The organism is Cobetia sp. PDI-12MA (genome assembly GCF_059507695.1).
Map to the genome: position 1 here is coordinate 2237143 of NZ_CM183351.1, position 115343 is coordinate 2352485.

General features: G+C 61.1%; 103 protein-coding genes and 3 pseudogenes (2 of these 106 only partly in view). 55 read left to right on the forward strand and 51 right to left on the reverse strand.

Going from position 1 to position 115343, the window contains the following annotated elements:
• Window positions 1–891, forward strand: the 3' portion of a protein-coding gene (locus AC5WNI_RS09605) for a bifunctional diguanylate cyclase/phosphodiesterase (protein ID WP_172978681.1). It extends 2391 nt beyond the left edge of the window; the window shows 891 of its 3282 coding nt (coding positions 2392–3282); its start codon lies beyond the left edge, outside the window; the stop codon is at window positions 889–891.
• 231 nt (window positions 892–1122) lie between these two features.
• On the opposite strand, the gene AC5WNI_RS09610 is transcribed toward AC5WNI_RS09605, so the two are convergent.
• From AC5WNI_RS09610 to AC5WNI_RS09620, 3 genes are read right to left on the reverse strand one after another with little or no spacing between them, the layout of a single operon-like run.
• Window positions 1123–1479: a hypothetical protein gene (locus AC5WNI_RS09610; protein WP_153635942.1), complete on the reverse strand. Its 357-nt coding sequence runs from the start codon at window positions 1477–1479 to the stop codon at window positions 1123–1125.
• Window positions 1480–1758: a hypothetical protein gene (locus AC5WNI_RS09615; RefSeq protein ID WP_153635943.1), complete on the reverse strand. Its 279-nt coding sequence runs from the start codon at window positions 1756–1758 to the stop codon at window positions 1480–1482.
• A 52-nt stretch (window positions 1759–1810) separates the two neighbouring features.
• A complete protein-coding gene (locus AC5WNI_RS09620) occupies window positions 1811–2251 on the reverse strand; it encodes an arsenate reductase/protein-tyrosine-phosphatase family protein (protein ID WP_153635944.1) in 441 nt (146 codons plus the stop codon).
• A gap of 345 nt (window positions 2252–2596) precedes the next feature.
• On the opposite strand from AC5WNI_RS09620, the gene AC5WNI_RS09625 reads away from it, so the two are divergent.
• Window positions 2597–3979, forward strand: a complete 1383-nt coding sequence (locus tag AC5WNI_RS09625) for an NAD-dependent succinate-semialdehyde dehydrogenase (RefSeq protein WP_153635945.1) — start codon at window positions 2597–2599, stop codon at window positions 3977–3979.
• A 230-nt stretch (window positions 3980–4209) separates the two neighbouring features.
• On the opposite strand, the gene AC5WNI_RS09630 is transcribed toward AC5WNI_RS09625, so the two are convergent.
• Entirely contained in the window at window positions 4210–5076 is an 867-nt protein-coding gene (locus AC5WNI_RS09630) for a cation diffusion facilitator family transporter (RefSeq protein ID WP_225346721.1), read from the reverse strand.
• A gap of 372 nt (window positions 5077–5448) precedes the next feature.
• Between AC5WNI_RS09630 and AC5WNI_RS09635 the strand changes: the two genes are divergently transcribed.
• From AC5WNI_RS09635 to AC5WNI_RS09650, 4 genes are all read left to right on the forward strand, one after another.
• Window positions 5449–6378 (forward strand): DMT family transporter, encoded by a 930-nt coding sequence (locus AC5WNI_RS09635; RefSeq protein WP_153635947.1) that lies wholly within the window; start codon window positions 5449–5451, stop codon window positions 6376–6378.
• Window positions 6379–6473: 95 nt separating this feature from the next.
• A complete protein-coding gene (locus AC5WNI_RS09640) occupies window positions 6474–7580 on the forward strand; it encodes an endonuclease/exonuclease/phosphatase family protein (RefSeq protein WP_153635948.1) in 1107 nt (368 codons plus the stop codon).
• 87 nt (window positions 7581–7667) lie between these two features.
• Window positions 7668–8432 (forward strand): YiiX/YebB-like N1pC/P60 family cysteine hydrolase, encoded by a 765-nt coding sequence (locus tag AC5WNI_RS09645; RefSeq protein WP_153635949.1) that lies wholly within the window; start codon window positions 7668–7670, stop codon window positions 8430–8432.
• A 107-nt stretch (window positions 8433–8539) separates the two neighbouring features.
• Entirely contained in the window at window positions 8540–9040 is a 501-nt protein-coding gene (locus AC5WNI_RS09650; RefSeq protein ID WP_153635950.1) for a YehS family protein, read from the forward strand.
• Window positions 9041–9129: 89 nt separating this feature from the next.
• Here the strand turns inward: AC5WNI_RS09650 and AC5WNI_RS09655 are convergent, their stop codons facing one another.
• The 3 genes from AC5WNI_RS09655 to AC5WNI_RS09665 all read right to left on the reverse strand — a co-directional run bounded on the left by AC5WNI_RS09655 (window position 9130) and on the right by AC5WNI_RS09665 (window position 11969).
• Window positions 9130–9465 carry a metalloregulator ArsR/SmtB family transcription factor gene (locus AC5WNI_RS09655; protein WP_277876256.1) on the reverse strand — a complete coding sequence of 112 codons (336 nt, stop codon included), beginning with the start codon at window positions 9463–9465 and terminating at the stop codon, window positions 9130–9132.
• Between the two features lie 406 nt (window positions 9466–9871).
• On the reverse strand, window positions 9872–10735 hold the full coding sequence (locus AC5WNI_RS09660) for a PA4780 family RIO1-like protein kinase (RefSeq protein ID WP_153635952.1): 864 nt from the start codon (window positions 10733–10735) through the stop codon (window positions 9872–9874).
• Window positions 10736–10883: 148 nt separating this feature from the next.
• Window positions 10884–11969, reverse strand: a complete 1086-nt coding sequence (locus AC5WNI_RS09665; RefSeq protein WP_153635953.1) for an NAD(P)-dependent alcohol dehydrogenase — start codon at window positions 11967–11969, stop codon at window positions 10884–10886.
• A gap of 330 nt (window positions 11970–12299) precedes the next feature.
• On the opposite strand from AC5WNI_RS09665, the gene AC5WNI_RS09670 reads away from it, so the two are divergent.
• The 3 genes from AC5WNI_RS09670 to AC5WNI_RS09680 all read left to right on the forward strand — a co-directional run bounded on the left by AC5WNI_RS09670 (window position 12300) and on the right by AC5WNI_RS09680 (window position 14876).
• Window positions 12300–12488, forward strand: coding sequence for a PFL_1563 family small protein (locus tag AC5WNI_RS09670; protein WP_084589604.1), 189 nt, complete (start codon window positions 12300–12302; stop codon window positions 12486–12488).
• A gap of 205 nt (window positions 12489–12693) precedes the next feature.
• Window positions 12694–13251: a LabA-like NYN domain-containing protein gene (locus AC5WNI_RS09675; protein ID WP_153635954.1), complete on the forward strand. Its 558-nt coding sequence runs from the start codon at window positions 12694–12696 to the stop codon at window positions 13249–13251.
• Between the two features lie 272 nt (window positions 13252–13523).
• Window positions 13524–14876, forward strand: a complete 1353-nt coding sequence (locus AC5WNI_RS09680; protein ID WP_153635955.1) for an MFS transporter — start codon at window positions 13524–13526, stop codon at window positions 14874–14876.
• A 164-nt stretch (window positions 14877–15040) separates the two neighbouring features.
• Here AC5WNI_RS09680 and AC5WNI_RS09685 read toward each other — a convergent pair whose 3' ends face one another.
• Window positions 15041–15811 carry a UTRA domain-containing protein gene (locus AC5WNI_RS09685; protein ID WP_153635956.1) on the reverse strand — a complete coding sequence of 257 codons (771 nt, stop codon included), beginning with the start codon at window positions 15809–15811 and terminating at the stop codon, window positions 15041–15043.
• A 632-nt stretch (window positions 15812–16443) separates the two neighbouring features.
• On the opposite strand from AC5WNI_RS09685, the gene AC5WNI_RS09690 reads away from it, so the two are divergent.
• The 7 genes from AC5WNI_RS09690 (at window position 16444) to AC5WNI_RS09720 (ending at window position 23473) form a co-directional block, all read left to right on the forward strand.
• Entirely contained in the window at window positions 16444–17532 is a 1089-nt protein-coding gene (locus AC5WNI_RS09690; protein WP_225346723.1) for an ABC transporter substrate-binding protein, read from the forward strand.
• A 92-nt stretch (window positions 17533–17624) separates the two neighbouring features.
• Window positions 17625–18458, forward strand: a complete 834-nt coding sequence (locus tag AC5WNI_RS09695; RefSeq protein WP_225346724.1) for an alkaline phosphatase family protein — start codon at window positions 17625–17627, stop codon at window positions 18456–18458.
• The gene (locus tag AC5WNI_RS09700; protein WP_225346725.1) at window positions 18458–19306 is read left to right on the forward strand and encodes an ABC transporter permease; all 849 of its coding nucleotides are present in this window, start codon (window positions 18458–18460) and stop codon (window positions 19304–19306) included. Before AC5WNI_RS09695 ends, AC5WNI_RS09700 begins: the two co-directional genes overlap by 1 nt.
• Window positions 19290–20270 (forward strand): ABC transporter permease, encoded by a 981-nt coding sequence (locus tag AC5WNI_RS09705; protein ID WP_225346726.1) that lies wholly within the window; start codon window positions 19290–19292, stop codon window positions 20268–20270. Before AC5WNI_RS09700 ends, AC5WNI_RS09705 begins: the two co-directional genes overlap by 17 nt.
• Window positions 20270–21457, forward strand: a complete 1188-nt coding sequence (locus AC5WNI_RS09710; RefSeq protein ID WP_225346727.1) for an ABC transporter ATP-binding protein — start codon at window positions 20270–20272, stop codon at window positions 21455–21457. The genes AC5WNI_RS09705 and AC5WNI_RS09710 overlap by 1 nt, the downstream gene beginning before the upstream one ends.
• Complete coding sequence (locus tag AC5WNI_RS09715; protein ID WP_225346728.1) at window positions 21450–22124, forward strand: HAD family hydrolase; 675 nt, start codon at window positions 21450–21452, stop codon at window positions 22122–22124. Before AC5WNI_RS09710 ends, AC5WNI_RS09715 begins: the two co-directional genes overlap by 8 nt.
• 143 nt (window positions 22125–22267) lie before the next feature.
• Complete coding sequence (locus AC5WNI_RS09720) at window positions 22268–23473, forward strand: GAK system CofD-like protein (protein ID WP_225346729.1); 1206 nt, start codon at window positions 22268–22270, stop codon at window positions 23471–23473.
• Window positions 23474–23591: 118 nt separating this feature from the next.
• Here AC5WNI_RS09720 and chrA read toward each other — a convergent pair whose 3' ends face one another.
• From chrA to AC5WNI_RS09740, 4 genes are all read right to left on the reverse strand, one after another.
• Entirely contained in the window at window positions 23592–24869 is a 1278-nt protein-coding gene (chrA, locus tag AC5WNI_RS09725; RefSeq protein WP_225346730.1) for a chromate efflux transporter, read from the reverse strand.
• A gap of 259 nt (window positions 24870–25128) precedes the next feature.
• Window positions 25129–26448 carry an organoarsenical effux MFS transporter ArsJ gene (arsJ, locus tag AC5WNI_RS09730; protein ID WP_284891890.1) on the reverse strand — a complete coding sequence of 440 codons (1320 nt, stop codon included), beginning with the start codon at window positions 26446–26448 and terminating at the stop codon, window positions 25129–25131.
• Between the two features lies 1 nt (window position 26449).
• Window positions 26450–27499 carry an ArsJ-associated glyceraldehyde-3-phosphate dehydrogenase gene (locus tag AC5WNI_RS09735; RefSeq protein ID WP_487885902.1) on the reverse strand — a complete coding sequence of 350 codons (1050 nt, stop codon included), beginning with the start codon at window positions 27497–27499 and terminating at the stop codon, window positions 26450–26452.
• 114 nt (window positions 27500–27613) lie between these two features.
• Window positions 27614–27976, reverse strand: a complete 363-nt coding sequence (locus tag AC5WNI_RS09740; protein ID WP_225346732.1) for a metalloregulator ArsR/SmtB family transcription factor — start codon at window positions 27974–27976, stop codon at window positions 27614–27616.
• Between the two features lie 527 nt (window positions 27977–28503).
• Here AC5WNI_RS09740 and trxA point away from each other — a divergent pair.
• The gene (gene trxA / locus AC5WNI_RS09745) at window positions 28504–28827 is read left to right on the forward strand and encodes a thioredoxin (RefSeq protein ID WP_054557199.1); all 324 of its coding nucleotides are present in this window, start codon (window positions 28504–28506) and stop codon (window positions 28825–28827) included.
• A gap of 200 nt (window positions 28828–29027) precedes the next feature.
• Entirely contained in the window at window positions 29028–30146 is a 1119-nt protein-coding gene (locus AC5WNI_RS09750) for a major royal jelly family protein (RefSeq protein ID WP_225346733.1), read from the forward strand.
• 110 nt (window positions 30147–30256) lie between these two features.
• Here AC5WNI_RS09750 and AC5WNI_RS09755 read toward each other — a convergent pair whose 3' ends face one another.
• From AC5WNI_RS09755 to AC5WNI_RS09795, 9 genes and pseudogenes are all read right to left on the reverse strand, one after another.
• Window positions 30257–30538, reverse strand: coding sequence for a hypothetical protein (locus AC5WNI_RS09755; protein ID WP_495928358.1), 282 nt, complete (start codon window positions 30536–30538; stop codon window positions 30257–30259).
• Between the two features lie 52 nt (window positions 30539–30590).
• Window positions 30591–31726 (reverse strand): IS3 family transposase gene (locus AC5WNI_RS09760; protein ID WP_156941212.1). Its coding sequence is split into 2 segments (ribosomal slippage): window positions 30591–31453 and window positions 31453–31726, totalling 1137 coding nucleotides; the frame shifts between segments, so codons are not numbered across the junction.
• Between the two features lie 63 nt (window positions 31727–31789).
• The gene (locus AC5WNI_RS09765; protein ID WP_495928359.1) at window positions 31790–32935 is read right to left on the reverse strand and encodes a nuclease-related domain-containing protein; all 1146 of its coding nucleotides are present in this window, start codon (window positions 32933–32935) and stop codon (window positions 31790–31792) included.
• A gap of 248 nt (window positions 32936–33183) precedes the next feature.
• A complete protein-coding gene (locus tag AC5WNI_RS09770; protein WP_131432217.1) occupies window positions 33184–34074 on the reverse strand; it encodes a LysR family transcriptional regulator in 891 nt (296 codons plus the stop codon).
• Window positions 34075–34489: 415 nt separating this feature from the next.
• Window positions 34490–35110, reverse strand: a pseudogene (locus AC5WNI_RS09775) (trimeric intracellular cation channel family protein); the annotation flags it as partial.
• Between the two features lie 198 nt (window positions 35111–35308).
• Entirely contained in the window at window positions 35309–36364 is a 1056-nt protein-coding gene (locus AC5WNI_RS09780) for a GlxA family transcriptional regulator (RefSeq protein WP_225346735.1), read from the reverse strand.
• A gap of 206 nt (window positions 36365–36570) precedes the next feature.
• The gene (locus AC5WNI_RS09785) at window positions 36571–37797 is read right to left on the reverse strand and encodes a GGDEF domain-containing protein (RefSeq protein WP_225346736.1); all 1227 of its coding nucleotides are present in this window, start codon (window positions 37795–37797) and stop codon (window positions 36571–36573) included.
• A 215-nt stretch (window positions 37798–38012) separates the two neighbouring features.
• On the reverse strand, window positions 38013–39434 hold the full coding sequence (locus tag AC5WNI_RS09790; RefSeq protein WP_225348143.1) for a sodium:solute symporter family protein: 1422 nt from the start codon (window positions 39432–39434) through the stop codon (window positions 38013–38015).
• Between the two features lie 74 nt (window positions 39435–39508).
• A complete protein-coding gene (locus tag AC5WNI_RS09795; protein WP_064503359.1) occupies window positions 39509–39781 on the reverse strand; it encodes a hypothetical protein in 273 nt (90 codons plus the stop codon).
• Between the two features lie 410 nt (window positions 39782–40191).
• Between AC5WNI_RS09795 and AC5WNI_RS09800 the strand changes: the two genes are divergently transcribed.
• The 4 genes from AC5WNI_RS09800 (at window position 40192) to dkgB (ending at window position 44488) form a co-directional block, all read left to right on the forward strand.
• Window positions 40192–41373, forward strand: coding sequence for an MFS transporter (locus AC5WNI_RS09800; protein ID WP_225346737.1), 1182 nt, complete (start codon window positions 40192–40194; stop codon window positions 41371–41373).
• A 108-nt stretch (window positions 41374–41481) separates the two neighbouring features.
• The gene (locus tag AC5WNI_RS09805; RefSeq protein ID WP_225346738.1) at window positions 41482–42396 is read left to right on the forward strand and encodes a TIGR03571 family LLM class oxidoreductase; all 915 of its coding nucleotides are present in this window, start codon (window positions 41482–41484) and stop codon (window positions 42394–42396) included.
• Between the two features lie 120 nt (window positions 42397–42516).
• Entirely contained in the window at window positions 42517–43524 is a 1008-nt protein-coding gene (locus tag AC5WNI_RS09810; protein WP_225346739.1) for an alcohol dehydrogenase catalytic domain-containing protein, read from the forward strand.
• 157 nt (window positions 43525–43681) lie between these two features.
• The gene (gene dkgB / locus AC5WNI_RS09815) at window positions 43682–44488 is read left to right on the forward strand and encodes a 2,5-didehydrogluconate reductase DkgB (protein ID WP_225346740.1); all 807 of its coding nucleotides are present in this window, start codon (window positions 43682–43684) and stop codon (window positions 44486–44488) included.
• Window positions 44489–44655: 167 nt separating this feature from the next.
• Here the strand turns inward: dkgB and AC5WNI_RS09820 are convergent, their stop codons facing one another.
• The 16 genes from AC5WNI_RS09820 to ltnD all read right to left on the reverse strand — a co-directional run bounded on the left by AC5WNI_RS09820 (window position 44656) and on the right by ltnD (window position 64880).
• Entirely contained in the window at window positions 44656–45507 is an 852-nt protein-coding gene (locus tag AC5WNI_RS09820; protein ID WP_495928360.1) for an SDR family oxidoreductase, read from the reverse strand.
• Window positions 45504–46352, reverse strand: a complete 849-nt coding sequence (locus AC5WNI_RS09825; RefSeq protein WP_225346742.1) for an iron-containing redox enzyme family protein — start codon at window positions 46350–46352, stop codon at window positions 45504–45506. The genes AC5WNI_RS09820 and AC5WNI_RS09825 overlap by 4 nt, the downstream gene beginning before the upstream one ends.
• A gap of 10 nt (window positions 46353–46362) precedes the next feature.
• A complete protein-coding gene (locus tag AC5WNI_RS09830) occupies window positions 46363–48063 on the reverse strand; it encodes an AMP-binding protein (protein WP_225346743.1) in 1701 nt (566 codons plus the stop codon).
• A gap of 1 nt (window position 48064) precedes the next feature.
• Window positions 48065–48883, reverse strand: a complete 819-nt coding sequence (locus tag AC5WNI_RS09835; RefSeq protein WP_225346744.1) for a thermostable hemolysin — start codon at window positions 48881–48883, stop codon at window positions 48065–48067.
• A gap of 160 nt (window positions 48884–49043) precedes the next feature.
• Entirely contained in the window at window positions 49044–50789 is a 1746-nt protein-coding gene (cydC, locus tag AC5WNI_RS09840) for a thiol reductant ABC exporter subunit CydC (RefSeq protein ID WP_225346745.1), read from the reverse strand.
• Window positions 50786–52582, reverse strand: a complete 1797-nt coding sequence (gene cydD, locus AC5WNI_RS09845; protein ID WP_225346746.1) for a thiol reductant ABC exporter subunit CydD — start codon at window positions 52580–52582, stop codon at window positions 50786–50788. The genes cydC and cydD overlap by 4 nt, the downstream gene beginning before the upstream one ends.
• A complete protein-coding gene (gene cydB / locus AC5WNI_RS09850; RefSeq protein WP_225346747.1) occupies window positions 52569–53567 on the reverse strand; it encodes a cytochrome d ubiquinol oxidase subunit II in 999 nt (332 codons plus the stop codon). Before cydB ends, cydD begins: the two co-directional genes overlap by 14 nt.
• Before the next feature lie 4 nt (window positions 53568–53571).
• Complete coding sequence (locus AC5WNI_RS09855; RefSeq protein WP_225346748.1) at window positions 53572–54978, reverse strand: cytochrome ubiquinol oxidase subunit I; 1407 nt, start codon at window positions 54976–54978, stop codon at window positions 53572–53574.
• 602 nt (window positions 54979–55580) lie between these two features.
• Window positions 55581–56825, reverse strand: coding sequence for a GGDEF domain-containing protein (locus tag AC5WNI_RS09860; protein ID WP_225346749.1), 1245 nt, complete (start codon window positions 56823–56825; stop codon window positions 55581–55583).
• Window positions 56822–58171 carry a GGDEF domain-containing protein gene (locus tag AC5WNI_RS09865; RefSeq protein ID WP_225346750.1) on the reverse strand — a complete coding sequence of 450 codons (1350 nt, stop codon included), beginning with the start codon at window positions 58169–58171 and terminating at the stop codon, window positions 56822–56824. The genes AC5WNI_RS09860 and AC5WNI_RS09865 overlap by 4 nt, the downstream gene beginning before the upstream one ends.
• Before the next feature lie 298 nt (window positions 58172–58469).
• The gene (locus tag AC5WNI_RS09870) at window positions 58470–59846 is read right to left on the reverse strand and encodes a GntP family permease (RefSeq protein ID WP_225346751.1); all 1377 of its coding nucleotides are present in this window, start codon (window positions 59844–59846) and stop codon (window positions 58470–58472) included.
• Window positions 59847–60009: 163 nt separating this feature from the next.
• On the reverse strand, window positions 60010–61005 hold the full coding sequence (gene denD / locus AC5WNI_RS09875; protein WP_225346752.1) for a D-erythronate dehydrogenase: 996 nt from the start codon (window positions 61003–61005) through the stop codon (window positions 60010–60012).
• Between the two features lie 83 nt (window positions 61006–61088).
• Window positions 61089–61901 carry a 2-oxo-tetronate isomerase gene (otnI, locus tag AC5WNI_RS09880; protein WP_225346753.1) on the reverse strand — a complete coding sequence of 271 codons (813 nt, stop codon included), beginning with the start codon at window positions 61899–61901 and terminating at the stop codon, window positions 61089–61091.
• Window positions 61902–61939: 38 nt separating this feature from the next.
• Window positions 61940–62593 (reverse strand): 3-oxo-tetronate 4-phosphate decarboxylase, encoded by a 654-nt coding sequence (gene otnC, locus AC5WNI_RS09885; protein WP_043336237.1) that lies wholly within the window; start codon window positions 62591–62593, stop codon window positions 61940–61942.
• Complete coding sequence (gene otnK / locus AC5WNI_RS09890; RefSeq protein ID WP_225346754.1) at window positions 62590–63942, reverse strand: 3-oxo-tetronate kinase; 1353 nt, start codon at window positions 63940–63942, stop codon at window positions 62590–62592. The genes otnC and otnK overlap by 4 nt, the downstream gene beginning before the upstream one ends.
• Window positions 63942–64880: an L-threonate dehydrogenase gene (gene ltnD / locus AC5WNI_RS09895; RefSeq protein WP_192839235.1), complete on the reverse strand. Its 939-nt coding sequence runs from the start codon at window positions 64878–64880 to the stop codon at window positions 63942–63944. The genes otnK and ltnD overlap by 1 nt, the downstream gene beginning before the upstream one ends.
• Before the next feature lie 161 nt (window positions 64881–65041).
• Here ltnD and AC5WNI_RS09900 point away from each other — a divergent pair, with 161 nt between their 5' ends.
• From AC5WNI_RS09900 to AC5WNI_RS09920, 5 genes are all read left to right on the forward strand, one after another.
• On the forward strand, window positions 65042–66079 hold the full coding sequence (locus AC5WNI_RS09900; RefSeq protein ID WP_153635991.1) for a LacI family DNA-binding transcriptional regulator: 1038 nt from the start codon (window positions 65042–65044) through the stop codon (window positions 66077–66079).
• 281 nt (window positions 66080–66360) lie between these two features.
• Window positions 66361–67296 carry a beta-keto acid cleavage family enzyme gene (locus AC5WNI_RS09905; RefSeq protein WP_225346755.1) on the forward strand — a complete coding sequence of 312 codons (936 nt, stop codon included), beginning with the start codon at window positions 66361–66363 and terminating at the stop codon, window positions 67294–67296.
• A complete protein-coding gene (locus tag AC5WNI_RS09910) occupies window positions 67293–68246 on the forward strand; it encodes an L-carnitine dehydrogenase (RefSeq protein WP_225346756.1) in 954 nt (317 codons plus the stop codon). The genes AC5WNI_RS09905 and AC5WNI_RS09910 overlap by 4 nt, the downstream gene beginning before the upstream one ends.
• Entirely contained in the window at window positions 68246–68713 is a 468-nt protein-coding gene (locus tag AC5WNI_RS09915) for a thioesterase family protein (RefSeq protein ID WP_225346757.1), read from the forward strand. The genes AC5WNI_RS09910 and AC5WNI_RS09915 overlap by 1 nt, the downstream gene beginning before the upstream one ends.
• A gap of 120 nt (window positions 68714–68833) precedes the next feature.
• Window positions 68834–69880, forward strand: coding sequence for an alpha/beta hydrolase fold domain-containing protein (locus AC5WNI_RS09920; protein ID WP_225346758.1), 1047 nt, complete (start codon window positions 68834–68836; stop codon window positions 69878–69880).
• Between the two features lie 158 nt (window positions 69881–70038).
• Here the strand turns inward: AC5WNI_RS09920 and AC5WNI_RS09925 are convergent, their stop codons facing one another.
• Both AC5WNI_RS09925 and AC5WNI_RS09930 read right to left on the reverse strand, forming a co-directional pair.
• Window positions 70039–70953 carry a hypothetical protein gene (locus tag AC5WNI_RS09925; RefSeq protein ID WP_225346759.1) on the reverse strand — a complete coding sequence of 305 codons (915 nt, stop codon included), beginning with the start codon at window positions 70951–70953 and terminating at the stop codon, window positions 70039–70041.
• 138 nt (window positions 70954–71091) lie between these two features.
• Window positions 71092–72048 carry a GlxA family transcriptional regulator gene (locus AC5WNI_RS09930; protein WP_225346760.1) on the reverse strand — a complete coding sequence of 319 codons (957 nt, stop codon included), beginning with the start codon at window positions 72046–72048 and terminating at the stop codon, window positions 71092–71094.
• Between the two features lie 539 nt (window positions 72049–72587).
• On the opposite strand from AC5WNI_RS09930, the gene AC5WNI_RS09935 reads away from it, so the two are divergent.
• The 6 genes and pseudogenes from AC5WNI_RS09935 (at window position 72588) to tdh (ending at window position 82767) form a co-directional block, all read left to right on the forward strand.
• Window positions 72588–74390, forward strand: a complete 1803-nt coding sequence (locus AC5WNI_RS09935; RefSeq protein WP_225346761.1) for a BCCT family transporter — start codon at window positions 72588–72590, stop codon at window positions 74388–74390.
• Between the two features lie 565 nt (window positions 74391–74955).
• Window positions 74956–76551 (forward strand): annotated as a pseudogene (locus AC5WNI_RS09940) (BCCT family transporter).
• A 361-nt stretch (window positions 76552–76912) separates the two neighbouring features.
• Window positions 76913–78436: a BCCT family transporter gene (locus AC5WNI_RS09945; RefSeq protein WP_225346762.1), complete on the forward strand. Its 1524-nt coding sequence runs from the start codon at window positions 76913–76915 to the stop codon at window positions 78434–78436.
• 434 nt (window positions 78437–78870) lie between these two features.
• The gene (locus AC5WNI_RS09950; RefSeq protein ID WP_225346763.1) at window positions 78871–80382 is read left to right on the forward strand and encodes a Na+/H+ antiporter NhaC family protein; all 1512 of its coding nucleotides are present in this window, start codon (window positions 78871–78873) and stop codon (window positions 80380–80382) included.
• Between the two features lie 124 nt (window positions 80383–80506).
• Window positions 80507–81745 carry a glycine C-acetyltransferase gene (locus AC5WNI_RS09955; RefSeq protein WP_495928361.1) on the forward strand — a complete coding sequence of 413 codons (1239 nt, stop codon included), beginning with the start codon at window positions 80507–80509 and terminating at the stop codon, window positions 81743–81745.
• The gene (gene tdh, locus AC5WNI_RS09960; protein WP_225346765.1) at window positions 81742–82767 is read left to right on the forward strand and encodes an L-threonine 3-dehydrogenase; all 1026 of its coding nucleotides are present in this window, start codon (window positions 81742–81744) and stop codon (window positions 82765–82767) included. Before AC5WNI_RS09955 ends, tdh begins: the two co-directional genes overlap by 4 nt.
• 15 nt (window positions 82768–82782) lie before the next feature.
• On the opposite strand, the gene AC5WNI_RS09965 is transcribed toward tdh, so the two are convergent.
• Window positions 82783–83724 (reverse strand): LysR substrate-binding domain-containing protein, encoded by a 942-nt coding sequence (locus tag AC5WNI_RS09965; protein WP_216060823.1) that lies wholly within the window; start codon window positions 83722–83724, stop codon window positions 82783–82785.
• A gap of 131 nt (window positions 83725–83855) precedes the next feature.
• Between AC5WNI_RS09965 and AC5WNI_RS09970 the strand changes: the two genes are divergently transcribed.
• The 4 genes from AC5WNI_RS09970 (at window position 83856) to AC5WNI_RS09985 (ending at window position 86664) form a co-directional block, all read left to right on the forward strand.
• Window positions 83856–84308 (forward strand): DoxX family protein, encoded by a 453-nt coding sequence (locus AC5WNI_RS09970; protein WP_432704833.1) that lies wholly within the window; start codon window positions 83856–83858, stop codon window positions 84306–84308.
• A 61-nt stretch (window positions 84309–84369) separates the two neighbouring features.
• Entirely contained in the window at window positions 84370–85095 is a 726-nt protein-coding gene (locus AC5WNI_RS09975; RefSeq protein ID WP_225346767.1) for a pirin family protein, read from the forward strand.
• A gap of 269 nt (window positions 85096–85364) precedes the next feature.
• A complete protein-coding gene (locus AC5WNI_RS09980) occupies window positions 85365–85805 on the forward strand; it encodes a YkvA family protein (RefSeq protein WP_225346768.1) in 441 nt (146 codons plus the stop codon).
• Between the two features lie 175 nt (window positions 85806–85980).
• A complete protein-coding gene (locus AC5WNI_RS09985; RefSeq protein WP_225346769.1) occupies window positions 85981–86664 on the forward strand; it encodes a hypothetical protein in 684 nt (227 codons plus the stop codon).
• Window positions 86665–86879: 215 nt separating this feature from the next.
• Here the strand turns inward: AC5WNI_RS09985 and AC5WNI_RS09990 are convergent, their stop codons facing one another.
• Entirely contained in the window at window positions 86880–87839 is a 960-nt protein-coding gene (locus tag AC5WNI_RS09990) for a DMT family transporter (protein ID WP_225346770.1), read from the reverse strand.
• A gap of 283 nt (window positions 87840–88122) precedes the next feature.
• On the opposite strand from AC5WNI_RS09990, the gene AC5WNI_RS09995 reads away from it, so the two are divergent.
• The 4 genes from AC5WNI_RS09995 (at window position 88123) to AC5WNI_RS10010 (ending at window position 92509) form a co-directional block, all read left to right on the forward strand.
• Complete coding sequence (locus AC5WNI_RS09995) at window positions 88123–89112, forward strand: IS481 family transposase (protein ID WP_495928362.1); 990 nt, start codon at window positions 88123–88125, stop codon at window positions 89110–89112.
• Between the two features lie 564 nt (window positions 89113–89676).
• Complete coding sequence (locus AC5WNI_RS10000; RefSeq protein ID WP_225346771.1) at window positions 89677–91371, forward strand: L-lactate permease; 1695 nt, start codon at window positions 89677–89679, stop codon at window positions 91369–91371.
• 197 nt (window positions 91372–91568) lie between these two features.
• Complete coding sequence (locus AC5WNI_RS10005; RefSeq protein ID WP_225346772.1) at window positions 91569–91853, forward strand: hypothetical protein; 285 nt, start codon at window positions 91569–91571, stop codon at window positions 91851–91853.
• Complete coding sequence (locus AC5WNI_RS10010) at window positions 91853–92509, forward strand: 2OG-Fe(II) oxygenase family protein (RefSeq protein WP_225346773.1); 657 nt, start codon at window positions 91853–91855, stop codon at window positions 92507–92509. The genes AC5WNI_RS10005 and AC5WNI_RS10010 overlap by 1 nt, the downstream gene beginning before the upstream one ends.
• Window positions 92510–92620: 111 nt before the next feature.
• Here the strand turns inward: AC5WNI_RS10010 and AC5WNI_RS10015 are convergent, their stop codons facing one another.
• The 5 genes from AC5WNI_RS10015 to AC5WNI_RS10035 form a co-directional block, all read right to left on the reverse strand.
• Window positions 92621–93241 carry a DUF1294 domain-containing protein gene (locus tag AC5WNI_RS10015; RefSeq protein ID WP_495928363.1) on the reverse strand — a complete coding sequence of 207 codons (621 nt, stop codon included), beginning with the start codon at window positions 93239–93241 and terminating at the stop codon, window positions 92621–92623.
• 44 nt (window positions 93242–93285) lie between these two features.
• Complete coding sequence (locus AC5WNI_RS10020; protein ID WP_225346774.1) at window positions 93286–93816, reverse strand: DUF2628 domain-containing protein; 531 nt, start codon at window positions 93814–93816, stop codon at window positions 93286–93288.
• Window positions 93817–94072: 256 nt separating this feature from the next.
• On the reverse strand, window positions 94073–96190 hold the full coding sequence (locus AC5WNI_RS10025; RefSeq protein WP_225346775.1) for a 2Fe-2S iron-sulfur cluster-binding protein: 2118 nt from the start codon (window positions 96188–96190) through the stop codon (window positions 94073–94075).
• 25 nt (window positions 96191–96215) lie between these two features.
• On the reverse strand, window positions 96216–96857 hold the full coding sequence (locus AC5WNI_RS10030; protein WP_225346776.1) for a glutathione S-transferase family protein: 642 nt from the start codon (window positions 96855–96857) through the stop codon (window positions 96216–96218).
• 70 nt (window positions 96858–96927) lie between these two features.
• The gene (locus tag AC5WNI_RS10035; protein WP_284891899.1) at window positions 96928–97404 is read right to left on the reverse strand and encodes a nuclear transport factor 2 family protein; all 477 of its coding nucleotides are present in this window, start codon (window positions 97402–97404) and stop codon (window positions 96928–96930) included.
• A 133-nt stretch (window positions 97405–97537) separates the two neighbouring features.
• Here AC5WNI_RS10035 and AC5WNI_RS10040 point away from each other — a divergent pair, with 133 nt between their 5' ends.
• Window positions 97538–98461 carry a LysR substrate-binding domain-containing protein gene (locus AC5WNI_RS10040; protein ID WP_225346778.1) on the forward strand — a complete coding sequence of 308 codons (924 nt, stop codon included), beginning with the start codon at window positions 97538–97540 and terminating at the stop codon, window positions 98459–98461.
• 6 nt (window positions 98462–98467) lie between these two features.
• Here the strand turns inward: AC5WNI_RS10040 and AC5WNI_RS10045 are convergent, their stop codons facing one another.
• Window positions 98468–99400 (reverse strand): LysR family transcriptional regulator, encoded by a 933-nt coding sequence (locus AC5WNI_RS10045; protein WP_225346779.1) that lies wholly within the window; start codon window positions 99398–99400, stop codon window positions 98468–98470.
• Between the two features lie 128 nt (window positions 99401–99528).
• Between AC5WNI_RS10045 and AC5WNI_RS10050 the strand changes: the two genes are divergently transcribed.
• From AC5WNI_RS10050 to AC5WNI_RS10100, 11 genes are all read left to right on the forward strand, one after another.
• Window positions 99529–100461 (forward strand): NAD(P)-dependent oxidoreductase, encoded by a 933-nt coding sequence (locus AC5WNI_RS10050; RefSeq protein WP_495928364.1) that lies wholly within the window; start codon window positions 99529–99531, stop codon window positions 100459–100461.
• A 3-nt stretch (window positions 100462–100464) separates the two neighbouring features.
• A complete protein-coding gene (locus AC5WNI_RS10055; protein WP_495928365.1) occupies window positions 100465–102030 on the forward strand; it encodes an aldehyde dehydrogenase family protein in 1566 nt (521 codons plus the stop codon).
• Between the two features lie 334 nt (window positions 102031–102364).
• Window positions 102365–103423, forward strand: a complete 1059-nt coding sequence (locus tag AC5WNI_RS10060; RefSeq protein ID WP_495928366.1) for a LacI family DNA-binding transcriptional regulator — start codon at window positions 102365–102367, stop codon at window positions 103421–103423.
• A gap of 56 nt (window positions 103424–103479) precedes the next feature.
• Complete coding sequence (locus tag AC5WNI_RS10065) at window positions 103480–104355, forward strand: sugar phosphate isomerase/epimerase family protein (protein WP_495928367.1); 876 nt, start codon at window positions 103480–103482, stop codon at window positions 104353–104355.
• Window positions 104356–104444: 89 nt separating this feature from the next.
• Window positions 104445–105428 (forward strand): sugar kinase, encoded by a 984-nt coding sequence (locus tag AC5WNI_RS10070; protein WP_495928368.1) that lies wholly within the window; start codon window positions 104445–104447, stop codon window positions 105426–105428.
• A 60-nt stretch (window positions 105429–105488) separates the two neighbouring features.
• Window positions 105489–106478, forward strand: a complete 990-nt coding sequence (locus AC5WNI_RS10075; RefSeq protein ID WP_495928369.1) for a 2-hydroxyacid dehydrogenase — start codon at window positions 105489–105491, stop codon at window positions 106476–106478.
• Window positions 106479–106665: 187 nt separating this feature from the next.
• Window positions 106666–107766, forward strand: coding sequence for a LacI family DNA-binding transcriptional regulator (locus AC5WNI_RS10080; protein ID WP_495928370.1), 1101 nt, complete (start codon window positions 106666–106668; stop codon window positions 107764–107766).
• 108 nt (window positions 107767–107874) lie between these two features.
• Window positions 107875–108885, forward strand: a complete 1011-nt coding sequence (locus AC5WNI_RS10085; protein WP_495928371.1) for a TRAP transporter substrate-binding protein — start codon at window positions 107875–107877, stop codon at window positions 108883–108885.
• 74 nt (window positions 108886–108959) lie between these two features.
• Window positions 108960–109577: a TRAP transporter small permease gene (locus tag AC5WNI_RS10090; protein WP_495928372.1), complete on the forward strand. Its 618-nt coding sequence runs from the start codon at window positions 108960–108962 to the stop codon at window positions 109575–109577.
• A complete protein-coding gene (locus tag AC5WNI_RS10095; RefSeq protein ID WP_495928373.1) occupies window positions 109577–110884 on the forward strand; it encodes a TRAP transporter large permease in 1308 nt (435 codons plus the stop codon). The genes AC5WNI_RS10090 and AC5WNI_RS10095 overlap by 1 nt, the downstream gene beginning before the upstream one ends.
• Before the next feature lie 448 nt (window positions 110885–111332).
• Entirely contained in the window at window positions 111333–112202 is an 870-nt protein-coding gene (locus tag AC5WNI_RS10100) for a DUF4437 domain-containing protein (RefSeq protein ID WP_495928374.1), read from the forward strand.
• A gap of 250 nt (window positions 112203–112452) precedes the next feature.
• Here AC5WNI_RS10100 and AC5WNI_RS10105 read toward each other — a convergent pair whose 3' ends face one another.
• Window positions 112453–112815, reverse strand: coding sequence for a mannonate dehydratase (locus AC5WNI_RS10105; protein ID WP_495928375.1), 363 nt, complete (start codon window positions 112813–112815; stop codon window positions 112453–112455).
• A pseudogene (uxuA, locus tag AC5WNI_RS10110) lies at window positions 112764–113398 on the reverse strand (mannonate dehydratase); the annotation flags it as partial. The pseudogene uxuA and the gene AC5WNI_RS10105, both read right to left, overlap by 52 nt.
• A gap of 260 nt (window positions 113399–113658) precedes the next feature.
• On the opposite strand from uxuA, the gene AC5WNI_RS10115 reads away from it, so the two are divergent.
• Window positions 113659–113979: a hypothetical protein gene (locus tag AC5WNI_RS10115; RefSeq protein WP_495928376.1), complete on the forward strand. Its 321-nt coding sequence runs from the start codon at window positions 113659–113661 to the stop codon at window positions 113977–113979.
• 152 nt (window positions 113980–114131) lie between these two features.
• On the opposite strand, the gene AC5WNI_RS10120 is transcribed toward AC5WNI_RS10115, so the two are convergent.
• Window positions 114132–114374, reverse strand: coding sequence for a hypothetical protein (locus tag AC5WNI_RS10120; RefSeq protein WP_474373670.1), 243 nt, complete (start codon window positions 114372–114374; stop codon window positions 114132–114134).
• Between the two features lie 88 nt (window positions 114375–114462).
• Between AC5WNI_RS10120 and AC5WNI_RS10125 the strand changes: the two genes are divergently transcribed.
• Entirely contained in the window at window positions 114463–114696 is a 234-nt protein-coding gene (locus AC5WNI_RS10125; RefSeq protein ID WP_495928377.1) for a hypothetical protein, read from the forward strand.
• A 132-nt stretch (window positions 114697–114828) separates the two neighbouring features.
• Here AC5WNI_RS10125 and AC5WNI_RS10130 read toward each other — a convergent pair whose 3' ends face one another.
• A protein-coding gene (locus tag AC5WNI_RS10130) for an SLC13 family permease (RefSeq protein ID WP_495928378.1) crosses the window boundary here: on the reverse strand, window positions 114829–115343 show its 3' portion. 760 nt of this gene lie beyond the right edge of the window; 515 of the gene's 1275 nt are visible here — the last part of the coding sequence; its start codon lies beyond the right edge, outside the window — the gene reads right to left on this strand; it ends in the stop codon at window positions 114829–114831.

Sequence of the window (115343 nt, forward strand, 5' to 3'; positions counted from 1 at the left end):
GAAGAACAGCGCCTGGTGCTTTACCAACAGCCGATTGTCAGCACTCTCGCCACTGCACAAGCTGACAACTCAGAGCTTGGCAACGACCCGCACTGCGAGCTGAACTGCGAACTACACTACGAAGTGCTGGTGCGCTTGAAAGGCCGGGACGGCACCATCATTGCGCCGGGCGCCTTCCTGCCTGCGGCGGAGCGTTATGGCCTGTCAGCCGCCATCGATGAACATGTCATTCGCCAATATCTGAGCTGGCTGGCAGCGCACCCTGCGCATGCCCAGCGACTGACCATGGTGTCTCTCAATCTCTCTGGGCACTCCATCAGCAGCCCGAGCTTCCGTGACCTGCTGGTCACCATGGTCCGCGACAGCGGCATCCCGGGTGACAAGCTGTGTTTCGAGATCACCGAGTCCGTCGCCATCACGCGGCTGGGCGACGCTCGCGCCTTCTTCGAGGCACTCGGCGCACTCGGCTGCTCCTTCGCGCTGGATGACTTCGGGAGTGGCGTGTCGTCCTTCGGCTACCTGAAAAACCTGCCCGTCGACTTCCTGAAGATCGATGGCGCCTTCATTCGCGACATGGACACCAACCGCGTCTCCTACTCCATCGCCCGCGCCATTGCCGAGGTCGCGCGTGAGATGGGCATGAAGACCGTGGCGGAATTCGTGGGGAGTGCGCAAGTGCTCGCCTCCGTCGCCACCATCGGTGCCGACTATGTGCAGGGCTATGCGCTGGGCATGCCAGAGCCACTCGAGACAATCGCCATCTACTCCAATACCGATGACGGCCACGGCAAAGGACATACCGGCGGCACGGACTCCAGCCCGATCTCACGGGTCAATGACGCTCGAGTGGCGCAGCCTATTGCTCCTAAAGCGGCTAAATCAGGGTCTTGACGATTCAAGGTGGAGCGCGCCATAGAGTAGAGCGCGGTATCTCCTCAATACCACACAAAGCCCTCTTTCTAACAGCGCTCTCCATAAGCCCTGTCCTCAAAAGCCCTGCCTCCACAAGTCCGCTCTCCAGAGCCAGACCAGAGAAGCCCAGCTTCTGAGCGGCAAACGCCACTCGAAGGCTGGGCTTCTGCGCTCAATTCCATAATGCAGTATGTAGAAAAGATAGCGGTATCAGAAACCGATTTCGCGACGCCAGACCCCCACCACTTCACGCCAGGTTCGGCTCAACAGGCTGCGCGGCTCAGTCTCGACGTTGACCATGCCGCGCCGGTCAGGCATCGAGAGTGTCAGCGCCTGTGAGAAGTCCACTGGCTCAAGCGTGACCCGATAGAGGCTGCGCATCAGTTCCAGCTGCCCTTCCTCGCCCTCGCGAACCTTCAACTCCCCTCCGTAGGGCGCGGCCATTTCCGGCTGCTCAAGCACTGCCACTGCCTGAGGTTCGACGCTGACCACGCGCATTTCCAGCGGCTTGCCTACCGGCGCCAGCGGATAGAACCAGGCAGTGGCACCTTCATCGACACGCAGCACCTATTCCTCTTCCACCCAGGTCGTCAGGGTTAGCTGCCAGGGATTGCACAACGTCATCACCCACTCCCCCTCACCGACCCAGCCCCCTTCTCTCAAGGCAGGATTGAGTGAGTTCACCTTGCCGGCGAATGCCGCCTCCGGCTGACCGGTCGCCTGCTCGGCTTGCAGCGCGCTGACCCGTTGGCGCTGCACGTCAAGATCGGCCTGCACCACTGGGCTATCCTGCAGCAGCCTGCGATCCAGACCACTGGCGGAGCGACACCAGCCCAGCTGCTCCACGCGATGCTCGGCGGGGAAAATCCATAAAATATTTTTAAAAACAGAATATTGATTACATCAGTTTCTTGACCCATAGCGCAGCCGCTTCCACCAGCTTCTGGTGCGCATGGCGGAAGGCCTCTTCGCTCTTACGATAGGGATCAGGGATCTCTTCTCCCTGGCCGCCAGCCAGCCAGCGACCGAACAGCATCGTCTTGCCACTGACCTGCGGCGCCATCTGGTTGATGGCGCGACGATGGCCATCGCTCATGACCAGAATCAGGTCTGCAGCCGTCAGCATCTCGACCGACACCTGGCGCGCACGATGCTCACCTACCTTGAGCCCCGACTCGACGGCGAAGCGTGCTGCCGTGGGCTCGACCGGGTGATCGACCAATGCGCCCACGCCCGCCGAGTGCACTATCTTGCCAGGCAACGCCTGTTTCAACAGTGACTCGCCGACCGGACTGCGACAGATATTGCCGGTACACACCACCAGAATATTGTTGAACACGCTGACTTCCTCTTCCTTGTGACGCTTGCACTCATGTCGATGGCCCGGCACTGGAGACGCTTTCCCGCGCCCGGCACCAAATGTTCATTGTCGCATGCTGGCAGCCAGCGCGGCAGGCTTGCGAGGCGCGATTGACGCAACCTGTGGCGTTTCAAGGGCCAGCAGCGTGCTCATATGGCAACACTGAGGTGACCCGACGCAATAGCCCCTGCCCCTTGAAGACCTCAGGCAATATCGCCAAGTCCTGATGTGTAGCCAATGGAGTGACTGCCTCAAGGGCCGATCTCGATCCCTCGCGATCCCCATTCAGTCACTTGCTGAACCAGCACCCACTAGGGAGGCAAGATGAGCAACAAGACACTGACCGCATCCAACCCGGCCAATGACAAGGTTCTCAAGGAATACGCCACGCTGAGCAAGGAAGAGGTTCAGCAGAAACTGGAGCAGACGCGTAAGGCGTACTCGAGCTTCAGCCAGACCACCGTGCAGGATCGTGCGCAGCGCCTCACCGTTCTGGCGGACCTGATCGATGAGCATCAGAAGGAAATCGCCACGCAGATCGCCCATGAGATGGGCAAGCCCTATGATCAGGGCATCAGCGAGACGCAGATTTCCTCCAGCATCGCGCGCTTCTATGCCGACAATCTGCCCAAGCTGATGGAAACCGAGCAGCGTGATGTCGATGGTGCCGTGCGTGCCAAGATCGTCAAGGACCCCATCGGCGCCGTCCTCGGCGTGATGCCGTGGAACTATCCGCTCTATCAGGTAATCCGTTTCGCGGCTCCGGCCCTGGCGGGCGGCAATGTCTGCCTGATGAAGCACGCCTCCAATGTCCCGGGCTGCGCCGATCTGATCACCCAGCTGTTCCACAAGGCCGACTTTGAAGAGGGTATCTTCACCTGGTTGCCGGTGGGTTCGGAGATGATCGAAGACATCATCAATGACCCTGTCGTGCAGGGCGTCACCCTGACCGGCAGTGAAGAGGCAGGTCGCAAGGTCGCCGAGCAGACAGGCGCGGCGCTCAAGCCAAGCGTGCTGGAGCTGGGCGGTATCGATCCGCTGATCGTGCTGGATGATGCCGACATCGAGCGTGCGGTGGATCTCGCCATCGCCGGGCGTTTCGACAACACAGGCCAGAGCTGCGCCGCGTCCAAGCGCCTGATCGTCGACAAGTCCCTCGCCGAGGACTTCTCCAAGCGTCTAATCGAGAAGGTCAAGGACATGCGCATGGACGACCCGATGAGCGAAGGGGTCGATATCGGCCCGATGTCTCGCAAGGACCTGCGCGATGACCTGCATGACCAGGTCCAGCGCGCCATCAAGGCAGGCGCCAAGCTTGAGTGCGGTGGTGAGATTCCGGATCGCGACGGTGCTTGGTATCCGCCGACCGTGCTGACCAATGTCACCCAAGGCAATCCGGCCTTCAATGAAGAACTGTTCGGTCCGGTCGCTTCAGTGGTGGTTGCGGACAACGAAGCGCATGCCATCGAGCTTGCCAACGACTGCCCCTATGGCCTGGGCAGCACCGTGGTGGCCAAAGACGACGAACGGGGTGAACGCGTCTCTCGTCAGCTGCAGGCCGGCATGAGCTTCGTCAATCGCCCGACCACGCCCTTCGCCCAGCTGCCCTTCGGTGGCGTCAAAGGCAGTGGCTATGGTCGTGAGCAGAGCGAATATGGCTTCGGTGCCTTCATGAATATCCGCACCGTCTATGTCGCTGAGCACTGAGCCGTTGAGCACTGGGACGTTGCACGTCAAGGCGTAACGTGACGCCAGCGACGCTGAACAGATGAAGAGACTGAACAACTGAAGAGACTGCAGCGGATGATTCACTCCAGACCATTCGCGGCAACGAACAACGCCCCGCTTCTCAGCGGGGCGTTTTGCGTCAGGGATTCGCATGCTTTGCCTTGCGAGATCCCCCTCCCTCAACCAGCGCGCTGATCGCACACATCACATCAGCGCGTCACGCAGCCCTGCAGGCATGCCTCGCCTTCCAGCTGAACTGTGACATGCGAGATGTCATGGCCGTCGCGCAGATAGGCCTGGACGCGCTCCAGCACATCGCCGGGTACGCTGGTGGCGGCCACGACGACATGCAGGCTGGCAATCGGCGACTGAGGCGTCAGCCCCCAGAGATGCAGGTCATGTACGCTCTCCACGCCCTCAAGCGCCAGAACGCCTGCCTGGATATCGGCGTGATCGAGCTGCTCCGGCGTGCCTTCCAGCAAGGTGTGCGCCGAACGCTTCACCAACGACCAGGCACCGCGCAATATCAGCACCGCCGCGAGCACTGACAACAGCGGGTCAGCCTGATTCCAGCCGGTGGTCATGATGATCAGCGAGGCGACGATGGCCGCCACCGAGCCGAGCAGGTCCCCCATCACGTGCAGTACCGCGCCGCGTAGATTGAGGTTGTCCTGATCGCCTTGATGCAGGATACGAAATGCCGCGATATTGACGACAAGTCCGAGCACGGCGATCGCCAGCATCGGCCCCGCCAGTACTTCGGAGGGCAGCCAGAGCCGCTTGATGGCGGCCACCACGATCGCCGCCCCGATCACCAGCAGGGTCAGGCCATTGACGAACGCGGCCAGCACCTGAAAGCGTGCATAGCCGAAGGTCAGCTTGCGGGTCGCCGCCCGATGCCCGAGGCGAAACGCGCCCCAGGCCAATGCCAGCGACACGGTATCACTGAGCATGTGCCCGGCATCCGCCAAGAGGGCCAGTGAGCCCGCGACCAGCCCGCCGACCACCTCCGCCAGCATGAAGCCGCCCGTCAGATACATGGCCAGCTTGACGCGTCGCTCGCTGTCGGCGGTCACCTCAGGCGCATGATCATGCTGGTGCCCGTGTGAATGATCATGTGAGTGGCTGTGCGAATGCCCGTGTGAATGCTCATGTGAGTGCCTGCCTGAAGGGTCGGAGCCATGAGAATGATCGTGTGCGTGCTGCCCGGAAGACTCATGCGAGGGATCGCGAACCTCATCTTGTGGTGTCGATGCCATTCAACCTCCGGCCATCTAATGAAAAAAGAAACGTGTCTGCATGATGCGCAGCGTAACGTCGAAAGTCGCGCGGCTTTCAAGACGCATTGGCGGATTTTCGCGTTCCGATAAAGGCCAGCAGCCACTTCACCAGCTTGATAGGATAGTTATCACTTGCGAAGCAACGAATAAAGGATTCCCGCCCTCCCCATGAGCCTCTCCTCCGAGACGACCCCCTCCCGCTCGCCTTTCAAGGCCGATCTGCTGCTCCTGCTGGTCACCATCATCGCCGCCGCAGGCTGGATCTTCTCCAAGGAGGCGATGGCCGGCATGCCCCCTCTGCTGTTCATCGGCAGTCGCTTCCTGCTTGCGGGGCTCATTCTGGCCATCTTCGATGCGCGCTCACTGGGCCAACTGTCCACCGCGCGCAAGCTGCGCGCAAGCGGCGTCGGTGTCCTGTTCGGGGGTGCCATGGCCTGCTGGTCGCTAGGGGTCGCACTATCTGATCAACTGGGCGTGATCGCCTTCATCAACAGCTTCGGCATCCTGATGGTGCCGGTACTCGCGCGACTGTTGTTCAAGGACAGGCCGCCGATGAGCACCTGGATCGCACTGCCCACCGCCCTGCTCGGTTTCGCCCTGCTCGGCATGGGCCAGCCCGGCGCGACCGATGGCTTCACCATCGAGCCCGCCCAGTGGCTCATCTTCGGCGCCGCCTGCCTGTTCGCACTGGTGTTCAACTTCAATTCACGCCTGGTGCGCAATATCCCGGCTCTGCCGCTGACGGCCATCCAGCTGATGACCACCGGCGTCACCTGCCTGATACTCTCGGCGCTCAGCGAGAGCTGGCCCGCCGGCATCAGTCTCGACATCCTGAGCTGGTTCCTGGCCAGTACCCTGATCGCCAGCACGCTGCGTTTCTTCCTGCAGATCTACGCACAGGGCCTGACCACGCCCAGCCACGCCTCGGTCATCCTGATGCTGGAAGCGGTCTGGGCCGCCCTGATGTCGGCCGCCTGGTTCGGTGAGCGCATGACCCTGATCCAGATGACCGGCTGCGGCCTCATCTTCACCGCCCTGTTGATCAATCGCTGGCAATGGATCTCACGCCTGTGCCGTCAGCGGCGGGCTGCCTCGTGAGAAAAGCGTCCTGACTTGAGTGTCAAGCATGTCGCCACCATGTCTGACGCTTGAGCGTTCGACTTCCCGCCCCATTCTCTGCCACCGGAGCCACCATGATCCCCACGCTACTCGGCGTACTGACGCTGCTGATGGCAGCCTTCACCCTGCTGCCACTGACGCGTATTCGCCATTGGTCGGTACGCATCATGGATTTCCCCCGTCTGCAGCTGGCCGCATTGTGGGCGATGTTGTTGATCGCCGACCTCGCGGTGTCCGAGCTTGCCTTCGGGCTCAGGGTGTCACTGGCCGTGATCGCCGTGGCCGGTCTTGTCTATCAGGCACACTGGATCGTGCCCTATACCCGCCTCTTTCCCTGCGAGTCCGCGCGCACCAGACAGCATGACCGGCAGCGCCAGGTCCGTCTGCTCACCGCCAACGTCCTGACCAGCAACCACGACAGTGACAAGCTGCTGGCCATCATCGAACGCGAACAGCCCGACGTGCTGGTGACGCTGGAATCCGATGACTGGTGGCAGCAGCGACTCGACGTGCTCGAGGCGGATAGCGAGCAATACGGCTATACGCATACCCTCAAATGCCCGCTGGACAACCTCTACGGCATGCATGTCTATTCGCGCCTGCCACTGCATGACGCCAGCATCGACTTCCTGGTCGAAGAGGATGTGCCGTCGATGCATGCGCAACTGGAACTGGCCAGCGGTGACCGCGTGCGAGTGCACTTCCTGCATCCGGCGCCGCCCAGCCCGACCGAGAATGACGAGTCATCCGAGCGGGATGCCGAACTGATCATCGTGGCGCGCAGCGTCGCCGACAGCCAGCAGCCGGTGATCGTGACCGGTGACCTCAACGACGTGGCCTGGTCTCGCACCACGCGCCTGTTCCGCAAGCTGTCCGGCCTACTGGACCCCCGCGTCGGCCGTGGCATGTTCAATACCTTCCACGCCAACATTCCCCTGCTGCGCTGGCCGCTGGATCACCTCTTCCATAGCGAGCACTTCAGTGTGGTGCGCGTGGCGCGCATGGAAGCCTTCGGCTCCGATCACTTCCCGCTGCTCACCGAACTGGCACTGACACCTGCCCAGGACACCGGCGAGACGCTCGATGCCCCGGAGCCGGACGCCGACGACCAGGCCGAGGCCAGCGAGACCGCCAACGATGAGAATGTCAGCCAGCAGGACGTGCCGAAGCCGGGGCACTGAGCACGACATGCCTGAGGTGGCATTTGGCTGAATTCTCCAAAAGGTCTCAGACTGGCTGATGAGGGTTGAGCCATACGGGAGGCAGGCATGCGAGGACTGGACTGGCTGGGCACGCGGCTGGCGCGTCATCTTACGGCGCCGGGCAAGCTGCCGGCGCATCGCTCCACGTCATCACCGGAAAAGCTGGCTGCCACCCTGCGGCGCGGCGATGTCCTGCTGGTCGAGGGCTCCTCGCGTATCAGCACCGCCATTCGCTACCTCACCCAGTCGACCTGGTCTCACGCTGCGCTCTGCGTGCGCACGCCACTGGACAGCAGAGGTCACCCGGTCAGGGGCGACTGCCTGCTGGAAGCGGACGTTACCGCTGGGGTGCGCCGCGTACCCCTCAACCATTACTGGCATCAGCACACGCGTATCTGCCGCCCAGTCGGACTCACGGAGGAGGAGATCAGCGCATTGATCGCCCACGCCGAGGCGCGCCTGGGCCATCAATATGACCTGCGCAACATCGTCGATCTGGCTCGCTATCTGATTCGTACGCCGCCGGTGCCAAGCCGCTATCGGCGCCGCATGCTGGCACTGGGCAGCGGCGACCCGACCCGCGCGATCTGCTCATCGCTGATCGCCGAGGCCTTCCAGGCCGTGCGCTACCCCATCCTGCCAGACAGTGACGTCCTGCCCTCCAGCGACCCGGCATGCCTGCACTGCTATGAGGAGTTACTGCATATCCGCCATCACAGCCTGTTTGCGCCCTGCGACTTCGATATCTCGCCCTACTTCGACATCATCAAGCCGACCCTATGCGCCGGATTCGATCCCCATCGCCTGCAGTGGAGCGAACCGCCCGCCTGATCTGGTATGCTGCGCGCCATCCGCGGCCTTGCTGGCCGGCACCTGTGCATCAGCTCTCCTGTGCCGCCTGCTGCCCTCTGACACTCTTCACGACCGGAACCACGCCCGTGACCAATAACGACATCATCCGTCGCCTGCGCTACGCGCTGAATCTCTCCGACACCGACATGATCAACACCTTCGCTGCCGCGGACCACGAGGTCTCACGCGCCCAGATCAGCGATTGGCTCAAGCGCGATGATGATGAGGCTCAGCAGCGCATCAAGGACATCGACCTGGCCAGGTTCCTCAATGGCCTGATCAACGTGCGTCGTGGCAAGCGCGAAGGCGCCCAGCCGGCGCCTGAAAAGCGTCTCGACAACAACGTGATTCTGCGCAAGCTCAAGATTGCCTTCGAGCTCAAGGATGACGACATGCTAGAGCTGCTGGCACTGGCCGGTTTCGAGCTGATCACCAAGTCCGAGCTGTCTGCCTTCTTCCGCAAGCCCGACCATCGCCACTACCGCGAGTGCAAGGACCAGATCCTGCGCAATCTGCTCAAGGGCATCGAACTGCACCATCGTCGCCATGACCCCGAGACCGAGCAGCACGCCGTCGATCCGGCCTGATCAGGCATTGATATGCTCTCAACAACAACGCCGCCCCGGATTCCGGGGCGGCGTTGTTGTATGACGGCAATGGAGGCACCAGCGGCAGCTCAGCATTCGCGGTTGGGACGCCCATCCATGGTGGCCAGGCGCGCCAGCAACGGCGCCATGCGGTGCTTGCTCCCTTCCGCAGCCGCGACCAGCACCGGCAATACCCAAGACGGAAGGTCAGGCATCAGACGATAATAGACCCATTGCCCCTGACGGCGATCCAGCAGCAGACCGCAATTGCGCAACTGGGCCAGATGGCGTGACACCTTGGGCTGCGACTCCTGCAACACGTAGGTCATCTCGCATACGCAAAGCTCGCCTTCTGCATGGACAAGCAACATCAGCACAAGGCGTGTATCGTCGCTGAGGCATTTGAAAAGACGTGTGGGGGTCAGAAGAGACAATGCAGAATTCCACCTGATTAAATGATGTGAGCGTGCCGCCAACCACAGCTGCAAGCGAGTGCGAATTTCGTTCAAGGCGCGCCCACAGGACACGGCAGTAGCCTCATTGCACGGGCCTTCGATATCCCTGCAAGCCAGCTCATCGGTCTGGTCATCCCACTGGCGGCATTGCTGCGTCGCCTTTTGACACCTCGCGATGGCGGTATCGAAGGGTTGCGACCGGTAGCGATCGAATCGCTTGCCAAGCCTGAATCATCGCCCCCCTCCCGCGCGTGCAAGAGGGTCCAGCAGCACATGCTGTTGCGAGGCACCATTTGCTCGCCACTCGAGAGCTCTTTCCAAGAGCTGCCTGCAACAACCCGAGATCCGGTCAGCAGCTAGCGGCTAGCAACTCTCGCTAGTCATCATCGCCCTCTTCGGCGCTCTTCTGGCGCGCCTTGCGCTCCTGCTCTTCTTCCATGGCCGCCATGATGTTCTCGAGCAGCGCATCCACGTCCGGCGCTTCGGCGTCGTCCTCATGAAGGCCTGTCAGCTCGACATCCGGGTCCATGTCGCCGGCCTCGAACAATGCCCAGATCTCGTCGGCGTAGCGTGTCTGTGCCAGTTCAGGCGCGAACATCGCGTAGTAGGCGGTGATATTGGCGACATCACGCGCCAACATACTCCTGGCATTATTATTGGCCGCAGCATCGACCGCCTGGGGCAGATCAATGATCACCGGGCCATAGTCATCGACCAGCACATTGAACTCGGACAGATCACCATGCACCAAGCCGGCATGCAGCATGCGCACGATGTACTGCATCATCAGCGCATGGTCTTCCCGCGCTTGCTCGGCGGACATTGAGACATCATTCAGGCGCGGTGCCACATTGCCGTCGTCATCGGTGACCAGCTCCATCAGCAGCACGCCATCGAAGCAGCCGAACGGCTGCGGCACGCGCACACCGGCATCGGCCAGACGATACAGCGCATCAACCTCGGCATTCTGCCAGGCAGCCTCCTGCTGGTTGCGTCCGAAGCCAGAGCCCTTCTCCATCGCCCTTTGACGGCGACTGTTACGCACCTTGCGGCCTTCCTGATACAGCACAGCCTGCTTGAAGCTGCGCTGGGCAGCATCCTTGTAGACCTTGGCACAGCGAATCTCTTCTCCGCAGCGCACGACATAAACCGAGGCTTCCTTGCCACTCATCAAGGGGCGGAGTACTTCATCGACCAGACCGTCATCTATGAGCGACTGGATTCTCTTTGGCGTTTTCATCGCGTTCTTATACGCGTTTTGCGATACATCGGGAATCACCCTGCAGCAATTTTGTGACATACCTTACGACAAAACCCCCGCCAATGCGTCATTGGCGGGGGTTTCAGCATTCACTGACAGACTGCCTCGGCGGCAGCAGCGCCAGCGCTTATTGGGCGTTCTTGAGGCTCTGCATGTCAATCACGAAACGATACTTGACCTTGCCTTCCTGCATGCGCTTCCAGGCATCATTGATGGTGTCGATGTCGATCATCTCGATATCGCAGCCAATGTCGTGCTCGGCGCAGTAGTCGAGCACTTCCTGGGTCTCCGGCATGCCACCGATCAACGAGCCCGCCAGTACACGGCGCTTCATGACCAGGTTGCCGCCCTGCAGCGCGGGATCCACTTCCTGCACCAGGCCGACGAGGATATGCGTGCCGTCGTACTTCAGGGTATTAAGGTAAGGGTTGAGATCATGCGGCACCGGCACCGTGTCGAGCAGGAAGTCGAAGGTTTCGGTGGCAGCTGCCATCTGCTCGTCATCCGTCGAGACGATCACATGATCGACACCATTCTCGCGCGCTTCCTCGACCTTGCTCTCGCTGCGGGTGAAGAGCGTCACTTCACAACCCATCGCCTTGGCGAACTTGATGCCCATGTGGCCCAGGCCGCCCATGCCGATCACCCCGACCTTGTCGCCGGACTTCACGCCATAGTGACGCAGCGGCGAATAGGTCGTGACACCCGCGCACAGCAGCGGCGCGGCCACAGCCGGGTCGAGTTTGTCCGGGATGGAGACCACGAAGCGCTCGCTGACAACGATCTTATCAGAATAGCCGCCTTGGGTGAGACTGCCATCGTGACGGTCCGGACTGCCATAGGTCATGGTCATACCGTCGAGGCAGTACTGCTCAAGCCCCTTCTGACAGGCACTGCACTCACGACAGGAATCCACCATGCAACCGACGCCGACCATGTCGCCCACTTTGTACTGACTAACGTCATCGCCCACTTGGGTCACCCGGCCCACGATCTCGTGCCCGGGCACCAGCGGATACTGAGAAAAGCCCCAGTCATTTCGCCCGACGTGCAGATCCGAGTGACAGACTCCGCAGTAGAGAATCTCGATGGCTACGTCATCCGGGCGCGGCTGGCGACGCTCGAAGTTCCAAGGCGCCAGGTCTGCCGTTTCTGACGCCACGGCATAAGCGCGTGTCTGGCCGTTAAAATCACCATTGGAAGGGCTTGTCATGGAGTCTCTCCTTGATTGGCTGAGCGACGGGCAGCCTGACCATCAAAGATGATTCAGCGCCCGTAGAAGGATTCGCATGCCATGCGGCAATCGCGATCATGCCCACTGACTTCTTGTCGACAGCCCGACTTTTCAATGGCTTGGCTGCTCTGCATCACTGTGTTGGTCAGATCGCAACAGCGCCTCACCAAGCTGCGCGAGGCTTGCAGACACAAGGGAAAGCGACGCAAAACATCTTGCTTCTGATTCCAAATTGACGCCATCAAGCAGCAAAGTTGCCACTGTGTTATCATGCATCTTCACCCCTCACGTCTTGGAACGGAGTCCCGCATGGCAAATACTCGTACTGCTGCAAAGAAAAAAGCACCGGCTGCTGTCGAAACCTCAGCCTCGCTTGAAGCTCAGATGCAGGCCTTCCTGGACCGTGGTGGCAAGGTGGATGTGATTGAATCCGGTGTCAGCGGCCAGGTCATTGGCGTCAAGCCGACCAAGCCGTCAAACCCTGCTGCCAAGAGCTGAGGCTTGCCCATCAAGCCTTGGTGCCCGAACGCGCTGCTCGCCTCACTCAATTGGCGTCTGCCATCGAGTCACTGACCGGTGAGAGCGTTGTTCATCGCTAGACCTCCAGCCGCTGCCCTGCATCATCAGGTAGCGGCCGGCTTCTTTCTGGGAAGAGGAAAATCACCTCTTGCCTGCCCTTGCTCCTCCCGCCACGGCGACGCCCATGCCAGCATCCTCTTCACGCGACAGCTCTCTCGACTCCCGCCAGCACAGCGTGCATGGCTCTCGCGACGCGGATGGGGCACGCACACGCCTGGCCGTCTTCATTGATGTGCAGAACATCTACTACACCACCCACGACACCTTCGGTCGGCAGTTCGATTATCGTCGCCTGTGGGCAGAGCTCGAGCGCCTCGGCTCGATTCAGCATGCCTACGCCTACGCGATCGACCGTGGCGACCCCAAGCAGCAGCAATTCCAGCAGCGCCTGCGCGAGATAGGCTTTGAGGTCAAACTCAAGCCCTTCATCCAGCGCGGCGACGGCTCGGCCAAGGGCGACTGGGATGTCGGCATCACCATCGACGTGATGGAAGCCGCCCCCGAGGTCGATGAGATCATCCTCGCCTCCGGCGATGGCGACTTCGCCCTGCTGCTGGACCATGTCGCCACCCGCCACGCCATCACCACCCGCGTCTATGGCGTCGAAGCCCTCACCGCCCTCGCCCTGATGAAAAGCGCCCATCACTTCCGCGAAGTCGATGAAAGCCTGCTGATGCGCTGAAGTTTGCCAGGCGTTCATCTCCCTTTTGATCAGCTTGTTCTCTGTCATGTCAGCAACGGCCTGAGACGGGATTCCTGCACCAGACATGCTGAATGCCAAGGTGCCACAACATATTGACGGCGTCGGCCATATCCCATCGGTCATGTCGCATCGGACATTACTGATGTCGCATTGAGCGTGATCGCCCTGTACCGCGTGCCGCAGGATGACGCAGGGAGCTGTGCGCTGCTAAAGCCACACCTCTTCCCGATTCCTCTCATGCGGAGCAAGACATGAACAACAACAAGACAGGCGGGACCGACAGCATCTCGCCAGCCACGCTGAGACGCGTGCTGGCAGCCTCTGCCATCGGCAATTTCATCGAATGGTTCGACTTCGCCATCTACGGCTTCATGGCCGTGATCATCTCGCAGCACTTCTTCCCGCAGGGCGACCCGACTCTGGCACTGATCCAGACCTTTGCCGTCTTTGCGGTGTCCTTTGCCTTGCGCCCCCTCGGCGGCATCTTCTTCGGCACCCTGGGGGATCGCATCGGGCGCAAGAATGTCCTGGCCATCACCATCATCATGATGGCCAGCGCCACCGCCTTGATCGGTCTGTTGCCGACCTATCAGAGCATCGGCATGCTGGCTCCGCTACTGTTGACGCTGGCTCGCTGCGCTCAGGGTTTCTCGGCAGGCGGCGAATACGCCGGTGCCTGCGCCTTCGTGATGGAACACGCCCCTGACGACAAGCGGGGCTGGTACGGAAGCTTCATTCCCGTCTCGACCTTCAGCGCCTTCGCCACAGCAGCAGCACTCGGTCTAGGCCTCAACAGCCTGGTATCGGAAGCCACCATGCAGGCATGGGGCTGGCGTGTTCCCTTCCTGATCGCTGCACCACTGGGGCTGATCGGGCTTTACATGCGCCTCAAGCTGGATGACTCACCGGCGTTCCGCCTGATTCAGCAGGAACACAACGCCACCAGCGCCCCGCTCAAGGAAACACTGACCACCCACGGCAGCACCATCGTAAGTCTGATGGCCTTCATCTCTGCCACGGCGCTGTCGTTCTACATGTTCAGCACCTATTTCGCGACCTATATGCAGGTGGCGGGCGGCGCCACGCGCCAGACGGCATTGCTGGCAAGCCTGGGCGGCCTCATCGTCGCCGCATTGCTGTGCCCATTGGCCGGACGGTATTCGGACCTTGTCGGGCGACGCAATACCATCATCACGGCGTGTGGCAGTCTGGCCATCGCGGTATTTCCCGCCTATTCGCTTGCCGCAAGTGGCACCTTGTGGGCGTCCATGCTGGGCGCTTCATTGATGGCGGTCGGTGCCGTGCTCTGCGGTGTCGTCACGGCCGCACTGCTCTCGGAGCAGTTCCCGACCCGCGTGCGCTATACCGCCTCGGCACTCAGCTACAATGTCGCCTACACCATCTTCGGCGGCACCGCCCCGCTGGTCGCCACCTGGTTAATCGACTTGAGCGGCAACAACCTGGCACCGGCCTGGTACCTGATCGCGATCGCCGTCGTGGCCCTGCTCGGTGGCCTGCGACTGCCGGAAACCCGTGGCATCTCGCTCACCGATATCCCGGAGACTCCGCGCAGGAGAGCGTCAAGCGTCATACCGGCCGCATGAACTGAGGTCTCGTGACCAATGATGAAATCGGCCTGACAGACATGCCTCCTCAGCAATGACAAAAAACACCCGCACGGCCTCCACTGACAGAGAGGTGTGCGGGTGTTTTCGTCTGGGCCACCAACAGCTTGCCAGGCATTCAGGCTTTACCGCGAACTTGCCAACTAACTCTGTGGTGCGGCACTCAGCGTCAATTCGATGGCGTCGTGGCGCCAGTGTTCATCATCGCAGTCCACCGCGCGGCCATTCTGATCGAAGTTGATGCGAGTGATGCGCTGCGCAGGACTGCCCTGCGCGGCGTTAAGCGCGGCGGCGGCCTCAGCGTCAAACACCGTGGAGGCCAGCTCGAAGCTGACGCGACTGACACGAATGGCGTATTCGTGCCGGTAGAGGTCGGTCAGGGAGTGGGCTCCGAGGTCGAAATCGAGGATGCCCGGGAAGCAGTCACGTCGCAGGTGATGGCAGACATGCAGCACGCGCCGCCCATCGATACGTCGCACGCGAGTGATGCGATAGACCACTGAGCCCTCCGCAATCCCCAGCCGCCGCGCGATCACCGCGTTGGCGGCGACTTCCCCTGCCGCCAGTACCTCGGTGCTGGCCACCCGCTGCTGTGACTCGACCATGTCGCGAAATGGCAGGCACGCCAGCAAGTCATAGCGCAGTCGTGGCGGCGAGACGAACCAGCCCCGCCGATTCTCGCGATAGATACGCCCCTCCGCCTCCAGCTGCAGCAAGGTGTCGCGCAGGGTGACCCGCGTCGTGGCAAAACGTTCGATCATCTCGCGCTCGGAGGGCAGGCGCTGTGAAGCGCGTAGCGGCGCTGCCTCAAGATGGTTCAGCAGCTTGCCCTTGAGCCCTGCCACGGGGACATCCGTGTCAGAAGTTGCCGATGAAGCGGCGTCACTCTGGGGCTCGAGAGAAGATGAAAGCATGCGAAGTTCCTGAAAGATAACGAAAGACAGCAAATTCTGGCGAGTCACTTGCATGACATCCAGGGCGTCCAGGATGGAAAGGGTCAGAGAGAAGCGATTTCTGTGGCCTAGTTCAGATGCCCCGCAAAGCTCAGCGCGACTTTTCAAGACACGCTTGTCGAGACATGCATGAGGAGAATAGTGGCATTAGCGTGACAACTCGGTGACAGCGCAGGTCTGGCTGCCACGACAGGCCAGTCATCACACGCTGGCTCATGCCTTGCACGCCCATGCTTTGCACACTTATGGCTCTGGAAGATAGCGAGGACCGGGGCCCGCGGCAAGGCACGAAGAAGGTATGAAGGAGACAGAGACAGAGCCGCCATCCCATGCCATGACAACGACATGTTGACGACACGCAACTGTCACAGGCGAGCGCTAGAGTCGATCGCGACTTTCGAACTGAACTAGACCACACAGTCTCGGCTGTCTCAGCACTTGCCTGAGCACTTGGCAGAGCACTGGTCTGATCAATGATCCGAGAACTGGCCTGAGCACCCGGACGTGCTCTCAGCGTGTCGACAGGGTGCCTGATGCCCGTCACGCCTTACCTTCAGCGCAGCGATTGTTCATCACCTACTGGGGAAATCTCCTTGAAGTCGATTGCCACTACCTCATCCCGTTCCACCGGTCTGCTGGTTTCCACCTGCATGGCCGCCCTGTTGGGCAGTGCCTCCGTCAGTGCCGCCGACATGCCGGCTGACCTTCTCGAGGCCGCTCAGTCCGAAGGCCGTGTCGATAGCGTCGGCATGCCGGACAGCTGGGCCAACTGGAAGGACACCTGGGCTGACCTCGAGTCGAAGTATTCCATCGCGCATAGCGATACCGACATGAGCTCCGCCGAGGAAGTCGCCAAGTTCAAGGCCGAGGGTGAGAACGCCACCGCCGATATCGGTGACGTGGGCTTCGCCTTCGGTCCGATCGCGGTGCAGCAAGGCGTGACCCAAGCCTACAAGACCACGACCTGGGAGCAGATCCCGGAGTGGGCCAAAGACAAGGATGGCCACTGGGTACTGGGCTACACCGGCACCATTTCCTTCATGATCAACAAGACACTGGTCAGTGAAGATGAGCGCCCGACCTCCTTCGCCGACCTCGCCGAGGGTGATTACAAGGTGTCCGTCGGCGCGGTGGGCAAGGCCTCACAGGCCAACAACGCCATTCTGGCCGCTGCCTTCGCCAATGGCGGCAAGGAATCCGACCTGACACCGGGCCTGGAAGTCTTCGCGGAACTGGCGCGCCAGGGCCGTCTGTCACTGGCAGAGCCGAGCATCGCCAACCTGGAGAAAGGCGAAGTCGAAGTCGCCCTGCTGTGGGACTTCAATGCCCTGAACTATCGCGATCAGATCAACCGCGACACCTTCGAGGTCGTCATTCCGTCTGATGCCTCCGTCACCTCCGGCTACGCCACTATCATCAACAAGCATGCCGCGCACCCGAATGCCGCCAAGCTGGCCCGAGAGTACATCCTCTCCGATGCCGGTCAGCTGAATCTGGCCAAGGGCTATGCCCGTCCGATCCGCGCCGAGCACATCACCCTGCCCGAGGATATCGCCGCCAAGCTGCTGCCCAACGAGCAGTACGCCAATGCTCGTCCGGTCCAGGACTTCGCGGGTTGGGAAGCCAGTGCCAAACAGCTGCCGCGTCAGTGGCAGTCCCAGGTACTGATCCACCAGCAGTGATCCCCGGCCTCTGCTTCACGCGAGCAGAGCGCGCACCATCCTGACAGACGGCATCGCCTTTGCGGTGCCGTCTTGAGCTTCACGGAGTCACCATGTCTCAGCGTGTCATTCTTGTCGTGCTCGACGGCCTCAACCACGCCGTGGGTCATCATGCCATGGGCTATCTGAGTGCCCTGGTCGAGGCCGGCCGTGGCCAGTATCAATCACTGGACTGCGAGCTGCCGGCCATGTCGCGCCCGCTCTATGAATGCCTGCTGACCGGCGACCTGCCTGTCGACTCGGGTATCGTCAACAACGGTATCGTGCGTCGCTCACGCGGCATCAGTCTGTTCGACCTTGCCAGCCAGCAGGGCAAGCGCACGGCTGCCGCCGCCTATCACTGGGTCAGTGAACTCTATGTTGCGGCCCCCTTCGTAGCGGCCCGCCATCGCTGGCTCGACAACCCGGAATCCGCCATCCAGGCGGGCATCTTCTACTGGCAGGACCATTACCCGGATGACCATCTGTTCAGTGACGCCGAAATGCTGCGCCTGCGTCACGACCCGGATTTCCTGCTGGTGCATAGCATGAACATCGACGATGCCGGCCATCGTCATGGCGGCGACACACCGCAGTATCGCAATGCCGCACGGCATGCCGACGTCGCCCTGGCCGACTACCTGCCGGCATGGCTGGAAGCCGGCTATCAGGTGATGGTCACCGCCGATCACGGCATGAATGCCGACCGCTCACACTCCGGCCTGCTGGCAGAGGAGCGTCGCGTGCCGCTGTGGACCTTCGGCAACGCCTTCGCCAACGGCGCCGCGACGAATCTCAAGCAACGCGAGCTCTGCGGCACCCTGGCCACATTGCTGGGACTTGAGCACAGCAAGGCGAGCAATCCGTCGCTGCTGGCGAGCCATGCTGCCACGCGAGGCCTCCAGTGATGACTGCCGCCTTCAAGCGCCGCCTGGCCAGCCCCGTCATGTGGTTGCTGCCGTTTGCACTGATCTTCGGCGCCTTCCAGATCGCGCCGCTGGTGTGGGTAATGGTCAGTGCCTTCAAGACTCCCACCGGCTGGGGGCTGGCCAACTTTCACGAGATCGCCTCCTCGGCCTTCTTCCGACAGGCCATCTGGCGCAGCCTTGAGATCTCCTTCATGTCCAGCGTGCTGGGGCTGACGATCGCCGCCGTGACCTGTCACAGCATGCACCGCTGTGGTCCGCGCCTGACGCGCATGATGATCGCCTTCACCAACATGACCAGCAACTTCGCCGGTGTCCCGCTGGCCTTCGCCTTCATCATCCTGATGGGCGCCAACGGCATGCTGACCCTGATGCTGGAGCGCTTCGGCCTGCTCGAGGACTTCAATCTCTACTCGCGCACCGGCCTGATCGTCATCTACACCTGGTTCCAGATTCCGCTGGGCATCCTGTTGCTATATCCCGCCTTCAGCACTCTGAAGACGGAATGGCGTGAAGCCGCCAGCCTGCTGGGCGCCAACCGCCTCGCCTACTGGCAGCACATCGGCCTGCCGGTGCTGTGGCCGTCCCTGGCAGGCACGCTCACCGTACTCTTCGCCAATGCCATGGGCGCCTACGCCACCGTCTATGCGCTGGTGAACACCAGCTACAACCTGATGACCATCCGCATCGCCAATCTGGTCTCCGGGGACCTGTTCCTGCAGCCGGAACTGGCCAGTGCACTGGCCCTGGTGCTGGTCGTCATCCTCGTCATCGTCACGCTGATTCAGCAATGGCTCATGCGCAGGAGCTACCATGTCACTTCCCGCTGAACTGCCCTATCGCCACGGCAAGCCCTTGCTGCCCAGCCTGATGGCGCGCCTGCACCGCGTGAATGTCTACACCTTCATCGTCACCAGTGTCTTCGCGCTGCTGGCACTGCCGCTGATCGCGACGCTGTTCTACGCCCTGGCGACACGCTGGGGCGCCAGCCTGACCCCCGATGCCCTGACCGTGAAATGGTTTCTGGAACTCTGGACCACACCGCGTTTTCTGGCGGCGTTCGGGCGCTCGCTGCTGGTCGCCGTCGGTGCGCTGGCACTGTCATTGCTGCTGATCGTGCCGGTGGTGTTTCTTGCCCACACACGCTATCCGCGCCTGGATAGCGTGATGAATGGGCTGATCCTGCTTCCCTTCGCCGTGCCGCCCATCGTGTCATCGGTCGGCCTGCTGCAGCTCTATGCAGGCGGCCCGCTGGCCATCGTCGGCACGCCGTGGATCCTGATCCCCACCTACTTCACCATCGTGCTGCCCTTCATGTACCGCGCTCTGGCCAACAGCCTGCGTGCGCTGGACGTGGCATCCCTGATGGAAGCCGCTCAACTGCTGGGGGCGAGTCCGCTCAAGGCGTTCTTCCTGGTCGTGCTGCCCAATATTCGCGTCGGCATCCAGATTGCCGTCTTCCTGGCCTTCTCGTTCCTGGCTGGCGAATTCGTATTCGCCAACATGCTGGTCGGCACACGCTTCGAGACCCTGCAGGTCTATCTGAACAATATCCGCGGCGCCAGCGGCCACTTCACCAGCGCCTTGGTCATCACCCTGTTCGTATTCACGCTGATCCTGACCTGGCTCGGCAATCGTCAGCCCGCCGAGCAAGAGATGCCCGCAGATGACCCCGACGAGGCGCTGGCCACCACCATGACCGACGGCTTGCCCGGCCCGGTGTCGAGCGCCGAATCCGAGCCGCGCCACACCCACCACCAGTCGTCAGACTCCACACCCCGAGGGGACCGCTGATGCTTGCCATCGACACCGCCACCACATTCGATATCCAGAGCGCCGGCGGCCTTCTGACCAGCGCCCTGCGCGAACGCGCCGCCGACCAGCACTACCTCAAGCTCAATGGCCTGGCCAAGAGCTTCGGCAAGACCCAGGTATTCGCCGAGATAGATGCCGAGATCGCGCGCGGGGAATTCATCACCCTGCTCGGCCCCTCCGGCTGCGGCAAGTCGACCCTGCTGCGCGCCATTGCTGGGCTCAATGATGTCGATGCCGGCCAGATCATCGTCGATGGTCACGACATCACGCCACTGCCGCCGCAGCGTCGCGGCATCGGCATGGTCTTCCAGCACTATGCGCTGTTCCCCAACATGCGCGTGGCGGACAACGTGGCCTTCGGGCTGCGCATGAAGAAGGTGCGCCCGGAAGAACGCGAGCGGCGTGTCAGCGAGGTGCTCAGACTGGTGGAGCTGACCGATCAGGCGCAGCGCTTCCCGCACCAATTGTCCGGCGGCCAGCGTCAGCGTGTGGCACTGGCACGCGCGCTGGTGGTCGAGCCGCAGATCCTGCTGCTGGATGAGCCGCTGTCGGCACTGGATGCACGTATCCGCCGCCATCTGCGTGATCAGATCCGTGATATTCAGAAGAGCCTCGGCCTGACCACCCTGTTCGTGACCCACGATCAGGAAGAGGCACTGTTGCTGTCGGACCGCATCTTCCTGATGCATCAGGGGCGCATCCTGCAACAGGGCAATGCCGAGTCGCTGTATACCCGCCCGGTGGATGCCACGGCGGCGGGCTTCATGGGGCATTACAATCTGATCGGTCGCGAGCTGGCGCGCCCGCTGCTCGGCTACGAAAGCGACAGCCCGCGCGTGGCACTGCGTCCGGAAGCGCTGTACCTGCAACCGGACACCAGCCCCCAGGGACAGCAGGATGAATATACCAACTTCCCGACCCAACCCTTGCCAGACAATGCCGGCCCCGGTTGCCCGGGCGTGATTCGCCGCCACCAGCTGCTCGGCAATATCGTGCGTTACGAGGTGGACTGTCAGGGACTGCGCCTGAATGTCGATGTCCTCAATCGCAGTGCTCGGCAGCTACTGCCGTGTCATCTCCGCGTGATGCTGCACGCCGATCTGGATGAAGTTCAGGCGCTGGGCGGGGACGAGACCGTCGCAACGTCGGAGGTGTCCCATGGATGACATCACGGGGCTTGCCATCTTCGATCTCGATGACACCTTGCTCGAAGGCGATGCCACGGGGCTCTGGACCGACTGGTTGATCGCGCAGGGCTGGATCGCCAATGGCGAGGAATATCGCGCAATCTGGGCACAACAGATGCTGGACTACGCGGCCGGTGAGCTGGACATGGAGACGCACCTGACCCACCTGCTGGCCCCGCTGGGGGGTCGCGCCGTCAGTGAAGTCGATGCCGAGGTGGCACGCTTTCTCGATGCCGAACTGATGCCGCGCCTGTATCGTGAGGGATTGGAGCGAATTCACTGGCACCGCGCGCAGAACCATCAGATCGTGATCATCTCGGCCTCGACGGCGCATCTGGTCGCCCCCCTCGCCGAGCGCCTGGCGCTGGACGCGGCCCTGGCCACGGCCCTCGAGACCGAGCAGGGCTACTACAACGGGCGGGCCTGTGGCATTCGCACCTTCCGCGAGGGCAAGCTCGCAGCACTCAAGGCATGGCAGCAGCAACACGCCAGCCACAGCGCCGGAGTGCCCAGCTGGGGCTATTCGGATTCACGCAATGATCTGGCCTTGCTGGAATTCGTCGATCACCCCTTCGCCGTCCATCCGGACCCGACCCTTGCCAACTTGGCGCGACAGCGCGCCTGGCAGACACTACGTTGGCAATGAGGTAAGCCGAATTGGCAACAAGAGACGCTGGGCTGGGATCAAGAGCCCCTGCGCTGAAATTGAGAGAAAGTGCATAATAGGCGACGCTGGGCGTAAAAAAAGGCACTCTGTGCCAAAAATGCAAGCATAAAGGAAGCCATGCAATGGCCAAGGTCAGGGTCAGTCGGACCGCACGTGTACCCGATCCCATGCGCGTCAGGCGCTATCTGAAAGCCCCCGAAGTCGGCCCGCGCGTGCTGTTCTTCAGTGGCGGCACCGCGCTGACCGGGGTCTCGCGCACCCTGACCCGCTATACCCACCACAGCATCCATCTGGTGACGCCGTTCGACTCCGGGGGCAGCTCGGCCAAACTGCGCGAGGCCTTCTCGATGCCCGCTATCGGCGATCTGCGTTCACGCCTGATGGCGCTGGCCGATGACAGCGTTCTGGGCCATCCCGATATCTATCGCCTGTTTACTCACCGCCTGCCGCGTGAAGCTCGCCCGGAGATGCTGCACGCTACGCTGCGCGAGTTGGCGGCTGGGCGGCATCCGTTGACCATGGCGGTCGCGGAACCGATGCGCACCCTGATCTGCCATCAGCTGGGCTTTCTCATCGAGGCCATGCCGGAAGGCTTCGATCTGCGCGGCGCCAGCATCGGCAACCTGATCATTGCCGGCGGCTATCTGAACCATCACCAGCAACTGGATCAGATCATCTTCCTGTTCTCCAAGCTGGTACACGTGCGCGGCACGGTACGCGCCGTGGTCAATGCCGATTGTCATCTGGCGGTGACGCTGGAAGATGGTCGCGAGATCATCGGTCAGCACCGCATCACCGGCAAGGAAGTCCCCCCCCTCGATTCGCCCATCGCGCGCATGCGTCTGGCAGCGGCAGAGGGCGACCACCACGTGCCCGTGGTGCCGGAGCTACACGCCAACAATCGCCAGTTGATCGAGTCGGCCGAACTGATCTGCTTCCCCCCCGGCAGCTTCTATTCCAGTGTGCTCGCCAATCTGTTGCCCAAGGGTGTCGGGCGTGCGGTGCTGGCCAACCCCTGCCCCAAGGTCTATATCCCCAACTGCTGCCCGGACCCGGAGCAGACCGGCAAGTGCATGGACGAGCTTGTCCACATGTTGCTCGACACCCTGTGTGCAGACCTCACCGGCCGCATGGAAGACTGCCCCACCGAGAACCTGCTCAACATCGTGCTCCTCGACAGCCAACGCGGCGACTACCCCGGCGGCCCCTGCACCGAGGCGCTCGAGCGCATGGGCATCACCGTGATCGACACCAAGCTGATCAGCGAGCAGAGCGCACCCTACTACGACAACGAGCTGCTGGTCACCGCACTGCTGTCGCTGGTGTGACGCCAACCACGAGCCGCTCGGCCTGAGCTGCTCTGCCTGAGCTGCTCTGCAGAAAAAGAACGCCCCCGCCTGCCAACAGCAGACGGGGGCGTTCTTTTGTCAGATACGACGTCGGGGCTTAGATCATGCCACGCACCGCGCCGAGAATCACCATCCCCAGCACCAGCTTCCAGGGTGCCAGCGAGAAACGGGTCAGGGCGATGAAGGCGGCCAGCGCGATCACCAGGTCCGTGCGGCTCAGCACGCTGGTGGTCCACAGCGGGTCATAGAGCGCCATGCCCAGCACGCCCACCACGGACGCGTTGGCGCCGGCGAGCGCAGCGCGCGCCCCGGCGCGTGCGCGCAGACGCCCCCACAAAGGCGCCACACCGATCAGCAGCAGAATCCCCGGCAGGAAGATGCTCAACAGCGCAATGACGGCACCGAGCAATGCCGAACCGCCGCCCACCTGCGACATGCCGGCCCCCAGCCAGGCGGCAAAGGTAAACAGCGGCCCCGGCACTGCTTGGGCGGCGGCATAGCCGGTGAGGAAGGTATCGGCCGCGATCTGGCTCGTCTCGACGGTGGAGGCCTCCAGCAGCGGCAGCACCACATGCCCGCCCCCGAACACCAGCGCCCCAGCACGGTAGAAGATATCGACCAGACTGCCCGATGCCACCAGCGGCAGGCCGATCAACAGCACGAAGAACGCGACCAGGCAGTAGCGTGCCAGGCGCGCCGAGACCGGCAGTGACAGCCCCGCGGCCCGGGCGTGCTGGCGCACGGATGCCGCCTTGTCATCACGACACAGCAGGCTACCGAGCACTGCGCCCATCGCGATCACCCCGACCTGCGTCCAGGCGACTTGTATCCAAACGCTCTGTGCCAGCGCCAGGCCCAGCATGGCCAACAGCGCCAGACAGGTACGCCGCAAATCCGGGCACAGCTTGCGCGCCATGCCCCAGATCGCCTGGGCGACGACGGCCACCGCCACCAGCTTCAAGCCATGGCTCACCCCCGAGGCCAGCGGCCCTTCGAGGCTGCCCGCCACCAGTGCCAATACCAGCAACGCCAGCGCAGACGGCAAGGTGAATCCGATCCACGCCAGTATCCCCCCCATCACGCCACCGCCACGCACCATGCCCAGCGCGAAACCGACCTGGCTGCTGGCCGGCCCCGGCAGAAACTGACAGAGCGCGACCAGCTCGGCGTAGGCCTTGTCACTCAACCAGCATTGCCTGCGTACCAGCTCATCGTGGAAGTATCCCAGGTGGGCAATCGGGCCGCCGAAGCTGGTCAGCCCCAAGGTAAAAAAGGTGCGCAGCACTTCACTGCGCCGCGTCTTGTCGCTCGCAAGCGGGGCATCAAGTGTCGCGTGGTCGCGCTCACGCTTCGCAGTTTCATCCGGATGTGACATGACGTTTCTCTTGGAGCGGAAAGGATAACGACCAGAAATCCAGCGAGGGGGTTATGTGAGAGCTATACGAAAGAATTTCCACTTGCTGACGCTACGGTGACATCAGGTGAATTCGCAATAAGCTGATCCTCGCGTCACTTGCATCACCCACCAGACTATCGCCGCCAGATGACAGGAAGCCCGCCCCATGGTTGGGACGGGCTTCCTGCATGAGGGCTTCCTGCATAAGGGCTTAGGCGTCAGGTGCCCGGCGAAGGCTTCAGTTGGCCGACGTCTCCTGAGTGGAGGCATGCTGCGTGTCCGAGGGCAATGCGATGGTCATCACGGCACTCGCCGCCACCAGTGCCGCCGACCACCACAGGCAGGCTTCCAGACCATAGGCCTGATAGAGCCAACCGGACAGCAACGTGCCCAGCAGGCGCCCCATGGCGTTGGCCATATAATAGAAGCCGACATCCATCGACACGCCTTCACTGCGCGCGAAGCGCACGATCAGGTAGCTGTGCCAGCTGGAATTGACGGCGAAGATAACGCCGAACACCAGCAGACCGATGATCAACCACTCAAGGGGCGCCAGCCCCAACAGGATGGCCGCACTGCTGTCGCCACCCTGCTTCGCATCCAGCGACATGCTCGCCATCAGCGCGGGCAACAGCGCCAGCACACCGGCCAGCAGCACGGTCATCCAGCGCACGCCCGCATCACCGCTCAAGCGACGCGCGATCGGCCCGGTGATGTGCGGGGCCTGGGTCTGCACTCCGCCGTAACCGATCACCCATGCGGCCATCAGGATACCGACTGTCCAGAAGTTCCAGCCATGTACCTCGGCTAGATAGACCGGCAAGGCGACCACGAACCAGACATCACGTGCAGCGAACAGGCACATGCGCGCCGCCGACAGCACATTGACTGCCCGCGAGGTCGAGAACATCTCACGAAACGCCGGCTTGCGGCTGGCCTTGCTCTGCCCCAGCGATGCCGAGAGCTTGCGCAGTGACAGCACCAGCACCACGGCCAACATGAGCCACATGGCCAACACCGTGCCCTGGAAGTCGATGAGACTGAGCGCCGCGCCACCGAGGAAGAAGCCCAGGCCCTTGAGGGCATTCTTGGAACCGGTCAGCAGCGCGACCCAGCGATACAGCGCTCTCTGCGACTGCGCCGCCTGCTGCCCCTTCGGCACCAGCACCTTGATGGCGCTCTTGGCGCTCATCTTGTTGAGGTCCTTGGCGATGCCGGACAGCGCCTGGGCAATCATCACCCAGACCACCGTCAGCATGGACTCCGGCACCAACAGCATGCCGAGCGCCACCAGCTGCATCGCAAGCCCGGCATTCATGGTGCGATTGAGACCAAGCCTTGCCCCCAGCCAGCCGCCGACCAGGTTGGTGGCGACACCAAAGGCTTCGTAGAACAGGAACAGCAGCGCGATATCCAGCGCCGAGTAGCCCAGCGAATGGAAATGCAGCACCACCAGCATGCGCAGTGCGCCATCCGTCAGCGTGAAGGCCCAGTAATTCCCCGTCACCAGCAGGTACTGGCGCACCTCATGGGGCAGCTCTCGCAGGCGGGCAAGCATTTCAGCGCTCCTGTGTGCTGGCGTCGGCCAGATCACCCAGGCCCACTTTCAGCGCCAGCTCTGCGGTGCGGTTGGCATAGCCCCACTCGTTGTCATACCAGGCGTACAGCTTGAGCTGGGTGCCCGCGACGACCATGGTCGAGGGCGCATCGATGATGCTGGAGCGGGAATCGGTACGGAAATCGATCGACACCAGCGGGCGTGTCTCGTAGCCCAGCACGCCGGCCAGTTCACCTTCCGCAGCGCTCTGCAGCGCCTGATTGACCTCTTCCACCGTCACTTCGCGATTGAGCTCGAACACCATGTCGGTCAGGGAGGCATTGGCCAGCGGCACACGGATGGCGTGGCCGTTCAAGCGGCCCTCCAGTTCCGGGAAGATGGCGCTGATCGCCTTGGCGGAACCGGTGGTCGTCGGAATCAGGCTCATGCCGCAGGCCCGCGCGCGGCGCAGGTCCTTGTGCGGCGCATCCAGAATCGTCTGGGTATTGGTGATGTCGTGCACGGTGGTCATGGAGCCATGACGAATGCCGAACTTCTCCTGAATCACCTTAATCACCGGTGCCAGGCAGTTGGTGGTGCAGCTGGCTGCCGTCACGATGCGATGCTGTTCGGCGTTGTAGAGGTGATCGTTTACGCCTATGACGATGTTGAGCACGCCCTCTTCCTTGACCGGCGCGGAGACCACGACCCGCGCGACGCCCTGCTCGAGATAGGCGTTCAGCACCTCGGTACTCTTCTTCTTGCCGGAGGCCTCGATCACCACATCGCAGCCCGACCAGTCGGTATCACCGATCTCACGTTGGCTTGAGAATGCCGTGCGCTGACCATCGAGGGTGATGGAATCCGCGTCGCTGGTGATACCGGCGCCCGGCGACCACTGGCCATGCACGGAATCGAATTCCAGCAGATGGGCGAAGGTCGCGGCATCGCCACCCGGGTCATTGATACGCACCACGTCCAGCGCGATATCATCGCGTAGCTTCCACAGCGCGCGCAGGGCGAGACGACCGATGCGCCCGAAGCCGTTGATACCGACGCGCAGGGCCGGCATGCCCTCCGGCACGCTGATGGACGAGGAATAGGACGGAGCGCTATGAGCAGGGCACATGGGCATTTCCTTGAGAGTGTTCGAAAAGATTCGGCTAACGTTCTACGGCCTGTGCGCTCAGCAGCAGCGCACAGGGCGGTTGGGTATCGTCTCCAGCCACGCCACCCAGCGCGACACCTCGCGGGCGTTGGCCTGACAGAGAGTCGCGAGAATCTGATGGCACCAAGCTGGAAGGTCAGGTGCCAGACGGTAGTGCACCCACTGGCCACGCCGCTGACTGGTCAGCAGGCCAGCATCTCTCAGCTGAGCGAGATGCCGCGAGAACTTGGGCTGGGAGATGGGCATGGCACGCTGTTCCAGCAGCCAGATAAGCTCACAGACACACAACTCTTCCATCTGGGCCAACAGCTGCACGACGGTCAGGCGAGTATCCTCGGCAAGGCACCTGAAGACCTGCAACGGTGTCAGGCAGGCCGCCATGTCTCCCACTCCATCAATAACGTCATTGGTTGACGGTTTCATAGCGATGTCCTCGCGTATGCCTGAGCCACCTTGCTCCCCTCTCGATTCCCCCACCCGATTCCCCCACCCGATTCCCTCTCCCGCCCCCTCTCACCGGCACCTGACGCAAGGCAAGGCAGGATGTCTCCCAGCCGGCTGAAGCGCGCCGATATACGAAATATCATATATGTGTTTTTCCATATATAAAATGACACATGTATGACAGTTGGATGACAGCCGGCGCCTGAATCGATGGCAGCGATGGAGAGCGATTGGAGAGGGAATGGAGGACAAATGAAGCGCGATCAGAGTGTCGCTTGGCTCGGAGTACCAGCGGGTAGCCGGTCACACCATCGCCACTGTTGCGCAAACGGCACGCATATGTTGCCTGGCCTCAAAAGCGAATGCGCTTGCGAACAAAAGTCGAGCGGCGTTAGTGTGTGTGCATCAGGCATACCAAGTGCCCTTTTGAATCACGCATCCCTCGTGATGCACAGGAGAGACAAATGGCGGATTTCGCACAAGTCGTCGATAGCAACTACACCCAGGAAGTCATCGAGAGCGAGCAGCCGGTGCTGGTCAAGTTCTGGGCACCGTGGTGCGGCCCGTGCAAGATGCTCGACCCGATCGTCGAATCCATCGCCGAAGAACAGGGCGATGCCCTCAAGGTCGTTGCCATCAATGTCGATGATGCACCGGACCTCGCCGCCCAGAATGGCGTCCGTGGCCTGCCGACCATCGCGCTGTTCAAGTCCGGCGAGAAGCTCGAAGCCCTGACCGGCGTCCAGCCGAAGGAAAACTTCGACGCCATGATCTCGCGTCACGCCTGATCGAATCGGCCGCTGGCCGCAAGGCCCTGACGCTGCAATGAAAACGCCCTCCATGAGGGCGTTTTTTTGGTCTGCACGGTGCTTTAGGTTACTCTATGCCCATGATTTTTCAGGCAATTATCGTAATAGAGAAATTCCTGCCTTCAAGATATCGCTGACCGCGACAGTAACACCAGCATTATCACGACAAGGAAACATTGATGCCTGACCCCGTCCGTTCGACCCGACATCTGGGCATGGTCGCCCTGCTTACCGGCCTGCTGACGGGCTGCGCCAACGGCCATACGACCCTGCCGGCCACCACCTCAGCGCTCAAGGCCGGGCCTGCCTACGGTGAAATGCGCTCTGTCGCCGTCATGCAGATTCGCCCCGGCAATGTGGCGGTGACGCCCAATGGACAGGTCTTCGCCACCATCCACCCGATGGATGGGGATCACGACGTGCAACTGGTCGAGATCACCGGCCAGAACAGCTACCGCGCCTGGCCCTCCCCTGCCTTGCAGACGCATGCCGGCCGCTACAGCGACGCCACCATCGATTCCCCTCTGGGCATCTACCAGGATGGCCAGGGTGGACTGTGGATCACCGACATGGGGCTGCATCTGGGCAAGACCCGCCTGTGGGGCTTCGATATTGCCTCGGGAAAGCTGATCATCAAGCTGACTTTGCCTGCGAACATCGCCCCCGAGGGCAGCTTCGTTCAGGACCTGGCGGTGGACCGCAGCCGTGGCGTGGCCTATCTGGCAGACATCGCCAATCCGGGCTTGATCACCGTCGACCTGGAGAGCGGCGAAGCCACCCGCTTCAGCGAGCACCCGGCGCTTGAGGCAGAACCTGGTGCCAAGCTCAAGATCGATGGCAAGGACGTCCAGTTCAATGGCAAGCCTGCCAAGGTCGGCGTCGACCCGATCACCCTGTCCGGCGATGGCGAGACGGTCTTCTTCGGCGCCATGACCGGCCACAGCTGGTACAGCTTACCGGCCAAGCTGCTGCGCGAAGGCGCCGATCACGCCACCATCGCCGCTGCCATCACGCGCGTCGGCGACAAGCCCGTTTCCGACGGCGCAGATACCGCTGGGGGCATCCACTACTTCACCAACCTCAATCAGCATGGGCTGGATGTGTTGGGCGCCGATGGCAAACTGACGCCGCTGGTGCGCGATGAACGTCTCGACTGGCCGGATGGCGTGCGCATGGCGGCCGACGGCTGGCTCTATGTCACCGTCAATCAGCTCGACAGCACGCCGCCCTTCAATGACGGCAAGGATAGCGGCCAGGCGCCGTACCGTATCTTCAAGGTCTGGCCCGTCGACAATTGAGTCGATAATTGAATCGGCAATAGAGAGGTCGGTCGCGTCGACCCTCTGAAAGACAACGCCCGCATTCCTTGGTCAGGAATGCGGGCGTTGTCTTTCTGCAAGGCACAACATCAGTCGGGCTGTCGGAATATCACGAACTCATGCTCACATTGCGGGCAATGCCCCGAGTAGACCGCCCCGGACTTGCTCAGGCGTACGCTGTGATGCTCGCAGGCCGGACAGCCCTGCTTGAGTGATGTGTTGGCGTTGCAGACCTGACATTTGACGTAATAGCCGTAGGGGCCGTAACGCCCCAGCAGTGCATCTTTTTCCTGACATTTCTGGCACTGGACTCGGACTTCCTGTGGCGCTTGCGTGGCGGCGGAAGCATTCAAGTGTGAAGTGGACCCCATCCTTTGGACCACCTGACGGGTCGTCTAAGCTCGGATCAGGTCATCATCGGCGTCAGGCCGCCTGGATCAGTGGTTGAGAGAAGTACACTTCATCAGGTGTAGCATCGTCTAGCCCTTGGTGGGGCCGCTCTGTGTTGTACCAAGCGAAGTAACGCTTCAGATCCCCTCGCAAGTGGGCGCCGCTCTCGAAAGCCTTCAGATAAACGCACTCATACTTCACACTGCGCCAGAGTCGTTCCACGAATATGTTGTCCTGATAGCATCCCTTGCCGTCCATGCTGATCCGGACATCATGGGCTTCCAGCACTTCGGTGAACGACTGGCTGGTGAACTGACAGCCTTGATCTGTATTGAATATCTCGGGCTTTCCATAACACGCCAAGGCTTCCTCCAAAGCATCGATACAGAAGTCCGTATCCAGGGTGTTGGAGACCCGCCAGGCCAACACGCGACGGCTGTGCCAGTCCATGATGGCCACCAGGTACATGAACCCGCGCGCCAAAGGAATATAGGTGATATCGGTCGCCCATACCTGATTGGGGCGGTCGATGACTCGCCCCCGCAGCAAGTAAGGATAGATCCGATGTCCTGTACCTGGCCGGCTAGTGCATGGCTTCGGATAAATAGCCTGTAGTCCCATCCCGCGCATCAATCGCTGGACGCGCTTGCGGCTCACTGCGTGGCCCAAGCGATTGAGATAGGCTGACATCCTTCGTGAGCCATAGACCGGTGTGCGCAGATGTTCCGCGTCGATCAGACGCATTAACTCCAGATCATAGGCCCGTAGCGCCTTGCGCTGATAGTACATCGAGGAGCGACTGATACCGAGTAGCTGGCATTGACGTCGGAGGCTGATGCCGGGCGCTTGCGGCTCGACCATTGTCAGGCGCTGGGCCCGACTCAACGATCGAGCCTGCGTGACAAAAAATCCCGTTCCACTGTCAGCTTGCCGATCTCGCGATAGAGCGTATCGATCTCCTCCTGGGTCTTCTGGGCGGTTTTACTGGAACTTTTGCCCTCGAAGACGCCGGTGGCGTTGTCCAGCAGGTCGCGCTTCCACTGACTCACCATGGTTGGGTGGATCTCGAAGCGGGCTGCGATCTCTGACGTGGTCTGTTCCCCCTTGAGGGCAGTAAGGGCTACCTTGGCTTTGAACTCACTGCTGTACTGTCGACGTTTCCTGCTCATGATCAAGCTCTCCTGGTCGGTATGATCAGAGCTTAGCGCCTGGTCCGAATTCTGGGGTCCACTTCAGCGTGCGGTAATTCTGTCGAGATGCTCGCTCAACTGTGGCGAGGCCAGACACGCTTCAGGCACTGGCGACCCGACAGGTGCCTCGGCTGGCGGCGCTGTTGTATCGGCTCTGGTTTCAGCTTTTGGCTTAGCGACGCTCTCGGCGCTTGCCTTCGCCTCATTGACTGCCGCGGCGGCGGGGATGGCAACTGCCACTGCACTCGAATCGCCTCCCTGCCTGGCCATGGCGCGCTGCTTCTTATTACAGCGCTCCTGGTCGTCAAGCTCATGACTGCCTGGCGCATTGTCGCCAATGCCATTGCCCCCATGAGCGCTGTAGCCCGCGCCGTTGTTACCGAGGTCTTTGTTGGCGAGGGCTTTGCTATCAGATTCGCGGATACAACCCTCATTGACCGCCCATCGACTCGCGGCACTGTCAGCGGCGTCTGGCGTCTTCGCTGCCGGCTGCGGGCGACGACTCACCTCGCGACGGACGGTCTCGACGGCATGCGCGCGACGCGAACGGGCGTCCTGCTTGAGCAGGAACTCGCTGACACGCTCAAGCTCATCCTTGGTGAATTCCGGACGCGTATCGAACAGCAAGGCACGCTTGACCATCGAACGCGCCCCGATCAGGCCACTGACCTGCTCGTGGAGAAACTCCGGCTTCACCACCTGAGCCGAGACCCCCTTGGCCATATCGTCACGGTGCACGATGGCATTGCTCGAGACGGCGCACAGCACTTTCCATTGTCGACCGGCAAAGCCGCCTTGCAGCCCCAGGGTCTTGTTCATCAAGTGAGTGCGATGCTCGATCAATAGGCGCTTGAGAATATCCTGCTGCAATTCCCCCTGACGCAGTGGTGACTTGAGCCCAGACCAATTGCCCCGATAGCTGCGCTGCCATTCACCTGCCGCATTGACCCTGACTTCACCAGTGATGCTTTTCGACTCGATGATGATGAACCCGAAGGGATGCATGACCAGATGATCGATCTGGGCATTCTCCTCACCATGTTTCAGTCGCAGATCATTGAAGATCACGACCTCGGGGTCGCCCCCGAAGGCACGCCGTAGATGGAAGGCCACATCCTCTTCCTGGCGGTGACCATACCTGGCGCGCTCATCGTCGCCACTGTAGGCCTCTTTTTCCTTGGCTATCATCTGCTCGTCCCTGAAGCGCTGATTACATCCTTGTCAGCCCAATATATCGCTATTGCCCGTAAAATACGCCATGCAACATGCGTCAATAAACAGTTTTCATCAAGAGATTATAAAGTTTATTTAAATCAGCCCGACTCCACTGCCATGCTTCAGGTGCGGGATAATCGTTAACACTCTGCGCCAGGACATATCCGCGCCACTTTACCCGCTGTTGTCAGGACAAGTCTGGGGCGCCAGACATCAGCCACTCACAGCGTCAGGCGGGTGGCGAGAAACTCGACGAAGGCGCTGATGCGCGGCGACAGCGTACTGTTACGGTAATAGACCGCCTGGATCTGCTCGCGGGGATTGGGACTCTGGATCTGGCCGGGCAACACTTCCACCAGAGCGCCGGTCTTGAGGTCATTGCCCAGCATGAAGCGCGAGATCAGCGCGATACCATGCCCCGCCAGGCACAGCTGACGCATGACTTCGCCACTGGTGGTCGGCAGATGGGGTGTCGTGTCGAAGCCCTGTGGAGCACCCTTGAGCGGCCAGCGATTGAGACGACTGGGGGGCAGGAACCCCAGCAGCTGATGGGCCTGCAGCGCCGCGACACTGGACGGCACACCATGCTCGGCCAGATAGGCAGGGCTTGCGACCAGATGCAGCGTGGAGCGCCCCAGCACCTTGGCGTGCAGCGTGGAATCATCCAGCTCGCCGATGCGGATGGCCACATCGGTACGCTGTTCCAGCAGGTTGATGATGTCATCGGCCGCTGACAGCTCCAGCGCGATGCCGGGATAGCTGCGTGAGAACTCCGCGACCAGCGGCACCAGCTGATGCAGCACGAAGGGACTCGCGGCATCGACGCGCAGCCGGCCACTGGGCTGATCGCGCTGCTGCAACAGAGCCTCTTCGGCACTGCCGAGCAGCAACAAGCCCTCGCGCACGCGTTCGACGAAGCCGCGACCCTCATCGGTCAGCGCCACGCTGCGTGTAGTGCGGTTCAGTAGCGGCGTTTCCAGCTCACCTTCCAGGCGCTGGATGGCCCGCGATACCTTGGCCACCGGAATGTTCAACCGATTGGCGGCGGCGCTGAAGCCCCCGCTATCCACCACGGCCAGTAGCAACTCGAGGTCATCCGAACGGCTGCGCATGCTGCGATCTCCTTGAAAGTGCAAGATGCATGGTCCCATGCATCTTTGCAGAAATCACAATAATCATCCGCATCATGATCGCTTCTGCAATATGGCTTGCCGATCAAATCACACAGCAAAAGGATGTCGCCTAGAGCCCACCACGGCGACGCTCGCCAGGGCGCAGCATCCTGACCCTTGCCTTGGGGGTGCGCTGCGGCAATGACGGAGGCGCCGGCGGTGTCTCCAGCTGCCCCGAGGGCGAGACATCGCTGGCGCCGATCGAGCCGCCCAGCGTCGTCGCGAATTCCGAGCGCTGACGAGGCCTGCCATCTGGGGCGGCGTGCGCACCCTCGCGACTCTCCCCCTCCATGCCCGCTGCCCGCAACGGGGCCTGATCATGCCTCTGGCCACTGTCTTGCGAAGCCAGCGGGGGTGGCGGGATGATCACCCAGGCAAAGGTCGGCAAGGTCAGATGCCAATAGATCGCCGGCAGGCGAATCGCCAGTATCAGCAAGATGGCAGCTCCAGTGGCCCACGCCAGGCCAACACCCGCCTCGAGAAGCGCGATATAGAGAATGCCACCCGCCAGCGACGCCGAGGCGTAGATTTCCTGACGCAGCACCATCGGCACACGGCGCGCGAGCACATCACGGATCATGCCACCCGCCACGCCGCTCATGGTGCCCATCAAGACGGCCACGATGCCATCCACGCCCAGCATACGAGCCTTGTGCGCGCCCAACACCGTAAACAGCGCCAACCCGAAGGCATCGGTGACCGGCAGGAAAACCCGCGTCAGGCGATGGATATAATGAAAGCCGAGCGTCGCCACCATTACCGTCAACAGGATGACCCACAGATAGATCGGCTGCTCGACCCAGAACACCGGGCCGATTCCCAGCACGAGATCACGCAGCGTACCGCCGCCGATACCGGTCACGGCGCCCAGCACCAGCATGCCGATCGGGTCCATGCGTGAACGGCACGCCACGACGACACCGGTCAGGGCAAAGATCATCACACCGGCCAGGTCGAGCCAGGTTATCCAGTTCATTCTCGTGAAGCCTCCTGCAGTGCGCTGGCGTGCGCATGAAACATTGGCGTATATGCTTGTCGCGAACCGTGATGGCCTCTTCTGCCAAGTCGTCTGCTGCGATGGCGCAGCGGCGCGATCATACTCCCTTTTGCGGCTCTTTTTGTGCCCTCGACGTCATCCGTGCCGCTTTGAGGGAGCGGAGGATGATGACCCGCCTCAGGGCGTGGCCTGACCACGGCGCGCGGTCGCGCTGGGCGGCTCACCGAATCGTTGGCGATAGGCACGCGAGAAGTGCGCCAGATGCGTGAACCCGACGCCGAGAGCCGCTTGGGAAACGCTGCGACTGCTGTCGGCCAATACGCACTGGGCATGATCCAGCCGCATGCCGAGATAGCGCTGCTTGGGCGTTTCCTCGAAGTGAGCCATGAACAGACGCGTCAGCTGGCGCTGGGATTGGCCGACCAGACGACAGATGTCGGGGATCGTCAGCACCTGGGCAAGATTGGCCTCCATCACAGCCAGCGCCTTGACCACACTGCGTGGCAGCGAATCGTCTCGAGTGCTGACAGCAGCAGGCGTGGCCAGATGCCCGCGCTGATGTACCAGTTGCCGCCCGACGGCGTCCGCCAGCGACGGCCCATACAGAAACTCGATCCACGCCAGCATCATGTCGATACTGGCCGCGCCGCCAGACCCCGTCAGCCGCTCGCCCTGCCATTCATAGTCGGCCTGACTGATCTCGAGATGAGGAAATTCCTCGCGAAAGGCCGGCACGCTCTCCCAGTGCAGGGCGACCCGATGACCGGCGAGCACCCCGGCGCGCGCCAGAATGAAGGGGGCGGTATCCAACCCTCCCAACCAGGCGCCGTGGGCTGCCAGGTGCCGAATCACGCCACGCGCCTGGCTGCTGACGCTGACTTCCGGCCCGTAGGATGACACCACCATCAAGCGCGTCTGCGCCCCACTCTGGCCACCCGACTGCGTCTCATTGACCAGAGACGACAAGGCGCCATCGACGTCGATGCGCACGCCATTGCTGGCCACGACAGCCTCGCCATCACTGGACAGCAGACGCCAGGCGAACAGCGGCCGTCCGAAGCGATTGGCGACCCGTAGCGGTTCCAGCAGGCAGAACAACGTCAACATCGAGAAGCGCGGCACCAACCAGACATTCAGCGTGTGCTCGGCGGCCCCCGGCGCCAGCAGTGGCGGTGAATCCGGGCGCGGATACGGCGCAGAGAGAGGCTCCGGCGCCGTCGCTAGAGGAAGCATACGGGATTGCGAGGGCCGTTCAGAGTGTTCAGACGGTTTTGACAATTCAGACCGTGCTGACAGTTCAGAGGATTCAACTGGTTCGGGTGGCGGTTCAGACATGTAGCAAATTTCATCAACTTGCGGCCATTTACCTCAACCTTACCCGTGTCAGGCACTTGAGGTAAGTGGCACGGGGTTGAAACCCGAGAACGGCCTAAGCGACGCTAGCCGGCGAAGGCTCGGCCCAGCGCTTGCGGATCCTGCTGAGCAAACAGCTCGCAGCGATCTCGTCCCGAGGCCTTGGCGCGATAAAGCGCCTCATCCGCCTGCTTGAGAATGGTCTCGAAGCTGCAACCCTGGCCGGTGCCTGCAGCAGAGACCCCGATACTGATGGTGACAATACCATGGCGTGAACTCCCCGCATGCGGTAGCGCCAGGTCGCGAACATGGCGAATGATCTCTTCTGCGCGCGCCAACGCCTGTTGTGGCGTACAGGATGGCAACAGCACCACGAACTCTTCTCCCCCGAATCGCGCCACGATATCAACATCGGGGTGCACACTTTCGAAGATGGCCGTCGCGATACGCTTGAGGCACAGGTCCCCTTTCACGTGGCCGTAGTGGTCGTTGTAAGCCTTGAAATGGTCGACATCGATCATGGCCACGCCGTATTGAAGTCGACTGTCGACCTGCTTGCCGAGCAGCGGACTCACGAGGCTGTCAAAGTGGCGTCGGTTATAGACTTCGGTCAAGGGGTCGATCGAGGCCAGGCGTCGAAACTCTTCATGCTTCTCGGTGAACTCCTCGACCCTGAGCTGCTCACGCAGCAGCAGGTAGGAAAGGCGCTCGGCCTTTTCGCTGCGCAGATTGGAGATGATCAAAAACAGCGTGATGGACAGAAACACCATCAACGCCATGAAGCCCCCCGACTCATAAGGCGCGGGATGGGCATTGACCAGATACAGCATCACACCGAAATGGAAGGCCGAAGAGCACAGGGCATACCAGAAGCGCAGCTGAAACAGGACATTGCCCACCAGCACGATAAGGCCGAGTGCGAACAGGTCGAGGAAGGAATGGGGCGAGACTGACAACTGGACCAACAGGGCGGTGAAGATCATCGCGAAGCACACCAGCGCGGTCATCAACATCTCACGCAATACCGGCGAGACACCCCGCTTGAGCATATAGATACAGATCAGGGCGATGGGCGTCATGATACCGACGCGAATGACGATGGCCTCCAGCATGTGGTCTGGGCGAAAGCGCCTGTCATTGAGCAGAAACAGCACATAGATGCTGATCGCCACCGCGCCCATGCAGGCAAGCTTGTGACTGCGCGCGACATGGATATCGTGCTCGAAGCGCGCTTCTATCTCGGCTGGGAAATGCACTCCCAGACCGCCCTCACGCTGTATCTGTCTGTCCACCTGCACCATCAGATCATTCATTCACGTCCCCTCCCTTGAGGACAGCCAATCAATAATCTCACTCTATACAAGGCGACACGGATCAATAAGCGATCGGGTGCAAACGTGACAATCGTTAACAACCTTGTCAAACACTTGTCCAAATTTCAGACAACTGTTCTTGAGCCAAACGCTCGATTATCAGAGCGAAGTGATGCCCCCGACATCACTTCGCTCGCGATCTTCCCTGCGCAATCTCAGCGCTTGAAACTCCAGGGAGCGGCGATGCGGAAGAAGCGCAACGTCACCGCCTCATCCACCGGCCGTGTCAGCAGCGACACCAGCACGAAGACCGGCAGATTGAGCATCAACCCCCAGAAACCGGCATGCAGGCCCAGCGGATGCGGCCATACGACGGTAAACAGCACCGTGACCACGAAGCCGGCACTGATGCCGCTGATGACACCTGCCGCCGAGGCACGCGGCCAGAAGAACATGCCCAGAAATGCCGGCAAGACCTGAGAGGCAAAGCCCAGCCCGATCAAGAGGATCATCACCAGATTGCCCGGCTCCCAGATCGCAAGCGGCGCCACGATAAGGAACATCACCGGGAAGATCAGCCAGCGCGCCAGCTTGCCAGCGTGTTGGTCATCAAGCTTCAAACCCGGCTGCAGCACATCACGGCTCAGGCTCAGGGCCACCGAATGAATGAAGGGCTCGCTTGAGGACATCGAGGCCGCCAGCGTGCCCGCACCCAACAGGCCTACCAGCCAGACCGGCATGTTGGCCATCGCGTATTCGAGCACCACGGTGTCGGCGCGCTCGAGCTCCGGCAGGCTGTAGATACCGATGAAGCCGACCACCACCAGCGGCAGGATCACCACATAGTAGGTCGGCAGCCAGCTGGCACTGCGACGGATGGTGCCGGCGGAGGCGGCACTCATCCATTGGGTCCATACCGGCGGCATGAAGGACAGCATCGAGACGATGATCGAGGTAGTCCAGAAGCTGAAGCTCATGTCGCCGCCGGCGCCGGGCAGACGCAGATACTCCGGGTGACTGGCCTCAAGACGCGTGAACACGCCACTGAATCCCCATTCGCCGGTGGAGAGATAGGCCGCCCAGAGGCCGATCACCCAGGCAACGACCAGCATCAACACGCCCTGGAAGGCATTGGTGCGCCCGATGGCGCGCTGGCCGCTGACGAACAGATAGACGGCGATCGCGCTGAGCACCAGCAACACGCCAGCCCAGAGCGGAATACGCCCGCCGCTCATCACCAGCAGGATGTAGGCTGAGCCTATGGTCTGCAGGACCGCATAGGCGATGGAGGCAATCGACATCACCAGTGCCGACAGCGCGCCCAGCAGAGGGCTCTGATAGCGGTCCGCGATCGCGCTTGCCTGGGTGACATGCCCGAACTGCTCGCCGAACTTCCATACCTTGGGGCCGAAGTACCAGGCCACCAGCGCCAGATAGGCCAGATAGATGGCGACATAGAATACCGGCACGCCCTTGCTGTAGGCCCAGCCCGGCGCGCCCATGAAGGTATAGGCACTGACGCTGCCGGCGGCGATCAACAGATAGAGCGTCACGGGCCCCATCGAGCGCCCGGCAACTCCCCACTGCTCCAGCGTGTCCATGCGCCGGCCGCCCCGCGCGCCGAGACCGATGGCCATGGCGAGAACGACATAGCCCAGGGTGACCAGCAAGGGCACGCTGTCATGCACGGACGAAAAGGCATGCGGATCGATCACGCGGTGCCTCCATCTCTTTCGCCAGCGGACGCTTTTGACAGCGGGTCTGCGCCGTGGCGACGGCGCAACAGGCAATTGCCCAGCAACATCGCGCCACTGCAGGCGAAGATGATCAGGTAACTCCAGATGATCAAGGACGGCATGCCCCACAACAGGGTCTGCTGGTTGATCCAGCCGATCACCGGCCAGATACCCATCACGACCAGCAGCAGGAAGATCACCAGCAGGCTCCAGCCCCGCCAGGTCGAGGGCACGACGAGGCGCGGCAAGGAACAGGGAGTCTCTACAGCCCGGGCATCAGGCTGAGAGGAAGACGGGGTGTCAGGCGCGGCCAAGACGATCTCCGATGTGAACAGGGAGTGAATGAAAATTCTCGGCGCGCAGTGTAGCCGCTGCGTCCTGCCCTGTGGAGTCACCCTGGTGAATCCCGCTGTTGAGTCGCCCAATTGAGTCGCCCTGTTGAATCAGCCAGTGGCGCCACGTGATACGAGATCGCGATCGATATGGCCCCACAAGCTGACAGGGACAGGCGCTGCAAGGATGGGAGAAATGACGCCGTCATCGGGAATCTTTACGAAAAATGCAAAAGTATTTCATCATTTCGTGCGTTTATCACAAAGGTATCTCACGGCAGACTGCACAGCATCCAAGACCCACCCATTGCTGATGGAGAACTGCCATGCCCCTTGCCCTGCTGGCGCTGACATTGAGCGCCTTTGCCATCGGGACCACCGAGTTCGTGATCGTCGGATTGGTACCCACCATCGCTCAGGACCTGAGCGTCTCTCTGCCTTCCGCTGGCCTGCTGGTCAGCCTGTATGCCGTCGGTGTCGCCATCGGCGCCCCCGTGCTGACCGCCATGACCGGCCGCTTCAATCGCAAGCTGGTACTGCTGGGACTGATGGCGCTGTTCATCGCCGGCAACCTGCTGGCCTGGCAGGCACCCAGCTACAGCTCGCTGATCACGGCGCGCATCCTGACTGGCCTGGCCCACGGGGTCTTCTTCTCCATCGGCTCCACCATCGCGACAAGCCTGGTGAGCAAGGACAAGGAAGCCAGTGCGATCGCCATCATGTTCACCGGCCTGACCGTGGCTCTGGTCACTGGCGTGCCGCTGGGCACCTGGATCGGTCAGCACTTCGGCTGGCGCGCCACCTTCCTCGTGGTCTCGCTCCTAGGCGTGCTGGCATTGATCGGCAGCGCCATCCTGGTGCCCAACAATCTCAAGAAGAACGTACCGGCCACCTTCGCCCAACAGCTCAAGGTGCTGACCCATCCGCGCCTGCTGCTGGTCTACCTGATCACCATTCTCGGCTACGGCGGCACCTTCACGGCCTTCACCTATCTGGCCCCGCTGCTGCAGGACGTCAGTGGCTTCAATGAAGGTGCCATCAGTCTGATCATGCTGGTCTACGGCGTCTCGGTCGCCATTGGCAACATCCAGGGCGGCAAGCTGGCCGACCGCATGGGCCCGATCCGCGCCCTGACCCTGATCTTCGGTGGCCTGATCGTCATCCTCGGCGTGCTGACCTTCACTGCCGCCAACCCGATCACCGCCGTGATCACCATCCTGATCTGGGGTGCCTTCGCCTTCGGCAACGTGCCGGGCCTGCAGGTCTACGTCGTGCAGCAGGCCGAACGCTTCGTGCCGCAGGCCGTTGATGTGGCCTCCGGTCTCAACATCGCCGCCTTCAACATCGGCATCGCACTGGGCTCCATCGTCGGTGGCCAGGTGGTATCCGGGATGGCACTGACCGACACCGCCTGGATCGGCGCGCTGATCGTCACCGCCGCCCTGCTGCTGACCCTGCTAGCCGGTCGCCTCGACAACCGTCACGCCTCTTCCATCGCGACCGCCTGATCCGCCGCGAAGCCTCCCGCCATCACGACCTGCCCCCGATTCCGACAGCTCAGCCTGCTGGCTCGGGGGCACCGTCGTCTACCCACCTGCTTGCTGAAGGACTCCATCATGATCTCCCCGACCCGCCCGCTGGATCGTCTCACTCAAGGCCCCCTGACCCTGGGCGTCGAACTGCCCCTCGACAATGATTGGGTCCGCACTGACAGAGCCCCCTCCACGCCCTTCGGCGTGCCTGACATGCGCGCCCATGCCGAGCTGATCAAACAGGTCGACAGGCTCGGCTTCCGTGCTGCCTGGTTGCGTGACGTGCCACTGTTCGACCCCGCCTTCGGCGATGCCGGTCAGGTCTTCGAGCTGTTCACCTACCTGGGCTATCTGGCCAGTCACACCGACAACCTGCTGCTGGGTACCGCTGCCGCGGTGCTGCCGCTGCGCCAGCCGTGGCTGGTGAGAAAGGCCGCCGCCAGCGTGCAGGCCCTGAGCGAAGACCGCCTGCTGCTGGGCGTCGCCAGTGGCGACCGACCGGCGGAATACCCGCTGTTCGGTGAGGAGTTCGCGACCCGTGGTGCCGCCTTCCGTCACGCGGTGGACGTCATCAAGGGCCAGGCGGACGACGCCCTGAGCGAAGGCCAGGCCATCCTGCCTGCCGCGACGCGTCCGCCGCTGTTGAGTGCCGGGCTCTCCCAGCAGACGCCCGAGTGGATCGGTCGCGAGATGGACGGCTGGCTGGCCTACCCGGGCACGCCGGAGGACCACATCCGCCGCGTGGCGCTCTGGCGTCAGGTCGCCGGTGACAAACCCTACGTCAGTTTCATCCACCTCAATCTGGAAGAAGATCCGCACGCCCCGGTGCGTCGTCATCGCTTCGGGTTGTCGAGTGGCCGCCTTGCCCTCATGGAAGAACTGTCGGCCATGCAGGATGCCGGGGTGAATCACATCGGCTTCCACCTGCGTCGCAATCGCCGCCCGCTCACGGAAACCCTCGAGGAACTGGGGCGTGAGGTGCTGCCGCACTTCTCATGAGGGCGCAAGGGTTGCACTGATCTGCCCGGCTGACTGAGCGCACTGGTAAGCCGGGCGGGTCGCGCGACCTGCCCCCGCCATGACGGAAAGGATTCATCGTTCACGCTGCAAGGAGATCCCATGTCAGATTCCACAGAGACCACCACACAAGACATCAGTCACAGCGCCACCCGGGCGCCCGCCTGGGTATGGCAAGGCCCGGGCGAGCCTGAGGCGCTCGAGCAGTCAGAGGTGGACATCGGCGCGCCGGGAGACAACGAGGTACTGGTCGCCACGCGTGCCATCGGCCTCAATCCCGTCGACTGGAAGTTCATGGCGATGGACAGCGAGCTGTGGCAAGCCGGTCAGATTCCCGGGGTCGATGCCTCCGGCGAGGTGATTGCCTGCGGTGCCAATGTCAGTCACGTATCGCCGGGCGATCGCATCGCGGTCCACACCACTCTGGCGGGGCCGGGCACCTTCAGCAAACGCCTGCGTGTGCCGGCGCGCGCCGTGATGCGCCTGCCCGTCACCCTGGGCTTCAATGACGCCGCCGCCTTCCCGTGCCCGGCACTGACCGCCTGGCTTGCCATCGACAAGCTGCCCGTCAAGACCGGGCGACGCCTGCTGATCACCGGCGCCTCCGGCAGCGTGGGCCGCTGGTTGATCCAGCTGGCCAGACAGCGCAACTTCCACGTCATTGGCGTTGCCTCCGAGAAGCGCCACGCGGACCTCAAGGCGCTGGGCGCCGACGAGACGCTTGCGGACGCCGAGCAGCTGGACGCGCCGCTCTTCGCCGTGATCGATACCGTCAATGGTGATCACGCCCAGAAGATGACCCGCCATCTGGGGGCCAATGGCCACATCGTCTGCATTCAGGACCGCCTGGAGCAGGCGGCCGCGCCGGCCTTCGATCGCGCCATCTCGCAGCACGAAGTTGCACTGGGTGCGCTGCACTGGGCGGGTGACGACGAGGACTGGGCACGCCTGGTCGAGGCGGGGGAAGGTCTGCTTGAAGCGATCGCCGATGGCTCCATGAACCAGCCGGCGCCCTGCATCGAGCCGTTCACCGCGCTGCCGGCCTGCCTCGCCGAACTGAAGAGTGGTGAGCGTCGCGCCCTGAAATTCGTGATCACGCCCAACGAATGACGCGCATGGCGGGCGGCGCGGGATTGTTGCGCAACCGGCACATGACTGATGCGTAGGCACGCCATTGTCGCGCCAGTTTCACAGCCCCAGTAAACACGACACAACACATGGAAACGTCCCCGCCGCACTCGGCGGGAACGTCAACAGGAGTTATCGCATGTCGACTACCCTACCAAATCCCGGCTTTGGCACCTTCCGTCTGGAAGGCGACACCCTGCGTGAGAGCATGAAGGCGGCGCTAGACGCTGGTTATCGTCACTTCGATACCGCCCAGTTCTACGGCAACGAAGCCGAAGTGGGACAGGTGCTCGCCGACAGCGGCATCCCCCGCAGCGAGCTATTCGTCACCACCAAGATCTGGTACGACCGCCTCCAGCCAGGTGATCTTGAGAAGAGCGTCGAGGAAAGCCTCGAGAAGCTTCAGATGGACTACGTCGACCTGCTGTTGATCCACTGGCCGTCACCCAATGACGAAGTCGCTATGGAGGACTACCTGCCGGCGCTCGCCAAGATGAAGGCCGAGGAGAAGACGCGATATATCGGCATATCCAACTTCACCTGCGAGCAGATGGAACGCGCCGTCGGCATTCTGGGGCGTGATGAGCTGCTGACCAACCAAGTCGAGGTGCATCCCTTCCTGCAGAACCGCAAGGTGCTCGACAAGTGTCAGGAGCTTGGGCTGGAAGTCAGCGCCTTCATGCCGCTGGCCGTCGGCAAGGTGATGGATGACGAGACCCTCAAGATCATCGCGGACCGCCACGGCGTCAGCCCGGCGCAGATCGCTCTGGCGTGGCTGAAGATGCAGGACATCGTGACCTTCCCGTCCTCTACGAAGCCGAAGAACATCCGCAGCAACATCGAGGCCTTCTCGCTGACGCTGACCGGCGAGGACATGGCCAAGATCGCCGAGCTGGATCGCGGCGAGCGTATCGCCAATCCGGACATTGCGCCCGACTGGGACTGATGGCCCTAAAGTCTTTGCATAACGCGATGTCAGAGCCTGCGCCTAATGCCACCAAGTCAAAGAAATGAAGAAGGCCTCCCGAGGGAGGCCTTTTGCGTTGCTGTCCAAGGATACTGGCAGACAGACCCCGATCCCGCTCGCACGAATTTGACGTGTTATTCGCATCCTCACGCTTTATGGGAGGTAGCCCCTATCTTTTCATTCGTATGTGAGAGCGGACCGAGATGGCGTTCCATCACTTGACGCTTGCCTACCAATCCACGGTCCAATAGTCTCGGCCACAAACTATTGAGCACACCGAAGGATCGCTCTGCCCACCCTATCGTTTGGCGCACTTGCCCACTAGCCAACTGCTTCACCACAAGTCTCGCAACGCTTTCTGGCTCATCAATGGCATTGCCCAATGCCGCGTTCATCTGCTCAACATGTTGTGGATTGATGGGAGTACGAGTTGCCCGAGGTGCAATGTACTGTATCTTCACGGAACTGCCTGCGAGCTCTCGCGCCAATGCCTCACTGAACCCCCTGAGTCCTGCCTTCGAGGCACAATAGGCAACATTGCCAGGGTGGCCGATATGACCAAGCATCGACCCCACCCGCATCAACTGTGCTTTTTCTGCCAACGCCAGGATCGGCAAGAGCTGCTGGGTCAGCAAGATCGTGCTGGTCAAGTTGATGTCGAGCAATCGTTCCACCTTCTCGCTCGACTGTTGGGCAAACCAGCCAACCTCATTCACACCCGCCAGATGTACCACCAGAAAAGGGCGCTGAGACTGAGGACAGGTCAATAGTGCATCACTCAATGCCTCACGGGCACTGACGTGGGTCAGATCAAGTGCCAGCAAGCTGGTTACCACGCCCTTGGGCAACTCATCACGCAATGCCTCCAACGTGTCACGACGACGCCCTACCAACCATAGTTCACAGCCGAGCCTCGCCAGCTCATGGGCCAGTGCCCGTCCTATCCCGCCACTGGCCCCTGTGATCAATACTCTGGATGCGTGAAGCGAGTGGCTCATGCCAACGCCTCCTTCTCCATGGCGCAATCCGCTGCAAGCGCCGCATCAGTCCAGTGGAATGCATCCTCGAGCGCAGCCTGATGGACACTGGAATAGAGATGATAGAAGGCCTTGGCGGCATGGATAATTGCCTGCTGCTCTCCTTCATCGGTGATACTGTCCATGAGGTTGGCGAAGAACTCCATGTGAGAGATATCAAGCTCGCCATGAGAAAAAAGATAGTGGAAGGCATCATCTCCGAGTCCCAGACTGTCACGCACGGCTCGTCCGGCCCCGCTGGCCACAGCAGTACTGGTCCCCTCCAGCACCAGCACCATCCCGAACATGCTGAGTGGATGACGCCGACGTATGCTGTCGTAGGCATAAGCCACCATCAGCTCGGTTGCCAACAGTGGCGCTCGTTGCACCGCCCTCTCACGAGGGACTCCCGTCGCAGCGAGATCATCCAGTACCCAATGCTCGTGCCCCTTCTCTTCATCAATGTATTCCGCGACGGCCATACGCAGCGCGTCTCGCGAGACATGAGCGGGTTCTGACAACTGCGCCCCACAGGCCATCATGAGCGATACGGTATGGCGCACATGGTGATAGGCCTGGGCCAGGAAGGCGCGATATTCCGCCAGGGTGATCTGGCCATTCAGTGCACGGGCCACCAGAGGACCGGACAGCAACTTCTCGCGTTCCGTGGCCGTGGCAGCGACCAACTGACGGTAGAACCCATCAGGCCGGCCATTGTCGGAGGGGATGCCAGCTCCAGAGGCAGCAGGAGTCTGACTAGCGACTTCGCCAGTATCCGCCTGCCGATTGACAGATTGGCATGATGAGACGTTGTTGTTTAAGGACATGATCATTTCCTCAGGAAGCACTGTGATGACGTGACAATACGTCAGACTCTTGGGAAGAAGAGGGGCAGGGATAAACGGTCGATGGCGTCGAGATGCGTTGAGCTAATCGCTTGAGATCATCACCACGCCGTTCACGAATACGCGCGCGCCTGAGGCGCCCGTTATCCGTCATTTCACCACTGGCAATCGATAATGGCTGCGTGGTATCCGGTGATGCTTCCAGTACCTGCCAGGCAACAAGTCGGGCGTAATCAGGCAAACGAGAATTGAGCAGGGTAATCGCTCGAGCAATGGCATCCTCCGTACACGTGGAGTCTCCGTTGAGCACCGGTGCCAGCAAGGCAATCAATCCGCATAGACCATCACCCTCCACGAAGGCCTGTCGGATACCGGGAATGAGTGCCAGCTCTGCCTCGATCCACCCTGGCGAGACATTTCGGCCCGAGGAAAGGATCAGCACGTCTCTTTGTCGCCCTTCCAGACACCAGCCCCCGGTTTCGAGACAGCGAGCAAGGTCACCACTGGGCCATGGCTGATCGGCTGACAAGGGATTCAGTTCCCCCAGATAGCCCAGCATGCGACGGCCGTGGATCATCAGCTGTCCCGTATCATCGAGTGAGAGATTCAGGCCCTCAAGCGGCTGCCCGACACTGTCAATTTCGCCTTTTTCCTCCCCAGGTAACGACAGACACACCACGGACCCCAATTCCGACAAGCCATATCCCTGGGCGACCGGCAGGCCAAGCCTTATGGCACGCGCCAGCAGCGAAGCGGGGACCTTGGCTCCACCGACCGCGACCAGCGTCAGTGAGTTGCGCCAAGGTGACTCAATCGGTGAGCTCTCACACAATGCAACCAATACCTGCAGCAGATTAGGGACCAGAATCAGGCTCTGGGGCCGACGTTCATCAAGCCAGGATTCAAGCGTCAGGGCATTGAGCCCTCCACTACCAATCAATCCAGTGCAACTAGCGGTATCCACGATGGCGCAGCGGCCTTGCCACAGTGCCAGCAGACCACCAGCGAGGTTCTCCAGTAGCACTGCCAGCGGCAGGAGAACGCCATGCCGCTTGAGCGTCACGGGCTCCAATCGTGCCGATAGACCCTCAAGAACCTTTTCAAGATGCTCAAGCGACAGACAGACTCCCTTGGGCGCCCCTGTCGTCCCAGAAGTGAACGTGATCAATGCAGTGCCGGCTGGGACGGCAGCAGGGACGGATGAGCGCTGTATCAGATAGACCGCCTCACCCTTTTCCAGCGACAGACAGCGGGACCTCCATTCGCCCTCGCCAATCTCATGATCCAGCTGAGCATGCCATGACTCATCGGCCAGACTCTCATTGGAAACTTCTAAATTGACCAGACGAGTCAACGCCCCCGGTTCAGCGCTCGCGATGGCATCAAGTGCCGTAGTAGCCAACAGATGTTGGCACTGTTCGGAACTGAAGAAATTCGCAATAGGGGTAACGACAATACCCGCCCGCCAGGCGGCAAGTTGGATGACAAGCCACTGCGGACTGTTGTCCCCCGCCAACCCCAGATGGCGAATACCAACGGCATTGAAGGCGCCTCCAAGTACCTCGATCGCCTCCCATAGTTGCTTTGCCGTGTAATCTCGATCCTCATGGATGGCATCGCGCCCTATCAGCAAGACTCGCGCAGGGTCGACCTCGGACAGGAGCTCTAGCGTCTCCAGCAGTCGTGAGTTCACCTCAGCATCCTCCGTTAGTGGTAGGAAATGCCGGGAATGGTGAAAGGCTTGTCTTCAGAAAGCGTGGTGCTCCAGCCAGCAATCGGCGCCCCAAAGGAGAGCTGCCCATCCGCTGAGCCTCATCCAAGGGACGAATAACGACGACGCGAGGATCATGTGCATAATAGCTTCCCCAATCATCCTGACTGTCAAGGCATGTGGGATCGGCCTTGCCCATATCACGCATGGCGATACCCAGACGTGACAGACCATTTCTCACCTCGCGCGAAGCCGTCACCACCAGCCACTCGACCTCGAGACTCGCCAGCACCTCAACCAGAGCCAACATCAGCATTCGTCCTGCACCCGCAGTGGCGCTGCATAGTGCACCGATCTCCATGATCTGATGCCGTTCGATCTGACGTTGCTCAGTGTCGGCCAGCAGCGTCTCGATGCGAACTCCAAGATAGTCTTCCACCCTCAAGGGACCTTCATCGGCGCGCATCAACCCAGTCACTGCATGAATGCCGACATCTCCGATATCAAGCGAATGAACACCCTCTGGCTCACCCTGCATCACCAGCAGACGAGAATAGTGGACGTGAATGCGCGCACTGTGGTGACGCTGGAAACAAGCTTTCACGAAGGCCTCTGCCTGAGGCCGGCCAGCTATATCGCACCAATACAACTGATTGCGTACCGTGATATCGGATGGCGCTGGCGTCTCTGGAAACGAAGTGTCTCTTGCTACAAGAGAAGAACTACTGGAACGGATAACAGGCGAAACATCATTGCTGACCGCAACCGTCGCTGTCGTAAGCTGAGAGCTTGAAAATTCCATGGGGCACCTCATCGAGGAAGATATCCCCAGACTAGGGTCGCCAGCTTAGCGAAGGCTTAAGACAGGAAAAAAGATCGTCACTAAGAAATGCACGGCCTGAGAGGTAACCGTGCATGTCATTCTGCAAGCCAGGTCGATTGCCACAGAGAGGATTCCGGGATCAGAGTTTCTTTTGCGCCAGAACGCTACTCGTTACCGGAAGTGAGTGAACCCGAGTGATGCTCTGCGTACCGGGGCGCGGTGAAGCCAAGTCATGCTCATGCAGCAGATAGATCACCGTTCGCGCCTTGAACCAACCCTCCAGACGCTGTGCCATACGCTGTGTGGTGCGCGCATCCAGGCCGGAAAAGGGTTCGTCCAGAATCAGCAATCCCGGGTCCGTCAGCACGAGACGCGCCAACCCCAGGCGCCGCGCCTGCCCCCCCGAGACCTGCCGGCCGCCCTCACCCACTCGGGTGGAGAGCCCCTGCGGCAACTGGCGTGCCCACTCGGCAAGGTCCACCGCTTCCAGAGCCTGCCAGACCTGCGCATCGCTGGCCTGACGCGCGCCCAGTCGCAGGTTGTCGGCAAGGCTAGCATCCAGCAGCTCCACCTGCTGGGTCAGACAGCCCACCGCATGGGAAAGCGCCTCGGGCGAACAGGCCTCGATGGGCTGATCATTGAGCAGGATGCTGCCGCTCTGCAGGCGCGTCTGACCAGTCAGCAAGGCCGCCAGCGTCGACTTGCCGGAACCGGATGCTCCACAGATGGCCAGTTGGGTGCCTGGGACGATATCAAGCGTTACCTCATGCAGCGCCTCGAACCAGGCACCGGGATAACGCCACGACACCTGCTGTATCTGTACCCGGACGGCTCCGCTGGCCAGGGTCTGCCGACCTTCCAGCGGTCGCGTGGCGAAGGACAGCTCATTGAGTCGCTCGGCAGCGCCCAAGGTAGCACCGGCCTGAGTGAAGGCCGCCGGCAATCCCGCCAAGCCCTCACTCAAGGCCATGGCCGCCAGTGGCAGCATGACCATCACAGCCGGCGTCAGTCGCTCATCCGATATTCCCTGCATGGCGGCCGCCAGCAAAAGCAACCACGACAGGCCAATCACCAGACTGGCCAGCCCATTGCCGATGGCCGCGATCACCGCCAGACGCCACTGATCCTTCAACAGTCGGGATTCGATCTCGTCTAGACGCTGACGGGCACTGCCCAGCGCCTCATAGGCCTCAAGCTCCGCCTGACCACGCAGCGTCTCCATCAGTGCCGAGCGCAACGTCTCCAGGGTCGTGACGCGTTGCCGGCTGGCATTCAGCCCCCAGCGCGCCTGCCCCAGTGTCAACCAGGCCCAGCCCAGCAGCAACAGTCCCGCAAGCCACACCGCCGTCTGCGGCAGCCAGATAGCGACCAGCACCACCAACACCGCGATCAGTCCCAGCGCCATCAGTGGCGGCGCCGCTAGACGCAGATAGAGGGCATCCAGGGTATCGATATCGGCAGTCAGGCGGTTGAGCCAGTCACTGGAACGCCGCGCCGCCACCCGCGCGGGGTCCATGGTCACCAGTGCGTCAAAGGCCGTGCCGCGCAGACTGGCCAGCAGACGCAGGATGGTATCGTGGTTGTAGAGCCGCTCCAGATAACGCGACACGGTACGCGCGACGGCGAACAGCCGGATACCACTGCCCGGGGTATAGACATCCAGCGTCATGGCCGCGCCGGCAGCCAGCGAAGCCCCGGTCAGAGCGGATGCAGTGATGAACCAGCCGGACACCGCCAGCAGGCCGAGTGCCGAGCAGGCCGTGAGCATCATCAGCACCACGCCGAGTATCAGACGACGGCGATAGCGATCATGCAGACGCCACCAGGGGGCCAGACGGGAAAGTGCCTCGCGCAAGGTCACGCTGTCGCTCTCGGGGTGCATCATGCGCGGTCTCCTGTCGGCTCGTGCTGTTGGCGCGTCGCCGTGGCCGTCGTGACAGCCATCGGCAGGATTTGACCCTCCTCCAGTACCAGATGGCTCGTCGCCATGGCGATCAAGGCCGGATGGTGGGTCGCGATCACCAGGGTTCGCCCTTGCGTGCTCAACCACTGAAAGCCCGCGATCAGATGACGCTCCGTCTCGGCATCCAGACTGGCGGTGGGCTCATCAAGCAGTACCAGCGCAGCATCGCTCAGAAACACCCGCGCCAGCGCCAGGCGCTGTGCCTGGCCACCGGACAACCCGCGCCCGCCCTCGCCAAGCGGCGTGTCGATGCCCTGAGGCAAGGCGGCAAGCACGGTCTTGAGCCCGGCACGCTCGAGCGCGAGGGTGATATCAGCGTCACTGGCCTCGGGAGCTGTGATCCGCAGGTTGTCGGCCAGGCTGCCCTGCATCAACAGCGGACGTTGATCCATCCAAGCAAGCCGCAGCCGAGCGCGAATGTGGCGGATGCCGTCATCAGGGGCCACGAAGCCGGCCATCACTTGAAGCAGGGTCGACTTGCCTGCCCCGGAAGTCCCGCTGATGACCAGCACCTCGCCCTCCATCAGCGCCAGACCCAGCGGCCCCAGCACCTGCCCGCGCTCGGGGTGGCTCAGACAGACCTCCGTCAGTCGAAGCAGCTCATCCGTTGTGGGTGAGTCGGCAGCGTCACGAGGCGCAGGCTTCTCCACAGGGTCGGCATGGCGCGGCGGCGCGGTATCGGCGGCCGCTAGGATCTCCATCAGTGTCTCGGAGGCGGCAAGCGCCGAAGCGCGATCATGATAGAACTGGGACAGAGTTCTCAACGGCTGGAAAAACTCGGGCGCCAGCAGCAGGATCACCAGTGCACTGAACAGCGTCAGCTCATCGGCGGGCCCGATGGGGATGTCGCCGAGCAGGCCGAAGCCGATGTAGATGGCGACCACGGCGATCGACACCGAGGCAAAGAACTCCAACACCGCCGATGACAGGAAGGCGAGCCGCAAGGTGCGCAGGCTGCGTTTGCGGTAATCATCGGCCACCAGCGTCACCTCACGAGTCGCCAGATCCCCTAGCCCGAACAGCCGCAGGGTGGTGATGGCACGCACCCGATCGACGAAGTGACGCGACAGCCGAGAGACCGCCTGAAACTGGTCACGATTGAGCGACTCGGCCCCCATGCCGACCAATGCCATGAACAGCGGTATCAGCGGCGCGGTCAGCCCCAACAGGATGGCCGCCAGCCAGTCCTGACTGAGCACGATGGCAAGAATCACCAGCGGCGTGATCACCACCAGACGCATCTGCACATGAAAGCGCGCGAAGTAGCCTTCCAGCGCCTCGACCTGTTCCACCCAGCGCTGGGCGAGCTCGGCGCTGTGATAACGGGCAGCGCGGACCGGCCCCAATGTCTCGAGTGCCGTCAACACCTCACCACGAATGGCCTGACGCAGTCGCTGGCTTGCGCGCTGGGCGAACAACTCCTGTCCACCCGTTGCCAGTACCCGCGCGCCCAGGAGCGCCAGCAGACCGACGAAGGGCCACATGAGCTCTCCCAGCGCGGCGGGAGACGCGATGGCTTCGCTGATCACCCAGGCGGCAAGCACCAGCTGGGCGACCGTCAGGCCGCCGGCCAGGATGCCGAAGCACGCCGCAAACCCAAGCAGGCGACGCTCTCGCGTCGCCTGCTGTCTCAGCCATCTGCCGGCCTGGCTGCATTTTCGGGTGCCCCGGTCAGCGTTACCGACCGGGGACTTGACTGATTCAGTGATAGCCACCTTCCTTGACCTTGCCGCGGAACACCCAGTAGCTCCAGGCGGTATAGCCCAGCACCATCGGAATGACGAACAGGACGCCCAACAGCAGGAACAACTGCGATTCCGGCGCGGAGGCTGCGTCCCACAAGGTGATATCCGGTGGCACCAGATACGGCCACTTGCTGAAGATCAGCCCGAGATAAGTGAACAGGAACAGACCCAGCGTCGCCACGAAGGGCTGTCCTTCCAGGCGCTTGCTGGTGGCCCGCCAGATCAATGCCGCGCAGCACAGCGCCAGTACCGGGAAGACCCAGAACACACCCAGATGGTCGAACCAGCGCTCCCGCACGTACTCATCCACGAACGGGGTGTAGAGACTGATGACCCCGAAGCCGACCAGCACGGCAATCAGCAGCTTCGGCGTGATGCGATAGGCCCACTCCTGCACCTCGCCCTCACTCTTCATGATGGTCCAGGTGGCCCCCAACAGAGCATAACCTACCACCAGCGCAAGCCCGGTGATCACGGTGAACGGGGACAACCAGTCAAAGGCGCCGCCGACGTAGACATGCCCTTCGGTGGCGAAGCCCTGAATATAGGCACCGACCACCACGCCCTGACAGAAGGTCGCCAGGAAGGAGCCACCGCTGAAGGCGATGTTCCACCAGTGGCGATTGCGCGAGGACTTGAAGCGGAACTCGAAGGCGATGCCACGGAAGATCAGCCCCGCCAGCATCAGAAACACCCCCAGATACAGCGCCGGCAGCAGGATGGTGTAGACCGCCGGGAAGGCGGCCAGCAACCCGGCCCCGCCCAGCACCAGCCAGGTCTCGTTGCCGTCCCAGATGGGCGCGACCGAGTTCATCATCACGTCGCGGGCGTGCTCGTCAGGAGCGAAGGGATACAGGATGCCCACCCCGAGATCGAAGCCATCCATCAGGATGTACATCATGACGCCGAAACCGATGATCAGCGCCCAGATCATTGTCAGATTGATCATTTCCATCAGCTCAACTCCTCACCGTACGGCTGGCATCGTCATCCAGGCTCTCATGGGCGGCAGACAGCGGACGCATCGCGGTCTCGACTTCGTCATGCGGCAGTTCCGGTTGCATGCCACCGCGGATGACGCGGGTCAGGTAGTAGCTGCCGGTCACGAAGACCACCAGATAGACCAGGAAATAGCCGATCAGGGTGGTCAGCACCATCCATCCGGTGAGTGACGGCGTAACGGCCTCCTGCTGGGTCATCATCCCGTAAACCAACCATGGCGACCGCCCGGCCTCGGTCACGAACCAGCCCGCCAGCACGGCGAAGAATGGCGCGATGGACATCAGGCGCAGCGTCTGCAGGAAGGGACGTGAGTGATAGAGCCTGCCCCCGCGGCGCAGATAGAAACCGATGAAAGCCACGGCGATCATCAAGAGCCCCATCGCCACCATCACGCGGAACGACCAGAACACGAACCACACCGGCGGTTGCTTGTCAGGCGCGACCTCCTTGAGCCCCGGCACCACACCGTCGGGGTCATGAGTCAGGATCAGACTAGCCAGCTTCGGAATCGCGATCTCGAAGTGATTCGTCTGGGCTTCCTTGTCCGGCCAAGCAAACAGCAGCAGCGGCGCGCCCGACTGGGTCTCCCAGTTGCCTTCCATCGCCGCGACCTTTGTCGGCTGGTGCTCCAGCGTGTTGATGCCGTGCATGTCACCCACCACCGCCTGCGCCGGCGCCAGCACCAGCAGCAGCCACATGCACATGGACAGCGCGCGCTTGTTGGCCTCGACATCACGCCCGATCAGCAGATACCAAGCGCTCACCCCAGCCACCACGAAGCCGCCGGTCAGGAACGAGGCGATCGCCATGTGGGCGAAGCGATACGGCAGCGAGGCATTGAAGATGGCCGCGGCCCAGTCCTTGACGAAGAAGTGACCATCCACCAGCTCCACCCCTGCCGGGGTCTGCATCCAGCTGTTGGTGGAGAGAATCCAGAACGCGGAGATGAAGGTCCCCAGCGCCACCATCAGGGCCGCGAACAGATGCACCCCTTCCGGCACCTTGCCACGCCCGAACAACAGGACGCCAAGGAAGCCTGCCTCCAGGAAGAAGGCCGTCACCACCTCATAGCTGAGCATCGGGCCGATGAAGTTGGAGCTGGCATAACTGAAGTTGCTCCAGTTGGTGCCGAACTGGAAGGCCATCACGATGCCCGAGACCACGCCCATCGCGAAGACCACAGCGAATACCTTCACCCAGAACGCTGCAAGGCGCTCCCAGGCGGCATTGCCTGTCTTGTAGAAAAGGCCATGCAACAAGGCCACATAGGATGCCAGACCGATGGTAAACACCGGAAAGACGGCATGAAATGACACGACAAATCCGAACTGTATGCGTGACAGGATCACGGGATCCAGTTCCATGGGCGACTCCTCAGGACTCCAGGGATTGCACTCTGTTCATCCCGTTGTGGGACGCACAGTCGCAGCGATATCACGGTCAGGCCCGTGACGACAAGGCATACCACCAAACTCCATCGATCATGGCAGCCATCTTTCTACCAGCTAACCCAAAGAGCATAGAAAACACCAGGCTATCGTGCACGATGACGCTTTGCCGCAGGCCCAGCCATCCGATCAATCGCCATGGTGGTGATCGATCAGGCCCGCCATATTGCATGACAGCATCCACGTATTTTCCACTCGGCATGCTCAAGCTTGCCATCTATATTTCGCCGCACATCCGCCTTTATTGACGTACATCAAGATAACCACACGTCGAGCCTCGAATACGACCAATGCCAGCGGCCGTCGGACGCGGTTTATCTTGATTTCTGTCCTGCAGCGCACCTTGAACCAGCCAGGAATGTGCGCCCTGATGGCTGCATAAAGGCAAAGCGCGCCCCCTTTCGAGAACGCACCTTGTTGTCTCCTTCTTTCCTTTTCTTCTCTACTTACCTCTCTTGTCTCACTTCGTTCTTCTTTGTGCCCTTTCCCTTGTGGCTTTGCCCCTTCGCGTCAGGAACTCACCGTATGACACAGCAATCGCGCCCCTGATGCTTGGCGTCATAGAGCGCCGCATCCGCCGCACGTACCAGGTCGGTCAGGTTGGTGTGCTGCTCGGCCTTGTAGCTCACCGCCCCGACGCTGACGGTCAGCACTTTCGCCACCGCGCTGTCGGGGTGGATCAGTTTGAGCGCACGCACCTTGCGGCGGATGCGTTCGGCACAGGCCCGCAATTGCCGCTCGGTCACTGACTCCAGCAGAACCAGGAATTCTTCGCCGCCATAGCGCACCACCATGCCCGGCTGCGGGCCGATGGCGGCCTGGAGCGCACCGGCAACCTGCTGCAGGCAGTGATCCCCTTCCACATGGCCATGATGGTCGTTGTAGGTCTTGAAGTGATCGACGTCCACCATCAGGATCGCCAGCCCGTCCTCACGGGTCAGGTCCGCCCAGCGCTGGGCCAGATCCCGCTCCAGGTGACGCCGGTTGAAGACGCCCGTCAGCGCATCGCAGTTGGCCTCACGGGTAAGACGTTGACCGGCAGCGCGCTTCTCCTCCAGCAACAGCCGCTCACGCTGGCGCAGCAACCACACCTGACGCTGATTGTGCTCGAGCTGATGATTGGCCAATAGCGAGAGCCCCGTGGTGCTGACGAAGATCACCATCGCCAGCAGCTCCAGTCCCTCCTGACCGGCAGGTTCCAACGCGATCACCCCGGCCATTATGAGGGTGCAGGTCAGCGACGCCGTCAGTGCCTGGGGGAAGCGCAGCCGAAAGAGAATGTTGCCGACCATCGGAAAGAAGCCGAACAACAGCGTATCGACATGCGAAAGCTCGGTGCGCGACAGCTGCAACAGAATGGCGCTGACCAGCATGGTGTTGATCACCAGCGCGGTCATCAGCCACTCCTTGAGCCGCATGGAAGATGCCCGCTGCACCAGCGGCAGCACCAGCATGGCCACCACGCAGACACCGCCCAGCCGCAGCATGGCGGCCAGTGCCAGGTCCTCACTGCGATGAATGGTGTCACTGATCAGGAAGGTGGCATACATCACGAAGGCGAAGATGCCGGAATACAGCAAGCCGCGCGTGCGCGAGACGCGCGTCTCTTCCACATACCGGGTCTCGAGGGTGTCGGGGAACATGAGCCGCCAGCGTGACGCACCGCGACCGTCGATCAGTCCCTCGACGACACCGCGCTCGGCAGCCACCGCCGCTGGCATCGTCGCCTCGCGGCCGCCGGGGAGTCGCTTTTGACTTCTCATGACAGACCCGCTCCGCCCATCGGCGGCCTGGGATCTGGCAACTCAGCCTTATGTTCATCGTGCTGCGCATTCTGCCGCTCATCATGAAGGTCATCACTGGCCTGGGCGCGCGTCTTGCCATTACCGTTGCCACGTTGCACGCAGGTACGGTTGCGGCCATGTCGCTTGGCACGATAGAGCCCCTTGTCGGCCTGATCGACCCAGCGGCTGAGGAGCGTCTCGACCGCCATATCACGCGTCATTTCATCTTCCATCCCCTCGCCCTCGAGCAGGCGCGACAAGGGGATGACGCAAAGCCCCACACTCAGGGTGACGACGCCGAGTTCCGACTCGCGGTGAGGCAGCTTGAGCGACTTGACGGCATAGCGCATTGCCTCGGCCAGACTGCGCGCATGCTCGAGATCACGCACGGCCACCAGGGCGGTAAACTCCTCGCCGCCGAAGCGAACGACGCTGGCCAACGCAGCCTCTTTCCCCTCGGGAGCACCGGCGATGCCAGCGCCTTTTTCCCTGTCCAGTGTTTCCTGCAAGGCCTGGGCGATCTGATACAGGCAGTTGTCGCCCGCGACATGCCCGTAGTGGTCATTGAAGGCCTTGAAGTGATCGACATCCATCATCATCAGCGCCAGACACGGCAACGGGGGCACCGGATAGGACGCTGATACGCCGTTCTTCGCCTGCTGAGCATCGCCATGGTGCTGCTTGAGCACCTCGATCAGATGACGGCGGTTGTAGAGCTGGGTCAGCGGGTCGAGACAGGCCATTTCCTGCAGCTCGGCATTGCGTGACTCCACATCCTGCAGGCGCAGTTGATCGATGGAGGTCATCAGATAGGCATGACGGGCCGAGAACTCGATGCGGAAGCTGGCAATCAGCGAAAACAGGCAGAACGCCATGAAGACGAAGACGATCGCGAAGTCCATATGGGCATAGGGCATCGCTACGCTCAGCGCTACGCTCATCACGATGGCCATCCCCCCTGCCGACAGCAACAGAGCCGAGACGAAACGCAGCTGCATCAGGACGATACCGACCAGTGGCACCACGCCCAGCGCATAGAGTTCGAGGAAGCAGCGCAGGTGGTTCTCGCGAACCGCCAGCCACGCTGCCAGGCCGATCACGCCCCACAGTGTCGCGACCAGCAGCGCCTCGCGCCCGACGGGGCGACAGACCTCACTCTTGAGGACCAGCACGAGAATCGCGAGCGCGATGCAGACGTACAGGCGCAGCATCACGGCGAGATTCTCTGTCACCGGCATCGCGACCGGCGCATAGACGGTGTCATAGAGCACGAACATCAGCTGAAAGATGATCAGGCTCCAGCAGCCCATTACGGCACGACTCATGCGCCGACGATGCTCGAACTGTTCAAAGTCCCTCTCGAGTTCAGGGGCAAAGCTCAGCCTCGCAGGAGTCGTGGCACTCAGGTGTTGCTCCAATATTGCCATTCGTGAAGGCATGTCTGATTTCCCTCGATCGCCCTGCTTTCTTTATTACATGCGCAGATGTTGAAAGCCACGCTGACGGAGATGCTCAAGCGCCGCATGTCCGTGTTGATACCTCGCACATGAACGAAAATCCAACGAAAAAACCGGACCTCGATGAGGCCCGGCGCTCCTGATAAAACAGACTGCTCTGGCTGGCTCAACCGACGATGGCGTTGAGCAGCAACAGGGTGATGATGGAAATGGCCCAGGCCAGCGTCGTCGGCAGGGTCAGCACCAGCATCTGATGCTTGGTGCTCTTGACGCCGAGCATGCGATTGACGACCCAGAAATAGCTGTCATTGAAGTAGCTGAAGAACATCGCGCCGATACAGGCGGCCTGCGCGGCCAGCACCATGTTGACGTCCGGCATGCCCACCAGGATAGGCGCGGAGATCGAGGCCGCGGTAATCATCGACACCGTGCCACTCCCCTGGATGAAGCGTACCAGGGTGGCGATGATGAACGGAATCAACAGCGGCTGAAGCCCCAGTGCCGCCACCTGCATGGCGATGTAATCGCCGCCACCACTGGCACGCAGTACCGAGCCCAGCGCACCACCGGCGCCGGTGACCAGCAGAATGATACCCGCCGTCTCGACACCCTTTTCCAGATGATCGAACACTTCCTGCTTGGGAGTCTTCGGCATCAGACCATAGATGGCGAACAGCACCCCGATACCCACGGCGATCACCGGGTTGCCGACGAAGGCGATGGTGCTGGTAAATGCATTGCTGGTATCGCCCATCACGGCACTGACCAGCGTATTGAGGAAGATCAGCGCGATGGGCAGGCCGATCGGCATGCAGGACATCAGCAGGGAAGGCAGCTCCGATTCAGGCATCATGCTGTCGGTGTCATGCTTGACGCTACCTTCGAAACCACCCGGCTGGGCTTCCAGCATCGCCTCGATACGCGGGCCCATCAGGCGGGCATAGATCACCAGTGCAATCAGCGCCGGCGCGGTAATCACCAGGCCCCAGCCGATCATCAGACCGATGTCGACACCGAAGATACCGGCCACGCCCAGCGGGCCAGGGGTCGGTGGCACGCTCGAGTGGGTGATGATCAAGCCAGCCGCCAGCGCGATGCCCAGACCGATCACCGAACGTCCGCTGTTGCGCGCCAGTGAACGTACCAGCGGGTTGAGGATGACATAGGCCGAATCACAAAAGATCGGAATGGAGACGATGTAGCCCGTCAGCGCCATCGCGGCCTCTTCCTTGTTCTTGCCCAGCAGATTGAGGATGGCGTAGGCCATGCGCTGCCCGGCACCGGTCACCTCCAGGATACGCCCCATCATCACGCCGAAGCCGATCACGAGACCGATGGTGGAAAGCGTCTTGCCGAAACCGGTGGTGATGGCACTGATGACCTCATTGGGCGGCATGCCGCCGATCAACCCCGCCAGCGAGGCGGCGATGATCAAGGCCAGCAAGGCATGCACGCGGGTTTTCAATACCAGATAGATCATGACGAAGATGGCGATGCCCAGGCCGATGATGACCTGTGGCCCCGCGACGGCGGCGTCTGTCATGGGGTGCTACTCCTGTAGTTTGTTATTGTGTGGTGCAAGGTATGCGGTGTCGGCGCTGCCGGCTGGCATGACGCCGATCGTTGTTATTGACGTACTGATGTGACGAGCAGGTCTGGCAAAGGTGTCTGGCGAGCTCGTCCTGGATGAGATGGCCAGACGCTGGCTAGACGATGGCGCTCTCGTCGCGATACGCATTGAGAATCTCGTGCAGGTCGGCATCGCCGACGAAGCCCAGCGAACGCGCCTTGCGGGTGTCAAAGCGCGCCGGCCAGCTGCCGACGATGGCGGTGATACGCGGGTCAGGCTCATGCTTGACGAGTGCCAGCGCCTGCTCACCGGCGATATCCTTGAGCGCCGCGAGCATTGAGGCGACGCTGACGGTGATGCCCGGCAGCATGAAGCAGCGAGAGAGGCCGAAGTTCGCGCTCGGCACCTCCGCGCCCTTGAGCAGGGCCGCGACCACCCGACGAGGCGACATCACGAACATCTCGAGTTCGCTCGGTACCGGACAGATGGCGGGTTCACCATTGAGCGGTTCGCGCAGGATGGAGGAGGCGAAGCTCGAGGCTGCCGCATTGGGACGCCCCGGGCGCACTATGATGGTGGGCAGACGCAGCACACAGCCATCCACCAGCCCGCGACGGCTGTAGTCATTGATCAGCAGTTCCGACATCGCCTTCTGGGTGCCGTAGGAGTTCTGCGGCACAAGCGCGGTCATGTCGCTCAGCGTCTCGGGGAGATCGCCTCCGTAGGCGGCGACCGAACTGGCCATCACCAGCCGGGTATCACGCAATCCACGCGCCGCGCAGCCTTCCAGCAGCAGGCGAGTCGCATCGAAGTTGACGCGCATGCCGAGCGCCAGGTCCGCCTCGGCCGCCGAGCTGACCACGGCTGCCAGGTGATAGATCACCTGCGGCTCGCCCGCCAGGCAGCGATCAAGCACCTCGGCATCGGCGATATCGCCTGCCACGATCTCGATATCCAGCGAGGTGGCCGGTTCAACTGCCAGACATGACGCCGCCTCGGGACGTGGCGCCTCGATCTGATCCAGCAAGGTCAAGCGTGACAATGGCTGCCCCTTCAGGCTGCCCTTGTCGATCAAGGCCTCGGTCAGGCGCTGACCGAGAAATCCGGCGGCGCCGGTAATCATGACGTGCATCGTGAGGACTCCTTGCTCGCCGCCTGGCATGACGGCTCATGACGTGTTGTGGTTATTGGCGTTTCTGCTGTCTTGAGTCGTGATCAGGCGGTGCCCGACTGGCCGTCGTTGAGCCCGAAGGCGCGACCCCAGTCGAGGCCTGCGCGCGTCTCACCCCGCGGACGATATTCACAGCCGATCCAGCCGTCGTACCCCAGACTCTCCAGCCGGTCGAACAGCGCCGGATAATGCACTTCCCCGACATCCGGCTCGTGACGGTCCGGCACGCCGGCGATCTGCACATGGCCCATATGCGCGAACTGCGCTTCCAGGTTGCGGATCAGATCGCCCTCGACGATCTGGCAGTGATAGAGATCGAACTGCACCTTGAGGTTGGCGGCGCCGACCTGGGCGAGAATCTCGCGTGCCTGCGCCTGGCCACTCAGATAGAAGCCGGGCATGTCGCGCGGGTTGATCGGTTCGATCAGCAGTGTCTTGCCGACCTTCTCAAGCTCGGCGGCGGCGTAACGCAAGTTGCTGATATAGGTCTCGGTGCAACGCGCGCGCATGGCGTCATCCGCATCCTTCGGTACCAGGCCCGCCATGGCATGCACGCGCGGACAATCGAGCGCCTGGGCATAGCGGATCGCCTCTGCCACCGAGGCCCGAAACTCCTCCTCGCGCCCCGGCAGGCAAGTCAGGCCACGCTCACCGGCCTCCCAGTCGCCCGGCGGCAGATTGAACAGCACCTGCGACAGCTGGTGCTCATCGAGCCTTGCGCGCAATTCTTCCGGGGCATAGGCATAGGGGAAGAGATATTCGACCCCGCGAAAACCGCTTTCGGCCGCAGCCGCGAAGCGATCGAGAAAGTCATGCTCGGTGAACAGCATGCTGAGATTGGCGGCCAATCGGGTCATGTCAGATCCTTGGGTTTCACAGACGAAGACATCATCACTCAGGGGCGGCCGAACTTGGCTTCGAGTTCCGCCACCTGTTCCGGGGTCATCCCACGTGGGTTCTTGCCCTGCAGCAGCAGGAACAGCTTGGCGGTTTCCTCAAGCTCTTCCGTGGCATAGACCGCCGCTTCCAGGGTCTTCCCGGCCACCACCGGGCCATGATTAGCCAGCAACACGGCGCAGTGCTTGCCGGCCAGGCCACGCACGGCATCGCCCAGCGCGGGGTCGCCCGGCATGTAATAAGGCACCAGCGGCAGCTTGCCGACCCGCATCACGTAATAGGCCGTCAGCGGAGGAATGCACTCGCAGGGATTCACGTCCGGCAGGCAGGACACCGCCACCGAGTGGGTCGAATGCAAGTGGACGATGGCACCCGACTGCGGGCGCTCGTCATACATGGCGCGATGCAGGAAGTGCTCCTTGGTCGGCGCGTCGCCATCGATCAACACACCCTGGGCATCCAGGCGCGAGATGCGCGCCGGGTCCAGGCGCCCCAAACAGGCATTGGTCGGCGTCATCAACCAGCCGCCATCGTCCAGCCGCTGGCTGATATTTCCGCTGGACCCCATGGTCAGGCCGCGGTCGAACAGTGACTTGCCGTAGGTGGCGATCTGCTCACGCAACACATTGATGTCGTGCTGTGACTGACTCATGCGTTCTCCTCGCGAGGATTCATGGCATCCAGCACGTCGAATGCCCGGGTAAAGAAGTCTTCACCCCCGAAGTTGCCGGACTTGAGTGTCAGCGAGAGCATCGCCTCCGGCTGCGAGGGGCCGGCGGCCGGGTGCGGTGCCTGTGTCCAGGGCACGCCGGGGTCGATCTGGCCGCCGATACGCAGCTCACGGATGTCGAGCGCCGAGACCACCGCGCCGGAGGTTTCTCCCCCCGCCACCAGCAGGCGCCCGACGCCTTCCGCGACCAGGGTGCTGGCCAGACTGGCCAGGGCGCACTCGATGAGCTCACCGGCCTGCTTGACGCCCAGTGACGCCTGCGCCGCCTTGACGCTTTCCGGCTCGGCCGAGGCGTAGATCAGAAATGGCTTGGGGTCCGTCGCTGCCAGTTGCTCACGGGCGAACTCCAGCGCCGCCTCGAAGTGGGTATCGCTCGCGTTGAGCTTGACGGGGTCCAGCGCGAAGGCAGCATGCTGCTGAGTGAAGTGCGCCACCTGCTTGAGCGTCATGCGAGAACAACTGCCGGACAGCACCATCGCGGCGCCCTGCGCCGGGGCCAGCACCGCCGCATCATCGATCGGCTCAAGCCAGCCCTTGCGGCGGTACTGGGCAGGCAAGGCCTGCGCGAGGCCAGAGCCACCGGTGACCAGCGCGTGATCGACCAACGCCTCGGCCAGTACCTCGAGATCCTGCTCATCGAGGCTGTCACAGACCACATGACGCACGTCTTGATGGGCAAGCTCGTCCAGACGCTGACGGGCCTCCTGCGCGCCGCGGCGTAGAGTGGCGTGATCGAGCAGCCCCACGCCATGCGGCGTCTGGCGTGACAGCACGCGCACGATGTCGGCATCGGTCATCGGGTTGAGGGGATGATGCTGCATGCCGCTGTCATTGAGCAGGCGGTCGCCGACGAACAGATGGCCCTGATAGACACTGCGCCCGTTGATCGGGAACGCCGGCACGAAGGCCGTCTGCGTGGCAGACAAGGCCGCCAGCAAGGCATCGGCGACCGGCCCGATGTTGCCCTCGGGCGTAGAATCGAACGTCGAGCAGTACTTGAAGAACAGCTGGCGCGCGCCCTGGGCTTTCAGCCATTCAAGCGCCGCGAGAGATTCACTGATCGCCTGATCCACCGGGCAGCTGCGCGACTTGAGCGCGACCACCACGGCGTCGACCTCAGTCAGATCCAGCCCGTTCGCCGCCCCTTCCTGCAGCGCGTCCTGGGGTACCCCGATCACCTGCACGGTGCGCATGCCGGCACGTACCAGGTTGTTGGCAAGATCCGTCGCGCCGGTGAAGTCATCGGCGATTCCGCCCAGTACGATCGGCATCACTGCGCTCCTTCATCATTCGCGGCCGGCAGGCTGAAGCTGCCGAGACGCTGATAGACCTTGATGACGGCCGAGTCGTCCTCGCGCCCGAAACCTGCGCCACTGGCGGCGGTGAACTGCTGCAGGGCACTACCGGCCACCGGCATGGCAAGCTTCAGCTCGCGCCCGGTGCTGTGCACGATGTTCAGGTCCTTGACGAAGATGTCGACGGCCGACAGCGGCGTGTAATCGCCCTTGAGGATGTGCGGCACGCGATTCTCGAACATCCAGGAATTACCCGCGGAATGGGTGATGACGTCATAGAGGGTGTCGGGGTCGATCCCCATGCTCATGCCCAGCGCCATGGCTTCTGCCGCCGCCGCGATGTGCACGCCAGCGAGATGCTGGTTGACCAGCTTGACGCTCGAGCCCGGGCCGGCGCAGTCGCCCAGCCGATAGACATTGGCTGCCATCGCCGCCAGCACGCGTTCCGCCTTGACGTAAGCCGCTTCACTGCCGGAGGACATCACGGACAGCTCACCACTGCGTGCCTTGACGGCGCCGCCGCTGATCGGGGCGTCGAGCAGCTCCAGCTGCATGCCGTTCAGGCGGGTTTCCAGTTCGCGCGCGAAGCTCGGCGCCACGGTGGCACACTGGATCACCAGGCTACCCGGCGCGAGTCGCTCGGCCAGACCGCCCTCACCCTGCGCCCCGAACAGCACCTGCTCGACCTGATCGGCATTCACCACGACCAGCACCACCACCTGACACTCGGCCGCCAGTTCCAGCGGCGAGGCAACGGCGCGGCCACCCGCCGCTTCGAACGCCTGACAGGCGGCGGGCGAGATATCACAGCCGATCACGTCCAGGCCTGCTTCCAGCATGGCGCGCGCACTGCCCATTCCCATCGCGCCGAGGCCGACAAGGCCGATCACCGGTGAAGTCGTTGCTGCTGTCATCTCGCATCTCCCGCGGAAGCTGTTCAAGTGCTGATCAAGGCGGCCTCATGCGGCACACCGATCAACACTTCGCTTAATGTTAGCGCTAACATGTTAGCGCTAACATCATTAATAGATTAGGCTCCAAGTCACGACAAGCGGCAAATGAGAAAACGCGACATATGTCTAATCCACCATCATCTCCCCGCCGCAACCGCAAGGGTGCCATGCAGCCGACCCTGAATGACGTGGCCCGGGAAGCCGGGGTCTCCTCGATCACCGTCTCGCGCTACTTCAATAGCCCCGACAGCGTGCGCGAAGCGACACGCGTCAAAGTCGAAGCGGCCATCGAGAAGGTCGGCTACGTGCGCAACATGATTGCCGGCAGCCTGGCCTCGGCCTCCAGTCGCGTGATTCCGGTGATCGTGCCCTCGTTGTCCAACGTGGTATTCATCGACGTGATCAAGGGCCTGCAGGACGAATTCGAGGCACATGGCTATCAGCTGCTGCTGGGCAAGACGGATTACGATCTGGCTCGGGAAACCCAGCTGATCCGTACCTTTCTGGGCTGGTCGGCCGCGGGCCTGGTGGTGACGGGGCTGCGCCATGACGATGCGACGCGCCAGATACTGGAGAACTGGAATCAGCCGATCGTTGAGATCATGGAGCTGGGGGAAGGGTTGGATCTGAACGTGGGGATGGATCATGTCGCCGCTGGGCGCGCCATGACCGAGCACCTGCTGGCACGCGGATATCGCACGATCCACTTCGCCGGTGCCGAGCTCGATCGCGACTATCGCGCGGCGATGCGCTATGCCGGGCACCGTGAGGCGCTGGCGGCGGCCGGCATCGAGGACGCCCCCCTGCTCGACCTGCCCGTGCGTCAACAGATGACCAGCGGTGCTCAGGCGCTTGAGCGTATCAAAGCGACATTCCCTGACTGCGACGCCATCCACTTCGCCAACGATGACATGGCCTGTGGCGCCATTCTCGCTGCCGCCAGGCTTGGGGTGCGCATCCCGGACGACATCGCCATCGCCGGCTTCAATGGCCTGCCGATCGGGGAGCATGTCACGCCGCGCCTCACCACCATCGTCTCACCGCGGGAGCAGATCGGCCGCATGGCAGCGCGCAAGCTGCTGGCGCGCATCAATGGCGAACCCGTAGGAGAACTGAGCCACGACCTGGGATTCACGCTGCGGGTCGGTGGCAGCACCTGAGGCCGAAAAGCCTCCCTTTGACGCAGCTCGATTGGCTCACGATTGAGGCTTCTCACCGATGCATTCGCGTCCGTCAGGGCGGGTTGGCGCCCGGCCTGAGCAAAGTTGACGTAAAACGCAAAGTATTCGGCGTCTTCTGATCATCTCGCTGCCCTCAACTTCACGACACTGTGTTCAACAAAGGCGCAGAGGCGATGCGACCGGGACGTGCAGGTTGACGTCTGGTGACATGGCCGCTTCGACTTACCGCAGACAAGTGTTCTGACACGTGAGGCCCGACGATGAATCGCAAGACTATCCTGACATGCGCCATCACTGGCGCGGGTGATACCGCCAGCAAGAACCCGAATGTCCCGGTGACGCCGAAGCAGATCGCCTATGACTGCATCGCGGCCGCCAAGGCCGGTGCCAGCGTGGCCCACATTCACGTTCGTGATCCGGAGACCGGCGGCATCAGCCACTCCACCGAGCACTTCCGTGAAGTCATGGACCGTGTGCGTTCCGCCGACACCGACATCGTCATGAACATCACCGCCGGTGGCGGCGGCGACTGGATTCCGGACGTCAACGACCCGACTCGTGGTGGCCCGGGCACCGACATCCAGACCCCGGCCGAGCGTCACGCGCCGATCCAGGAACTGCTGCCGGAACTGTGCACCCTGGACTGCGGCAGCCTGAACTTCGGCGATATGGTCTACATCAATACCGCCGACTGGCTGCGCGAGCACGCTCGTCTGGTGCAGGTCGCTGGCGTCAAGCCGGAGCTCGAGTGCTTCGATCTGGGCCACGTCTGGTTCGCCCGTCAGCTGCAGCAGGAAGGCCTGCTCGACGACGACCTGCTGTTCCAGCTGTGCCTGGGCATTCCGTGGGGCGCGGAAGCCGACACCGAAACCATGCTGACCATGAAGAACAAGCTGCCGACCAACTCCAACTGGGCCGCCTTCGGCATCGGCCGCATGCAGATGCCGATGGTCGCACAGGCCGTGCTGCTGGGCGGTCACGCTCGCGTCGGTCTCGAAGACAACCTCTATCTGTCCAAGGGCGTGATGGCGACCAATGCCCAGCTGGTCGAGAAGTCCTCCGGCATCATCGAGAACCTGGGTTCCAGCGTGATGACCCCGGCCGAGACGCGTGAATTCCTGAAGCTGCGTGATCCGTCCACCGGCAAGACCGCTGGCGATATCGCAGCACTCGAAACCGCTGGAGGTGTCGCATGAGCCAGTTATCTGTCGTAGGAACCGGTGTCATCGGCAACGGCTGGATCTCCCGCGCACTGGCCAATGGCTGGGATGTGGTCGCCTTTGACCCGGCCCCAGACGCCGAAGCCCGCACCCGCGCCTTCGTCGAGAACGCCTGGCACGCACTGGAGAAGGATGGCCTGGCTGAGGGCGCGTCCGTCGATCGCCTGCGCTTCGCCGCCACGCTCGAAGAAGCCGTGGTCGGCGCCGATCTGATCCAGGAAAACGTGCCGGAGCGTCTGCCACTCAAGCAGGAAATCCTCAGCGCCATCGATGCTGCCACCGAAAAGCACGTCGTGATCGGCTCTTCCACCTCCGGCTTCAAGCCGACCGATCTGCAACAGGACTGCAAGAAGGCCCCGGGCCGCGTCATCGTCGCGCACCCATTCAACCCGGTCTATCTGCTGCCGCTGGTCGAGCTGGTCGGTGGCGAGCACACCGCTCCTGCACTGCTGGAAGGCGCACGCGATGATTACCAGAAGCTGGCAATGCGTCCGCTGATCGTGCGTCGCGAGATCGAGGGTCACATCGCTGACCGTCTGATGGAAGCGCTGTGGCGTGAAGCGCTGCACCTGGTCAACGATGGCGTCGCCACCACCGAAGAAATCGACGCGGCTGTCGTCTATGGCTGTGGCCTGCGCTGGTCGCTGATGGGTACCTTCCTGACCTTCCACCTGGCAGGCGGCGAGCCGGGCATGCGTCACATGCTCGAACAGTTCGGCCCGGCCCTGAAACTTCCATGGACCAAACTCGAAGCGCCGGAACTGACCGACGAGCTGATCGACAAGGTCGTGGAAGGCTGCGAATACCAGGCAGCGGGTCGCCCTGTCGCCGAGCTGGACCGTCGTCGCGATGAATTCCTGGTCGAGCTTTTGAACCTGACGCGCAAGTACTGGCCGGAAGCCGAAGGTCTCGAGGGGCGTATCTGATGGACCTGCTCGAGATCACGGTACCGCATGAGTGGGTAGACTATAACGGCCACATGAATGATGCCGAGTACGCGCGTGCCTTCTCGATGGCGGTCGAAGCCTTGATGGAGCATGTGGGGCTGGATGCCGAGGGTCGTCGCGAACACGATCTGACCATCTACACCCTGGAGACGCATCTGTGCTACCTGGCGGAAGCGCATGAAGGCCAGGCGCTAAAGGTCAAGGTCATGCTGCTGGATCACGACCCGAAGCGTCAGCACGTGCTGTTTACCCTGACGGATATTGACGGCAGCGAGATCGCCACCAGCGAGCAGATGTTGATGGCGATGAGCATCAGTGGAGGCCGCCCGACGCCCTGCCCAGAATCGATGGCGGAGCGCATTGCCGCTCTGCCCCAGCCGGCAGGCGATGATGACTGGCCCAAGGCGGCCGGTCGTCGTATCGCCATCCGCCACAAGACGGCCTGAGACGTATGACAATTGATGTCCGCTTCGGATAACAAGTCGCTGATTTAGCGTCGAAACCCGCACCCTGCCAGTCTTCTGGCGGGGTGTTATTGTCTTGGGACACCCGCCGAGAGCCTATTCATGACCATGACCCCTTCCCCCATCACCTGTCGCGCCTTCATCGCTGACTTCGCGCGCGGCATGGATGAAATGGTAGAGATGCCGCTGGCAGACGCCCGCAAGCGCTATGAACAACTGTGCCAGCAACTTGGCGCGCCGCTCGCCGAGGGCGTCACGACCCACGAGAATCATGTCGAAATCACCGGCCGGGCAACGCCGCTGCGCCTGCGCCACTTCATCCCGGAGGTGGCACGCAAGGCGGACGGTAATCTGCCGGCACCGGTGGTGTTTCTGCATGGAGGGGCTTGGCAGATAGGCTCGCCGGAGAGCCATCAGGGCATCGCCTCCAGCCTGGCCGCCCAGTTGGGTCGTGAGGTGGTCAGTGTTGATTATCGCCTGCTGCCCGAAGCCAACTATCAGGACGCACTGGCGGATTGCCTAGCGACCATCAAGCACCTCTCCGCCACTGTCGAGCCAGTGGCCATCGTTGGTGACAGCGCCGGCGCACGACTGGCGATGGATGTGGCACGCCGACTCGATACCGAGATGCCCAACATCGGCCTGCAAGGCACGCGCATGCAGAGCCTCGGCACCCATGGCGCGGAAATGGAAACGGCCCGCCATCAGGAGCATCCGGCCCCTGAGAAGCCCGTCAGCTATGTGCTGGGGCTGATCTACCCACCGATGGACCCGGTCTTCGTGTTGGCCAAGGAGAACGAGTTCGCGTTGGGCTCGGATGCGCCGCTGCTCGGCCGCGATGAAGTGGTCAGCATGTGGCTGGCCATCGCCGAGGGCGACCGCTCCGCCAGTTACTCGCCCTCGCCGGCCCATTCCCAGCAGCCGCCGGCACGCCAGATCGAAGTACTGGCCGCCGAGCATGACCCGCTGACGCAACCGCTGGAGGCAGCGGTGGATGTCTGGCGCTGGCGCGGTGCCGATGTCGGTTATCGCAGTGCACGCGGCATGGTGCATGCGGCGCTGCATGCGCATCATGCGCTCCCCGAGATGCAGCACGCCTGGCAGGCCTTCTGTGAAGCCCTCGATCGGCGCCTGTGCGCCCTGGACTAGCGTAAGCCCCTCACGCCCGCAAACGCCCAGCCACGATAGTCGTGACTGGGCGTTTGCGCATCTGGTGACAGACATAGCTGGTGACCGACATAGTTGACGGCAGATATAGCTGATGAATGAAAGGCCTGGAGATGACCGCTCGAGCGTCAAGCCGTCGCCTAAGCCTTCAGACTCGCCGGTGACATGAAGCGCAGCTCGATGGCGACCGGGCACTGACGGATGCGCTGATGCCACTCCTGCTCCAGCCGCTCCCGCGTCATGTCCGGAGACGAATCCTCCGTCAGCACGACCACGACGATCAGTCTGAAATTGGCCTCCAGAGTGCGGTCCGCCAGCAGCGCTTCGTAGAGCAGACTTTGCAGCACCGTCTGCGCTCTGGCGTAGTTCTTGAGCACCTTCACCTCGATGAAAGTGAAGGGGGCGCTTTCCCCCTCGAGCAGCGCATCGAAGCAAGCATCGGTCTCGCCGACACGCACATGCCGCGTCATCGCGCCGCTCGCACTACCGCCGCCACCACCCGCCGTGGAGGACTCCTGCATCTGACGGAGCACCGCATCCTTCAGCCGGGTCACCTGATGGCGATGATGATCCAGATGCTCGGCACGCGATAACGGCGTCTTCTCATCGGCCCTGTCCTGCGGGCTCAACAGCTGCGCGACATCGGCATCGTCGACGGCCTGCCCGCTATCCTCAGCGGCGGTTGACTCCTGAGCCTCGGCGCCTGCTCCGCCCTGCTGCCAATCACTTTCCCCCAGCGACTCCTGCACCTCGCGAGTCAGACGCTGCTCCTGCTCGGCTGGCGACAGCGTGCGCATGAAGGAGCGATCCTTGTCGTAATCCCCCGGCGCATACAACTTGCCGTGATGATGGGTCACGAGTCGATAGAACACCGCCAGCACCAGCAGCGGAAACACCACGATGAAACCGATCAGCGGCCAACGCTCCGCCACCGTCAGCGTCTCGGCCGCCGAATTCAGCAACAGACTCGCGAAGCCATAGATCAACGAGATGAACAAGGCGATGATCCCCAGCGGGTTTCGCGCCAACTGCCTGGCATATTTCATGAACTGCATACGCGCTCCATTCCTTGGGGCTTACTGAGGGCATCTTCATGTAATGGAGGCGAGCAGCCTGATAATGCAAGAGGCCCGCCTCACCACTGCATCACGATTAACGTCAGCGTCATCACGCCGATGGCAACCAGCCAGGCCTCAGCGCGTCTGGCGCGGGGAATGCCCGAAGTGGTTGCGGTAGGCACGCGAGAAGCTGGAGCTGGAGGTAAAGCCGCTCGACAGCCCGATCGAGAGAATATCGAGGTCGGTTTCCTTGAGCAGATGCCGCGCCCGCTCCAGGCGCAGCCGCAGGTACCAGGCCCGCGGCGAGGTCGACAGCTCCTGCTCGAACAGGCGCTGCAACTGGCGCAGCGAGACGCGACAGCGTCTCGCCAGTTCCTCCAGCGACAAGGGGGTGTCCAAGTTCTGCTCCATCAAGGCGACCGCATCCACCAGCTGGCGCTTGTGGGTGCCGAGGCGGCGCGCCAACGTCATGCGCTGCTGGTCCGTCCGCGTGCGCATGCGGTCGTGTACCAGCTGCTCCGAGACATCCACCGCCAGCGCCGTGCCGTGCCGGCGGGCAATCACATCCAGTGCCATGTCCATCGCGGCTGCCCCACCGGCACAGGAAAAGCGCCGCGCGCCCAGCTCGAACAGCTCATCCGAGGTACTGATGGTCGGGAAGCGCTCACGAAACGCCGGCAGGCTTTCCCAGTGCAGCGTGACGCGCTCACCATCCAGCAGTCCTGCCGACGCCAGCAGGAAACAGCCGGTATCCAGGCCACCCAGCACACAGCCTCCGCCATCGAGACGATGCAGCCAGCCCGTCAAGGCGCGATTGAGGTGTGCCTCGGGCTCGAAACCACTGCATACCGCCAGCGAAGGCAGGGAGCGAATATCGAGAATGCTGTGGTCGGCGACCAGCGTCATGCCACTGGAAGACGTGACCGGCTGACCATCCTCACTGATGAGCAGCCAGCGAAACAGCGGCTTGCCACTGATGCGATTGGCGATGCGCAAAGGCTCCACGGCCGCGAAGAACGCCATCATCGAGAAGCGTGGCAGCAAGAGAAACCCGATGGTTTCCGGTAGCGGGCCGATGTAATCGAGTCGCATCGTGCAGTGGCTCCAAAGAGTGAGAAGGTGAATCCGCCCTGCCCGTCGGCTGAGCTCAAGCAGCGTCGATGACGTCGTGAGGGCAAGCGCCTGAGGTGTAGGCTCCGCTCACGCCCCTGCACCGCCGGGATGTTATCCCGAAAGCGTCTCACAGACGGCCAACATTGTCGCTTTCAGGAAATAAGTGGTCGTATCACGTCAAGAATATCATTGCATGATTTCTATTTCTCAGACAGCCACGACGCCCCTGCGCGATAGCCCTTGCCAATGAGTCTGCGTGACCGAATGGGCTCGCTGGCAAACGCGCTCTTGCGACACAGCCAATTCTCCAGAAGCTGTAGCCATCAAAATCAATTCCATTCATAATATATTGTAATGCTATGAGGGAGTTAGCGTCTTCTCGCGCGTCTCGACAAGCATTCACGTCTTCATCTCGTTGCCTTATCGACAACAATTTTTCGCGACAGATGAACGGTCATTCCGCCGTGACCGCGACAGGGAACGCTGGCCCTACGACCAGCTCGAACAGGAGATATTGCGTGACCCCACCTCAGCCTGATCCCGCCTCACCTGACATTGCCAATACCAAAAACGCCAGTAACAAAAACGCCACCTCCAACAACACCACCTCTGGCGGCAGCGCCTCGGCAGTCGTCGGTTCTCAGCGCTACCATTCACCGGACCTGAGCCTGCGCGTCGAGACCTCCGGCCCGCTCAAGGGCATGCACAAGGGCATGACCCTGACCTCCGCCGGCCTGCTGCTGCTTTTCGTTCTCGCCACCGGCCTGGCTCCCGAACTGTCCTCCAGCCTGTTCGGCGCCGCGCGCGCCTGGATCGAATCCACCTTCGGCACCTATTACCTGGTGACCATCGTCGGTCTGATCGGCCTGTGCATTGCCCTCGTCTTCTCCCCCTGGGGCAAGCTGCGCTTGGGCGCGCCGGATAGCCGCCCCGAATTCTCGCGCTTCACCTGGGTCTCGATGCTGCTCTCGGCAGGCGTCGGGATCGGCATCCTGTTCTTCGGCGTCGCCGAACCAATGTTCTACTTCGACAACTCCGGCGGCTTCGGCTACCCCAACAATCCGCACGCTGACCTCGCCGGCCATATGGCGATGGATCACACCCGCGCCGTCGACGCTCTCAAGCAAGCCTTCTTCCACTGGGGGCTGCACGGCTGGGCGGTCTATGTCATCGTCGGCATGACGCTGGCCTACTTTGCCTATCGCCGCAATCTGCCGCTGGCACTGCGCTCCGCGCTCTATCCGCTGATCGGTGAGCGCATCTACGGCCCCATCGGCCATGCCGTCGACATCATGGGCGTGCTGGGCTGCGTGTTCGGTATCGCCACCTCGCTGGGGCTGGGCGTCAGTCAGATCGCCGTCGGCCTCAACCGCCTGACCGGTATCGACTCGGGTATCGGCACCCAGGTCGTGTTGATCGCGATCATCAGCGTCATCTCCATCGTCTCGGCGGTCTCCGGTGTCAAGCGGGGTATCCGCATCATTTCCGAGCTGAATGTGGGCGTGTCCGTCATCGTGGTCGGCAGCTTTCTAATCGGTGGCCCGACCCTGTGGCTGATCAGCATGTTCGGCGAGACGGTCGTCTCCTACGTGCGTGACGTCATCCCCATGGGCCTGTGGGTCGCGAGCACACCGGTCGAGCGCGACTGGCAGGATGCCTGGACCATCTTCTACTGGGCCTGGTGGCTGGCATGGGCACCGTTCATCGGTCTGTTCATCGCGCGTATCTCCAAGGGCCGCACCCTGCGTGAATTCATCCTCGGCGTGCTGATTGCCCCGCCGCTGATCATCTTCATCTGGCAGACCCTGTTCGGCGGCACCGCCCTGCATCAGGAACTGAACGCGGCCATGGGTCCGGGCACCGGCCAGCTGATGGGCATGATTCGCGACTGGAATCTGCCAGAGGCGCTGTTCGCCACCGCAGATGCGCTGGTGAGCAATGGCATTCTCAGCACCGTGCTGACGTCGCTGCTGATCTTCCTGCTGATCAGCTGGTTCGTGACCAGCTCCGACTCCAGCACCCTGGTCATCACCACCATCCTGTCGATGGGCGATGAAGACCCGCTGCCGCGTCACCGCATCTTCTGGGGTGTCTGCATCGGCTCCGTCGCGGCGGTGCTGCTGATGGCAGGCGGGCTCAAGGCGCTGCAGACGGTCCTGATGGCTGCCGCCCTGCCGGTCAGTTTCGTGATCCTCGCCATGACGCTTGGCCTGCTGGTCGCGCTGGTGGATGAATCGCGCAGCGTGATCAAATCGCGTCATCAGCCGAAGACCGGCCCGCAAGCCACGCCGCGAACGGTCAGCCAGACCAACGCGGGCTAAGGACTGCAGAAGAGTCACACTCTTTGGTAGTGATTTGTCATCATCAAGTCACCAATGCCCGCTCAGGCCAACACCTGAGCGGGCATTGTCATTTTTGGCATCTTTTGCATGCCCTTGACGTCGTTTTATGACAAATAGTCGTCGCTTTTCTTCAACGCCCACACACCGCACCTGACTAGTCTGGAAGGCGCAACTATCGGCCTGATAGCCGGTTGCGTTGCTGACAGGACACTGACAGCAAAGGTGCCCAGCTAGTTACGCATGACACTCTTGGCACTCTCGAGATTGGCCATCCCCGGCATTGGCCTGATCGAGAACACCACCCCCTACTTTCGCCACTGGCCTTATCCGTATCGATCCCGCTCTCAAGGCATTCAGGCCGCAGCAGGAGCGACAGCTCAAACAGCAATTAGAACGACAGCTCACACAACAACTACAACAATTCAGGAGTCTTCTCATGGCAGCGACAGACCATGATCCGCTCGGTGATCACGCACCACCCCCTTCGCAGAACAATGCCCTCACGGCACATCTCCAAGTGGAAACCAGCGGCTCGCTCAAAGGCATGCACAAGGGCATGCCCCTGACCTCGGCCGGCCTGTTGCTGGCATTCGTCGTCGGGGCCGGCCTCTCTCCCGATGGGGCGGCCGCCATCTTCGGTGCCGCACGCAGCTGGATCGAACATACCTTCGGTACCTACTACCTGGTGCTGGTGGTCGCGATGATCGCCCTGTCGTTGGCACTGGTATGCTCGCCCTGGGGCAACCTGCGCCTCGGCCCCAAGGATAGTGCCCCGGAATTCTCGCGCTTCACCTGGATCTCGATGTTGCTGTCGGCAGGAGTCGGCATCGGCGTGCTGTTCTTCGGTGTCGCGGAGCCGATGTTCTATTTCGACAACTCCGGTGGCTTCGGCTACCCCAACAACCCACATGCGGATCTGACCGGTGCCACCGCCATGGATCACGCCCGCGCCGTCGAGGCACTCAAGGCGGCCTTCTTCCACTGGGGGCTGCATGGCTGGGCGGTCTACGGCATCGTCGGCATGACGCTGGCCTACTTCGCCTATCGCAAGCAGCTGCCGCTGGCACTGCGCTCCGCGCTCTATCCGCTGATCGGCGAGCGCATCTACGGCCCGATCGGCCATGCCGTCGACATCATGGGCGTGCTGGGCTGCGTGTTCGGTATCGCCACCTCGCTGGGCCTGGGCGTCAGCCAGATCGCGGTGGGCCTCAATCGCCTCACCGGCCTGGATGCCGGCATCGGCACCCAGCTGGCATTGATCGTCGTGATCAGCGCGATCTCCATTGCCTCGGCGGTCTCCGGGGTCAAGCGCGGCATCCGCTACATCTCGGAGCTCAATATCGGCGTGTCGATCATCGTGGTCGGCAGCTTCCTGGTCGGTGGCCCGACGCTGTGGCTTATCTCGCTGTTCGGCGAGACGTTGCTGGCCTAACTACGCGACGTGGTGCCGATGGGGCTGTGGGTCGCCCAGACCGCGGGCGAAAGCAGCTGGCAGGAAGGCTGGACCATCTTCTACTGGGCCTGGTGGCTGGCGTGGGCGCCGTTCATCGGGCTGTTCATCGCCCGCATCTCCAAGGGCCGCACCCTGCGGGAATTCATCCTGGGCGTGCTGATCGCCCCGCCGCTGATCATCTTCATCTGGCAGGCGCTGTTCGGCGGTACCGGTCTGCATCAGGAGCTGACGGCCAGCATGGGCGCCGGCAGCGGTGAGCTGATGACGCTGGTACGCAACTGGAACCTGCCCGAAGCGCTGTTCGCCACCGCCGATGCCCTGGCAGGCAACGACGTGCTGGGCATCATTCTCTCGGCACTGCTGATCTTCCTGCTGATCAGCTGGTTCGTGACCAGCTCGGATTCCAGCACTCTGGTGGTCACGACCATCCTGTCGTTGGGCGATGAAGAACCGCTGGCGCGCCATCGCATCTTCTGGGGCATCTGCATCGGGCTGGTCGCGGGGACGCTGCTGATGGCGGGCGGACTCAAGGCGCTGCAGACCATCCTGATGGCCGCCGCCCTGCCGATGAGCTTCGTGATCGTGGCGATGACGCTGGGCCTTCTGGTTGCGCTATGTCAGGAATCCAGCATCGCCCTCATGAAGCTCGGCAAGCCGAAGCCGGACAGAAGCAGAAGCCAGGCCTGAGCTTGAGGCGGAGACTGATGGACTTGTGCCAGTCCCAACATGATGCCTCACTAGCATGACATGCTCTGCCAGACAGGCCCTGCCAACCTCCACTCGCCGAGCCATCCCGTGACAGGGGCGGCTCGGCGAGTCGTATTGGGCAACACATCACGCTTGCGCCTACCGATATTGCCCTGAAGCGGGCCGTCATGTCGCAACAAGCCAATTAGTTGTCGTGCATATCCAAAACTGCTTACCCAGTACGGATAGTCTTATGAGGTCCTTGCCATTCACAGGAGCTCAGCATCGGCCTCTTCAACGCGTCATCTCATCCCCGCATCACGTTGCCTGCCACGACAATAACAACATCAGGACTCGCACAATGACCCACCACTCGCCCTCTGCACAGCCTGCTTCTGAACAGTCCGTCTCTGGACAGTCAAATCATGAACAACAGAACGCGCACTCCGCTGACGACATCTGCGGGCTAGGAAACTCGACCTGTGGCAAGGAGCAATACCTGACCTCGATCGCGACCGTCTGCGTGATTGCGCTACTGATCGGTGCCGCCGCCCTGTTTCCCGAAGGATTTCTGGCCAGTCTCGACCTGATCAAGGGCTCGGTGATCGGCAACTTCGGCTTCCTGTTCACCTGGCCGGCCTTTGCCGTCTCGCTGCTGCTGGTCGCGGTCTGCTTTACCCCGCTGGGCAAGCTGCGCTTCGGCGAAGGCGACCCTGAATTCCATACCCTGAGCTGGATGGGCATGCTGTTCGCCACCGGCATGGGCATCGGCCTACTCACCTGGGGCGTGCTGGAACCCAAATATCACACCGATGCCGGCCTGAGCACCGACATGGCGCTGCTCAACGCCTTCAATCACTGGGGCTTGCTCGCCTGGGCCGGTTATCTGGCCATCGGCGCGCTCTTCGCCCACGCCATGTACAACATGAAGATGGCCAAGCCTGCCGAAGAACTGCTGGGCAACGGCCTGTGGAGCAAGCTGAACCTGATCAGCCTCGTCGTCTCCACCGTCATCGGCCTGTCACTGTCCTTCACCTACGCGACCACCCCGATCCAGCAGGGGCTGGTCAAGCTGGTCGGCATCGAATTCAGCCCGACCCTGATCATCTGCGTGCTGGCCGTGTGCGCCATCATCTCCTCCGCCTCGGGCCTCAAGCGCGGCATCAAGTGGCTGAGCAACTACAACACCCTGTTCGCGATCATCCTGATGCTCGGCGTGCTGGTGCTGACCGTGCCCGGCGATATCCTCTCCACCTTCGTGCGCCTGGTGCCGGAATACCTGCTCAAGTACCCCACGATGGCCACCGATATCGGCCTGGGCGATCCGGAGCGCAAGACATGGCTGGCAGACTGGCTGTATGCCTTCGAGGCGGCCTGGTATGGCTGGTTCATCTTCACCGGCGTCTTCATCGCCCGCATTTCCAAGGGCCGCACCCTGCGTGGCATGGTGCTGGGCGTGATGCTGGTGCCGACCCTGTTCTCATGCCTGTGGTTCGTGGTCTTCGGGCTCGGCAGTCTGAGCCTGGGCGTCGATGATGTCTTCGTATTGATCGACACCATCGACAGCAGCGGCCTGCTGTCCCTCATCCTGACGCTCAACATCCTGCTGTTCTTCATTACCAGCGCCGACTCCGCGGGCCTGGTGTGCGAGATGCTGACCGTCAAACGCTCACGCGCCTTCTGGATCATCTCCATGGCGGCCCTGGCCGTCGTGGTCAGCTGGCTGGGCGGCGATGTCTACAAGACCCTGCTGAGCCTGATCTCGGTCGCCGCCATCCCGGTCGCCTTCGGTATCTTCGCGCTGGGAATCGCCTTCGTGATCCGCGTACGCCGTGATCGCGCCACCCGCGCCGTCCCGGTACCGGCACCACTCACCCAGCGCTGAACGCCATGGAGTGAGAGGCGTCGCAGCGAGTACTGACGCAATACAGTCTGTCCAACACAACGGCCCTGCCCTCTAACGAGGTGCAGGGCCGTGTCACGTCTGATGAACACCTTTTTTCGCTACCCGCCACGAACGACACGTCTTGCGCCTTCGCCGCATTGACAGTCCATCAGCACACATTGATAGGCTGAAATGACTGGCAGAACGCTGGATTTTCAGCGCTTCATGCTGGCAAGACATCAAACATCCACAAGCCTTGCTGGCGTTTGTATTGCTGATAGGGCCATTGAGAACATCGCCATTGCGCTCTGGCATGTGCCGAGTGCAATCCGATGCAAGGTGAAGCAAGTGCCTTGCCATTCGGAAGATCGTCTTGCCCAGCGACTGCCTCAAGTCGTCACCCAACAATCACAATGACGTAGACAGGTAATGACATGTCCCCGACTTCACAGCAGAGTCCTGAGCAGCAGAACGCTGCTCACCCGCCCAATGACGCATCACACGTAGCGCCTGGCTCCCCTTCGCTGACATTCCGCTTCGGTGCCTGGGGCGCCGCCATCCCGTTGATCTTCTTTGTCGTCTGGGCAATCACGACCAGCGTGCTGGGGCTGTCCTCTGAAATCGGCCTAGTCATGGGGGCACTGTTCGGGCTGACCCTCGGTCTGTTCTTCTGCACCAGTCGCTGGGAGGACTATGCCAACGGCCTGTTCGATGGGCTGACGCAGCCCATCGGGGTGGTCGCCATCGTCGCCTGGTTCTATGCCGGGATGTTCGCTCAGGTTCTGCAAGTCGGGGGACTGGTCGAAGGGCTTGTCTGGCTGGGCGGCATCTCGGACATGACCGGCGGCTGGTTCGTCGGGCTCACCTTCCTGCTCGCAGCCGTGTTCTCGACCGCTGTCGGGACTGGTTACGGCACCACGGTCGCCTTCTGCACGCTGATGTATCCGGCCGGCATCGCGGTGGGCGGTGACCCCACCCTGCTGTTTGCCGCGATACTGTCCGGTGCCATCTTCGGCGATAACCTGGCCCCGGTGTCAGACACCACCATCGTCTCCGCCACGACCCAGGGCGCGGATGTCCCCGGCGTGGTGAAAAGCCGCTTCAAGTACTCGATTGCGGCAGCCTTGCCGGCGCTGGCGCTGTTCGTGATCTTCGGCGGCAGCGAGCAAGGCGGCATCACCGACCCCGCGGCGGTTCAATCGATGCAGGAGGCCGCCGATCCAGCGGGGCTGATCATGCTGGCGCCCTTTGCACTGGTGCTGATACTGGCACTGCGTGGACAGCACCTGCTGACCTCTCTGACCTGGGGCACCCTGCTCGCCATTCCTGTCATGCTGATCGCCGGCACCGGCAGCCTGTCACAGATCATCGCCTTCGATGCCGAGGCCGATGGCGTCATGACTGGTGCATTGGTTCGCGGCGTCGAAGGTTACGTCAACATGGGCATCCTGATCCTGCTGATCGTCGGTGCCGCCCACCTGATGACCCTCGGCGGCACCATGGAGCATGTCACGCGCCTGCTGATGCGCTGGATCAAGCAATCGATGCGCCGCGCCGAAGTGGCCATCTGGGGCATCGTGGCGCTGCTCAACAGCGCCATCACCATCAATACCGCCGCCGAGATCGCGGCCGCGCCCTTCGTGCGTGCGCTGGGCACCCGCTACCGCATCCATCGCTATCGCCGCGCCAACATGCTGGACGCCGTGACCTCTGCGCTGGGCTACATCTTCCCTTGGGGGGCACCAGTACTGCTGGGCTGGTCGACGATCCAGTCCATGCAGGGCACCTATGATTGGCTGCCCTCCGTCTCGCCGACCGCCGTCTTCCCGTTCGTCTTCCAGGGCTGGTTCCTCGTGACCATCATGCTGCTGGCCGCCGTCACCAGCTGGGGACTGACCTTTGAAGACGAGGATGGCAATGAACTCAAGGAGCGTCCGGCCAGCTGAGCGCACGATTCGCGCCACGCCGCTGACAGACCCCGACTACGCTGAAAGCCTGTGCCATCACGTTTCCCGCAGGCGCTCAGCGACCATCGGAAGCGAACAGGACCACGACAGACAGGAGCGACGCATGCCAGCAAGTTTCCACGACCATCTCAGCCGTCAGATCAATGAGCTGCATGAAGAAGGCCTCTACAAGCAGGAGCGCGAGATCACCTCGCCCCAGCGTGCCAGCCTGCGGGTCGCGGGCGGTGATGAACACGAGGGGCAAGGGTCGGAGTTGATCAACTTCTGCGCCAACAACTATCTGGGCCTGGCCGATAGCCCCGAGCTGATCGCGGCCGCGCAACAGGCGCTGGAGCGTGACGGCTTCGGCATGGCCTCGGTGCGCTTCATCTGCGGCACTCACCATCAGCATCGCGTGCTGGAAAAACGCCTCGCGGCCTTTCTCGGCATGGACGATGCCATCCTCTATTCTTCGTGTTTCGACGCCAATGGCGGCCTGTTCGAGACACTTTTCGGCCCTGAGGACGCCATCATTTCCGATGCGCTCAATCATGCCTCCATCATTGATGGCGTGCGCCTGTGCAAGGCCAGCCGCTATCGCTATGCCAACAATGACATGCGCGAACTCGAGGCCCGCCTCCAACAAGCGGACGCCGCCGATGCACGCTTCAAGCTGATCGCCACCGACGGTGTCTTCTCGATGGATGGCGTGATCGCCAACCTCAAGGGCATCTGCGAGCTCGCCAGACGCTACGACGCGCTGGTGATGGTGGATGACTCCCACGCCACCGGCTTCGTGGGGGCCAACGGGCGTGGCAGCCACGAATACCATGACGTGATGGATCAGATCGACATCATCACCACCACCTTAGGCAAGGCACTGGGCGGGGCCTCGGGTGGAGTGACGGCCGCGCGCGGGCCCATCGTCGAGTGGCTGCGTCAGCGCTCGCGCCCTTATCTGTTCTCCAACTCGCTGGCACCGCCCATTGTGGCGGCGACTCTCAAGGCGCTGGGCAAGGTCGAGGACAGCGCCGAGGCGCGCCATCAACTGTGGGAGAACGTCGAACGCTTCCGTCGTGGCATGCAGGAGGCCGGCTTCACCCTCGCGGGTGCCGGTCACGCCATCATTCCGGTGATGATCGGCGATGCACGCCTGGCGGGCGACTTCGCCAATCGTCTGCTGGAGGCCGGCATCTACGTGATCGGGTTTTCCTATCCGGTGGTGCCCAAGGGGCAGGCGCGCATTCGCACCCAGATCTCGGCGGCGCATACTCCGGAGCAGATCGAGACGGCCATTGCCGCCTTCACGCGTATCGGCCGCGAGATGGGCGTGATCGACTCCACGACGGGAGGTGATACATGAAGGCGCTGGCCAAGCTCAAGGCCGAACCCGGGATCTGGATGACCGAGACGGCCGTGCCGGAAATCGGCCACAACGATGTGCTGATCAAGATCCGCAAGACCGCGATCTGCGGCACGGACATGCACATCTATCAATGGGATGATTGGTCGCAGGCGACCGTGCCGGTGCCGATGGTCACCGGTCATGAGTATGCGGGGGAGATCGTCGCACTGGGCAGCGAGGTGCGTGGCTACGAGATCGGCGACCGTGTCTCAGGCGAAGGGCACATCACCTGCGGCCATTGCCGCAACTGCCGCGCGGGGCGTCGCCATCTATGTCGCAATACCGAGGGCGTGGGCGTCAATCGCCCCGGCGCCTTCGCCGAATATCTTGCCCTGCCCGCCTACAACCTCTTCAAGCTGCCGGATGAGATCAGCGATGACCTGGCGGCCATCTTCGACCCCTTCGGCAATGCCGTGCATACGGCGCTGGCGTTCGATGTGGTCGGCGAGGACGTCTTGATCACCGGTGCCGGGCCCATCGGCATCATGGCGGCGGCGGTCATCCGCCATATCGGGGCTCGCCACGTGGTGATCACCGACGTGAATGACTATCGACTGGCACTCGCCGAGCAGATGGGCGCGACCCGTACCGTCAATGTCAGCCGCGAATCCCTGCAGGAGGTGATGGCGGAGCTCGACATGCATGAGGGCTTCGATGTGGTGCTGGAAATGTCCGGCGTGCCCTCCGCCGTCGAGCAGATGCTCGATGTCATCAATCATGGCGGCAAGATCGCCATGCTGGGCATTCCGCCCGGCGAGATGGCCATCGACTGGACCAAGGTCATCTTCAAGGGGCTGACCATCAAGGGCATCTATGGCCGCGAGATGTTCGAGACCTGGTACAAGATGGCCAGCCTGATCCAGTCAGGGTTGGATCTCTCGCCCATCATCACCCATCGCCTGGGCGTCGCAGACTTCCAGCAGGGTTTCGAGATCATGGGCTCCGGTCAGTCGGGCAAGGTGGTGCTCGACTGGGGCTGAGGGCGTCTGCTCGGTTCAGTCTCCACGCAAGTCAGTCGCCGCCTCGCGCGGCAACAGCCCGAAGGCCTCACCCATGCCGGGGGCGGCAAGGCGCTCGAGGAACCATTTGAGCGCCTTGCCCTGACGACCACTGCGCCAGGCGAGCGAGAGATCGATCGGCGCGCGCTGCGTCTCCAGCTGCAACAGTGCCAGACTGCCCTCCTCCAGATGACGATGGATTCGATGCCGCGGCAGATAGCCGACTCCCAGCCCCTTGCGCTGGACCTCGATCTTCTGCGCCGTGGTCTTGACGATGATCTGGCTGCGGCCGTCCAGCAAGCCGGAAGAATGGCCGGGCAGGCTGCGCGAGCTGTCCGCCACGATCACGGTGGGATATTCCTGCAGCGCCTCGATGGCAATCGGCTGCGCCAGCCGGGTCAGCGGATGATCTGCCGCCACGGCGAAGACCGGCTCTATTGCGCCGAACCGCCGGCACGCAAGCCCCGACACCGGTGGCTCGCCAGGCGCGCCGATCACCAGATCACAGCGATTGTCGTGCAGCGCATCCCAGGCACCCGCCATCACCTCCTCGCTCAACACCACCCGCGTGCGCGGCTGGATGGCCTGGAATTCCTCCAACAGCGGATAGAGCGCCTCCGGATCAAGAATGGTATCGACGCAGATACGCAGCTCGACCTCCCAGCCCGCTCCCGCCTGACGCGCCAGCGCCGTCATCTCCTCGGTGGCCAGCAAAATGCGCCGCCCATGCGCCAGCACCAGGTGGCCCGCATCGGTCAGCTCGGCCTTGCGACGCGAGCGGTCGAACAGCGGCACACCCAGCTCTTCCTCCAGCTTCTGGACCGAATAGGAAATCGCCGAGGGTACGCGATGCAGTGTCTCGGCGGCCGCGGCGAAACTGCCCCGCCGCTCGATGGCATCCAGCACGCGCAGGGCGTCGAGTGTGATGGGTGATACCATAATTCAAAAATTCTGATCATTGAGACCAGAATCCTCCATTATTTTTTTGATAAGCCGCATTCTATAGTAGCTCCATCGTTCAAACACACTGATCTGAAAAACCTCATATCCCCTGATCAATGGAGCCACACATGTTCACGTCTGCCCTCTCTCGCCTGATGACCACCGATTCCAGCCTCGCAAGCCTGGTGCTGCGTGTCCCGACCGGCATCATCTTCATGGCCCACGGTTCACAGAAACTGTTCGGCGCCTTCGGCGGCTACGGCCTGGAAGGCACCGGTCAGTGGATGGCCTCCATCGGTATCGAACCCGGCTACCTGATGGCGCTGCTATCCGGTAGCGGCGAGCTCTTCGGCGGACTGGCGATCCTGATCGGCCTGCTGACACGTCCGGCGGCTGCCGTGCTGGCCTTCACTATGCTGGTCGCCATCCTGACCGTGCATATCGGCAATGGGCTGTTCGCGAGCAACAACGGCTATGAATACGCGCTGGCACTGCTGACGATCGCGGCGAGCCTGGCGATCACCGGCGGCGGCAAGCTGTCACTCGACCGCCTGCTGAGCCCGGTCAGGCACGATTCATAAGCCTGCTGAAGGCTGGCTATTCATCACTCAATGCGCGCCCGCACAGTCTCAGGAGGTTGCCATGCTCACGTTACGTCCCGGCAATGAACGCGGCCATGCCAGGTTCGCCTGGCTGGAGAGCCGCCACAGTTTCTCTTTCGCCAGCTACTACGACCCGGCTCACATGGGCGTCTCCGTGCTGCGCGTGATCAACGATGACCGCGTGGCGCCGGGCGCGGGCTTCGATCCGCACTCGCACAGTGACATGGAAATCATCAGCTATGTGCTGTCAGGCAGCATCGAGCACCGCGACAGCATGGGCTCACGACACACCCTGGGGGTGGGCGAAGTCCAGCTGATGAGTGCCGGGACGGGCATCGAGCACAGTGAGTACAACGCCTCGTCCCGCGAGCCACTGCGCTTTCTGCAGATCTGGATCACGCCACAGGCCAAGGGGCTGCCGCCGCGCTATCAGCAGCAGTCCTTCGTCGCCCGCGACGGCCTCACCCTGTTGATCGCACCACCGGCGCAAGCCGCGCCTGGGGTGCTGGTTATCAATCAGGATGCCCAGATGTATCGCATCGGCCTGCAAGGAGATGACGCGCAGCGCGCAGCACTGACACTGCCACTGGACGCAAGGCGCCGCTACTATCTGCACGTGATCGATGGGACCACGAGCCTGAGCACCAGTGATGCGCAAAGTGTCTCGCTGGGCGCAGGTGACGCCGTGACGCTGGATCAGGCATCACGGCTCGCGCTGAGCGATGCCCACCGGCTGCATGCCCTGCTGTTCGACCTGCCCACCTGAGCCGTTGATGCTGACCAATTCCTGATCGCCAAAAAAGACGCCGCCTCCTTGCCCAGTCGATACGGGTGAGGAGGCGGCGTCTTTCTATCTGTCATTGCCAGCACGCAGCGGCTCACAAAACGCTCCACAGAATGACACACGGAGCGATTCCCGGAGCGAACCATGGAACGACGCAACCCGCGCAAAGTCACATGGTAAAGTAAGACCTGCAGTGCAGGGTATGAAGCTGGCAGCCCTTGCCGATACCTTCAGATGACGGAGACAGCGCCATGACGAATGAGACGATCATCGCCGCCGAGCCGCCTGAGACACTCAGGCTGCCAGCGCCGGATCCGCTAGCGCAGACGGGCGATGGCAGCCGCCCCCACCAGGAGGCCCTCGACGCCCATGCCGAGGTCTACTCGGAGGCCGGCTTCTGGCGCAAGGTGAGCGGCGCCGCCAGAAAGGCAGGCAAGCGCGTGCTCAATCCCGCATTTCGCATGTATTTCGCCGCCCAGGACCCAGATACGCCTCTCTGGGCGCGCACCACCATCTATGGGGCGCTGGGCTATTTCATCTCGCCCATCGATGGTCTGCCCGACTTCACGCCACTGCTTGGCTACACCGATGACCTGACGCTGATGGCGGGTGCCGTCGCCATCGTCGCCGCGCATATCAAACCGGAACATTCCGCGCGCGCGGAGACGACACTCAAGCGCTGGTTCGATTGAGCTGGCGCCTCTTGCGAGCCTCCGCATAGACAAATGCAACAATATTAAACAAAAGTTAACAATGGTTGAAAGGCGTTGTCTGGCCCGTGTTTAGCCTTGTGACATGCGCATGTTACGGTGAGCGACAACTTCATCACGCCTGAGAATTCGTCATATGTCCGTCACTCGAATGCCCATGCCATTGATGAAACTCGCTGTCGCGGGCATTGCCCTCACGATGATGGCCGGCTGTGTATCGCGCGCGCAGATCGATGTCCCGAAAGTAACGCCGGTGGAGGCACAGGCCTACCAGCATAAGGTGTTCTATTCCGACGTCTATTACAGCCAGCCACAGGCCAATCTGTTCTCCGGCGCTGCCCAACAGGCCATGCAACCATTGGGCAACATCAAGCTGTCACGCATCTGTTCACCGGCGATGACCCATTTCGACCAGCTATTGCGCGAGCAATTGCCCGCGTCTTCACACATCACCCATGATGCACGCGCCAGCGACTACCGCTTGCAGGTGGAAATCCAGGCTCACGAGAATCGTGGCCCTGTCTACCTTGATTACCTGATCGCCCAGAACCTGACCAAGAATCTGCTGACCTTCGGTGTCGCCAATGAAGATTTCGATATCATTGCCAATTTCGATGTCCAGTATCGTCTCTACGACAAGAACGAGCAGTTGCTATTCAGTAAGGATTACGTCGTTCAGGACTCCGTGCCGCACCAGGCAGGCAACTTCGACTTCGGAGATCGCATCTTCCTGCCGGCCCAGAACATGATGAAGAAGTACCTGCTATTGACGATGAATGACTTCTTCGTCAACGCCAGCCGCCCGAGCCCTGAACTTGCCGTCGTGCTCAGCGATAGCTGACAGCGAGCCAGGTCCAGTACGCACTGGCAACACTCGACGTCATATACGTCACAACACGATAACGCCTCGCCAGTCATGCTGACGAGGCGTTATCGTGTTTCAGGCCCCTTCATCCCTTCGCTATTGCCCTCGAGATTCACGCATCGTGTACCTCGCGGCATTCATCACGATCGCGAGCAGAAGGAAGGCGCTGGTTCAGGGTTCACGAGACGTCATTAACTTGTCTGTTCCGTCTGCTTCACCTGCGCGTCTCTTGAGGTGTCCTTGCGCAAGCCTAGCGGCATGCGCAGCAACACATCCGGGCGATTCTGCGCCAGGCTCAGCACCGTGATCGCGAGCAGAATCAGCGCCATGCCACCTATCTGCATGGCATCCAGCCCCTGTCCCAGAATCAACAGGCCGTAGAGAGTGGCAGTGATCGGCTCGATCATGGCGACGATGGAGGCGACTGACGGCAAGCTATGGCGCAGCCCGGCAATATAGCAATAGAAGGACAGGCCACCGCCCACCAGCCCGAACAGGATGAAGACCCACCACTCATCGGCGAAGGGCACCGCAATCGCCTGCCCCATGTCCGTGAATGGCACCATGATCAAGGTGCTCAAGCCCAGCGCGATGGCCAGGATGCCCGGCACACTGCCGTGCCGCGAAGCGGACTTGAAGGCAAAGATGAACACGGCATAAGACACGCCCGCCAACAAGCCAAAGGCGATGCCCAGGGGGGTGACAGAGGCAGAGCCGGATTGCAGCACGCCTGTCAACAATACAATGCCGATCATCACCACCACGATCGACCCCAACTTGACCGGCGTCGGTTTCTCGACCCGCGCCAGGAAAGAGGCGATATAGACAAAGATGGGCGCGCTGTACATCAGCGTGGCAGCCACCGCGACGCTGCTCTCATTGACGCTCTTGAAATAGAACATGAAATTGCCGGCGACACCCAGCCCCGCCAACAATGACCACCCCAACAGACCACGCGTGGAGTCGGCCGGGCGCTTGTGATAGCCCAGCAGAAACATCCAGCCCAGCATGCAGATGAACCCCACCATGGCGCGCCAGAACGAAATGACTTCGGCCTGCCAACCCCACGACATCAACTGACTTCCCAGCCCACCGGTAATCCCCCACTGGAGGGCTGCCAGAATGACCAATAACATGCCCCATTTTGCCATGCGCTCTCCATAGACGTGATTGATTGAGGAAAGAAAGCGTAACAAGACACGCCCACACCCTGTAAATATACACAGCCGGCTTATTTGTACTTTCTTTTATTTAAAGGTATCAAATTGTTATACTCAATCAGTTAACGAAAGTTAAACTTGAATACCTGTCGCCAATACATGACAGACATGACGGCTACTAGTTGTAGGGTGCCGGATGATCGGATTTCACAACGAAGCTATCCTTTGTTAGCCTCTCGTGAGCTCATCAAGCAATTTATTCAGGAAAGGCTTCATGTACATCAAGCTGCATAAGCAAGCGACGACGACACCGAAAATCCGTGCCGACATCCAAGCAGCTCCTTCCAGCATGACGAACAAAGATCTCGCTCGTCAGTTCGGGGTCAGCGTCTCAACTATCCAACGCTGGCGCTATCGTGATGATGTCCTGGATCGTTCCCACACGCGTCATAATCTACTAGCGACTCTGACCTCAGAACAGGAAGAGATCGTCATCGCCGCTCGTGAACTGCTACGCTTGGGGCTCGATGATCTACTTGTCGTTGCTCGGGAATTCCTGAACCCCAATCTGTCACGTTCCGCGCTTCAGCGCATGCTCAAACGACGTGATGTTCCGACTCTGGCCAAGCTGGCGCGTCGAGATGCGAAGGAGGACGAGAAGCCCAAGCATCGGCCTTTCAAGGATTATGAGCCCGGGTATGTGCACATTGATATCAAGCACCTGCCCCAAATGCCTGACGAAGATCAGAAGCGTTATCTTTACGTCGCGATTGATCGCGCCACTCGGTGGGTGTATCTGGAGGTCAGATCAAGTCAATCTGCAAAGGACGCCCAGGCGTTCATGAAGCGTGTGGAAGAGGAGGCCCCCTTCACGATTCGAACCGTGCTCACGGACAATGGTAAATCCTTTACCGATCGCTTCACCGTGGGTGGCGAGCGTAAGCCCAGCGGGCATCATTTTTTCGATCAGGAATGTCAGATCCATGGCATTGAGCATCGATTGATCAAGCCAGGCAGACCCCAAACGAACGGGATGGTGGAGCGCTTCAATGGGCGTATCAGCGATGTGCTGGCAACCCGGCGTTATGACTCAAGTGAGGATTTAGAACAGACACTCGAGCGTTATTGCTGGCTCTATAATCACCACATTCCTCAGAAGGCACTACACCACAAAGCGCCTATAGCAGCAATGAAGGAGTGGCAGGTCGAACGACCGGAGTTGTTTACTCAGACTGTAATCAATCAGACGGAACCCGACAACTAGTGACTTGTCACTGAATCGTGCGCGACTTCTTGAATAATCAGTGGATATATCCTTGCCTGAACAGGGCTTATTTCGCCCAGCATCTCGAGACAATGACGACCACCCCGAAGAGAGAAGTCACGCAAGCCAGCAAGGCGTGAGCCGCCCTTATGGCGCGCAAGACAACCCCACCCGACCAGCTTCTTGTTCGCCATTCCTCCTTCTATTGGGGCACTTGGGGCACGTGAAGTGCGTAACATGCAGATGTCATTGGCCGGACACCCTTCCTGTCACGCTCAGGAAGCAGACGCCTCTCACCCGGTAAACGGCCGCCTTTTAGTCTAATAAACTGACCTGCTGCGCGTGATGAGTGGGCTGCGCCACCTCACAGAGTCATTGACTATCAATGAGTTGGCGCAAATAAACCTCGTGATCATCACTGGTAATACCAGATGACCTCAAGTAGCAGAAACAAATGGACTCTCTTACCTTGAGCTAGCGTCAGATGCGACATAACCACGCACCCACCAACAACAAAGACTTATAAAACGACGTTCGCCACGCAACATAGGGAGAGTGCTGCACATGAATCAGTCGCTATTGGCACTATTGGCCTTTGTGCCATTGCTGCTCGCTGGGGTACTGTTGATCGGCTTTCGCATGGCCGCCCGCCTCGCCATGCCCATCGTCTTCGTGGTCACTGCATTGATCGCCCTGCTGGCCTGGGACATGACCTTCACTCGTGTCCTGGCCTCGTCATTCCAAGGGCTGATACTGACGGTCGCGATCCTGTGGATCATCTTCGGCGCCCTGCTGCTGCTCAATACTCTCAAGCATTCCGGCGGCATTGCCGCGATACGCAACGGCTTCTCCGGCATCAGCCCGGACCGCCGCGTACAGGCCATCATCGTCGCCTGGCTGTTCGGCTGCTTCATCGAAGGTGCCTCCGGCTTCGGCACCCCTGCCGCCGTCGCCGCCCCCTTGATGGTGGCGCTGGGCTTCCCGGCACTGGCCGCGGTCGTGGTGGGCATGATGGTGCAATCGACGCCGGTCTCCTTCGGTGCGGTCGGCACGCCGATCGTGGTCGGGGTCTCCGGTGGCCTCGACAAGGCCGGTGTCAGCGAGACACTGGCCGCGAATGGCTCGAGCTGGGACGCCTACTTCCAGCTGGTGACCTCTGAAGTCGCCATCACTCACGGCATCATCGGGATCTGCATGCCATTGATCATGGTTGCTGTGATGGTGCGCTTCTTCGGCGCCAATCGTTCCTGGCGTGAAGGGCTGGAGGTCGCGCCCTTTGCGCTGTTCGCCGGTGTCTGCTTCGTGGTGCCTTACATACTGGCGGGCATGCTGCTGGGACCGGAATTCCCGTCGATGATCGGCGCCATGGTGGGGCTCGCCATCGTGGTACCCGCGGCGCGCAAGGGCTTCCTGCTACCCAGCAGAACCTGGGACTTCCCGAACGCTGACAGCTGGCCCGCGGAGTGGATCGGCAAGCTGGACATGACACTTGAGCCCGTCGAGGGCCGCAAGCCGCTCTCGGTCGGCATGGGGTGGTTGCCGTATGTGCTGCTCGCGGTGTTGCTGGTGATGTCGCGCGTCATCGCGCCGATCAAGGAGGCGCTGACCTCATGGAGCTTCGGCTGGAGCGGCATTCTCGGGGAGGCTGACATCTCTGGCAGTCTGCAGCCCTTGTACCTGCCCGGTGGTATCCTGGTGGTCGTGGTACTGCTGACCATCGTGCTGCATCGCATGCGCATGCGCGATGTCAGTGCTGCCGTCAGCGAATCCAGCCGCACCATCCTCGGCGCAGGCTTCGTGCTACTGTTCACGATTCCGATGGTGCGCATCCTGATCAATTCCGGCGTCAACGAGGCGGATCTGGTGTCGATGCCGGTGGCGATGGCGCAGTTCATCGCCGATGGCGTGGGCGATATCTATCCGCTGTTCGCGCCGAGTGTCGGTGCCCTCGGGGCCTTCATCGCCGGCTCCAACACCGTCTCCAATCTGATGCTGGCCGATTTCCAGTTCAACGTCGCCCAGGCCCTGGGCATCTCCAGCGCCATGATGGTCGCCCTCCAGGCGGTTGGCGCGGCTGCCGGCAACATGATCGCCATCCACAACGTGGTGGCTGCCTCGGCCACCGTCGGCCTTCTGGGTCGCGAAGGCGTCACGCTCCGAAAGACGATCCTCCCGACGCTCTACTACGTGATCTTCGCCGGCATCATCGGCATGATCGCCTTTTATGGTCTGGGTGTGATTGACAGCTTGATGAGCTGACAACACGCCTCGCTTCACTCTGGCAGACGACAGCAGGCCCGCATTGTGTGCGGGCCTGCTGTTGTGTGGAGATCATCAACAGAATATTGAATGTGTTTACTCCAGGGGCCTGTTTATCAACAAGGCACGGCGTAATAAATTGCCCAACATCGCCGAAACGGCAGTCTTCATGTCGCAAGTTTCTGGAGCAGACATCCATGCCCCATTCTGTATTGCACCCTACCCGACTACAGCAGACCCAGTTGCAGCAGGCCCGCGAGCTCGAACTTCCTTCCCGCGAAGCCATGCTGCGGCGCGCCCCCTCCGTCCAGCAATTCTGGGACAGCCATCGTCAGCTGCTGAGTGACGCCTGGCGTGAATGGGAAGCCGTCCAGCAGGACGATCTCGCCATCCTCGACAGTGGATTGATCGATGAGGCGCTGCGCATGCCGTCAAGCGGGCGTGGGAAAATCCCGAGCGCGAGACGGACGTCAAGGCGCTGATGACAGAAGTCGCCACTGACGTCTATCAGTTCCAGCTCTTCGATGTCGAGCGCATCGCTGACCTGCGCAACCTGCTGGAACAGGCATGGGACGCCGGCATTCCGCTGCGCCCGCCCTACAGCATCGTGCTCAACCGGCGCGGCGCCATGCTCGACCGTCGCTCAGAGGGCTATCTGGCGGCACCGACTTTCCAGGCGTTCTATCAGCAACTGCTGGATACCTACATGCGCCCGATCTCGCGGCTGCTGTTCCCGGAAATCATCGGCTACGACAGCCAGTCCTTCGGCTTCTCGATCCATTATCAGCCCACGACAGACGCCTCGATTCGACCGCATACCGACGCCTCGTCCGTAACCCTCAACATCAACATGAACCTGCCCGACGAGACCTTCGAGGGCTCTGAACTGGACGTCATGGACGCCGCGAGCGGAGACGCAGTGCGCTTCGCGTTCACACCTGGCTCGGCCATGCTGCATCGCGGTAATGTGCCGCATGCCGCACAGCCGATCACCAGCGGCCAGCGCTCCAACCTGGTGCTGTGGCTGTATGGTGAGCGAGGCCAGATACCGCCACAGGGCGCGCAACGCCGGGCGATACCTGCCAGAGACCGCTGGGTTGCCTCGAGCGCCGAACAGGATGATTTCGCACCGTTCTGATGGCTAGCGTGCTCTACTGGTAAACATTAGTGAGCAACAACGACAAAGGGGGCCCTTGATAGGCCCCCTTTGTCGTTGTCATGCGCTTGATGACGCCGCTCGATCATCCGCTCATGACCACCTGATCATGGCCTCGCCTGCCATGATGGGAAAGCCGAGCAGGTCACGAAGGGACGCGGCATCCGGCGAGAGAGTCAGCCAGCTCACGGCGGCGATATTGAGCAGTACCACACACCAGAACACGAACTGGTAGCTTGTCTTGCGCGTCTTGTGGCGCAGGCTTTGCTGGGCGATCAGCGCGCCCGGCCATCCACACAGCAGCTCCATGAAGTGCAAGGTATCCTCGCGGACTCTCTGTTCACTCTCAGCAGCAGCCAGTTTATCGATCCGATACGTCAGGTACGCTACCAGACTCATGCCCAGATACGCTGCAGGCAACATCCATGGCAGACGCTCCTGCCACCATCCCGCACCGAGTACGACCGCAACGACCAACGCCACCAACCATGCTAGCCCCACTCCGGTTGAAGTGCTGAAAGCCCCGGCCCCAAGGGTGCGAAAGCGGACGGCACGTGGACGATTGTTGCCATCCATGCCCAACTGATAATGCACCTGCGCACTGGCCTTGGGCCTTCCACGCCCCTTATAGGCACTGATGTGGGCAAAGACATCCTTGCCACCCGACTCCGGGGTAATGAAACCGAAGCCCTTGTCATCGTTCCAGCGCGTCAATCGTCCTTGAAGGTTCATCGTCTGTTCTCTTTCCTGGCATGCCCTTAGCCGATGAAGGTGCCCGTGGCGTTGCCGCCGCCCTTGCCACCGGAGCCACCATCGCCGTTGTCATCGTCATCTCTGTCACCCCTGCCATCCTTGCGCTCACGCTGATCGCCCCAAGGATCCTGATCCTGTGAGTGAGCGCCGCCTTGCTCATGGTGGCGGATATCGTCAGCAGAGGCCTTATGCGAATTGGCATGCACAGCCAGCGCATCATCGGGATTGCGCGCCGAGACCTGTGCCTGCTCTTGATAGCCCTGGCTTTCCAGCAGGCTCGCGTACCACTGGTTGCCCTTGAAGCTGATGGTCAGGTTCAAGCCCAGGAACAGGACGTTGGAAATCAGCTGCCCTTCCATCGTCGCCGGGATGAAGACCGAGCTGAGCACGATGAAGCCGAAGAGGCTGCCCGCCAGCAACCACATGCGCTTGTAGAGCGCCCAGAACATGCCGAAGAAGAACGCCGGCCAGGACCAGCCGATCTTGACGGCACGCGTGCCATGCTGGGGGTGGGTAAGAATACGAAATGAAGCCATCAAAGAGATCCTTGTCTATGACGCCGAGCCAGCCGTGAGCCGTCAGGGGCGCGGAACAAATGACATGCATCGTCCACTATACTGCTGCCCACCTATCAGGACCATGAACCTCGCTGACGCTATCTCACTGATTTCCTTAAGGCTTGTCGCCATGAGTGAGACACTGTCATCACGAGTCGCAACAGGGGGCACGCAAGCCTTGCTCAAAGCGTCTGGATGACCAGTGGCGCCTCTCCCGCCGGATAGGCACAGCACATCAACACCTGTCCTGGGTCACGGCGGCCTGTGGCGGCTCGGGATACTTGACCTCACCCTCGATGAGTCGCAATGCGCAGCTACCACAGCGCCCGGAACGACAACTGGACAGGGTATTCACGCCTGACTGCTCGGCCAGCTCAAGCAGACTGCCCTGTTCGGGAGTCCACTGTCGTGTTATGCCCGCAGCGCTGGCCGCGGACTGGCCAGCTGCCACGCGCGGCGCGAAGGTGACTTGGGTACGTTCCGGCAAGCTCGCCTGAAAGTCTGCCGATTGCGCAACCGCGAGGGTATCTCCCCCCTCCAGCGAGCCAAGGCCGAAGAATTCATGATGCAGTCGCTCGCGCGGTAACCCCAGCGCCATCAGGGCGGCGTATTGCGCGCGCATGAAGCCCTCCGAGCCACACAGATAGACGTCGCTGGATGCGAGGTCTGGCAGGCTACCCGCCAGACTCACCAGCTCCAGCCTGCCCTCTGACTGATGCCGCCCGGCCACGAGATCCGCCTCACTCGGGCGCGACAAGGCAATATGTATATGCAACCACGCATGGACACGCGCCCAGACGTTCAGCACCTCAGCAAATGCCAGCTCTCCCCCATCACGTGCGGCGTGCACGAAGAACACCTCACCATGCGGTGGGTGACCTGCTTCTGCCTGCTGAACCAAGGTATCCAACATGGCGATCATCGGCGTGATTCCGACACCCGATGACAACAGCACGATAGGCGCGGGCGAGTCCTGCAACACGAAATTCCCCGCCGGTGACGCAGCCTCCAACATATCGCCCACCGCGATTTCATCATGCAGAAGTCGTGAGGCGAGCCCCTTCGGGTCACGGCGTACCGAAATACGGTAGGCACCATGCCCCGCCCGCCAGGCCTGAGAAATGCTGTAGCTACGCATCACCGGCATCTCGCCGCGGGACAAGAGCTTGTCTGGCGTTGAGGCCAGACGCAGGGTCAGAAACTGACCGGCTTGATAGGCGTCGATTTCCGCCGGTTCGTGCTCCGGTCCTGCTTCCGACCACGGTGCCAGATAGAAGGAGGTGATCACCTCGCTTTCGCGCACCTTGTCGATGACGCGCAGCCGGCGCAGGGATACGGGCGACTCGTCAGCGGCCGGCCAGTCACCGGTCTGCTCAAGCGCGGGCGAGCGCTCGATCAGTCGTCCCTGAGCCGGCAGGACATGTGCGACGTGCAATATCTGCTCCGGCACCACATCCACGATGCGCTCGGCGCCCTCGACCAGCGCTACCCGCTGAGGGTTCCAGTCGATCCGGGCATGGCCCTTGAGGATCAAGGCCTCTCCGGTGATGAAGTCCGGAATCAACAGACTGACCCGCGAATCCAGCTCGATATTGCCCAAGGTATTGAAGAAGCGATTGCCGGCAAAATCAGGAAACGACAGGCTGCCATCGGCATTCAGGTGCAGAAAGCCTGGTCTGCCGCCACGATGCGAGACATCCACGCCGTTGGGAGCAGCCTCATCCAGCTCACCTGCGCGAGTCGCGATGAAGAAGGTGTCCGCCTGGGCCAGCAAGGCGCGCACTTCTTTATCGTGCCATGTCGCCTCGTCGTTGAGTGCCGCCTCAGCGTCGAGTGACACCTCGCGGCTGACCGGCGCTTTCGCCTGCTCGCCAGCCCAGTCGATCTCACGTTGCTGGATGTATTGTGGACAGTTGCCGAAGCTCTGATCGACTCCTATCCGCAGTTCAGCAGGCGCCATGCCCGCCACCGCGTCAGGGGCAAGCAGAGTGCCATTCATACGATTGCGCCGCCGACTTTCCAGATCCAGACCCAGCACGCCGATCCTGGTACCGGGAGTAAACTCCAGCCCCAGCAATTGCCCCAGCGCCGGTCGTGCATGCACCTTCAGCTCAGCGGGCGTGGCATCACAAAGCTGGCCAGGGGCGGCAAAGCTCACCGCTACCCATGGCCAGCCCTGCGTGTCCGGCACGCCCAGGAACAGCACTGGTAAGCTATCGAAGAAAGCGACATGCTGCTCTGGCATCTGGTCGCGTACATAAGGGGCCACCTGGTCGACATAACTCTCGGGCACTCCTGCACGCGCCTGAACGCGTCGTTCCCCCGCATGAAATACCTGACGATGCTCACTCATGATGACACCTTACGGTCGTGGTGGTTCAGGCCAGAATCGGGCTCGGCGCCATGCCTACGAAGTCAGGCAACGCCTCGACACGCGCAACCCAGGCGCGAATATTGGGATAAGGCGAGAGGCTGACGCCGCCTTCCGGCGCGTGAGCGATGTAGCTGTAGCCTGCGATGTCCGCCAGCGTGATGTGATCGCCTGCCAGATATTGCTGCTGTTCCAGATGAAGCTCCATGACACTGAACAGGGCATGGGCACGAGCGATGGTCTGCTCATGATCGAAGGGAGCACCAAATACGGTGACCAGACGTGCGGCACAGGGGCCCGAGGCGATTTCGCCAGCCGCGACCGACAGCCAGCGCTGCACCTCGGCCGCCGCCAGCGCATCGCTGGGCATGAAACGGCACTCGGCATCATAGCGGTGGGTCAAGTAGACGAGGATGGCGTTGGAGTCACTCAGGAAGACGCCATTGTCTTCGATGGCCGGCACCTGCCCGAATGGGCTGATCTTGAGAAATTCGGCCGCCTTGTGCGCGCCATTGGCCATATCAAGATCCACCGTCTCATAGGGAATATCCAGCAATGCCAACATCAGCTCGACACGGTGACAGTGACCGGATTTGGGATTACGAAAAAGACGAACGGGTGCGGCAGTGGAAGAGAAGCGTGAATTCATGATTCACCTGCAATGTGAGGAGAGTGGAAAGAGAGAAACGATGGTGTGAAAGACGCCGGGTGTTGAGGACTCAGAATCCGAAATCGCTCAACCCGGGGTGGTCATCCGGTCGGCGCCCCAATGGCCAATGGAACTTGCGCTCGCTCTGCGCGATGGGGTGTTCATTGATGCTGGCGTGGCGATGGGTCATCAGCCCCTGCTCATCAAACTGCCAGTTCTCATTGCCGTAGGCGCGAAACCACTGGCCGCTGTCATTGCGATATTCATAGGCGTAACGCACGGCGATCCGATTCCCTTCGCTGGCCCACAGCTCCTTGATCAGGCGATAGTCGAGCTCGCTTGCCCACTTGCGGGTCAGGAAGGCCACCACCTCATCACGGCCGGTCACGAATTCGGCGCGATTGCGCCAACGGGTGTCCGGCGAATACGCCAGAGCTACCTTTTCGGGATCACGGCTGTTCCAGCCGTCTTCGGCAAGACGCACCTTGTGTGCCGCAGTGTCTGACGTGAACGGTGGCAAGGGATGGCGGGGGAGATTGGCTGACATGAAAGAGGCTCCAGCGGTTGGGGTGATCAAACACATCCCCACACTACTCTCCTTATCTGGCTGCTAGAATCCTCAGCAGACACAATTGATCATTCCAGATAATGACAATAATCGACGCCAATGGGAGCCACAGATGGACCGACTGCAGACACTTGAGGTCTTCGTGGCCGTGGCGGATGCCGAAAGCTTCGTGGCAGGTAGCCGCGCGCTGGGCATGAGCGCTCCCTCGGTGACACGCGGCATCAATGCCCTGGAAGCCCGCTTGGGCGCACGCCTGTTCACACGCACCACGCGCCGCGTGCGCCTGACCGAGATCGGCGAGCGGTATCTGGCGGATGCCCGGCGCATCCTGGCGGAGCTTCAGGCAGCGGAGGATGGTGTCAGCGGCGCCGCGACACGCCCTACCGGCGTATTGCGCATCACCTGCCCCACCGAGTTCGGTCGCATTCACGTGATGCCGCTGCTGATGGAGTATCTGGAGCACTATCCCGAGATGCGCGCCGAAGTGGTGATGGTGGACCGCGTGGTCAACATGATCGAGGAAGGCTTCGATATCGCCGTGCGTATCGGTTCCCTGCCGTCCTCAGGGCTTTCGGCACTGAGAGTCGGCAGCGTACGGCGCGTGGTGTGCGGCTCACCGAGCTATTTCGCCCGCGAGGGCACGCCGGACTCGCTGGAGGCCTTGGCCGGACTGCGCATCGTTGCCTCGAGCAACATGAATGCCAGCAAGGAGTGGCGCTTCGGTCGCGCAGGAGAACACGCCATACGAGTGAGCCCCCGGCTAACGATGAGCAGCATTGCCGCCTGCATCGAGGCCGCCCGCAGTGGTTGGGGCATCACCCGCGTGCTGTCCTATCAGGTCGGCGAGGATCTCGCCGCGGGTCGCCTGCAGGCCGTACTGGAGGAGCTGGAGCCACCGCCGCTGCCGATCCACCTGTTGCACAGCGAGGGGCGCGGCGCAGTGGCCAAGGTACGTACCTTTCTGGATTTTGCCGCCGAGCGCCTGCGCGCCAATCCCGTACTGAATCCCTCACCGTCAGCGCGATTGACCGACTGAGCCTGCCTATGGCGGGTTGAAGGCCGTCATGTCCTGTTGCAGCAGGCCCAACAGGCGGTTGGCGCCCCCGCTCAATTGTCTTCCTAGACGGCTGATCAACTGCACATGGGGCGTGACGAACTGGGCTTCCTGCAACGGAATGCGGCACAGCCGTCCAGCATCGACCTCCTCGGTGACCACGAATTCCGGCAGCAATGTCACTCCGCCATGCAAGGCGAACTGCTTGAGCATGGCAATGGCATTGCAGGTCAAGGTCGGGCTCAGCATCACCCCCGCCTGATGCTCCGCCAATGTCACCAGTTGGCGAATGCCGAAAGACACCTCCGGCAGTGCCATAGAGTGACTGGATAGCTCTCCAAGCGCCAAGGGCTCACGCGTTTCACCCGAGCCCCCCGCACACTGCTGCGCCAGCGGATGCGCTGGATTGACCACTGCGCACACCGGTTGCGGTCGCGAAACATGCGTGCGGATCTTGGGGTCACCCGCTGGATGAAACACCAGCCCAAGATGCGCTTCATCCTCGACGACCTGACGGATCACCTCATTGGTTCCGCACAGATTCACCTTGAGTTCGATGCCCGGATAGCGCGCGGAAAAGCGGCTCAATGGCCCTGCCAGACCCTCGATGAATCCCTCGCCGATTGCCAACACCAGCGAGCCACTCTGCAGCCCTTTCAATGACTGCAATGACTCGAGTAGCACTTCCTGCTGTGCCAGGCGCTGTCGATAGTATTCAAGCACCCGCTCCCCGGCCTCCGTCGGCTTCACCCCACGCCTGTGCCGCTCCAGCAGCGGCATGCCCAGCTCATGTTCCAGCTGGGTGATCTGTCGACTGACCGCGGAGGGCGCCACATTCAGATAATCGGCCGCCGCACGCACGCTACCGAGTCTTGCCGCCTCAAAGAGATGCCCGATCCGCCGCTCCTGCACCTGACTCATGACGCCTCCAGCATTGCTTTTAAAGCAACATTAAAGTGAATTCTGGATTATTGCTGGAACGCAGAAGCCCTGTCCATACTCGAGTCACTGGGTGCTACTCCCCCTTTCACCACGACAGGAACCACACAATGACAACAACCGTCGGTGTCATCGGATTGGGCAACATGGGCGGCGGCATGGCCGCAACCCTTGCTCGCCACGACTTCCCCGTCCTCGGGTTCGATCTCTCTCAGACTGCGCGTGACAAGGCGGCTGCGGCAGGCGTCACGCCATCCGATTCCCTCACCGAGCTGCTCGAGAAGGTTGAGGTGGTAATCCTCTCGCTGCCCAAGGCCGAGCATGTCGAACGCCTGTGTCTAGGCGGCGAAGACACGCCAGTCAGCGATGCAGCAGAAGACCGCCAGGCCGAAAGCCTGCTGGCCCTGGCCAGGCCGGGGCTGATCGTGATCGACACCACCACCTCGACTCCCGAGACCAGCCGCAAGGTGGCGGCGGCGCTGGCGACGCGCGGTATCGACTTCATCGACGCCCCGGTGTCCGGCGGCCCCAAGGGCGCCGCGAGCGGCAGCATGTCGATGGTGATCGGCGCCGAGGATGAGGTGCTAGCACGCGCCATGCCGGTACTGGAAGCCATGAGCGGCAGCCGAGTGCACGTCGGCAGCTGTGGCGCGGGCAATGTCGCCAAGATCGCCAACAACATGCTGGCCGCCTGCCACCTGATCAGCACGGCGGAAGCCGTTGCCATGGCCGCTAAAGCGGGCGTCTCCCCCGAGAAGTTGCTGGAAGGTGTGAATGCGGGTTCCGGGCGCAGTGGCGCGAGCCAGGTGATGTTCCCCAACTGGGTGACCAACAAGGCCTACGATTCCGGCTTCACCATGGGCCTAATGCGCAAGGATGTCGGGTTGGCCAGTGATCTGGCGCAACAGCTCGGGATGGAACTGCCCCTCGCCAACGCCGTCGCCCAGCTATGGAACGAGAGCCGCGCGACGCTGGATGACAGCGAGGATTTCTGCGCCATCGTGCAACGCACTGACCCGACTCTCTTTGGCCACGGAGCATAAGCCATGCTGACCCACGACATGACCCCGGCATTCTCAACGACCCAGCGTATCGCCGAACTGATGCAGGCGTTTCAGGACAGCAGCCAATCTCAAGACGACACTCTTGTCGTCAGTAGCCTGATCGGTGGCGAGTTCATCAAAGGTAGCGGTGAGCGCATCGAGGTGCGCAACGCCCAGGATGACAGCCTGATGCTGTCCTTCCCGGATGCCGACATCTCTCAGGTCGCGCTTGCCAATGCCGCCAGCCGAGAGGCCCAGCAGCAATGGGCCGCCCTGACCGCCCAGGCCCGCGGGCGCGCCATCTACCGCATAGGCAGCCTGGTCCGAGAGCAGGCCGACACCCTGGCCGAACTGGAGGCACTGAGCGCCAACAAGCCGATTCGCGATGCGCGGGTCGAGGTGGCCAAGGTCGCGGAAATGTTCGAGTACTACGCGGGCTGGGCCGACAAGCTGCACGGCGAGGTGATTCCGGTCCCGACCTCGCACCTCAACTACGTCACCTACGAGCCGCTGGGCACCGTGCTGCAAATCACGCCGTGGAACGCGCCCATCTTCACCGCTGGCTGGCAGATCGCTCCGGCCATTACCGCCGGCAATGCGGTGATTCTCAAGCCCTCGGAGCTGACGGCGCTGTCCTCGCTGGCGCTGGGGGTGTTGATCGAGCGCGCCGGTGTGCCGCGCGGGCTGGTCAATGTCATCGCCGGCTACGGCCATAGCATCGGCCAGGCGTTGATCGCCGAGGGCGACATTCGCAAGGTGGTGTTCGTCGGCTCGCCCGCCACCGGCCGCCACATCGCCACCGCCGCGGCGCAGCGTTGCATCCCCTGCGTACTGGAGCTGGGCGGCAAGTCCGCCAACATCGTGTTCGAGGATGCCGATCTCGAGGTGGCCCTGCGCGGCGCCCAGGCGGCCATCTTCTCCGGCGCCGGCCAGAGCTGCGTGTCGGGCTCGCGCCTGCTGGTGCAGGCCTCGATCTTCGACAAGTTCACCACTGCGCTGGCTGAGGCCGCCACGCAGTTCACGCTCGGTGACCCGCAGGACCCGAATACCCAGATCGGCCCGATCAACAACGCGAAGCAATATCAGCATGTGAAGTCGATGCTTGCCGGCGCCATTGAGGACGGCGCGCGTCTCGCCGATGGGTCAGCAGACCCCGTACCGGACACCGGCGGCTATCATGTCGCGCCGACGGTACTGCTGGGCGACAACGCCATGACCTGCGCGCAGGAAGAGATCTTCGGCCCGGTCGTGGTCGCCATACCGTTCGAGGATGAAGCCGACGCCATCCGCATCGCCAACGACAGTCGCTTCGGGCTGGCCGGCGCCGTCTGGACACGCGACGTCGGCCGCGCCCACCGCGTGGCACGCCAGGTGCGTGCCGGCACCTTCTGGGTCAATGGCTACAAGACCATTCACGTCAGCTCGCCCTTCGGCGGCTACGGCGAGAGCGGCTATGGCCGATCCTCAGGGCTGGATGCGCTGCGCGAATACAGCGAAGTGAAGAGCGTGTGGGTCGAGACAGCAGCCGAGCCCGCCGCCAGCTTCGGCTATGGGGCCAGCTTGGAATGAAGATTGGGCAGTAAGCAGTCGTTACCTCACAGTCCTGATTTGCTACCACCGAGCGCTGCCATCGACATGGGGTAGCGCTCGAAGGGTGATTTCGGCCATATAACGTCACGCCCACTGCCTGACCGAGGTTTCTTTCCCCCTCCGCAACTCGAACGTACTTGGCGTTTGATAGCTTCATCCCACCATGACTGATCTATTTGCCCTGACCAATAAGTGAAACGTAAGGAAACACCCCCAGTGCCCATGGACACTGCGACTAAAGATCAGCTTGCAGCACACTTCAATGACACTACGATGGGAACGATCCCATCACTTTTGAATTTCCGAGTGTGACATGCCTTCAGACAACCAAAGCACTTTCGTATCTAGCCGCCGCGCTACGCTGAGGCAAGTTGCACAAGAGGCTCGCGCATCGAAGACAAGTGTCTCTCGCTACTTTGGTGGAGCACGCGAGCAATTATCACCCGACCTACAGAAGCGCATTGCTCAGGCAGCCGCTCAACTTAACTATCGTCCCAACTTAATAGCACGCAGTCTTAAGGGAGGCCGTACCGGCCTGATTGGTATGCTGGTTGCAGATATCCGGAACCCCTTTTCGGTTGCCGCCATGCATGGAATGGAACAAGCAGCACGAGAGCAAGGCTTCTCTCTAATGGTTTGCAACACCAACAATGATCCTCTCCTTGAACAGGTCCATCTGACTCAATTGACCAGTTATGGTATTGAGGGTTTGGTAGTCAATGCCAGTGGGCAGGCCAGCCAAGAACTTATTGATCTGGCCACTAACGGGTTTCCTATAGTGCTATTGGACCGTCAATTACCGGGAATCGAGGCAGACATGGTCGGACTCGACAATGATGCCGCCATCGACATCGCTATTGCGCATCTCAGAGAGGCTGGATATCGAGACGTTCTCTACCTGAGCGAACCAATCAACCACACCAGTTCACGCCAAGAACGCTTGTCGCGACTCACCTATCAGCTAGCCGCGCATGAGGGCACGCTAAATGGCCATACCTTTATGCTATCGCTGTCTGATGACCTGGCTTCATTGTCACCCGTGATAGAACAGTACATGTACACGGCAAATCGACCTGCCATTCTGTGTGGCAATGGCAATATGACGTTGATGGCGGCACGTTGCCTCAAACAGCTCAAGCTGGACCTCGGCTCTATTGGCCTCTTGGGCATTGACGAGCTGGAATGGTGCAGTCTACTTACTCCGGGCATCACGACATTGGCGCAACCTACGGAAGAAATCGGGCGGCGTGCCTTTGCCTGTCTGCTGGAGCGCAATCGTGAGGCCTACGTCGGGCAGTCACGGCATATCCGCTATCACCCAACATTGATCAAGCGTGGCTCAACATCCTGTCCTGACTTCCACGCTACCTGAATCACTTATCTTTTCATTTCTGACATGCCTTAACCCTTATAAGGAGACCAGGAAGGATGACGTCATATCTTGATATGGTACCGTTACCAAAGCCTGATCGTTCTTCAACTCTTCCGCAGGTTTCCGTCTGCACCTCTGCTTTCGGTAGTACCTTGATACTGGCACAGGGGCAGGCCGCCAGCCTGGACTGGATACGTGAGGCCGGGGCCGACAAGGTCGAGATTCGTCGCGAATTATTACCTACTGACTTCCAAGCTTTTGATAAGCTGGGCGCGCAATGCGCAGAACATTCACTTGGCGTAATTTATTCCACAGCAGATGGGCTCTGGAATGAAACGCGTCCTGCCGAAAGCGTTTCTAGGCGACTACACGAGGCACGTGCACTGGGAGCGGAAAGCATCAAGTTCGCACTCGGTGACTATCGTGGGGCCGGCCGAGATACTTGGCAAGCGTTGTCAGTCTTGTTTACCGATAGCGGGGTCCCTCAGATACTGATCGAGAATGATCAGACCTCACAAGGTGGCTCCATCTCCGCGATGACTGCCTGTTTGAAGGATGCCGAACATGCTGGCTGTTCATTAGGAATGACGTTCGATATTGGCAATTGGCAATGGTGTGGCGCCAGCGCACAGCATGCCGCGGAGCGCCTCGGCCGACATGTACGCTATGTACACTGCAAAGGTGTGAGTACTGATATCTCAGGCAAATGCCACGCGCGCGTACCAAGTGACAAAGATCTTTGCGAGTGGTCTACAATGTTCCGCCATTTTCCTAAAGATGTAATGCGCGCTATTGAATATCCACTGCAACCCACTCCCCCTCTTGCGCAAGACGATATGAGACATGCCGATCTTCGCTATCTTTTATCCGACCTACCAAGCATTACTCGTCGCGAAGTCGAGCGGCTGAGAGCGATCACTACTACTCGGTAATTACTACTCTGCTTCCAAGCACGATTTTTGTCACCGCTTTACCACATGCTGGATTTTTCTTGTTCCACACAATCATTCCTGGAGTATTCGTGAACAAATCACACTTTCGTAAAAATTCTCCGGAGATCATCGCTTTTGGCGAAGCCATGGCTATGCTGGTAGCCGATGAAACCGGTGCACTAGAGTGCGTAGATCACTTCCATCGCCGAGTGGCAGGGGCAGATACTAATGTCGCTATCGGTCTAGCACGACTGGGCTTTCATGTTGGTTGGTTGAGCCGCGTGGGTGACGACAGCTTTGGGCGCTATCTACGCAATACACTCGGCGACGAGGGGCTGGACTGCCAGTTCTTGCATACCGACCCCCTGCACTCCACCGGATTGGTGTTCAAGGCACGCGCCAATCATAGTGAGGATCCTGCGGTGGAGTACTACCGCCGCAACAGTGCTGCAAGCAAGCTATGCATTGAGGACGCGAAAGGCATCGACTTTTCGCAATTGCGTCATTTGCATGCCACAGGCATTCCACCCGCGCTATCTTCTGCCACTTGCGAGCTTTCAGAGTACATGATGGCAAAGGCACGTAATGCCGGAGCCAGTATCTCGTTCGACCCCAATCTGCGGCCTTCCCTATGGAAAAACGAAAACGTGATGCGAGAGACTCTCAATGCTCTGGCAGTAAAAGCTGATTGGGTATTACCGGGGCTATCTGAAGGGCGCCTTTTAACCGGCCATGAAAGACCAGAAGCCATCGCTGACTTCTATCTCGATCGCGGTGCGCGAGCTGTGATTATCAAACTCGGTCCACAAGGTAGCTACTATCGTGGGGTTCTCAATGGCCAGCTTGAGTCCTATACGGTCGAAGGCATTCCGGTGACACGCGTCCTAGATACCGTTGGTGCTGGTGATGGCTTTGCCGTAGGTCTTATCAGTGCTTTGCTGGAAGGCTTCACTCCATCTGAAGCACTGCATCGTGCCAATTTAATAGGAGCTCGTGCCGTCCAAGTGATTGGCGATATGGAAGGGTTGCCAAACAGTGATCAGCTGAAAGACCTCACCCAACATCTCATCTGACCTGCAAACACCAGGCAGCACAAAAATTTCAATTTTTTAACGACGCAGGAGTAACACCTTATGAGAAAAAATATCGTTGCCTTTCGCCGACTCAATGAGGAACAGCTTGCACAACTTCGACAGTATCACGATGTCGATTTCTTCGAGCATCATGAAGACGCGGATAGCCCGGCCTTTCATGCGGCGCTTGCCAAAGCACATGGCCTCATTACTGCTGGCCTTAAGGTCACACCACAGTTGATCAGCAACGCGCCGCATCTGGAAACCATCGCAAGCATCTCGGTCGGCTATGACAATTATCCGCTAGCCACGCTGAACGAACGAAATATTCTGCTGTGTAACACCCCAGATGTGTTGACAGAAACCACAGCAGATACTGGATTTCTATTAATCATGGCGACTGCACGTCGCGCAGTTGAACTGGCCGACTGGGTAAAAGACGGGCAGTGGAAGTCCAGCATTGGACCTGACCTCTTCGGGAGTGATGTTCATGGCAAGACACTAGGAATGGTGGGATTCGGCCGCATCGGGGCTGCCATCGCACGTAGGGGATCACTGGGCTTCGGCATGCAGATACGCTACACCATGGCATCGCCAAAACCCGAGCTGGAAAAGGAACTGGGGGCGCTCCGCTTACCCTTGGAAGACCTGTTGGCAACTTCTGACTTCGTCTGTGTGAGCGTGCCACTGAATAGAGATACCGAAAAGCTTATCGATTCAGCGGCCTTGGAGCTCATGAAGCCCAACGGCATTCTGATCAACATCTCGCGTGGTAAGGTCATCGACGAGCAGGCGCTAATTGAAGCGCTTAATACAGGGAAAATTGGCGCGGCAGGATTGGATGTGTTCGAGCAGGAACCACTGCCGGCCGAATCCCCTCTCCCGCATATGCCCAATGTGGTTGCTTTACCTCATATCGGCTCGGCCACCAAAGAGACGCGTGCCGCAATGGCTCAGCGTGCAGTCGACAACATGCTACTGGCACTGGCGGGTAATGACCCAATCAGCCCGGTGAACCCAGAAGTACTGACTAGAAGAGCCTTTGTCTAATTTATTTTCTTGCCCTAGACGAATAGCTGAGGACCTGCCGCGCAAGGCTCTAGACCAAAGAAGTGTCGATGCATTACGGAATAGGCGCTAGTTTGACAGTATGTTTTGGATCAATCCAAAAGAAACAGATTGCTCAGTGATACCCATCGCCTGACCAGCCCAAATTGCTACAGGAATCGTCCTTCTCATGAACGATACTCGACTCTCACGCGACAGCAGCAGCGTTACTCTACAAGACATTGCCGCCCATGCTGGTGTCTCACGCAGCACGGTATCGCTAGTACTGCGTGAGAGTCCACTGGTGGCGGAGCGAACACGTCGCAAGGTTCAGCAATCGATCAAGGCATTAGGCTATGTCTACAATCGCGGTGCCGCTGCCATGCGTGGAGGACGCACACAAACACTGGGCGTCGTGGTCTATGACATTGCCAATCCGTTCTTCGGTGCCATGGTGGCAGGTATTAATGCGGAACTTAGCCAGCAGGACTATGTGTCATTCCTGGCCAACAGCGAAGACTCAGTGCCTCGCCAACAACGTTTCCTTGAGCGCATGCGCGAGCATCGCGTCGATGGACTTCTCCTGTGCCCTGCCGCCGGCAGCTCACCGAACTTGATCGAAACGCTCGAAGACTGGGGTATGCCATGCGTTCAAATTCTGCGTTATCTCGGCACTCCACCGTTCGATTACGCAGGCACTGATTTCCGTCATGTCGTAAGACTGGGGATGGATCACCTGGTATCACTTGGTCATCAGCGCATCGCCTTCGTCGGGGGCGCTGAGCACGCCGTCAGTCAAGACCGCTTCAATGCCTATGATGAATGCCTCCAACGCCATGGTCTTGTCTATCGCCGCTTAATCCGAGGCGAAGGTGTTACTCGCAAGGATGGGTTCCTACTTATTCAAGAGCTGATGCAGGAAACCCCTCGGCCTACAGCAGTCATGTGCCATAACGACATGGTGGCTTTCGGGGTCATGCTGGGACTTAAGCGCATAGGGCTAACGCCGGGTAAAGACTGCGCAGTCATCGGCACCGATGATGTCGAAGAGGCAGCTTTGGGCGACCCGCCTCTGACGAGCGTAGCCACGCATCCTTATGCGATTGGTGAACAGGCGGCTCGATTGGCATTGCGCCGCATGGCTGCTCCCTCGGCCCCGCGTGAGCAGGTTGTACTACCCCCAAGCCTGGTGATTCGGGACTCGTGTGGTAAACCACCCTGGGAGAACGATACCCCAGAAACCCCACTGCTCACTACGATTGATAATAGCTTACGTAAGTTAAGTAATTAGGTGCATGATAGTCATAAGCTAAAGAGCGGGACTGATTGCATCAGACAATACCCTTCCACTGCGCCACCCTCCGACAACAACAACGCCATGCCATGGCAGGAGTTAATCATGACATTTAACTGGATCGATCCAAAAAAAATCTGTCGCCTACCTCGCATTCTCCTCACAGGCTCACTATTGACAGTTGTCCTTGGAGCTTCATCGACGACACAAGCCATGGACCTACGGTTTGGCCACGGGGGCACGGCTGAAACAGCTTATCAACTTGGTGCGGAGCGCTTCAGTGAGTTGCTGTCGGCCAAGACCAACGGTGAAATTAGCGTCACTATCCTCGGGAACTCGGTCATGGGGCATGAGACCGAAATGTTTGAGCAAGAAATGGCAGGTGCGCTCGACATGGCCATTGTCAGCCCAGGCCTTATTACAGACTTTTCTCATTCTGCCAACATCTTCTCGGTACCTTTCTTGTATCGAGATGTTGATCACTGGCAAAAGGTTTTGGATGGCCAAGCAGGTCAAGAAATCGCTGATCGCATCTCAAAGGAAACCGGTGTCAAGGTACTGGCCTACTTTGGTGGCGGCAAACGCGAAGTGGTCAGCACCAAACCAGTGAATAGCCTCGCAGACCTCAAGGGGTTGAAGATTCGCACCAATCCGACCGAGCCTTTGATCGCTGCCTGGCAGGCTATTGGAGTCAAGCCATCGGTCATGGCTTGGAAAGAAATTTATACCGGGCTGCAATTGGGTGCCATCGACGGCCTGCTTAACGAACCGGAATGGGTCTTGCGGATGCGCTTCAACGAAGTAGCTCCGCACCTTGTCATGACAGATCACGACATTACTGTGCGCCTTCTGACCATGTCAGAACAGACGTGGGAGCGCCTGAACGAAAACGAGCAACAAGCAGTTACGATGGCAGCACGTGAATCAGCCGCCTACGCCCGCAAGGTGCAGCTCAAACAAGATGCCGAGGCCCTCGAATTACTCGTCGATCAAGGAATGAAACTGCACAGGATTGATCGCGACAAGATGCAGGAGATGGTCAAGGAACCTCTCAAGAAGGTAGTCGCCGACATGAAGCTGGCCGACCTCTACAAGATGATCAAGGACGTCAACTAAGCGGGACTGACGATAAACGGCACCCCGTCAACCGGGGCGCCGTTCTCTTACTCCAATAGACGAGGACAGCGCTAATGTCGCTTATTCTCTCCGCGCTGACACGCCTGAACCGTGTGCTGGAAAGAGTCTTATATGCTATTCTTCTCGCATTGCTGTTCGGATTCATTGCACTCATCATCTATCAAATTATCAGTCGAAACCTGCCGCTACTCCCCCGCCTATTTTGGACAGAAGAGTTCAGTCGCTTCGCTTTCCAATGGATGATAATGCTTGGAACGGCGGTGGGTGTTTTGCATGCGGATCATTTCGTGTTGGAGGCTTTCCCAAGTGGAACTCGTGCTGATCAAATGACACGATGGGCACGTGATCTGGCTTGCCTGGTCACCGGCATCATCTTCGTATGGTTTGGAAAAGACTTCGCCATTTCTGGCCTAAGACGCAGCGCAACTGCTTCTGGAATCTCGATGATTTATGTCTACAGTGTTTTCACTGCTTGTGGCGGATTCATAATCCTGTTCAGTCTTGAACGCCTGCTATACGCTGCATTGCACGGGATGCCCGCCATGGAGAAAGTGCTTAACACTCCCAATGCCGTAGATGACATGGTGTGCAATGACATGTCCATAGATAACGTCGCCACAACCTCCACATCTTCTACTAATAATACACTAAAACAGGGAGGTCATGCCTGATGCTGTCCATGGATATGATTTTCATCTTGCCCTGGGCTTTGTTTGCACTACTAGGCATTCTTATCGTCTTTGGTGTACCCATTGCTATGGCATTGGTTCTTACCGCAACCAGCATTATTTTCCTAGATCCACGCCTGAACTTTTGGATCATGTTCCAACGAATGTACAACGGCATGGATTCCTTCGTTCTTTTAGCAGTCCCGCTGTTTCTGCTAGCAGGCAACTTGATGAATGCCGCCCAAATAACGGATCGACTAATCACTCTTTGTATGCGCTTGGTAGGTCACGTCAAAGGAGCACTGGCACACGTCAACGTTTTGGTCAGCATGCTTTTCGCCGGCGTCTCCGGCTCCTCTACTGCTGACAGCGCAGGTATCGGGACCGTTCTTATCCCTGCCATGAAACGTGAAGGTTACCCGGTCAACTTCTCGGTTGCCGTCACGGCGGCATCTTCCGTCATGGGCATCATCATTCCGCCCTCGATCAACATGATTATCTGGGGAGCGTTGACCAACACCTCGATTGCTGGACTATTCCTGGGCGGGATCATCCCGGGGTTGATGATCGGAATGGCTCAACTCGGTTTGAATATAGTATTCGTGCGCAAGTACGATGTGCCCGTGCGCAAGCGCGCTTCTGTAGCCGATCTAATGAGCTCAGGCAAGGATGGCCTTCTAGCCGCCGGGATCCCCATTGTCATCATCGGCGGCATCATCAGTGGTATCGTTACACCGACTGAAGCTGCAGTAATTGCAGTGCTCTATGCATTGGCACTAGGGTTTTTGGTCTACCGTGAACTTAGTCTTCACCAAGTGTTCGCTGCCTCAACCGATACCGTCAAACTCTGTTCTCTTTCGTTGTTCAGCTTGGTTGGTGCCTCTATCTTCGGCTACCTGATCAGTTTCTATCAGATTCCACCAAAATTGATGGAAGGCGTCAGCATTAGTAATCCCATCGTGCTACTACTGATAATGACAGCCGTAATGCTGATAATCGGTACCTTTATGGACTCGCTACCTGCCATGGCTATCATGGCCCCCATCTTCTATCCGTTGGCGATGGCGGCTGGAGTTAACCCGATACAATTCGGTGTGATTGGGGTGATGGCACTAGGGATGGGGCTTGTTACCCCCCCCTATGGCCTATGCCTCATGATTTCAGCCAAGATAGGCGGTATTCCACTATTGAAGGCGCTGGGGATGACCATGATTTATCTTGCTATGATGTTAGCTGTCATAGTGCTACTAATCTTCTTCCCGGACCTCATACTTGCCATGCCGCGACTGATAGCACCGGATTTTGTCTGAGGGCACACTTATCAAGCCCCCCCATGGCTTGGAAACTTGCCATTATCCGGACATTCCAAAAACTGTTTGAGGAATGTCCGGAGCTACCAATTTCTCGTCCTTGCACACTTCCCTGCCTGCCCCTAGCGGCGTATTCATGCCCGCCTCACTCCAACGTGCCGGGACGCACTAGCAGCACGAACACGCTCCAAAAGCGCGCCAACGTCGTGATCTGTCGAGCGATCCTCCTCACTTCAGGGTGAGCGCCACACCACATGTCATGGCATCGCCTTGAGGCCTGTCGCCCGTAACACGCCTAAGATGAACGGCTGATTATCATGTTTTGATTGAAAGTCTTTACGCCATCTGCCTCTATATCCCGCCGCCTGCCCGCTCCACGATTCACTGCGTCGATTGCCAGCGCATCGGCATTGTCACCCTTCTTCCCATGACCAGACAGGCAGCCACCATGAAACGTCCCTTCTCTCTTGCTCTTCTCGGCCTCTCGGTCGCCTTCGCCAGCATGACCGCCCACGCCGATGATCACTCCACGCTCACACCGTCCAGTGAAGTCGTCCAGCAGTCCGACATCGACTGGGGCTACCTGAACCCGCTGCGCGGTGACCAGAGCCCGGCGGCCGGCGACCTGTGGGGCGACCGCACCAAGGATGGCGCTTCGGGCTTTTTGGTGAAGTTCAACGAAGGCTTCTCCTCACCGCCCCACATCCACAACATCACCTACCGCGGCGTGGTCATCCAGGGCGAAGTCCACAACGATGACAAGAACGCCGATGAGCAGTGGCTGCCCGCAGGCTCGTTCTGGATCCAGCCGGCAGGGGAATCGCACATCACCGCGGCCAGAGACAAGGTCAACATGGCCTACATCGAGATCAATGAAGGGCCCTACCTGGTACAGCCGGAATCCGAGGCCTTCCACAACGATGAAGAGCCCCTGAATGTCGCCGAAAACAACATGGTGTGGCTGGATGCCAATGACATCCGCTGGATCAACCTGCCGGGCAGCGACGACGCCGAGCAAGGCCCGAAGACCGTCTTCCTGTGGGGCAACCCGGACGTCGGCCAGCTGAGCGGCCGCCTGGTGAAACTGCCGACCGACTTCTCCGGCGAGATCAAAAGCCACGCCGACGAATTCCGCGCCGTGGTCATCAAGGGCGGCCTGATCCACGAGACCGAAGGCAAGGACGACAGCCAGAGCCTGGCGACCGGCAGCTACTTCGGCTCTCAGGGCGAGATCACCCATGACATCACCACCAGCGCCGACGGCGAGACCCTGCTCTACGTGCGCACCAATGGTGATTTCGACATCGTCGAAGACTGAAACCTGAGGTCGTCTGAACTCTTGGCTCTGAGCTCTTGCCTCTGAGCTCTGAGCTCTGAGCTCTGAGCTCTGAGACCAGCAGCAGGCATCGCGACCTGCAGCAAACACGAACGGCCACCCCGGTCTCAAGACCACGGGTGGCCGTTCGTGTTTGCGTTTGTGTCTGGATTGCGTACTCGCCGTCAGGCCAGTCTCTGGGGCGCCAGCCGTGTGACCGCCATTTGGAGGCCACGGATTTCCGCCAGCCCCTTCATGCGCCCATACAGTGGATACCCCGGGGGGGCTCGCGCCTGGCATCATCCAGAATGTGGTGGCCGTGATCCGGGCGCATCGGCAAGGGCGCGCCACCAGACACCAGGCGACGGCGCTCCTCCGCGACCAGCACGCTGATGATGTCCACCATGTCCAGGTCGCCCTCGAGATGTTCAGCCTCATGGAAGGAGCGCTTGTCCTCGCTGTCACGCCCGGTGGCCCGCAGGTGGGCAAAGTGGATATGAGGAGAGGAGCGAAGCGCCGCGCCATGATGTTCAGGTCGATCTCCGGATTGGCCCCGTAGGAGCCGGTACAGAATGTCAGGCCATTGGCCGGATTGGGTACGACACCCAGCAGCCAATCGGCATCCACCATGCTCGAGACCACGCGCGGCAGGCCAAACATCGGCCGCGGCGGATCATTGGGATGGATGGCCAGTGGAATGCCGACCTCTTCGCCACCGGCACGATGGCCTTGAGGAAGGTGGCCAGATGCTGGCGCAGGCGCGCGGCGTCAATTCCGTCATAGGCTGCCAGTGAGGCGCGGAATTCCGCCAGGCTGTAGCCCTCTTCTGCACCAGGCAGTCCTGCAATGATGGTGCGGATCAACTTCTCGCGCCCGGCATCATCCAGCGTCTCGAGATGCTGCCGCGCGGCCTGTTGCTCTTCGCTGCTGTATTCACGCTCGGCACCAGGGCGCTCCAGCAGATAGAGATCAAAGGCCGCGAAGGCATCCTGATCAAAGCGCAGGGCGGTACCACCTTCCGGCAGCTGCCAGGCGAGATCCGTGCGCGTCCAGTCCAGTACCGGCATGAAGTTATAGCACACCGTGGTTATGCCGCACTCCGCCAGATGGCGCAGCGACTGCTGGTAATTGGCGATATGTCGCTCATGCCCCGCAGCGGCCTGCTTGACGCTCTCATGCACCGGAATGCTCTCGACCACCGACTAGCCTCGCCGTCCTCTTCCTGCTCTCTGGTTGTGCAGCCTTGTAGTCCACACCTCCCAGTTATGACAAGACACAGCTCACTTTTCTTTCACCGGGTTACCCCATCGAGCGGGTCAATCAACCCGAGGGCTTCAAGCTGGTAGGACAGGACAGCTCTGATTCTCGTGAAGGGTTCGCCAGTGCATCAACGGAGGGCAATGCACATGTCAGAAGAGAAGCTGTCGCCTGGAATACCGATGATGAAAATACTGCCCTGATGATGGTGATTGCAGGGTCACTCGGGAACTCAGCGCGTTATCTCGAATGGATAGACACGGATGGCTACCAGTTAGTGGGTAACCAGAGAGTGCAATACAAGTTTGCTCAGGGGCGATTCGAAGACATGGTAAGTGAGTCCAGTCTTATCCCACGACTGGCGCCAGATTGCGCACAACGCATTACGCTCTTTGCGCACAACCATAACAAGAAGGTGACGGGCATCTATATTGAAGGCGTGACCTGCTACGACCTTCCATTGATCAACGATTATCACCGTGAACAGCTTCGCCAGAAAGCTTTCCGCCTGTTCGAACTGTGATGACACCCACGATAATCGCTTGCAAGTTCTGAAACACAAAACGCCCCATCCACTACCGCAGCAGTGTTTGGGGCGTTTCAGGTGTCGCGGTATCAACCGCCGATTTACCCCCACATACCGACAGATCACTCCCACAGACCGGTGCGCGACGATCAGGCGGGTGCAGAGCAGGCGTTGCGGGTAGCTGGGGCATTGCAGACAGGCGCCGGGCGAATGGAGGCGGGGTCTGCCAGCGCGGCTACCACGGATCTGACCTGCTGATAGCCGGTGCGCATCAGGAAGGTCGGCGCTCTGCCGTAACTCTTGATGCCGAGGATGAACAAGCCTGGCTCGGCATGCAGCAGTTCGGCCGCGCCGTGTTCCGGCACCGACTCGCTGGGTGAAGAGATGAACATCAACGCCTCCACCGGCGACAAGTGGACCTAGGATCACCAATAGCACCTGGCGAACCACAACGTCACCCTGGGCTACACCCTGAACGCGGTGGAACGTCTGGAACGTGTGGCAGAAGGCGACGAAGAAAAGCCGGCCTACGTGACGCACGACATCCGCGCCCAGTGGGCCCCAGCCTCCTGTCAGGATCTGACCGTGACACTGGCGGTCAACAACGTGTTCGACAAGCGCTACAGCGACCACAGCAGCTACCTGCTCAGCAGCGGTGACAGCATGCTGGAGCCGGGCCGTGACGTCCGCCTGGGTGCCAGCTACAGCTTCTGACCCAGCCCCTGACCCAGTCCCTGACTTCACGATCAGCTCGCGATCAGCTGACGAAAAACTGCCCCACAGGTCTGGCCTGTGGGGCAGTTTTCATGGCGCGCATATCCGCCGGGGTAGAATGGAGTCCAGGTGTCAGGCCGGATAGAAAGGCCAGATGATGGGCAGCAATACGACGCTGACCAGATAGCCCACGACCACCAGAGGCAGGCCCGCCTTGACGTAATCATTGAAGCGATATCCCCCGATCCCCAACACCATGGTGTTGGCCGGCATGCCCAGCGGCGTTGCAAAGGCGCAGGAGCCGCCGATGCAGATCGCCATCAATACCGCACTGGGGTCAGCGCCCAATCCCACCGAGATCGCACCGCCGATAGGGGCCAACAGGGCTGTCGTGGCCGTATTGGACATGAACTGCGAGAGACCCGCGGATATCACGAACAGCACACTGAGCAACACGCGCGGTGATGGGGCTTCGCCCAGATAGGCGACCACGTGCTCCGCCATCATCGTGCCCAACCCCGTCTTCTGCATGGCGATGGCCATAGGCAGCATGCCTGCGAAGAGGAAGATGACGCGGGAGTCGATGGCATCCAGCGCACGCCGCTCCTTCATGACCCCCGTCAAGACCAGCAGCAGCGCCCCCGTGA

Excerpts from the sequence above, each read along its gene's own strand:
- AC5WNI_RS10030 (WP_225346776.1), bottom strand. The coding sequence starts at position 96,857 with ATGAATTCACGCTTCTCTTCCACTGCCGCACCCGTTCGTCTTTTTCGT.
- AC5WNI_RS09700 (WP_225346725.1), top strand. The coding sequence starts at position 18,458 with ATGACTGCCGCCTTCAAGCGCCGCCTGGCCAGCCCCGTCATGTGGTTG.
- dkgB (WP_225346740.1), top strand. The coding sequence starts at position 43,682 with ATGTCGACTACCCTACCAAATCCCGGCTTTGGCACCTTCCGTCTGGAA.
- AC5WNI_RS09665 (WP_153635953.1), bottom strand. The coding sequence starts at position 11,969 with ATGACAAGCCCTTCCAATGGTGATTTTAACGGCCAGACACGCGCTTAT.
- AC5WNI_RS09925 (WP_225346759.1), bottom strand. The coding sequence starts at position 70,953 with ATGCAGTTCATGAAATATGCCAGGCAGTTGGCGCGAAACCCGCTGGGG.
- AC5WNI_RS09915 (WP_225346757.1), top strand. The coding sequence starts at position 68,246 with ATGGACCTGCTCGAGATCACGGTACCGCATGAGTGGGTAGACTATAAC.
- AC5WNI_RS09950 (WP_225346763.1), top strand. The coding sequence starts at position 78,871 with ATGTCCCCGACTTCACAGCAGAGTCCTGAGCAGCAGAACGCTGCTCAC.
- AC5WNI_RS09975 (WP_225346767.1), top strand. The coding sequence starts at position 84,370 with ATGCTCACGTTACGTCCCGGCAATGAACGCGGCCATGCCAGGTTCGCC.
- AC5WNI_RS09670 (WP_084589604.1), top strand. The coding sequence starts at position 12,300 with ATGGCAAATACTCGTACTGCTGCAAAGAAAAAAGCACCGGCTGCTGTC.
- AC5WNI_RS09660 (WP_153635952.1), bottom strand. The coding sequence starts at position 10,735 with ATGAAAACGCCAAAGAGAATCCAGTCGCTCATAGATGACGGTCTGGTC.
- AC5WNI_RS10000 (WP_225346771.1), top strand. The coding sequence starts at position 89,677 with ATGAATCAGTCGCTATTGGCACTATTGGCCTTTGTGCCATTGCTGCTC.
- AC5WNI_RS09720 (WP_225346729.1), top strand. The coding sequence starts at position 22,268 with ATGGCCAAGGTCAGGGTCAGTCGGACCGCACGTGTACCCGATCCCATG.
- AC5WNI_RS09990 (WP_225346770.1), bottom strand. The coding sequence starts at position 87,839 with ATGGCAAAATGGGGCATGTTATTGGTCATTCTGGCAGCCCTCCAGTGG.
- AC5WNI_RS10100 (WP_495928374.1), top strand. The coding sequence starts at position 111,333 with ATGAAACGTCCCTTCTCTCTTGCTCTTCTCGGCCTCTCGGTCGCCTTC.
- AC5WNI_RS10005 (WP_225346772.1), top strand. The coding sequence starts at position 91,569 with ATGCCCCATTCTGTATTGCACCCTACCCGACTACAGCAGACCCAGTTG.
- AC5WNI_RS09735 (WP_487885902.1), bottom strand. The coding sequence starts at position 27,499 with ATGCCGGCCCTGCGCGTCGGTATCAACGGCTTCGGGCGCATCGGTCGT.
- AC5WNI_RS09790 (WP_225348143.1), bottom strand. The coding sequence starts at position 39,434 with ATGGCCATCGGTCTCGGCGCGCGGGGCGGCCGGCGCATGGACACGCTG.
- AC5WNI_RS10035 (WP_284891899.1), bottom strand. The coding sequence starts at position 97,404 with ATGTCAGCCAATCTCCCCCGCCATCCCTTGCCACCGTTCACGTCAGAC.
- AC5WNI_RS10075 (WP_495928369.1), top strand. The coding sequence starts at position 105,489 with ATGAGAAAAAATATCGTTGCCTTTCGCCGACTCAATGAGGAACAGCTT.
- AC5WNI_RS09995 (WP_495928362.1), top strand. The coding sequence starts at position 88,123 with ATGTACATCAAGCTGCATAAGCAAGCGACGACGACACCGAAAATCCGT.
- AC5WNI_RS09970 (WP_432704833.1), top strand. The coding sequence starts at position 83,856 with ATGTTCACGTCTGCCCTCTCTCGCCTGATGACCACCGATTCCAGCCTC.
- AC5WNI_RS10115 (WP_495928376.1), top strand. The coding sequence starts at position 113,659 with ATGATGGTGATTGCAGGGTCACTCGGGAACTCAGCGCGTTATCTCGAA.
- AC5WNI_RS09930 (WP_225346760.1), bottom strand. The coding sequence starts at position 72,048 with ATGCGACTCGATTACATCGGCCCGCTACCGGAAACCATCGGGTTTCTC.
- AC5WNI_RS09835 (WP_225346744.1), bottom strand. The coding sequence starts at position 48,883 with ATGGAATTTTCAAGCTCTCAGCTTACGACAGCGACGGTTGCGGTCAGC.
- AC5WNI_RS09865 (WP_225346750.1), bottom strand. The coding sequence starts at position 58,171 with ATGAGTCGTGCCGTAATGGGCTGCTGGAGCCTGATCATCTTTCAGCTG.
- AC5WNI_RS09785 (WP_225346736.1), bottom strand. The coding sequence starts at position 37,797 with ATGAATGATCTGATGGTGCAGGTGGACAGACAGATACAGCGTGAGGGC.
- AC5WNI_RS09810 (WP_225346739.1), top strand. The coding sequence starts at position 42,517 with ATGTCAGATTCCACAGAGACCACCACACAAGACATCAGTCACAGCGCC.
- AC5WNI_RS09695 (WP_225346724.1), top strand. The coding sequence starts at position 17,625 with ATGTCTCAGCGTGTCATTCTTGTCGTGCTCGACGGCCTCAACCACGCC.
- AC5WNI_RS09870 (WP_225346751.1), bottom strand. The coding sequence starts at position 59,846 with ATGACAGACGCCGCCGTCGCGGGGCCACAGGTCATCATCGGCCTGGGC.
- AC5WNI_RS09920 (WP_225346758.1), top strand. The coding sequence starts at position 68,834 with ATGACCATGACCCCTTCCCCCATCACCTGTCGCGCCTTCATCGCTGAC.
- cydB (WP_225346747.1), bottom strand. The coding sequence starts at position 53,567 with ATGGAAATGATCAATCTGACAATGATCTGGGCGCTGATCATCGGTTTC.
- ltnD (WP_192839235.1), bottom strand. The coding sequence starts at position 64,880 with ATGACAGCAGCAACGACTTCACCGGTGATCGGCCTTGTCGGCCTCGGC.
- AC5WNI_RS10085 (WP_495928371.1), top strand. The coding sequence starts at position 107,875 with ATGACATTTAACTGGATCGATCCAAAAAAAATCTGTCGCCTACCTCGC.
- AC5WNI_RS09910 (WP_225346756.1), top strand. The coding sequence starts at position 67,293 with ATGAGCCAGTTATCTGTCGTAGGAACCGGTGTCATCGGCAACGGCTGG.
- AC5WNI_RS09740 (WP_225346732.1), bottom strand. The coding sequence starts at position 27,976 with ATGGCGGCCTGCCTGACACCGTTGCAGGTCTTCAGGTGCCTTGCCGAG.
- AC5WNI_RS09705 (WP_225346726.1), top strand. The coding sequence starts at position 19,290 with ATGTCACTTCCCGCTGAACTGCCCTATCGCCACGGCAAGCCCTTGCTG.
- AC5WNI_RS09820 (WP_495928360.1), bottom strand. The coding sequence starts at position 45,507 with ATGAGCCACTCGCTTCACGCATCCAGAGTATTGATCACAGGGGCCAGT.
- AC5WNI_RS10050 (WP_495928364.1), top strand. The coding sequence starts at position 99,529 with ATGACAACAACCGTCGGTGTCATCGGATTGGGCAACATGGGCGGCGGC.
- AC5WNI_RS10040 (WP_225346778.1), top strand. The coding sequence starts at position 97,538 with ATGGACCGACTGCAGACACTTGAGGTCTTCGTGGCCGTGGCGGATGCC.
- AC5WNI_RS09985 (WP_225346769.1), top strand. The coding sequence starts at position 85,981 with ATGCCATTGATGAAACTCGCTGTCGCGGGCATTGCCCTCACGATGATG.
- AC5WNI_RS10025 (WP_225346775.1), bottom strand. The coding sequence starts at position 96,190 with ATGAGTGAGCATCGTCAGGTATTTCATGCGGGGGAACGACGCGTTCAG.
- AC5WNI_RS09855 (WP_225346748.1), bottom strand. The coding sequence starts at position 54,978 with ATGGAACTGGATCCCGTGATCCTGTCACGCATACAGTTCGGATTTGTC.
- trxA (WP_054557199.1), top strand. The coding sequence starts at position 28,504 with ATGGCGGATTTCGCACAAGTCGTCGATAGCAACTACACCCAGGAAGTC.
- AC5WNI_RS09685 (WP_153635956.1), bottom strand. The coding sequence starts at position 15,811 with ATGCTTTCATCTTCTCTCGAGCCCCAGAGTGACGCCGCTTCATCGGCA.
- AC5WNI_RS09755 (WP_495928358.1), bottom strand. The coding sequence starts at position 30,538 with ATGGGGTCCACTTCACACTTGAATGCTTCCGCCGCCACGCAAGCGCCA.
- AC5WNI_RS09905 (WP_225346755.1), top strand. The coding sequence starts at position 66,361 with ATGAATCGCAAGACTATCCTGACATGCGCCATCACTGGCGCGGGTGAT.
- AC5WNI_RS10090 (WP_495928372.1), top strand. The coding sequence starts at position 108,960 with ATGTCGCTTATTCTCTCCGCGCTGACACGCCTGAACCGTGTGCTGGAA.
- AC5WNI_RS09965 (WP_216060823.1), bottom strand. The coding sequence starts at position 83,724 with ATGGTATCACCCATCACACTCGACGCCCTGCGCGTGCTGGATGCCATC.
- AC5WNI_RS10060 (WP_495928366.1), top strand. The coding sequence starts at position 102,365 with ATGCCTTCAGACAACCAAAGCACTTTCGTATCTAGCCGCCGCGCTACG.
- chrA (WP_225346730.1), bottom strand. The coding sequence starts at position 24,869 with ATGTCACATCCGGATGAAACTGCGAAGCGTGAGCGCGACCACGCGACA.
- AC5WNI_RS09635 (WP_153635947.1), top strand. The coding sequence starts at position 5,449 with ATGAGCCTCTCCTCCGAGACGACCCCCTCCCGCTCGCCTTTCAAGGCC.
- AC5WNI_RS10045 (WP_225346779.1), bottom strand. The coding sequence starts at position 99,400 with ATGAGTCAGGTGCAGGAGCGGCGGATCGGGCATCTCTTTGAGGCGGCA.
- cydC (WP_225346745.1), bottom strand. The coding sequence starts at position 50,789 with ATGATGCACCCCGAGAGCGACAGCGTGACCTTGCGCGAGGCACTTTCC.
- AC5WNI_RS09750 (WP_225346733.1), top strand. The coding sequence starts at position 29,028 with ATGCCTGACCCCGTCCGTTCGACCCGACATCTGGGCATGGTCGCCCTG.
- denD (WP_225346752.1), bottom strand. The coding sequence starts at position 61,005 with ATGCACGTCATGATTACCGGCGCCGCCGGATTTCTCGGTCAGCGCCTG.
- otnI (WP_225346753.1), bottom strand. The coding sequence starts at position 61,901 with ATGACCCGATTGGCCGCCAATCTCAGCATGCTGTTCACCGAGCATGAC.
- tdh (WP_225346765.1), top strand. The coding sequence starts at position 81,742 with ATGAAGGCGCTGGCCAAGCTCAAGGCCGAACCCGGGATCTGGATGACC.
- AC5WNI_RS09980 (WP_225346768.1), top strand. The coding sequence starts at position 85,365 with ATGACGAATGAGACGATCATCGCCGCCGAGCCGCCTGAGACACTCAGG.
- AC5WNI_RS09765 (WP_495928359.1), bottom strand. The coding sequence starts at position 32,935 with ATGATAGCCAAGGAAAAAGAGGCCTACAGTGGCGACGATGAGCGCGCC.
- AC5WNI_RS09640 (WP_153635948.1), top strand. The coding sequence starts at position 6,474 with ATGATCCCCACGCTACTCGGCGTACTGACGCTGCTGATGGCAGCCTTC.
- AC5WNI_RS09900 (WP_153635991.1), top strand. The coding sequence starts at position 65,042 with ATGTCTAATCCACCATCATCTCCCCGCCGCAACCGCAAGGGTGCCATG.
- AC5WNI_RS09625 (WP_153635945.1), top strand. The coding sequence starts at position 2,597 with ATGAGCAACAAGACACTGACCGCATCCAACCCGGCCAATGACAAGGTT.
- AC5WNI_RS09770 (WP_131432217.1), bottom strand. The coding sequence starts at position 34,074 with ATGCGCAGCCGTTCGGATGACCTCGAGTTGCTACTGGCCGTGGTGGAT.
- AC5WNI_RS09780 (WP_225346735.1), bottom strand. The coding sequence starts at position 36,364 with ATGCTTCCTCTAGCGACGGCGCCGGAGCCTCTCTCTGCGCCGTATCCG.
- AC5WNI_RS09645 (WP_153635949.1), top strand. The coding sequence starts at position 7,668 with ATGCGAGGACTGGACTGGCTGGGCACGCGGCTGGCGCGTCATCTTACG.
- AC5WNI_RS09675 (WP_153635954.1), top strand. The coding sequence starts at position 12,694 with ATGCCAGCATCCTCTTCACGCGACAGCTCTCTCGACTCCCGCCAGCAC.
- otnC (WP_043336237.1), bottom strand. The coding sequence starts at position 62,593 with ATGAGTCAGTCACAGCACGACATCAATGTGTTGCGTGAGCAGATCGCC.
- otnK (WP_225346754.1), bottom strand. The coding sequence starts at position 63,942 with ATGCCGATCGTACTGGGCGGAATCGCCGATGACTTCACCGGCGCGACG.
- AC5WNI_RS09825 (WP_225346742.1), bottom strand. The coding sequence starts at position 46,352 with ATGTCCTTAAACAACAACGTCTCATCATGCCAATCTGTCAATCGGCAG.
- AC5WNI_RS09710 (WP_225346727.1), top strand. The coding sequence starts at position 20,270 with ATGCTTGCCATCGACACCGCCACCACATTCGATATCCAGAGCGCCGGC.
- arsJ (WP_284891890.1), bottom strand. The coding sequence starts at position 26,448 with ATGCTTGCCCGCCTGCGAGAGCTGCCCCATGAGGTGCGCCAGTACCTG.
- AC5WNI_RS09800 (WP_225346737.1), top strand. The coding sequence starts at position 40,192 with ATGCCCCTTGCCCTGCTGGCGCTGACATTGAGCGCCTTTGCCATCGGG.
- AC5WNI_RS09955 (WP_495928361.1), top strand. The coding sequence starts at position 80,507 with ATGCCAGCAAGTTTCCACGACCATCTCAGCCGTCAGATCAATGAGCTG.
- AC5WNI_RS09715 (WP_225346728.1), top strand. The coding sequence starts at position 21,450 with ATGGATGACATCACGGGGCTTGCCATCTTCGATCTCGATGACACCTTG.
- AC5WNI_RS10020 (WP_225346774.1), bottom strand. The coding sequence starts at position 93,816 with ATGGCTTCATTTCGTATTCTTACCCACCCCCAGCATGGCACGCGTGCC.
- AC5WNI_RS10095 (WP_495928373.1), top strand. The coding sequence starts at position 109,577 with ATGCTGTCCATGGATATGATTTTCATCTTGCCCTGGGCTTTGTTTGCA.
- AC5WNI_RS09805 (WP_225346738.1), top strand. The coding sequence starts at position 41,482 with ATGATCTCCCCGACCCGCCCGCTGGATCGTCTCACTCAAGGCCCCCTG.
- AC5WNI_RS10080 (WP_495928370.1), top strand. The coding sequence starts at position 106,666 with ATGAACGATACTCGACTCTCACGCGACAGCAGCAGCGTTACTCTACAA.
- AC5WNI_RS10010 (WP_225346773.1), top strand. The coding sequence starts at position 91,853 with ATGACAGAAGTCGCCACTGACGTCTATCAGTTCCAGCTCTTCGATGTC.
- AC5WNI_RS09860 (WP_225346749.1), bottom strand. The coding sequence starts at position 56,825 with ATGAGAAGTCAAAAGCGACTCCCCGGCGGCCGCGAGGCGACGATGCCA.
- AC5WNI_RS10120 (WP_474373670.1), bottom strand. The coding sequence starts at position 114,374 with ATGTTCATCTCTTCACCCAGCGAGTCGGTGCCGGAACACGGCGCGGCC.
- AC5WNI_RS09945 (WP_225346762.1), top strand. The coding sequence starts at position 76,913 with ATGACCCACCACTCGCCCTCTGCACAGCCTGCTTCTGAACAGTCCGTC.
- AC5WNI_RS10065 (WP_495928367.1), top strand. The coding sequence starts at position 103,480 with ATGACGTCATATCTTGATATGGTACCGTTACCAAAGCCTGATCGTTCT.
- AC5WNI_RS10055 (WP_495928365.1), top strand. The coding sequence starts at position 100,465 with ATGCTGACCCACGACATGACCCCGGCATTCTCAACGACCCAGCGTATC.
- AC5WNI_RS09680 (WP_153635955.1), top strand. The coding sequence starts at position 13,524 with ATGAACAACAACAAGACAGGCGGGACCGACAGCATCTCGCCAGCCACG.